This window comes from Bordetella tumbae, assembly GCF_965139195.1.
Lineage (GTDB): Bacteria > Pseudomonadota > Gammaproteobacteria > Burkholderiales > Burkholderiaceae_B > Bordetella_A > Bordetella_A tumbae.
The window spans coordinates 57672-173014 of the sequence record NZ_CBCSJH010000009.1 but is presented as its reverse complement, the minus strand read 5'-3'; the positions used below and the strand labels follow the sequence as shown (position 1 = coordinate 173014).

Sequence of the window (115343 nt, the reverse complement as noted above, 5' to 3'; positions counted from 1 at the left end):
CATATCGCCGCGTCGGCCGAGGCCATGGCCTTGGGCCTGCGCGAAGGCGTGGACCCTGATGCGTTGTACGAGGTCATCACCAACAGCGCAGGGAACTCGTGGATGTTCGAAAACCGCGTGCCGCACATCCTGAACGGCGATTACACGCCGTTGTCGGCCGTCGATATTTTCGTGAAAGATCTGGGTCTGGTCCTGGATACGGCCCGCGCCAGCAAATTCCCGCTGCCGCTGTCGGCCACTGCACACCAGATGTTCATGCAGGCCTCGACAGCCGGACATGGTGGTGAGGACGACTCTGCGGTCATCAAGATTTTCCCGGGTATTGAAGTCCCGCCTAAACGCGACCCCAACACGCATTAAACGCCGTGNCTGCATCGATGATGCAGGCACACAGCATATTCAACTTTTTTCTCTGCTATCCCAGGATCTCCGTCATGACATCTGGTAAGCCTTTGCTGGGCTGCATCGCCGACGATTTTACCGGCGCTACTGATTTGGCCAACATGCTGGTGCGCGAGGGTATGCGCACGATTCAAACCATCGGCGTGCCTGCCGCGCCGGTGCAGGATGTGGACGCCATCGTCGTCGCGCTGAAATCGCGCACCATCGCACCGCAAGATGCCGTCGAGCAATCGCTGGCCGCCTTGAAGTGGCTGCAAACTCAGGGTTGCACGCAGTTTTTCTTCAAATACTGCTCGACGTTCGACTCGACCGACCAGGGCAATATCGGACCTGTGGCGGACGCATTGCTGCAAGCACTGGGCGCGGACTTTACGATCGCGTGCCCCGCGTTCCCCGAGAACGGCCGCACGGTGTATCACGGCCATTTGTTTGTGAACGACACATTGCTAAATGAGTCGGGGATGGAAAACCACCCGCTCACGCCGATGCGCGACGCCAATCTGGTCCGGGTACTGCAACGTCAGACTCCATCCAAAGTGGGCCTGATTGACGCGAATACGGTGAAGAAAGGCGCCGACGCCATCAAGGCGAAGATTGCAAGCTTGCGTGAAGCCGGCATCCGGATGGCAATTGCCGATGCGATCTCGAATGATGATCTGTACACACTGGGCGCAGGTTGCAGCGATCTGGCGTTGATTACTGGCGGCTCTGGTGTCGCGCTGGGACTACCAGGCAATTTCGTGCGCACCGGCGCGTTGAGCGCCACGGGCTCGGCCGCTGATTTGCCGAGTATCGAAGGCCGCAGCATCGTGCTGGCAGGCAGTGCGTCCAAAGCCACCAACGGCCAGGTCGCGCACTGGAAGGCGTCTCACCCGGCGTTCCGCATTGATCCGCTGGCGCTGGCCAGGGGCGAAAACGTGGTGGAACAAGCATTGGCGTTTGCGCAAGAGCATGCCCCCAAAACGGTGCTGGTCTATGCAACCGCTACGCCAGACGAAGTCCGCGCCGTGCAGGCCGAGCTGGGCACGCAACGCGCAGGGGAATTGGTCGAACAAGCCTTGGCGACTGTTGCAAGCAGCTTGCGGGATCAAGGCGTTACGCATTTCGTGGTTGCGGGCGGAGAGACCTCGGGCGCTGTGGTACAGGCCCTGGACGTACGTGCCCTGCGTATCGGCCCTCAAATCGATCCCGGTGTACCCGCGACGGTCGCCATCGACGGCAATGGCGACGCGCAATTGGCACTGGCCTTGAAATCGGGCAATTTCGGCACGGTGGACTTCTTTGAAAAAGCCCTGAAAGCGGTGGGAGGCTCTCTGTAATGGCCAACGTTATCGACGCCGCGGCAAACGCGGAAAGCACACTGCGTGAGGAAATCTGCCGCATCGGGGCGGCGCTGTTCAATCGTGGCTACACCGTGGGCTCGTCCGGAAACATCAGCGCGCGCTTGACCGATGGCTGGTTGATCACTCCCACTGATGCCTGCCTGGGCATGCTGGATCCTGCTCAATTGAGCAAAGTGGGCACCGACGGCGTACAAATTTCTGGCGCCCGCGCATCCAAGACATTGGCATTGCACCGCAACGTCTACGCCAACAATGCGCAAGCCAATGCAGTCGTTCATACGCACTCGACCAATCTGGTGGCCCTGACCCTGGCTGGCGTATGGAAGCCGGAAGACGTGGTGCCGCCCATTACGCCGTATTACGTCATGAAGGTGGGCCATGTTCCGCTGATTCCCTATCACCGTCCTGGCGATCCAAAAGTTGCGGAACAGATCGCGGGCTTGGCCAGCAGCGTGCGCGGCGTGCTGCTTGAGCGCCTGGGACCCGTCGTCTGGCACGACTCGGCGTCCAACGCGGCTTTTGCACTGGAAGAACTCGAAGAAACCGCCAAGCTGTGGCTCATGATGCAACGGCAAGGCACGGCACTGTCCGAGGACGCGATCGATGAATTGCGCCAGACATTCAAGGCGCGCTGGTAGCGCCTGAGCCGGTTACCACACGAGCTGCGCCACCAATGCGGCTCGTCACCCCTTTTCATAAACAGCAGGAGGAGCACAGTGACTGCTCAAACAGTGACCGACACCGCTGGCGCGGTATCGCATTCGGAGTCCAACCGCGTCTATTCCAAGATCGCGTGGCGCATCATGCCATTCTTGATGATCTGCTATGTCATCGCCTATCTGGATCGCGTGAACGTCGGTTTTGCCAAGCTGCAAATGTCCATCGATCTGGGTTTCTCGGAAACCGTGTTCGGGCTGGGTGCGGGCTTGTTCTTTATCGGGTATTTCTTTTTCGAAGTGCCTTCCAACCTGCTGATGAATCGTGTCGGTGCTCGCATCTGGATCGCGCGCATCATGATCACGTGGGGCATTTTGTCGGGCTGCTTCTTTTTTGTATCTACGCCCACGCAGTTCTATGTACTGCGCTTTCTGTTGGGCGCGGCTGAGGCCGGCTTTTATCCCGGCGTGATCCTGTATCTGACGTACTGGTTCCCTGGACATCGCCGCGCCAAAATGATTGCGGTATTTATGGCGGCCATTCCGTTGTCAGGAATTTTCGGCGGACCGCTGTCCGGCTACCTGATGCAGAATTTCAATGGCTATATGGGCCATGGCGGCTGGCAGTGGATGTTCGTCATCGAGGCCCTGCCCGCCTTGGTCCTGGGTATCGTGACGCTACTCTATCTGGATAACGACGTGCGTTCGGCCAAATGGCTCACCGATGACGAAAAAGCGGTCGTTGCCCGCGACATCGAGGCAGAGACCAAATCCAAGAGCAAGACCAGCCCCGGCACCACCAAAGCGGTATTCACCGATCTGCGAGTGTGGTGGATGTGCCTGATCTATTTCTGCTTTGTCATGGGCCAGTATGGCCTGACATTCTGGATGCCGTCGCTGGTGAAATCCACCGGGGTGCAAGGTGCCTTCAATATCGGCTTGATCAGTGCCATTCCCTTTATTGTTGCCGCGATTTCGATGATCCTGATCGGCCGCAACGCCGACCGCATGCGTGAGCGTCGTTGGCACTTGATCATTCCGGCGACGTTTGGTGCGATCGGATTTGCAGTCTCTGCCGCGTACGCCGACAACACGGTGCTGGCAATGGTGTTCCTGTCCATCGCGGCGGGCGGTGCGTTGACCTGCTCGCCCTTGTTCTGGTCGCTGCCTACGGCATTTTTGTCCGGCGCGGGCGCGGTTGCAGGTATTGCCGTCATCAACTCGGTGGGCAACCTGGCCGGCTTTGTCAGCCCATACGCCATTGGCCTGTTGAATGACGCCACGAAGAGTTCGGCGGCCGGCATGTACATGTTGACCGGCATGCTGCTGCTCGGCGCCGTCGCCGTGTTCTTGACCAACAAGAACGAGGTGAACCGCTAAACATCCTCTGGGCGCGCGCCGCTATCGGCCGCGCCCAGTCTGTATGCACTTCCCGGAGCTACCACAATGTCATTGAAATTCGCCGCCAATCTCAGCTTCCTATACCAAGACCTGCCCTTCCTGGATCGCATCGCAGCGGCTGCGAAAGACGGTTTTGAAGGTGTGGAATATCTGTTCCCCTACGACTTTCCCGCCGCCGAGATCAAGCAGCGCCTGGTCGACAACGGCATCGAACAGGCGTTGTTCAATGCGCCTCCGGGCGATTGGGCAGGCGGTGAACGCGGCATTGCATCACTGCCGGGACGCGAGCAGGAATTCAAGGACGCGATCGCGCGCGCGATCGAGTATGCCAGCGTGCTGGGCAATCAACGCGTGCACGTCATGGCGGGCCTGCTGCCGGCGGACGCGGACCGCGCAGCGCGCCTGGACCTGTACACCCGCAATGTGGCCTGGGCGACAGAACAAGCCAAGGCCGCAGGCCTGACTATCGTGCTTGAACCCATCAACCAGCGCGATATGCCCGGCTATCTGCTGAGCTATCAAAAGGATGCGCTGGACGTCGTACGCACCACCGGCGCCGACAACCTGAAAGTGCAGTTCGACTGCTATCACGCCCAGATCATGGAAGGCGATGTGGTCATGAAACTGCGCGCCATGTTTGATCAGATCGGACACATCCAGATCGCCAGCGTGCCCAGCCGCAACGAGCCCGATGGCGAAGAACTGAATTACCCCTTTATTTTCCAGACCCTGGACCAATTGGGTTATCAGGGCTGGGTGGGATGCGAATACAAACCCCGTGCGGCAACGAGCGACGGCCTGGCCTGGCTGCGTACGTACCGTGCCAACTCGGAAGGCAAATAATGAGTAAGGTACTGATTACCGGCGGCGCCGGTTTCCTGGGCAAACGCCTGGCCAAAAAATTGCTGGAACGCGGCGAACTGAAAGGTGCCAGCGGCCAACCCGAAAAAATCGAGCAGATCATCCTGCTGGATATGGTGGCCCCCACGGACCTGGATGACCCTCGCATCAAGGTCGTAACCGGCGACATCGCAGATGCAGCCCTGCTGCGCCAAGTCATCGACACCAGCGTGACCTCGGTGTTCCATCTGGCGGCCGTGGTCAGCGGCGCCGCAGAGGCCGATTTCGACCTGGGCATGCGCATCAATCTGGATGCCACGCGCGAGCTGCTGGATTTGTGCCGCACGCTCGGCCACAAGCCGCGTTTCGTTTTCACCAGCTCGGTCGCGGTCTTCGGTGGCAAGCTGCCTGCGATCGTGCAGGACGACACCGCGCCCACGCCGATGAGCTCGTACGGTGCGCAAAAGGTCTCTGGCGAGTTGATGGTGTCTGATTACAGCCGCAAAGGCTTTATCGATGGCCGCACGCTGCGCATGCCCACGATCAGCGTACGCCCGGGCAAACCCAATGCCGCCGCATCGAGCTTTGCCAGCGGCATCGTGCGCGAGCCCTTGAACGGCGAAAGCGCCGTCGCTCCCGTCTCGCCCGAGACCAAGATGTGGCTGATGTCGCCGCGCTATGCGATCGAAAACCTCATCCATGGCCATGAATTGGACGGCGACGCGATCGGTTTCTCCCGCACTATCAGCCTGCCTGGCCTGTCGGTGAGCGTGAAAGCGATGGTGGACGCGCTGCGCGAGGTCGCAGGCGATCAGGTTGCAGATCTGGTGAAGTGGGAGCCAAACGAGGCCGTCAAAAAGATCGTCGAATCCTGGCCCGGCGAATTCGCCGCCACGCGCGCCAAATCGCTGGGCTTTCAGGCCGACAGCAACTATGCCGACGTGATCCGGGCGTATCAAGAAGACGATATGCCGAAATAAACGGCGCAACGCGCTGCCAATTCGGTAGTCGTAAGGAAGAAAGCCCTCAGGTGCTCTACATTCTGAGGGCTTTTTTTCCTCCTGAGGTACCGAGTCGTGCGCGGATTGCGGTAACGTTCAGGTTTTAGGTTTTGACACGAACAACCCGGAGATTTGGTATGGCATCGATCGGTTCCAGGGATTACGACAAAGTCGTACCCCAGAAAGTCGCATTTCTTGGCTTGGGCGTCATGGGCCTTCCCATGGCTGGCCATTTGGCAAAAGCCGGCCACCAAGTAACGGTATACAACCGCACCGAAGCCAAGGCAAAAGCCTGGGCGCAGGAATTCGGCGGCAACAGTGCCCCCACGCCGCGCGAAGCCGTCGCTGGCGCACAAATCGTTTTTGCCTGCGTGGGCAACGACGACGACCTGCGCAGCGTGGTGCTCGGTGACAATGGCGCCTTTGCCGGCATGGCACCGGGTGCGATTTTTGTTGATCACACCACAGCATCGGCAGACGTCGCTCGCGAACTGTACGGACAGGCTCGCGAACTGAACCTGCAATTCGTAGATGGCCCGGTGTCCGGTGGCCAGGCCGGGGCCGTCAACGGGGTGTTGACCATCATGTGCGGTGGCGACCAAGCAGCCTTCGACATCATCAAGCCCATTGCCCAAGCCTATGGCCGTGCCGTTACGCTCGTCGGCGCTCCCGGCGCCGGTCAATTGGCGAAAATGGTGAACCAGGTCTGCATCGCCGGAATCGTCCAAGGGTTGTCGGAGGCCATTGCGTTCGGCCAGGCAGCGAATCTGGACATGAAACTCGTGCTGGATGTCATCAGCAAAGGCGCGGCACAAAGCTGGCAGATGGAAAACCGCGGCGGCACCATGGTGGACGACAAATTCGATTTCGGCTTTGCCGTGGATTGGATGCGCAAGGACCTCGGACTGGTATTGGCCGAAGCCCGCAACAATGGCGCCCGCCTGCCTTTGACGGCACTGGTGGATCAGTTCTACGGCGATGTGCAGCGCGCCGGCGGCGGCCGCTGGGACACGTCCAGCCTGATCACCCGTCTGCGAGACTAAGGCCAGCCCCTGGTACCGCCATGCAAGATTTAAACGACCTGTACTTTTTTTCTCAGGTGGTAGAGCACGGCGGTTTCAGCGCCGCGGCACGCGCCCTGGATATCCCCAAATCGCGCCTGTCGCGGCGCATTGCCCATCTGGAAGAAACGCTGGGCGTGCGACTGCTGCAACGTACGACCCGTCGACTGCGGCTGACCCTGGCGGGCGAACGTTATCTGCATTATTGCCGCGAAATGACGGCATCTGCCCGCGCAGCAGAAGAAGCCATGCGCCAGCTGCAATCGCAGCCCTGCGGGCCCGTCATCATCAGTTGTCCCATTTCCATTGCGCAGCAAATGCTGGCGCAACTGCTGCCGGAATTTCTGGACACCTGGCCATCAGTGTCCGTACAGGTGTTGGCCACGAATCGCCGCGTCGACCTGATCCGCGAAGGGGTCGATCTCGCGTTACGCGTGCGTACGCGGCTGGACACCGACGCGGAACTGGTCGTCAAGCATTTGGGTGAGGATAGCAGCACCATGGTCGCAAGCCCGGCGTACCTGGAGCGCAACGGCACCCCGGAAACACCACAAGACTTGTCCGCGCACGCGACGCTGAGCTTTAACGACCCTCAAACCGACGTGCGCTGGCGGCTGCGTAATGCCGCCAATGAAGAAGTCGAGGTGTCAGTGCAGCCGCGGCTGTGCTGCAATGATTTCATCGTGCTGACCGAAGCTGCCGTACGTGGCCGCGGAATCGCCCTGTTGCCCAGCGTGGCAATCTATGACGCATTACGGCAAGGCCAGTTAGTGCAAGTGTTACCGGAATGGCGTGCGCCCACGGGTATCGTGCACTGCATCTATCCCTCGCGCCGAGGCATGTCGCCGGCGGTACGGGCGCTGCTGAACTTTATTTCGGAACGACTGCCCGGGGTGTATGCCAGGACGATAAATACCGGCGAGATGGGGGTCTAGTCCTTGGCGGCGCCAGACGAGATGTCCCTGGGCATCGCCAACGGCAGCCACAACACGGCCGCCAACCCGACTCCGCCCTGAGTATTGGGCTCTCCATCACGCAACGTGATATCGCCCGCATTGCGGCGCGCATAGGCACGGGCAATGGACAATCCCAATCCCGATCCCGATGAAACCGAACCGCGCCCGGAACCCAGACGGTCAAAACGGGCAAATGCGCGATGGCGTGATGCCACATCAATGCCAGGACCGTTATCGGATACCGAGACCTCTGCCCGATCGCCAGCCAAGGCCGCCGATACGGTGATCCGCGCCCCCACAGGGGCATAATGAATGGCGTTGTGCAAGAGATTCGATAACGCCTCATGCAGCTCGGCCTCGCTGCCGAACACAGGCAACACCGGTACTACGGAGGCACTTTCGTCCCCATCACGGGCCTCACCCATCTCGGCGATGGTATCGGACGCCTCTGTGCTTTCTGCGGCACGCGATGCATGGGCATTGAGGATTGGCGCGTCGGTGGGCTCAGCCGCCACCCAACCCAGATCTTGCCCTTTTTCATGTGACAACGGCAGATATTGCAAAACGACATTGCGTGCCACGTCATTCAGATCCAATAGCTGGCGAGGTGTCGAATCCTCCTGGCTGGCATGTGCCAACGACAATAACTGCTCGGTCAAGCGCCGTGTTCGCCCCAATTGATCCACGATGGCGCGCAGGCCTTCCTGGGCGCGTTGGGGATCAGGCTCGCGCAGCGCATATTGCGCCTGCGTGAGAATGATCGCCATTGGTGTGCGCAACTGATGCGAAGCATCGGCCAGGAATTGGGCCTGCTCATCCAACACCCGCCTATGCCGTTCGATGTGATAGTTGACTGCCTCGACCAGAGGGATCACCTCGCTGGGAACCCGCGCCGCATCCAGCGGCGTCATGTCTTCTGGCGAGCGAACACGGATATCATTGCGCAACCTGGTCAACGGACGCAATGACCAGGCCACCCCCCACCACACCAGAATGGCAACCAGCGCCAACATGCGCGCATCACGCAATAACTCCTGGCGCCGGGCGGCCTCCTCAGCCTGCAACCGCCGTCCAATACTTTCGGCGACGAGCACCAACACCTGACGGTGCTGGCCGCGATAATACAAATCGCGCAACACGGCTACCACGCGAACCGGATCATCACGATAGACGCTGTTGAAAAACATGGGCTCGCCGCGGGTGGAGGGCCAAGCGGGAGGGCGAGGCAATTCGGGCATACCGGCCAGCGTCCGGCCAGAGGGCGGTACGACTTCGGATCCCTCGGGAAGCGGGGGGGAGATTTCCTCGATGCGAAAATATTTCCGCAACCCCGCCTTGGACTCGAGGATCACCTGCGCATACACCGGCGTGGCCACGATCAACTGCCCGGCGTCGGTAAATTCGATACTGCTTTCCAACACCCGCGCAGGCTCGAGCAGCGCGCTGTCGTAGGCTTCGTTGGTGATCGCAGACAAGGTCCGATAATCGTTCCAGCTATCGATCACCAGCAACAGGATCACCCCTGGCAGCAACAGGGTGATCAACAACGTCCGAATGCCGAACAACGGCAAGCGAAACCGGTCAGAGCTCGGCAGTTTCACTGACGCTGCTTTCCAGCATGTATCCCAATCCGCGCACCGTCACAATGCGCACGTCGCTACCCGCGAGTTTTTTGCGCAACCGATGCAACACGACTTCGATAGCGTCCAGACTGGACTCGCTGTCCTGGGTGAATACCTTGCCGAACAACTGGGCCTTGTCCACGGGATAGCCGCTACGCGTCAGCAACGCCACCAAGGCGGCGTGCTCGCGGGGCGTGAGCAGTAGCAAAGCACCGTCCAGGGTAAAGGCACGGCTCTCGCCGTCATAAGACAGCGACCCGCATTGCAGCCGTGGCTGCTGGCGCCCCCGGCTGCGCCGCACCAAGGCCGCGACACGAGCCTCGAGTTCTTCGAGCGCGAATGGCTTGGTCAGGAAATCGTCGGCGCCGAGATTGAGCCCACGCACCCGGTCTTGCAAGGCGCCCTGCGCCGTCAGCAACAGTACGGGCGTGCGGTCGTCACGATTACGCATGTCGCGCAGCACCACCAGCCCGTGCTTGTCGGGCAAGCGCAGGTCCATGACGATGGCGTCGTATTCGTGAGTGCTCATCATGGCCTCGGCGCTGCGAGCGTCTGGCGCATGATCGGGGGTAAACCCGCTCTGCGCCAACGCCCGAACCAGCCACGAGGCCATTTCGAGCTCGTCTTCAACCAGCAATATGCGCATGGCCGTCTGAGTCGGCAGAAAGGCTATCGGCAACGCGTGCCGGGCCATGAACCCGTTGGCGCAGATAGCGGGTTTCGTGCTGGCGCCGGAACAAAATGCTCGAGAGCTCGTTCAGGGCCAGGGTATATACCTCGCGCTTGAACTCAATGACCGCGTCCAGAGGCACCCAATACTGGCTCCAGCGCCAAGCATCGAACTCCGGATGCTGCGTCGCGCGCAGGCACACGTCGCAGTCGCGCCCCACTAGACGCAACAAAAACCAGATCTGCTTTTGACCCTTATAGTGCCCTCGCCACTCTCGCCGGACGAAATGGTCCGGCACGTTATAACGCAACCAATCACGTGTGCGCCCCAAAATACGGACATGTTCAGGCTTTAAGCCTACTTCTTCGTGGAGCTCGCGATACATGGCCTGCACCGGGCTTTCGCCATATTTGATGCCGCCCTGCGGAAACTGCCAAGCATGTTCCCGGATTCGCTTGCCCCAAAAGACCTCGTTTTTGCTGTTGACGAGAATAATGCCGACATTGGGACGGTAGCCTTCACGATCAAGCATGGCCACCCCCACCGAATTCAATACAATTACAGTCGATTATACGTATCCATAGCCACCTTTAACTATGCGCGCATCTACCTACCATCTCAACACGCTGAAAGAAGCCCCCTCCGAAGCCGAAGTCGTCAGCCACCAACTGATGACCCGGGCCGGCATGATCCGCAAATTAGCGGGTGGGATTTACACCTATATGCCCCTGGGCCTGAAGGTCATCCGCAAAATCGAAGCCATCGTCCGCGACGAAATGAACGCGGCGGGCGGGATCGAGCTGCTGATGCCCGTGGTGCAGCCCGCCGAGCTCTGGCAGGAATCCGGCCGCTGGGTGCAATACGGCGCGGAATTGCTGCGCATCAAGGACCGCCATCAGCGCGATTTCGTCCTGCAACCGACCTCGGAAGAAGTCATTACCGATATCGCCCGCAACGAAATCCACAGCTATCGGCAATTGCCCCTGAATTTCTATCACATCCAGACCAAGTTCCGAGACGAGCGCCGCCCCCGTTTCGGGCTGATGCGTGGCCGGGAATTCACCATGAAGGATGCGTATTCGTTCGATCGCGACGAGGCCAGCGCCCAGCAAAGCTACGACAAGATGTATGACGCGTACATGCGCATTTTCAGCCGTCTGGGGCTGGAATTCCGTGCTGTTGCAGCCGATACGGGCTCGATTGGCGGCACACGCAGCCACGAGTTCCAGGTCATCGCCGACACGGGCGAGGACCTGCTGGCGTACAACCCCGACTCCCAGTATGCCGCCAATATCGAATTGGCCGAGGCCCCCTGCCTGCTGGCCGAGCGGGCGGCGCCGGCCCAGACGCTTGAGGCCACTCCCACCCCTGGGGCCGCCAAATGCGAGGACGTCGCCAAACTGCTGGGGCTGCCCCTGGAGCGCACCCTCAAATCGCTGGTGCTGGCGACCGAACCCGAGCCCGGCAAGGTTCAGATCTGGCTGCTGATGCTGCGTGGCGACCACGAACTCAACGAAATCAAAGCCGGCAAAATCCCCGGCCTGGCAGACTTCCGCTTTGCCACCGAATCCGAAATCGTAGAGCATTTTGGCTGCAAACCCGGCTATCTGGGCCCGATCGGCACGGCGCTGCCGGTACGCGTCGTAGCGGACCGCACAGTCGCCAACATGGCGGATTTTGTCTGCGGCGCCAATCGCGAGGACTACCACTACACCGGCGCCAACTGGGGCCGGGACCTGCCGGAACCCGAAATCGTCGCTGACCTGCGCAACGTGGTGGCCGGAGACCCGTCGCCCGATGGCGTGGGCCATCTGGCGATCCAGCGCGGCATCGAGGTAGGACACGTCTTTTTCTTGGGTACGAAGTACTCCGACGCACTCAAGGCGACCTTCCTGGACGAGACCGGCAAGCCCGCCACCCTGCAAATGGGCTGCTACGGCATCGGGATCACCCGAATCGCAGGCGCAGCCATTGAACAAAATCACGATGGACGCGGCATCCTCTGGCCCAGGGCCATCGCCCCGTTCGAAGTCGTGATTTGCCCGGTAGGCTGGGGTAAAAATGAAACTGTTCGTAACGAGGCCGTAAAACTCTATGACGAACTGCGCGCCCGTGGCGTGGACGTCATTTTGGATGATCGTGACGCCAGGCCAGGGGTTATGTTCGCTGAATGGGAGCTGATAGGGGTCCCTTTGCGCGTAACAGTTGGAGAACGCGGCCTGAACGACGGTGTGGTGGAATTGCAGGCCCGTCGCGAAAGCGATGCTGTAAAAATTCCTGTCGAGTCGGCCCTGAATAAGGTGCTGGACAAGCTGGAAACGCTGTAGACTGCCCAGCCCACCAAGCTAGGCGTGCTGATAAGGCTGCTCTCTCACTGTGATTGAATCGACGTTCACCGAAGCCATCTTTAATATCCGTGTCTATTACGAAGACACGGATGCGGGTGGCGTCGTGTTCTACGCCAACTATCTGAAATTCCTGGAACGCGCACGCACCGAATGGCTGCGCGAACTGGGCGTTCAGCAGTCGGCATTGGTCGCAGACGAAGCACGGATGTTTGTCGTCCATTCGCTGGACATGTCATACCGTAAACCGGCACGGTTGGACGATTTGATTACCATACGCAGCCGAGTGACCCGAGTGGGCCGCGCGTCGATACATTTCGACCAACGTGCGGAACGCGACGGGGAACTGCTCGCGCATGGCAATATCCAAATCTGTTGTGTCGATGCAGTGCATCTGCGTCCGGCGGCATTACCTGCCGTCGTACGCGCCAAATTGGAATCCCTTCAGGAATAACCCATGCAAGTCTCCAACGACATGTCGTTGATTTCGCTGGTCACGCACGCCAGCCTCCCCGTCCAGCTCATCATGTTGCTGCTGCTGGCCATTTCCATCATGTCCTGGACATATATCTTCGCCAAACGGCTGGCTATCAAACGTGCACACAGCCAGACCCGCCGTTTCGAAGACGATTTCTGGTCGGGTGGAGATCTGTCGATGCTGCAACAGGCCGTCGCCAGCCGTCGTGACGAACAGGGCGCCCTGGCCCGCATCTTCGATGCCGGCATGACCGAATTCCTGAAAGCGCGCCGCACCAACACCAACGGCGACGTCAACACCATTCTGGATGGCCCGCGCCGTGCCATGCGTGCTGCATATCAGCGCGAAATGGACTCGCTGGAGTCCCACCTCAACTTCCTGGCCTCGGCCGGCTCGGTCAGCCCCTATATCGGCCTGCTGGGTACGGTGTGGGGCATCATGCACGCTTTCATCGGCTTGTCGAACATGCAGCAGGCCACGCTGGCCTCGGTAGCCCCTGGTATTGCCGAAGCGCTGATCGCCACCGCCATCGGTCTGTTTGCCGCCATCCCGGCGGTCGTGGCCTATAACCGCTACACGCACGATATCGACCGCCTGTCGATTCGTTTCGACAGCTTTGTCGATGAATTCCTGAACATCCTCCAACGCCAGGTGCGCTAATGCCTTCGGTACGGTCGAACGGCCGCGCGGGCCGACGCATGAAGGCCGACATCAATGTCGTGCCCTACATTGACGTGATGCTGGTGCTGCTGGTGATCTTCATGGTCACCGCCCCGCTGATCACCCCCGGCCTGATCAACCTCCCGTCGGTGGGCCAGGCCTCGGATGTGCCTGCGACGCCGCTGGAGGTCCAGATCTCGGAAGACGGCCAGTTGGCGTTGCGCATGCGCGAGGCCGGCGCCACGCTGCAGGACATCCCGCGCGACCAACTGGTCGATCAGGTCCGTCAACGAATCACCGCCGAAACTCCTGTGGTCATCGCCGCAGACGGCAAGGTGCCCTACGAAACCGTGGTCAAAGTCATGGACGAATTGCGCAGCAATGGCGTGACGCGCCTGGGCCTGCTGGTTGACCAAGGCGGCGCTGCCGCACAGCAATCGACCCAGCCCGCACCACAGCAAACCAGAGGGCGCTGACGCGCTGGTGCGCGCCGCTTTGCCACATCATTTATGACCCCGCCTCTCTTTCGACACGACAGCACCGCGCCGCACTCTCCCGCCGCGCAAGACAATCGCAAAGCGCTGGGCCTGGCTATCCTGGCGCACGTGCTGCTGCTGATCGCCCTGATTTTTGGTGTCAGTTGGCATACCGAAAATCCCGGCCCGGTCCAGGTAGAACTATGGGCCAGCGGCGATACGCCCAATTCCCGTCCTCCCGAAGAGCAGCCCGACGAACCCAAAGTCACGCCCGAACCTCAGCCGCCTGAGCCACAACCCGAACCTGAGCCCGAGCCCGAGCCCACGCCTCAGCCAGAACCTGAGCCGCAGCCCGAGCCCCAGCCCCAAACCCCGCCGCCAGTGGCCCAACCTGATCCTCAGCCCGATCCCGAAATCGCGCTCGAGGCCGCGCGTAAAAAGCGCGAACAAGAGGAAAAAGCCCGATTGGCCGCTGAGGCTGCAGCGGAAAAGGCCCGCCAAGACGAAATACGCAAACAAGCCGAGCTGAAAGAACAGCAACGCCTGGAACAAGAGCGCAAAGAAGCGGAAGCCGAAAAAGCCGCAGAGGCCAAGAAAGCAGCCGCTGAAAAGGCCGCCGCTCAAAAGGCGGCAGCAGAAAAAGCCGCGGCAGAGAAAGCAGCAGCAGAAAAAGCGGCCGCACAAAAAGCGGCCACAGAAAAGGCTGCCGCCGAGAAAAAGGCCGCCGCAGAGAAGGCCGCAGCAGAAAAAGCCGCTGCCGAGAAGAAGGCCGCGGCAGAGAAAGCCGCAGCAGAAAAGAAAGCGGCAGCAGAAAAAGCAGCCGCTGCGAAAAAGGCAGCCGCCGACAAAGCCCTGCGCGACGCCATGCGAGGCGATGCCCTGGGCGCCGCCGGTATCCCGGGCGGCACGGCCGACCGCAACCAGCGAGGCGGTGGCGGCAATGACAGCGGCTATGCCGCCAAGGTGCGCACCTGCGTACGCCCCGGCGTGGTGTTTGATACGCCTGCCCGCAGCGGTTCGGCTAACCCGACAGCCCAATACCGGGTACAGTTGAGTTCAGACGGCAAGGTAACTGGCTTGAATCTGACCGGCTCGTCGGGCAACTCCGTATTTGACCGTGCGGTCGAAACGGGTATCCGGCGCTGCAATCCGTTCCCCAAACCCTCGACGGGCGCCTATCCGTCCGTTATTGATGTTGTGTACAGAATGTATGACTGACAGGAGATTGCTGATAATGACTCCCGCCTCCAGCCGCCCCTCGACCCCGGGGCTTGCGCGTGCCTATGGCATGCTATTTACCCTGCTGACGGCAATCGCTCTGCTGGTCTGGCAGCCCGCTCACGCCCAATTGCGGGTTGATATCTCTGGAACCGGGGCCACCCAGTATCCAGTGGCGATCGCCGATTTCGCGGTAGATGACGTGCACGGCCGCGCTATTGCGGACGTTATTCGCGCCGATTTGACCCGGACGGGCCAATTTCGCCTGATCAACGCCTCCGGCGCCGGGCTGAACGTGGACTCGCAGGTCAACTATGACGATTGGCGCAACAAGGGTGCCGATTTCCTGGCCTATGGCAGCATCACCCGCGGCGCCGATGGCCGCTACGACGTGCGCTACCGCCTGGGCGATACCATCAAGAAAGGCCAATTGGACGGCGTTGCCTTCTCCGGCAGCGAACAGGAACTGCGTCGCGTCGCGCACCAGATCGCTGACCGCATTTACGAGAAGATCACCGGCGTTCGCGGCGTGTTTTCGACGCGTATTGCCTATGTGCTCAAGCGTGGCAACACCTATGAACTGCAAATCGCCGATGCCGATGGCCAGAATCCGCAAGTCGCCCTGCGCTCGCGCGAGCCGGTCATCTCGCCGGCCTGGTCGCCTGATGGCGGGAAACTCGCCTACGTGAGCTTCGAATCGGGCAAACCTGTTGTTTATGTGCACACCCTGGCAACCAGCGCCCGCATCCCTGTTGCAAATTTCAAAGGCAACAACAGCGCCCCCGCCTGGTCGCCTGATGGATCCAAACTCGCGGTGGCTCTGACCCGCGATGGTTTGTCGCAAATTTACATCGTTGGTGCTGACGGAAACTCGAATATGCGCCGTTTAACGCGTTCTCCGGGCATTGACACCGAACCGATCTTTACGCCGGATGGCCGTTCTATTATCTTTACGAGTGATCGCAGCGGTGGACCGCAAATCTATCAAACCAGCCTCGACGGAGGCGATGCCCGTCGGCTGACTTTTAACGGTAGTTACAACATCTCACCCCGAATTTCCCCCGACGGTTCCACGCTGCTGTACGTTTCCAAACGCGACGGCGCGTTCCGCATCGCATCACTACAACTGGCCTCTGGCAACGAAGCCCTGCTGACCGATGGTCGTGATGACCAGTCACCCAGCTTTGCTCCCAATGGCATGCAAATCCTGTACGCTGCAGTGCAAAACGGCCGCAGCGTGCTGGCAGGAGTATCTAGTGATGGACGTGTGCGGCAAACGCTCTCCGTACTGAACGGGGAAATACGTGAACCCACGTGGGGCCCTTTTACCCGCTAAACACGCATGACCCTTCTTTGCAAAGGAAACATCATGAAGACGCGCATTGCCAAAAGCTTGACCATTGCCGCCTTGGCCGCCACGTTGGCAGCTTGCAGTTCGGTACCGCTAGATGACCAAAACGCTGGTTCGACCACGGGCAGCGGCACAGGTGGCTCGGCCTCCGGCCAGATCCTGGATCCGTTCAACCCGCAAAGCATCCTGGCGCAACAACGCTCGGTATACTTTGATTTCGACAGCTACACGGTGCCTGAACAGTACCGCAGCCTGGTGGAAACCCACGCCCGTTACCTGGCTTCGCACCAGCAACAGCGCGTGCAGCTCCAGGGCAACACTGACGAACGCGGCGGCGCCGAATACAATCTGGCCTTGGGCCAACGCCGTGCCGACGCAGTGCGTCGCATGATGACGCTGCTGGGCGCCACGGATGCTCAGATCGAGACCATCAGCTTCGGCAAGGAAAAACCCCGTTCGACGGGCTCCAGCGAAGCTGATTTCGCGGAAAACCGCCGCGCCGATATCGAATATCAGCGCTAAGCTTTTCGCGCACTAGCTCTGCCGCGNGNNGGAACGGTCAAGCGGCCGTTCCGACGCTTTTGTTTTTTTGGACTCTGGAATTTCTCATGCGCAATAAAGTCTTGCCCCTGCGTACCCTGGTCATCTCAGTCGCTCTGGCTACCACAGCCCTCGCTGCCCCTGCCCAGGCTTTTGCCGACGATGAGGCCCGCCGGGCCATTCTGGACTTGCGCGAACAAGTAAGACAACAAAACGAACAAAATCAACGTGCACGGCTGCAACTGGCGGATCAGATGCAGGCGATGCAGCAGGAGATCACGCAGTTGCGTGAGCAGTTGGAATTGGTGTCGCGCCAGCAGCCTAGCGGGCAGGCAAGCCACGGTTCGGCGAATCCGCCTGGAGCCACGGCTAGCGATCCCAGCGAGCAGTCGGCCTATGATGGCGCGATCGATCAATTCCGCCAGGCGCAATACCAGGACGCGGCTGATTCGTTCGCCGCGTTTCTCGCGTTGTATCCCAATAGCCAGTTGGCACCGACGGCCAAGTTTTATCTGGGCAGCAGCCGGTATGCAATCAAGGACTATAAGGGCGCTATCGAAGAGCTGAATCAGCTGGTGCAGCAGACGCCTAATGATGCCCGGGCGCCGGATGCGTTGCTGGTGATTGCTGGTAGCCAGATCGAGCTGAACAACCGGACGGGGGCTAAGGCTTCGCTGGAGCGGATTGTTAAGAATTATCCTAATAGTCAGGCGGCGGGGACGGCTAAGAATCGGTTGCAGTTGCTGCAGTAGAGGGATTGCGCTGGCATGGGGGGCTATTCTCATGCTGGCACGGAGGATCTCTATTAAGCCGTCCCTGTCGGGTGCCGGGCAGCCACGCCGGCCCTATCGCAGCGGCTCGGCGCAAGACCAGGCGCCGAGGTCCCCTTCGGGGACTGCCCGCCGCTCAACGGGCCGGCGTGGCTGCCCGGCACCCGACAGGGACTCATAGCAGTGAATTGCCTAGGGCGTTGTCTACTAGCCTGCTGAAGCGATCAGTAGCGCTGCGACGCCGATGATGATCAGGGCGATGCCTAACAGTTCTCGGCGGCTGGTGGCGTGTGAGAAGACGCGGCGGGAGAGGATTTGGGCGAATAGGACTTCTACTAGGCCTAGGGTACGGACATTCGCGGCGGCGGTGAGGGCGAAGCCGATGAACCAGCCCTGAGAGGCCGTAGCACCCAACAGGCCACCCCAGATGGAAGCGCGCCAGGCCGCCATGCAGGCGATGAGCAGGGTGCGGTTGAACAGGATCATCCAGACGGCCAGGATCAAGGTCTGTATGCCCAGGGACCACGCCAGCGTCCAAGTGGCTTGCAGGACAAAGCCGCCGCTGTCCAGCGTCAGAATCGCGCCGCGAAAACCGATGGCGGACAGGGCAAAGCAGGCGCCGGACACGAGGCCCAGCAATGCCGGGCGCAGGCTGCCACGGCCGGTGGCAGAGGCAGGGTTGCCTGACATCAGGACGACGCCTAATGTGGCGAGGATGACGGCCAACACGCCTGTGATCAATAGCGGATCACCCAGGACGACGAAGCCAAACAAGGCAACCTGGATCGGCTCTGTTTTGGTCCAGGCGGTGACGACGACAAAGGAACGCTCTCGCATGGCGGCGAGCATGAGCCCGGTAGCGGCGATCTGCGCGACGGCGCCGCCGACGACAAAGAGCAGGAATTCTGAATGAATGCCTGGTAGCGGGCCTCCGTCGATGGCAAATACGATGGCCAGAAACAGAAGCGCGAACGGGAATCCGAAGAGGAACCGAACTTGCGTTGCCCCCAAGGTGCCCAGCGTAGTCGTCAGGCTGCGTTGCACCGCGTTACGGCCGGCTTGGGCGGCCGCAGCCGCCAAGGTGGCGGGAATCCAGACCCAGGTCCAATCCGTCATTCTGGCGCCTTTTCAGCAGCGGGAATACGTAATGCCACATCGGCCAAGGGTGCGCCCGTCATGGCGGCCAACTGTTGCGGGCTCAGGCGGAATACCGCGTGCGGATGACCCGCCGCGGCCCACAAGGTGTCGTATTGAAAAAGGTCCTCATCGAGCAGCATGACGGGTTTGACCGCATGACCGATGGGGCACACGCCGCCGATGGCGTAGCCGGTCATCTCTCGCACAAACCGCGCATCGGCCTTGCCCAGCTCGCCCACGACCTCGGCGACTTTGGCTTCGTCGACGCGATTGGCGCCGCTGGCGATAACCAGTACCGGTGCATCATCGGAGCGACGCCGAAAGATGATGGATTTGGCGATTTGAGCGACCTCGCAACCCAGGCCCTGGGCGGCCTCTGCCGAGGTACGGCCGGTTTGCGGCAGGATGACGATGGGATGCTCGTGGCCCAATGATTGCAGCAATTGGGCCACACGCTGTGCAGATTCGGGTAAAGCAGAGGCAGATTCAGCTGACATGCTTGGCGATTCCGTGTGATCGAATACATCGCGCCCGGCAATACGGCGCGAGGGCAATGAGTGTATCAGCGACTGGCGCGCAAAGACCTGAAACCACCCAGGGCGCTAGAATCACGAGCTTGATTCCCCCTGTGCCCGCCATGCGTTCCGAACCTCAACTACCCCTGCAGACCGCTTATATCAATGATTACGCGATGACCTACACCGAACATGGGCAGGGCACGCCGCTGGTGCTGGTGCATGGCTCGTTGTGCGACTGCCGGTATTGGAAATCTCAGATGGGGCCGCTGGGCCGATCCTTTCGCGTGCTGGCGCCCAGCCTGCGCCACTATTGGCCGCAGGAGTGGGGCGGAGGTCCCTTTTCAGTCGATCAACACGTCGACGACCTGCTGGCCTTTATCGAGACAGTCGGCGAAGGCGCAGCGCATGTCGTCGGCCACTCTCGTGGCGCCCGTGTCACCCTCGAAGCCGCCCTGCGTGAACCCAGGCGCGTCCGAACGCTGACACTCGCGGATCCGGGGCCGCTGGCCCCCAACCCGTCCACAGATGATCGTGGCGGCTTTCGGCAGCGTTCACTGAAACTGATCGACGACGGCGAACTGGATGCCGGCCTGGCGCTCTTTGTCGACACCGTGTCCGGCCCCGACACATGGCGTCGCATGGTGCCTTGGTTTCAAGAAATGGTCCGAGACAATGCCACCACACTGCGCGGACAGGCCACCGAAATGCTCAACCCGCTGAGCCGCGAACAAATCCAAAAACTAGCCATGCCGCTGCTATTGATCGGCGGCGCGCTCAGCCCGGCCCCCTACCCCGCCGTGCTGCAAACGCTGTCAGAGTGGCTACCCTCGGCCCATAAAGAGGTCATCGTGGGCTCGTCACACGGCATGAACCTGGGCAACCCACGAGCCTTCAACAGTGCGATAGAGAACTTCTTGATCTGACACCGGCTCCCCGAGGCGGACCAAGATCGACTGTTGCAGCAGTTCATCCCTTCTCTCGTACCTCGTCATCCACGATCTACCGCCAGTTCCCTCTAACTCGGGCCCAGCAAATCAACGGTCCGACCCGTGCTCCTCTGGCCACCATAACAGCCGTTCGCTCCGCGAGCTCCGAAAAACGCGACCCTCGGCATACTTCCGAAGGCCAACCTTAGCAAACCGTCCGTCCACGGCCCGCGGCGGGCCTTAACATCCGTCCGCGTACTACCCGTGGCCAGTCACGACTGCGAGTCCCGGCCGGGTGCCAGGAAGGCGTGCCGCCCCGTTGAACAGCGGGAAGTCGCCGAAGGCGACCGAGGCCCCTGCTCATGGGCCGAGNCGCNGNGATAGGGGCGGTGCGCCTTCCCTGGCACCCGGCCGGGACGTCTCGACAGCGACACTCGGCATCAGCAAATGCCTCGACCACACACCAGCGTCCGCCACGCACGCAAACGCCCAGCACGCATCGCCCTACATCAGCAAGCTCCCTCCAGACACCACAAAAGCCGCCCCTCCTTAACGCCCCCCACCATGCGCAGCAATAACCTGCTCCGCCACCTGGTTAGGCGTCTCGGCATAGTGCTTGAATTCCATCGTATAAGTCGCCCGCCCCTGCGTCAGCGAACGCAGCGACGTGGAATAGCCAAACATCTCGGATAACGGCACCTCGGCGCGTACGAGTTTGCCACCCCCGCCCGCGATGTCCTCCATCCCCTGCACCATCCCGCGACGCGACGACAAATCTCCCATCACGTGCCCGGTGAACTCCTCCGGCGTCTCGACCTCGACTTGCATCATGGGCTCCAACAGCACCGGCTTGGCGCGCTGCATGCCTTCCTTGAACGCCATCGATGCAGCCATCCGGAATGCGTTTTCGTTCGAGTCGACATCGTGGTACGAACCGAACACCAGAGTGACCTTGATATCCACCACCGGATAGCCCGCCAACACCCCGGCATTCAAACTCTCGCGCACCCCGCGATCCACCGCCGGAATATATTCACGCGGCACCACACCGCCCTTGATCGCGTCGACGAACTCATAACCTTTGCCAGGCTCCTGGGGCTCGAGCTTCAGCACCACGTGACCATATTGGCCGCGCCCGCCCGATTGCTTCACGAACTTGCCCTCGACCGCGTCGCAGGTTTTGCGTATGGTTTCGCGGTACGCCACCTGCGGCTTCCCGACCGTGGCCTCGACCCCGAACTCGCGCTTCATGCGGTCGACCAAGATCTCCAGGTGCAGTTCTCCCATGCCGGAAATAATCGTCTGGCCGGATTCCTCATCCGAACGCACCCGGAAAGAAGGATCCTCCTGCGCCAATCGATTCAACGCCACGCCCATCTTTTCCTGATCGGCTTTGGTCTTGGGCTCGACCGCCTGAGAAATCACCGGCTCGGGGAACGTCATTCGCTCCAGAATGATCACATGCGCCGGATCAGTCAGCGTGTCGCCTGTGGTGACCTCTTTGATCCCCACCGCTGCGGCGATATCGCCCGCATACACCTCGCTGATCTCGCGCCGTTCGTTGGCGTGCATCTGCAACAGACGCCCCAGCCGTTCCTTTTTGCCCTTGAGCGGATTCAACACCGAATCCCCGGATTTAACGACCCCCGAATACACCCGGAAAAACACCAGCTGACCCACGAACGGATCGGTCATGATCTTGAATGCCAAGGCCGAAAACGGCTCCTTGTCATCCGGATGGCGTTCGATTTCGCGGTCTTTCTCATCGTGCCCCTTGATGGCGGGCACATCCACAGGCGACGGCAGATAATCGATCACCGCATCCAGCATGGCCTGCACACCTTTATTCTTAAAGGCGCTGCCGCACAGCATCGGCACGATTTCATTGGCAATCGTACGCTTGCGCAATCCACGCTTGATATCGTCCTCGGACAAAGTCTCGCCCGAGAGATATTTTTCCAGCAGTTCCTCATCCGCCTCGGCCGCCTTTTCAACCATATGGTCATGCCATCGGCGCGCCACATCCTGCAGCTCATCCGGAATATCGCGATACTCGAACCGCACGCCCTGGCTCTCGTCATCCCAGATGATGGACTTCATCTTGACCAGATCCACCACGCCCTGGAAATGATCCTCGGCCCCTACCGGGATCTGAATCGGCACCGCATCGCCCTTCAGGCGATCAACGATCTGCTTCTGCACCCGAAAGAAATCCGCGCCGATGCGATCCATCTTGTTGACGAACGCAATACGCGGCACGGCATATTTATTCGCCTGCCGCCACACCGTCTCCGATTGCGGCTGCACACCGCCCACCGCGTCGTACACCATACAAGCGCCATCCAGCACTCGCATCGAGCGCTCGACCTCGATCGTGAAATCGACGTGCCCCGGGGTGTCAATGATATTGATGCGATGTTCAGGATAATTCCCTGCCATCCCACGCCAAAACGCCGTCGTCGCCGCCGACGTGATCGTAATACCGCGCTCTTGCTCCTGCTCCATCCAGTCCATCACCGCGGCGCCGTTATGCACCTCGCCCAATTTATGGGTGATCCCGGTATAGAACAGAATGCGCTCAGTCGTCGTGGTCTTGCCCGCGTCGATATGGGCACTGATACCGATATTGCGATATTGATCGATGCGCGTTTTGCGAGTCATAGCCTTTCCTGGTGAATTCAATCCAGTGATGCAGCGCAGTCATAGAACTGCGCTCAAAGCATATTACGCCCACAAAATAACGCCCACCCCCTATAGCCCTATCCTTGCAATAGGTTTGCAAAACGGCGCGTCAAGACGCGCCAAACCACAGCGAGCAGCGCACCAAACAAGAACCGTTGGAAATCAAAAATCGACAGGAGAAACCCAAAGCAGCCTGGCAAAAAAACTCGCGACGACGGCGCCAAAAGAACGCCACCCGCTCGCCAGCAAAAACCCATCCGGCCTAAAAAAAACGGTCCCACGCCGCCCGTCGACCCGCGCCCCAGAAGAGAGACGCCGTTTTCAACCCATGAACAGCGCAAAGCCCCTAGCTATTTCTTCTTTTCTTCTTTAACGCGATAAACCAGCACAGCACTGGTAGCCAACGACAACACCTTCGCCGTCACGCTCCCCAACAACAAGCGCGACAACCCGCTACGCCCGTGGCTGCCAATAAAAATCAAATCGCATCCATTCTCGGTAGCCGCCTGCACAATCCCATCGGCCACATTGAAATTGGACACCGCGCGCGAATCCGCCTTCACACCGGCCGTCTCCGCCCGCGCGAGGATTTGCTTCAAATACTTTTCCGCCTGCTCCGCCGACGCTTTCTCGTAGTCTTCGTCAGTAATGGCATAGGCCGCAGCCATCCCATCAAACCCGATGGTGGCAGCAAAAGGCTGTGTCACATGCAGGGCAACGACCTCGGCGCCGACGGACCGGGCAAAGCAGATACCCGCATTGGCGGCCTGGGCCGAGAGCGGGGAGCCGTCGGTAGGAATCAAGACTTTCTTGAACATAATGCCTGCTCCTGTCTGCTAGTAGGAAATGTCATGCTACCGGAAAACGCCGCCCGCAACATTGCGGGCTTTCCGCAATATTTGATGCCGATCAAGGAAGCTGCTGCGAGGCAACGAACAAATTCGTGCAACGCGTCCCGGTACGGCAATACGCCAACACCGGGCCGGGCAGCGTGCGCAGCAACTCCGCAAATCGGACCACATCATCTGCCGTCATCGCACTGCCAACCACGGGTTGATACTCCACCTCCAATCCCGCCTGGCGCGCCGCCTCGGACACATCCGCAGCCGTAGGCTGGTCGGGGCCACCCTCATAGTCGGGACGATTGATGATCACACTTTTGTAACCCGCGGCAGCCACGCCTGCCATGTCTGCGGGCGACAACTGCGGGGCCACCGCGAACTGCTCAGTCAATGGTCGAATCTGGACGTCAGACATGGAGATTTCCTCGGGTAAATACCTAGAATGAAAAAACAATCACTGTAAGCAGCCAGTATAGGACGTCTCAACCAGCCTAGGCCGCCAAGACCTCAGACAAGGCCGACCATATTCCCGGCGTGTCCACCATCGAAACCGAAAACCGCAACATGGTCGAGGGTGCCTGAGAAGGCGAAAACAAGCTGCCAGGCGCCAGCAGCAGACCTCGATCGGCCGCCGTACGGGCCAGCACCTCGGCATCACGCCCGCAATCCGCCCAGACAAACATCCCCGCGTGCGGCTCATGCGGCACCGTCATTCCCAACGATGTCAGTTGAGCCAGACATTGCTCGCGGGCCGCATTGACGCGCGCGCGCACCCGCTCGACATGCCGCCGATACTGCCCCTCGATCAACACCCGATGCACCACCCGCTCGCCCAATTCCGGCGTAGTCAGGCCCGCCAGCATTTTCAGATCCCCCAGTCTGCGCAACACCTCGGCATTGGCCGCCAGGTAACCCACGCGCAAGCTGGCCGCCAGCATCTTGGAAAAGCCGCCCGCCAGAATGACGCGATTCAGACGGTCCAACGACGCCAATTTGACGGCGCCGCCGGGATGTAATTCCCCATACGTATCGTCCTCGACCACCCAAAAATCGTGCCGCTCGGCCAGGCGCAAAATATCGTATGCAGCGCCCGCCGACAGGGTATGACCGGTCGGATTGTGCACCGTCGTATTGGTGATGAATAGACGCGGCTTATGCAGCGCGGCGAGCCTGTCCAGTTGTTCCAGATCCGGGCCATCCGGCCCCCGCGGCACCCCGATCAAGCGCGCGCCAAACGCCGCCAAGCGCCCAAAAATCACGAACCAGGCGGGGTCCTCGACCAGTACGGCATCTCCTGGTTGCACGAAATGCCGGCCGACCAGATCCAGGCCATGCGTGACGCCGTTGGTCGTCAGCAAATTATGTTCGGGATGAGCCGGCACGCCCTCGGCCTGTAGACGCGACGCCAACTGCTGACGCAGCGGGGCGTACCCCTGCGGCGAACCATAGGACACCAGATTGCCACGCACAGAACGCCCCACCGCGCGCACGGCAGCCGACACCATGTCAGGGTCCAGCCAATCTGCGGGCAACAGCCCCGCGCCACCGGGCATGGACGAGGCCGTCGGCTCGCGAAACATACTGCGCAGCAACCACGTTACGTCAATACGGACCGGCGGCGCCAAGGGATCTGGCTTGGCAGCCTGCTCGGCAATCAGCGGCTCGCGGCGCGCGCGCACAAAAAAGCCTGCTCCGCGGCGCGACTGCACCAGACCGCGCGCGACCAGGCGATCGTAGGCCTCGACGACCGTGAATCGGCTGACGCCAGTCTGCTCGGCCATCGTGCGAATGGACGGCAACCGGGTTCCGGGGCGCAGACCCTGGTCATCAATACGGCGGGCAACGTCGTCGGCCAACTGGGCCACCAGCGTGGCATCGGCCTGACGCACCGGCCGCCAGTTGGAGGATGGAGAGGATATTTCAACTGTCATGGTTGTTTTACCAGGCCAGACATCAAAGTGAACTGAAAAAGTGTATAGGTACTGTACCGCTTTCTTTGCGTAGAGTGTGGGAAATCACAACGATCACCCTCGCCTGCTGAAATCATGTCGCGACCGACCACTTATGCTGTGCCCGCCCCCGCTGCTTCGCCACTCTGGGAGGGCTATAGCTATGGCCTGGTCGGAGTATTGGTGTTTTCTCTCACGCTGCCCATGACACGGATCGCCGTGGCCGAGATGTCGCCGCTGTTGATCGGCCTGGGACGCGCACTGCTGGCGTCCGTACCGGCCGCGCTGCTGCTGTGGCTGGGCCGCAGCCGGCTCCCGAATCGCGACGAGTGGCCCGGCGTGATCCTGGCCGCCGTGGGCATCGTTGTCGGGTGGCCGTTGACCTCGACACTGGCCATGGCCTCCGTGTCGTCCTCGCACGGCGCGGTCTTTAATGGATTATTGCCGCTTTGCACAGCCATTTTTGCGGCGTGGCGCAGCGGCGAACGCCCGTCGGGCGCATTCTGGGGCTGGGCCGGCGCAGGGGCCGTCCTGGTCATGACTTATGCCTTGCGCCAAGGCCATGGCAGCCTGCAGACGGGGGATCTGTGGCTGTTGCTGGCTGTCATCCTCGGCGGCATGGGGTACGCCGAGGGTGCCCGGGCCTCGCGTACCCTGGGTGGCGCACGTACGATTTGTTGGGCGCTGGTCATCAGCGCACCTATCCTGGCCGGGCCTGTCATCTGGATGGGCATGGACCTGATCACGACCCGCGGCTGGCCCGACACGGGCGTGCTCGGCGCATTTGCCTATCTGGCGTTCGGGTCGATGTTCCTGGGGTTTTTCGCGTGGTATCGAGGCCTGGCGATAGGCGGTATCGCGCGCGTCGGGCAGGTACAACTGTTGCAGCCCTTTTTGACCGTATTGGCCGCTGCATGGCTATTTCATGAGCAGGTCGAACCGATGACTTTCGTGTTTGCGCTGGCCGTCATTGCCATCATTGCAGGCGGTCGCCGTGCCATTGTGAAAAAAGCGCCTTAGCACCTAGCACTCAGTCATTGTCATCGCCCTCGATTCATCATGTCTCTCGCAACCGCCATGCCCTCTAGCGAACAACTCTGGCTTTTGCTGGGCCCGCTATCGCTGTTCGCTCTGGTCACCTCCATCACGCCCGGGCCGAATAACATCATGCTGGCCTCGTCGGGCCTGAACTTTGGCTTTCGCCGCACGATTCCCCATATGCTGGGGGTGAACCTGGGGTTCACGCTCATGCTGGTCCTGGTGGGGCTCGGCCTGGACACCGTATTTCATCAGTTCCCCTGGCTCTATACCGCCTTGAAGTACGTCGGCGCAGCCTACCTGCTTTACCTGGCTTGGAAAATTGCCCAGTCCGGCCCTCTGGAAAGCGGTCAGCAGCGCAGCCGGCCCTTCAGCTTTCTGCAGGCCGCCTTGTTCCAATGGGTCAATCCGAAAGCATGGATCATGACGGTGGGCATCATCGTCACATATACCCCGCAAACGGGGTTCTATTGGAACCTGATGCTTGCAGCCCTGGTGTGCTGTCTGGTCAACTTGCCCAGCCTGGGCGTCTGGGTCGCCTTTGGCGCCGCCTTGCAAAAACTGCTGCATCGCCCCCACGCGATACGTATGTTCAATATCGGCATGGCCTTGCTGCTGGTCGCATCGCTATATCCCATTGTGCAAGACATGATCTGATAACGGTCTGTTCGGCGACCGTCGACCTCGTCCGCAGCTCGTCACCTCTGCGGCATGTACATCGCCTATTGCGCTGCGCCGCCGGCTCGCGCCTCGATGACGCAACGCAGTGTATGATCGACAACGCATTCCGTATTCGGCCGCAGCGATTGTGGCTATCTTGCTTATGTCTTTGCTGCCGCGATTCTCTTTACGGCGTCTTATCGTCGTCGGTCTGCTGGCTTGTGCCAGCGTGGTGGGTTGCACGCAACTCGATGCCTGGCAACGGCAAGCGATTTTTTCTCCCGAGCCCGAACCGCAACGCTGGTGGAGCGAACCGCCCACCGGCACAAAGGTCTTTGACCTGACGCTGGGCGGCGGCGACAAAGTCCATGCCTGGTATTGGCAACACCCGAACACGTCGGCCCCGACAGTGCTCTATCTGCACGGCGCGCGCTGGAATCTGAATGGCAGCGCCTTTCGCATGTCCGGCTGGACCCGCATGGGCTATTCGGTGCTCGCCATCGACTACCGCGGCTTTGGTCAATCGACGCCACGACTGCCATCGGAAGACTCCGCTATCGAGGACGCCTCAGCAGCGTTACGCGAGCTCGCCCGCCGCCAGCCTGACCCGGCCAAACGCTTTGTCTATGGCCATAGTCTGGGCGGCGCGATTGCGATCGACCTGGCTTCGCGTCCCGACATGCCTGCCTTTGCGGGGCTGATTGTCGAATCCAGCTTTACCAGCATCGCCGCCATGCTGGGCACGCTGAAATGGGGCAAACTCCCCGGCGCGAGCCTGTTGGTGACACAGCCCTTTGCCTCCGTGGAAAAGCTGGCAACGCTGAGCACGCCTATGCTGTTTCTGCATGGCACGGCAGACCGCGTCGTGCCGCACACCATGAGCGATGAACTCTTCGCCGCAGCCGTCAAAGTCCCCGACAACCTGAAACGCGTCATCAAAATCGAGGGCGCCTCGCATTCCGGCGCGATCCGCAGCGGTGCGGTCTACGAGACCGCTGTGCGTGACTTTATCCGAGACGCGGGCAAGGCCTATCCGGCTGCAGCCGTCGACAACACCGCAGCCCAGTCGGCGGGATAAGGACTGCGGCGCGTCAACTCGATGGGATGTTTTCGCGAAAAATCACTTGCAGCCGCGGCATATAGGTAGGCTCGGACAAGCCTCGCACCGCAGCAGCAAGCATGCTGATCGCTTCGCGCGCCTCGACGCGTGGATTTTGGTCGATCACCGCATCCATCGTGCGGTCCAGCAGAAACTGCCGCGAGGTCGTTGTCAGATCGTGCCCGACAAACACGACCTGGCGCTGCATGCCGGCCTCTTGCAAAGCGCGGCCAATGCCTGAATTGCCTGCACCGACGTTATAAATGCCCGCCGGCGTGGACTGCTGCAACACCTGCCGAGTCAGTTCATAGGCGCGTGCGCGATCGTCGCCGATTTCCAGCATGCGCTCGATCTTCAGATGCGGGAACTCCTCGGTGAGCAGCGCTCGAAAACCCATTTCGCGTTCCTCGTGTCCACGATAGGCGAGCGAGCCGAGAAATACCGTCACCCCCTGCGATGCGCCGGGCGGTAAAAAGCGTCCCAACAAGCTGGCAGCCAGACGCCCCGCCGCGCGATTATCGATACCCACATAACCGATGCGCGATGACGTCGGAATATCCGACACCAAGGTGCACACAGGAATGCCGCTGACCTGCAATGCCGCGATGGCGTCTCGAACCTGGGGGTCGTCCAGCCCGACCAGCCCGACGCCATCGGTATTGCCCTTCAGTTGATAGAGCTGCGCCGCCAATTTGTCGGCATTAAAGCCCTCGACCAGATGCAATCTCGCCTGAATGTCGGGCCGGCACTGCGCCTCGGCCTGCAGATGCTGGCGCAACAACACCATAAAGCTGTTGTCGCCGGCCGGCAGCACAAAGTCGAGCCGCATGGCGGTGTTTTCGGATTGGCCTAGCTCAGCACCGTGGCCCAGCTTGCGCGCAATTGCCAAGACGTGATCCCGCGTCTGGCGGCGTACGCCATCGCGTCCATTCAGCACACGGTCGACGGTGGCAGTAGAGACCCCCGCGGCCTCGGCAATCGTCGTGATGGTGGCTCGCGCCATCGTGGTCACCTTAACGTCATCATCAGTCGGTATATGGATTGATCATATCACATCAATTTGATTGAATTAAATCAAAATGATGTAATTCAATCGAGAAATGCGCCTGCCACCGAAGGTTCATCCTCTGTACAGACGGAACAGAGAGCAACCTCTACATGCCTTGCGAGGCCCTTGCACACGGCTGTCACGGGCTTGATTTCGGTAAACGAAAGGCTTTCTTTCTGTCAATAAGGGCTATTTCTGATGTTTATTGATGTAATTTAAAGATTGAAATGATGCAATAATCACATCCAATTAGATCAATCAAGCGCCCGCTGCGAGTCCGCCCTTTGGCCTGGCTTGCAAGACCGGCCAGCTCTCGGAGACCGCCATGCCCCCTCTTACCCTCCTACCCGACCCGCCAGTGCGAGAGCGCCAGTTCCGTATTGGATGTATCGGCGCCGGGATGATCATGGCGGAGTGCCATCTCGCAGCCTATCGCGAAGCCGGTTTTCAAGTTGTCGCCATTGCCTCGCGCACGCCGAGCAAAGCCCAGGCCGTCGCGCAACGGTGGGAAATCGGGCGTATCCATGACTCCCCCCTCGCGCTCATCAACGACCCCGAAGTCGATATCGTCGATATTGCGTTCCCGCCAGATCAGCAACCCGCACTGATCCGCGCCGCACTCGCGGCACCGAACGTCAAAGCGATCCTGGCACAGAAACCATTAGCGCTGTCTTTGCCGGAAGCCATCGCATTGCGTGATGAGGCGCAACGCGCCGGCAAACTGCTCTCGGTCAATCAGAACATGCGCTATGACCAATCCATGCGCGTGCTCAAGCAGTTGCTTGACCAAGGCGTGCTCGGCACCCCGGTGCTGGCCCAGATCGACATGCATGCCATTCCCCACTGGCAGGGATTCTTAGCTGACTATGATCGGCTCACGCTCTCGAACATGAGCGTCCATCACCTGGACGTGCTGCGCTATTTGTTTGGCGAGCCGACCCACGTCACTACCCTGACCCGCAGCGACCCTCGCACGACATTTCCTCATCACGACGGCATCGTCACGACCACGCTGCAATTCGCATCCGGACTCATGGCCTTGTCATTGGAAGACGTCTGGGCCGGACCTCGCGGCGAGGGTCATGCCGACGACCAATACATCCATTGGCGTGTCGAGGGCACCGAGGGCGTGGCCAAGGGCACCATAGGCTGGCCGCACGGCCAACCCTCCACGCTGTCCTACACGTCGAAACAGGCGACTCAAGGGCAATGGGTCACGCCTGAATGGTCCTCAATGTGGTTTCCGCAGGCCTTTATCGGCGTGATGGAGCAACTGCAATACGCCCTGGCCAGCGGCACCGAGCCCGCACTGACCGTCGCCGATAACGTCAAAACCATGGCGCTGATCGAAGCCGCATACCTATCCGAGGCCGAACGCCGCACGGTACGCCTGGACGAAGTTCCGATTCAACACAAGTAAACCAAGGGGCGGCAGCGCCCTCCACCAAGGAGACAAACGTGATTCAGACCGGTATTTTTTCAGGCTATTTCCCCTACGACCTGGCCACCTCGGCCGCCAAGATCCGCGCACAGGGCTTCAACACGGTGCAATTGGACCTGCATTTCAAGGACATGGACCTCAGTGCAGGCCAGATCACTCCCGAAAAATGCAAACGCATCCGCGATACCTTTCGCGAGCACAACCTGCCTGTCTCCTGCATCTCGGCCTACACCAACATCGTGCATCCCGAGCCTGCAGAGCGGCAACGGCGTAATGGCTACCTCAAGGAAATCATCGCGCACGCGCAGTACCTCGGATCGCCCTACGTGATCTCGGAGACCGGCACGTTCGACACCGAGAGCGATTGGGTGCATCACCCGAAAAACAAAACCGAAGAAGGCTGGGAACAATGCCGCTCAGTGATTCAAGGCCTGGCACAGCATGCCTACGATCATGGCGCGGTATTTTTGCTGGAGACCTATGTCAATAACGTCGTCGGCTCCGTAGAGGAAACGTTGCGCATGTTTGCCGAGGTCAATCATCCCGGGCTGGGTTTGTTGATGGACCCGACGAATTATTTCGAAGACCACAACATCGACGACATGGACAAGACACTCAACCAAGTATTCGATGCCCTGTCCGACAAGATCTGCATCGCCCACGCCAAAGACGTCAAGCGCGCCGAAGGCGACAAATCAGAAAAACACAGCGACATCGGTGACGCGGATGCGGCAGAAAGCCATACATTCCGAGGCGTCGGCGAAATCGAATTGCCGGCACCAGGATTGGGCAGCCTGAACTACGACCTGTATTTGCAGCGCCTGGCCAAACGTCATCCCAACATCCCCATCATCATCGAGCACTTGACCGAAGACGATGTGCCGCGCGCCAAGGCATTCCTGGACGGCAAGCTGCTGGCCAACGGCGTGTAGGCAGAGCCTGCGATCACACCTCGTCCTTTCCCCTATATCCGGTGCGGCAGCGCGCCGGCCTCTGGAGTAGAAGCACCCATGGCACAGTTATATGCCACCGCCATGAATCGGCAACAAATCGAATCGCGCTGCGGACAACTGGCACAGTTTGCCGGCGTGCGGCTCGTCACGCTGCAAGACGGCGTCGAACGGGATATCCGGCTGCTGGAGTTTCGCAGCGGTACGGGCCTGCGGTTCACCGTACTGGTCGATCGCGCCATGGACATCGCCGAATGCGAGTTCCGTGGCTATGCCGTGGGCTGGCATTCGCCGGCAGGCTTTCGCCATCCTGGGCTGCATGAATACGAGGGCGAATCAGGGCTGGGATGGATGCGTTCGTTCTCTGGCCTGATGATCACGTGCGGCCTGGATCACATTCTATTCATGCACGACTCCCCGGCGGACAACTACGTCTATAAGCCTCGAGAAAAAGTTCGACACTCGATTCATGGCCGCGTCGGGACGATTCCCGCACGCCTGACAGGTTATGGCGAACGCTGGGACGGCGATCGATGCTTTCTGTGGGCCGAAGGCATGGTGTCGCAAGGCACGGTATTTGGCGAACATCTGGAACTGCATCGACGCATCGAGATCGAGGTAGGCACCAACGATATTCAATTGCACGACCGGGTGGTCAATCGCGGCTTTTACCGCACGCCACACATGTTCTGCTATCACTTGAACGTCGGCTATCCCGTGCTGGATGAGGCGTCTCGTTATCTCGCCCCTATCCAGGACGTCGTCTGGGCCGCCCATGCCAATGAATACCGTGCACAAGGCGTAGGCTATCAACGCATGCCCGCGCCGCAACGGGGATTTCACGAACAAGTGTGGCAACACGAAATGAAAGCGGACCAGAACGGCTGCGTGCCCGTCGCACTGGTGAATGATCGCCTGAACATCGGTATCGAAGTTACTACTCGCAAAGATCAATTTCCCTGCCAGTATCAATGGCAGAATTTTCAGGCGGGTCAATATGCCATGGGCATCGAGCCGTCCACCAATCATGTGTTGGGCGAAGGCGCAGCTCGCGAACGCGGCGAACTCATCTGGCTCGAGCACGCAGAGGAACGCCGTTACGACACGTGCATCCGCATCCTGGGCGATGCCAACGACATCGCACAATGCGAACAACGTATACGCGCCATCGCGCAGCAGCCTGGCGAAGACTATCCGGCACTCTCGGGCGAATTTCTGCCCCTGAACCGCAGCACGGACTCGGGGACTTCGGCATGAACACATCGAGCATGTCGTTTTCCTTGCAAGGCCGCCGCGTCCTGCTGACCGGGGCAGGTGGCGGGCTGGGACACGGCGTCAGCCTGGCACTGCTGCGCCAAGGCGCGCGATTATTTGCTCTGGATCGCGATAGCGAAGCGCTGCAGCAACTGCAAAAGGCCGTGCCTGCCGCACTCGCCAGTCAATTGCAGGTCATCACGGCGGATCTGGCCGACACCGCTGCGCTGCAGCGCACGCTGGACTCACTGACTGCCGAGCACGCCATCGATGTCGTGATCAACAATGCCGCCATCTACCCATCCAAACGTTTCGAAGACTACAGCGACGATGATCGTGCGCTGATTCATCGCATCAACGTCTCGGCGGCACTACAGATCGTACGCGCCACCCTGCCCGGCATGCGGCAACAACAGTGGGGCCGCATCGTCAACATCGTTTCCATCACGCTGTCGGGCGGCTGGGAACTGCTACAGCCGTATGTCGAATCCAAGGGCGCCATGCTGGGCAACACGCGCGCCCTGGCGCGCGAACTCGGCGCATCGGGCATCACCTGCAATGCCATCTCGCCAGGTGCCTTTCCTACCGCGGCAGAGGCTATCCATCCCGACCTGCCCGGCTACGAGCGCATGGTCCTCGAACGCCAGTCCATCAAACGGCGCGGCCACGCCAACGACATCGCGGCTGCCATCGTATTCCTCGCTTCCGAAGAAGCGGGCTTCATCACCGGCCAGACCCTCGCTGTCAACGGCGGCTGGGTTATGCACTAAAAGGTTTCATCATGGGAATTTTGACGGGTTACAAGGTCCTGGATTGCTCGATCGCCATGGCCGGTCCATTTGCCGCACAACGGCTGGGCGACCTCGGCGCGGACGTGATCAAGATCGAACCCAAAGAGGGCGAATGGCAACGCCATGCACCCGCCGGCGGGATCAAGGGCAACAAAATCAATGTGTCCTTTCTTTCGCTCAATCGCAACAAACGTTCGCTCGCCGTCGACCTGAAAAGCGAAGACGGCCAGGCCATCATTCGCCAGATGGCGAGTCAGGCCGATGTGTTCATTCAAAACTACCGTCCCGGCGTCGCTCAACGCCTGGGCGTCGACTATGAAAGCCTGTCGGCGTTGAATCCACGGCTGATTTATGTCTCGATGTCGGGGTTCGGCGAAGACGGCCCTTATGCCCGCCGGCCCGGGCAGGATCTGCTGTTGCAGGCCATGTCCGGCGCCATGCTATCGGCCGGCCGCGATGGCGAGGCGCCGCGTGCCGCTGGTCAATATCTGGTGGACGCGGTCACGGCCTACTGCGCCTTTGAGGGCGTATTGGCCGCGCTGCTTCATCGCGAACGTACCGGCGAAGGCCAGAAAGTCGAAGTCAATATGCTGGACGCGATCACAACGCTGCAAATGCAGGAGTTGTCGGTATTTACTGTGGGCGGCAAGCCCCAGATCCGCAGCGCCGAACCGCATGCGCACAGTTATATTCGTGCGCCCTATGGCACCTTTGCGACGCAAGACGGTTATTTGGCGCTGGCCATGCCTGACATGACCGTGTTGGCCCGCGAGCTGGAGCAACCGGCGCTGCTCGACCATGTCGATGAGGCAGCGGGCTGGAACCAGCGCGATGAAATTTTCCGCCTCGTACGCGAAGCGATGACCCGTCGCACGACGCAGGACTGGTTCGAACGGCTCAACGCCGCGGGTATCTGGTGCAGCCCTGTCTACGGCTATGCCGAGCTCGTGGCCGACCCGCAGATCGCGCACAACGGGACCTTTGTCGAATACGAACACCCCACCGAAGGCCACGTCAAAACGCCGGGCTTTCCCATTCGTTTTACCAAAACACCTGCGCGAGTGGAGCGCGGTGCGCCCTTGACCGGCCAACACAGCGCACAGATTCTGCGCGAATACGGTTTCGATGCGGATCGTATAGCCGCCTTTGAAGCGCACGGCGCCATTGTGTGCGGGGAACAGGCATGAGCCGACGTTGGCGAGGACTGACCTGGGATCATCCCAGGGGTTATGCCGCCTTACAGGCCGCCGCGAATCAGACTGGATTGATCGACTGGCATACGCATTCGCTCGAGGGCTTCGAGTCCGCCCCCATCGCGCAATTGTGCGAGCAATACGATCTGATCGTGCTCGATCATCCGCACTTGGGCGAAGCCTTGGCACAAGGCTGCCTGCAACCGCTGGATCAGATCTTGCCCGATGAGGCACTGCGTTCGATAGAACGCAACAGCATCGGGCTGACCTACGCTAGCTATCACATGGCCGGCCAGCAATGGGCGTTACCGTTGGATGCGGCAACACAAGTGATGGCGGCACGTCCTGATCTGCTGACGCGAGCGGGTCATTCCGTGCCTGCGCAATGGCAGGATGTCCTGGCGCTGTCACGCCAAACGAAGCAAGTCGCCCTGTCGCTGGCGGGTCCTCATGCCTTTCTGACGCTGCTATCGATGTGTGCCGCGCTGGACCGGGGCCTCACTTTAGATGACGGTAAACGCTGGCATAAACCGGAAGCACTTCAACAAGCCTGCGAATGGCTGGTCGAACTCGCCGCACTCAGCCCCGTTTCCGTACGAGACGCCAACCCGATTGCCCTGCTGCATCACATGACCACGCACGACGACGTGCTGCTATGCCCTTTGGTCTATGGCTACGTGAATTACACAAGAGTCGCTGCCGGTGCAGCATTGACGTTTCATAATGCACCACGTGTCGCATCGAATGCGCCCGGCTCCATTCTCGGCGGTACTGGTATCGCGATTTCGCAGCGTTGCCAGATCGACGCTCCGCTGGTCGAGCATCTGCTGTGGTTGCTCGGTGAGAATGCGCAAACCCATTTCATTCCGCAGCATGCCGGCCAGCCGAGTCACCTGTCCAGTTGGCGAGACCCAGCTGTCAACGCAGACAGCAGCCATTTCTATCTCGCTACATTCGACACCTTGAATGCGGCCAGCCTGCGCCCTCGCCATGATGGATTCATCGCTTTGCAAAGCTGCGCGTCGGCATTTCTGCGCGAAGGGCTGTTCAATGGCGCCTCGCCCGCAACACTGGCCGACGGATTGAACACGCTGTGCGCGCCGCACTCCACGATTGCTGAAAGGAATTTCTGTGACTAGTCTCGTCAACCTGCATATTCAAGATCATGTGGCCTGGATCGAATTGAACCGGCCCGAAAAACTCAATGCCATGACGCCCGAGATGGCTGAGTTGCTTGTGCAGGCAGTGCAGACCTGCAATCAAAGCGATGACGTACGTGCCGTGGTGTTGACCGGTGCGGGACCCAAGTCATTTTGCGCAGGCTCGGATATCGTGGAGCTCGACAGCTATGCCACGCCATGGGATTTCCGCAATCGCCGCGATTACTGCGATCTGATACGCGCGCTCAAAAAGCCCGCCATTGCGGCAATCAATGGCTATGCATTTGGCGGTGGCCTCGAGATGGCGCTGGCGTGCGATATTCGGATCGCCTCGGACAATGCCAAGCTCGGCTCTCCGGAAATCAAGCTCGGTTGGATCGGCGGAGGCGGCATGACGGCGCAACTGCTGCATTCCATCGGCGCATCGAACGCCGCGCTGATGGTTATGACGGGTGATCCCATCACGGCCCAGCAGGCGTTGAGTTGGGGCTTGGTCAGTGACGTCGTTGCCGCTGATGCGTTACGCGAACGTGCAGCCGCGATTGCCGGGGCGATCGCCGCCCGCGCTCCCATTGCAGCCGAAACCGCCAAGGTAAATTTGCGCGCGGCGCTGAGCATGCCCATGGAGCAGGCCACCGCCTACGAACGCGATCTGCAAACTATCTGCTTTGCCACCGCGGACGCCATGGAGGGACGCAAGGCGTTTCAAGAGAAACGCCCGCCCAAATTCCAGCGCCGTTGAGGCCCGCCGGCCTCCATCGCCGTACGGGAAGGATCCGAACACGGATAGGATGACGGGAGAACCGATGTCTATGCCAATCCGTACACACAGGTGGCGCTAACGCAGCTCACACACCAACACTGCGCTGCTGGCAAACCGGCCGCGCAACACGCACACCATTCCAGCGCATCCAATCGCCGAGCTCAGGGCGCGCCAGCACCTCGAACTCCGCCACACGCTGCGATGCCAGCGCATCGCAGCCGCCTGGCAACGCCGGATGACACATGACCAAATCCCCGTCGCGCGCGTTGTGTAACCAGCGCTGCAGCAGCCTCGCATAGCGGCGCCCGCCACCCTGCTGCTCATAGACGCCCAATAGCCGACGATTCGTGCGCCATCCGTCGCGGTCAGCCACCCGGGCCACAGCACTCGCCCCCAATGCGCCCACCAGCCGCGCCTTGGCCGACTCGCGCAAGGGGATGCCGTCCTGCATCCCCGGCGCCGTATGGCGCAGCCACGGGGCGTGAGAACCATAACGCCGCTCCAGCAGCTGCAGCAAGCGCGGCAACACCCCGGGCAATTGATGCACGTGCTGATGCCCATCCACATAGTCGGGGGCCCGGCCCATGACGTTTTCGAATGCGTCGAACTGACGAGACAACTGAGTATCGACCCACGCCTCGTCCAAGCGCCCCGCATAGGCTCGTGCGATCAGCACAGGCAAGGCCATGGTCGACGTCTGCCCGGCGTCGCAGAGACTCTGGGTCAGATTCAGATGCACACCCAGATCCAGGTCAAACCCTCGTAAATCCGGCCCGTGGTCGGAAAAGGTCGCCCCCTGGGCCAAGCAACTGACAGCGCTCAAACGCCCCAGTCGCGCGAGGCGCGTGATCCCGGCGTCGATGCTGGCATTCATACCAAAATCATCGCCGCACACCACAATGCGTTTCCACCATTGCCCCGTACCTTCGTCCGACGAGGGCCGGCTAACCGGCGGCTGGGCAGGCAGGGAGCGGTAATCGAACAATCGGGTAGCAGCGTTGCCGTGGGGCATCCTGGGCTCACTTTTCGCCATGAGGCGGGAATTACCGGTAACCATAACCGCTCAGCATGTCGTTCTGATTGCAACGCTCAACCGATGGACCAGAATCAGACCACATAGCGGACAGAACGCCAGCGGCCCGCGGTACCACGATGGCCGCTCCCATCAGCCGTGTTCGCCGCGCAGCCGGCTTGCCTAGGGGAAACCTGGATAGGCGGAACGACGGGTTTTTGTCCAAACTAGCATCTTTGATTTTTGATCAAAGATCTAAATGCCCACGACTCGCACCCTGGAACCCCTGGTCCACACCTCGGTCAACGAAGCCGTCTACCGCCGGCTGCGCGACCACCTGATGCGGGGCGACTACGCGGCAGGCGAAGTACTGGGCATCCAGGAGCTCGCCGACGCCTTCGGCACCAGCGCCATGCCTGTGCGCGAGGCGCTGCGCCGGTTGGCCGCTCAACGCGCCCTGGAGCCCATGAAAAGCAGGTCAATGCGCGTGCCGGTCATTTCCCGCGCGCGCCTGGAAGACATCCGGCGCGCCCGCGTGCTGATCGAAGGCAGCGTGACGGCGTGGGCGGTCGAGCACATCACCGGCGACGAACTGGATATGCTGCGCGGCTTGGCCGCGCAGATCGGCCAGTCGCTGGCCGATGCGCGCTCCGTGCCGGACGGCCTCGAAAACAACCAGTTGTTCCATTTCACGATCTACCGCGCCGCGCGCTCGGAATCGATGATGGCCACCATCGAAAGCCTCTGGCTGCAATCGGGCCCTTACCTGCGCGCCAGCCGCGAACTGATGCATTCCGATGAACGGCCGTCAGACGAGCTCCACGCCACGATCGTGCAAGCCATCGCCCGGCGCGACGCCGACGCGGCCCGTGCCGCCATGGAACGCGACATCTGCTGGGCGTTCGACCAACTCGCAGCACACCGCACCGCCCTGGCCGGCGCATAGCACCCGTACGCCTCACAAGGAACCCGCATGTCCCTGCACAAGCACCGCTCCCGCATGGTCACTCATGGCTTGACCCGCACGCCGCACCGCGCATTCCTGCGCGCCACCGGCTTTGACGACGCGGCCCTGGAAAAATCGATCGTCGGCATCGTCAGCACCCAGGGCGAGAACACGCCCTGCTCGATGGCACTGGCGCCGCAAGCCGACCGGGCCCGCCNGGGCGNGGCGGCGGGCGGCGGCGTGCCGGTCAGTTTCTCGACCATCTCAGTATCCGACGGCACCTCGATGAACCACGCCGGCATGCGCATGAGCCTGCTGTCGCGCGAAACAATCGCCGACAGTGTCGAGCTGGTAGTGCGCGGCCACGCCTACGATGGGCTGGTCGCCCTCGCCGGCTGCGACAAGACACTGCCCGCGATGATGATGGCCATCGTGCGCCTGAACGTGCCAGCGGTGTTCCTGTACGGCGGCGCCACGCTGCCCGGGCATGCTCTGGGCCGCCAGGCCACCATCCTGGACACCATCGAGGCAGTGGGCCGTGTCCAGCACGGCACCATGACGGCTGCCGATCTGAAAACCATGGAACGCACCTGTACGCCATCGGCAGGTTCGTGCCCCGGCCAGTTCACGGCCAATACCATGGCCATGGTGGCTGAGGCCCTGGGCCTGTCGCCGCTGGGCTCGGCCATGATGCCAGCGGTCTACAGCGAACGCCTGGCCATTGCCCAGCAGGCCGGCGAGCGCGTCATGCGCGCGCTGGCACAAGGCGGTCCGCTGCCGCGCGAGCTGATCACGCGAGCCAGTTTGGACAACGCTTGCGCGGCCGTCGCTGCGACGGGCGGCTCGACCAACGCTGCATTGCACATTCCCGCCATCGCGCACGAAGCGGGCATCCGCTACACCCTCGACGACGTGGCCGAGGTGTTCCAGCGCACGCCGCTGATTGCCGATCTGCAGCCCGGTGGACGCTTTCTGGCCCGCGATCTGCATGAAATCGGCGGCGTGCCCGTCGTGCTCAAGGCCCTGCTGGTGGGCGGCTACGTAGACGGTAATGTGCTCACGCTCGACGGCCGCACACTGGAACAGGCATTGGCCGACGTCCCCGAACCCGACGGCGAGGTGGTGCGCCCCTGCTCGCGCGCCATTCATCCGTCGGGCGGCGTCACGGTGCTCAAGGGCAACCTCAGTCCGCAAGGGGCGCTGCTCAAGATCGCCGGCCTGAAATCGCTGCAGTTCTCCGGCCCGGCCCGCGTATTCGAGAACGAAGAAGATTGCATGCGCGCCGTCTCGCAACGCACCTACCGCCCGGGCGAGGTGCTGATCATCCGCAACGAAGGCCCCAAGGGCGGACCCGGCATGCGAGAAATGCTCAGCGTCACGGCGGCCTTGTACGGGCAAGGCATGGGCGAAAAGGTGGCGCTGCTGACCGATGGCCGCTTCTCCGGCGCCACCCGCGGTCTGTGCATCGGCTATGCCGGCCCGGAGGCGGCAGCCGGCGGCCCCATCGGCCTGATCCGCGACGGCGACATCATCCACATCGATGCACAAGCCAACACTTTGAATGTCGAACTGAGCGACGCCGAACTGGCGGCCCGTCGCGCCGCCTATACGCCGCCACAACAGCCTCGGCTGGCCGGCGCGCTGGAAAAATACGCGCTACTGGTGAGGCCCGCCCACGAGGGCGCGGTCACCCATTCCGGCAACGTGCAATGGCAGTACGAAACCCCGGAGGCCGAATGAGCTCAACGCTGGCATTCTGCGGCACCGGCCTGATGGGCGCGCCGATGGTGCGGCGCCTGTTGGCCGCTGGGCATCGCGTCCGAATCTGGAACCGCAGCCCCGAAAAAACCCGCACGCTAGAGGCCGACGGCGCCGAGCTTGCCGCTACGCCGGCCGAAGCGGCGCGCGGCTGCGACGGTGTGTTCCTATGCCTGACCGACGAGCGCGCCGTGCAAGACACCGTGTTCGGTGCACAGGGCGTGCATCATGCCCCCGGTGCCTGGCTGGTGGACCACTCCAGCATCGCGCCCGACACAGCGCGCCAATTTGCCAATCGGCTGGAGCAGGCCTGCGGCCGCGTCTGGATCGATGCGCCGGTCTCCGGCGGCGTGGCTGGCGCACAGGCCGGCACGCTATCCATCATGACGGGAGGACCCGCCGAGTCAATCGACGCGGCTTCGCCCTACATGCGCGCCTATGGCAGCCGCGTCACCCGCATGGGGCCGGTAGGCGCCGGCCAGGTCGCCAAGCTGTGTAATCAAACCATCGTAGCCAGCACCGTCAACGCCATCGCCGAAGCTGTGGCGCTGGCGCAGCGCAGCGGCATCGACGCGGCCGTCCTGAACACCGCACTGGCGGGCGGCTGGGCCGACTCCACTTTGCTGCAGATTTTTGTCCCGCGCATGACGGCCCCGGTCGAGCAGTTGCTGGGCACGGTGGCCACCATGCTCAAGGATGTCGAAAACGTCGCGGCGCTGGCACATGCTACCGGCACCGAGCTGGCCGGCCTGAATGGCGTGCTCGCCAGCTACCGGACCGCAGCCGCGCAAGGGCTGGGCTCGGCCGACCTGTCCGACATCGTGCGCGTTGCCTGGCCCGAACGCCCGGGTCCGGCCGCCGTCCAGGAAACCTGATGAAACTGGCTGCCAATCTTTCGCTGCTATACCCCGGACTGCCGCTGGCGCAGCGCATGGCCGCGGCCGCGCGCGACGGTTTCGCCGCCGTGGAGATCCTGTTCCCCTATGATCTGGCGCCACACGAACTGGCCGCCATGTTGCGCGACCACGGCCTGCAACTGGTGCTGATCAACACCCCGCCCGGACAACCAGGCGAAAAAGGGTTGGCCTGCCTGCCCGGCCGCGAGGCCGACTTCAGCCACGCACTGCAACGCGCGTTGCAGGTCTGCGAGGCCACGCAGTGCGGCATGATCCACGCCATGGCGGGCGTGCCGGCGGCAGACGCTGCGCCAGGAGCGTGCCGCGCCACGCTGATCGACAATCTGCGCAAGGGTGCAGTGCTCGCCAACCGCGCCGGCGTGGCACTGACCCTGGAAGCGCTCAACCGCACCGACGTGCCTGGCTATTTTTATAACCGTCCCGACCAGGTCGCCGACATCATCGCGGCGGTCGGCCACGACGCTGTGCGCTTGCAATTCGATCTGTACCACACCCAACGCGAGGGCCTGGACATGGACGCAGTGCTGGACAGCGTGCTGCCCTTGGTGCGCCACGTGCAATTCGCCAGCCCGGCCGGTCGCCACGAGCCCGACCCGACCGCCCCCGCCGTGGCGCGTGCACTGTGTACGCTGGCCCGCCACGGCTATACCGGTTGGGTCGGTTGCGAATACATCCCGGCTGGCGACACATCGGCCGGCCTGGCCTGGCGCCAGGCCTACCAAGCCGTACTAGACGAGGACGGTGCACCATGAATATTCTTGTCACCGGCGCCAATGGCTATGTCGGCCGCGCGCTGACGCAGCGGCTGTGCGCGCTGCCCAGCCTGCCCGGCTACGGCAGGCCGGCCACCATCACGTTGTGCGACCTGGCCATGGACGAACCGCCAACTGACTCTCGCGTGCGCGTCGTCACCGGCAGTTTCGCCGACTCGTCCGTGCTGGCTGAAATCACTGATCCCGCACCCGACTTGGTGTTCCACCTGGCCTGCGTGGCCAGCGGACGCGCCGAAGAACAATTCGAGCTGGGCCTGCAGGTCAATCTGGCCGGCTCGCTGCAATTGCTCGAACGCCTACGCCAACAGGGCAAATCGCCCGGCCTGATATTCACCAGCAGCATCGCGGTATTCGGCGCGCCACTGCCCGATCGCGTCGACGACGACACGCCGACCGCGCCGGCCCTGAGCTACGGCGCACACAAGCTGGCCATGGAAATCTTGCTCGCGGACTATACGCGGCGCGGCTTCCTGCGCGCCCGCTCGGTGCGTCTGCCCGGCATCGTGCCGCGACCGCCAACCCCCAATGGCGCCTGGTCGGCCTTCTCCAGCACGCTGATCCGCGCGCTGACAGCTGGCGAACCCTGCACGCTGCCAGTCGGCCCACGAGCCACGCTGTGGTTGATGTCACGGCAATGTTGCATTGACAACCTGCTGCACGCGGCCTGGCTCGCCACGCTGCCGGCCGGCGACCGCACGGCCTGGACCTTGCCCGCGCTGCACGTGTCGGTACAGGACATCGTGCAGGCGTTCGATGTACGCGGCGACGGCCAGGCGGGCACGCGGGTGCGCTATGCCCCCGAGCCCGGCATCGAAGTGCAGTTCGGCAGTCAGCCACCACTGTTCACGCCCGCCGCCGACGCCGAGGGCTTTCGCCACGACGGCACCCTGGAGTCCTTGCTGGACCGCGCCGCGCAAGCGCCATAACTCCCCCGCCCATCGGCCCAAACGAAAACACGAAAACCACCTCAGGAGAGACATCCATGATCAAAGCCCTCGCCACACTCGCGATAGCTGGCGCGGCGCTCGCCGCCACCGTGCCCGCGTACGCCCAGAAAGTGCAGTTGACCGTATCCAGCTGGCTGCCACCCACGCATGCCTTGGTAGCGGACTTCATTACGCCCTGGGCGAAAGAAATCGAGCAAGCCACCGACGGCCGCGTCACGCTGCGCCTGCTGCCCAAGGCGGTCACCAATCCGGCGGGCCATTTCGACGCCGTGCGTGACGGCCTGGTCGACATCACGTTTATCTCGCACTCGTACTATCCGGGCCGTTTTCAGCTGACCAAGTTCGCGGTAATGCCGCTCTCCGGCAACACCGCGCTGTCGCGCTCGGTGGCGGCGTGGGACACCTACGAGAAATACCTGCTCAAGGCCGACGAGCACAAGGGTGTGCGACTGCTGGGCATTTACACACACGGCCCCGGCATCGCGTTCACCACCAGCAAGCCGATCACCCGCATCGAAGATTTCGAAAGGCTGAAGATCCGCGTCGGCGGCGGCATGGCCACCGACGTAGCCAAGGCGCTGGGCGTCAGCCCAATCGCCAAGCCGGCCCCCGAATCATACGAACTGCTGAGCACCGGCGTCGTCGACGGCGTGTTCTTTCCTGCCGAATCGTTGGTGTCGTTCAAGCTGGACAGCATCATCAAGCATGCAACCACGTTCCCCGGCGGCCTGTATTCCGATACGCACGCCGTCATCATGAACGAAGATGCCTTCGCTCGCCTGTCCAAACAGGACCAGGACACGGTGCTGAAGCTGTCGGGCCGGCACCTGGCCGAACTGGCCGGCAAGGCCTGGGACAAGCACGACGCAGTTGCCAACAACGTGATGAAAAAAGGCGATATCCAGGTTGTACAGGCCGACGAAGCCCTCGTGGCAGCCGTGCGAGAACGTACTAAAGGCTTTGAGCAGACCTGGCTGGATGCCGCCGCGGCCGCGGGTGTCGATGGCCCCGCCGCGCTGGCGTCGTTCCGCGCCGAGATCAAGCAGCTCGACGGCCAATGAACGACCTCGGGTGCAAGGCGAGGCCTGGCGCCACGCCTCGCGCCCGCCACAGCGAGAACACTATGAAAACCCTGAACTGCGCGATCGTGGCCCTGCTCAAGGCCATTGCCGTAGCCAGCCTGTGCGGCATGAGCCTGCTGACCGTCGTCGATGCGACCGGCCGCTACCTGCTCAACTATCCCATCATCGGCTCGGTCGAACTGGTCGAACTGATGATGATCGCGGTGATTTTCTCCAGCATCCCCCTGATGACCCGCTCGCGCGGACACATCACCGTGGACGGCTTCAGTCATCTGTTCTCGGCGCGCACCGTGGCCCTGCAAGACCGCTTCGGCGCCCTGCTGGCCACGGTGGTCAGCGGCTTCCTGGCCTGGGTCACGTGGGGCAAGGCTACCAGCACGGCCGACTACGGCGACATGACCGCCATGCTCGGTATCCCGCTGGCGCCGTTCGTCTATTTCATGGCGGTGCTGCTGGCCCTGGACGCCATCTACCACGCGGCCAATGCCCTGCGCCCCATTGCCTCCACCCAGAGCGAAACGCCATGACCGAATCTCTGATTGCCCTGGGCGCCATGCTGGCGCTGGTGTTCCTGCGCGTGCCCGTTGCCTTTGCCATGGCGCTGGTCGGCTTTATCGGCCTGGGGCTGGTCCGCAATTGGAACTCGGCCTACGCCATGGTCGGATCCGTTATCTACGAAAGCGGCTTTCAGTACCTGCTATCGGTGCTGCCGCTGTTCATTCTGATGGGCAATTTCGTGACCGAATCGCGCATGTCGCGCGAGCTGTACGCGGCTGCCCATGCCGTGCTGGGACATCGACGTGGCGGTCTGGCCATGTCCACCATCGCTGCCTGCGGCGGCTTCGGCGCAATCTGCGGGTCCAGCCTGGCCACGGCGGCCACCATGGCGAAGGTAGCCTACCCCGAGATGCGCCGCATCGGCTACAGCGAGAAGCTGGCCGCCGGCTCGATCGCGGCAGGCGGCACGCTCGGCATCCTGATCCCCCCGTCCATCATCATGGTGGTGTACTGCCTGCTGACCGAACAGAGCATCGGCAAGATGTTCGCCGCTGGCGTGCTGCCTGGCCTGCTGGCCATAGGCTGCTACATGCTGGCGGTCGTATGGGTGGTACGGCGCGACCCCGCCGCGGGCCCCAAGGGCGAGCGCCACACTTGGCCGCAGATCCGCCACGCGTTGAGCCAAGTCTGGGCGGTGCTCACCCTGATTGCGTTGCTGATGGGCGGGATCTATATCGGCATGTTCACACCGGCCGAAGCGGCCGGCATCGGCGCGTTCCTGGGGTTCCTGTTCGCGTGCTGCCGCCGTACATTGAGCTGGCGCACCTTTGTGAATGTGGTGGTGGAGTCGGCCAAGACCACAGGCATGATTTTCGTGGTCATGATTGGCGCGCTGATGCTGGCCAACTTCATCAATTTCACGTCGCTGCCCGGCGACCTGCTCGAGCTGGTCGAACACTATCAGCTCAGCCCCCTGGCCGTGATATTCGCGATCTGCGCCATCTACATCGTGCTGGGCTGCGTACTGGAGAGCATGTCGATGATCCTGCTGACCGTACCGGTGTTCTATCCGCTGGTGCAGAGTCTGGGCTTCGATCTGATCTGGTTCGGCATCATCGTGGTGGTCGTCACCGAGCTCAGCTTCATCACCCCACCGTTCGGGATGAACGTCTTCGTACTGCGTGGCCTGCTGCCAGGCGTGAGCACGCAGACGATTTTCCGGGGAGTGATGCCGTTTGTGATCAGCGACATCGGGCGCCTGACGATCCTGATCCTGTTTCCGGCGATATCGCTGTACCTGCCGCGCTTTGTGAGCTAGTGTGAGCACCGCGAAAACAAAAAATGCCGACTATGTGCCGGCATTTTTCTTTGGATATCCTGGTGGGTGGTACAAGGTTCGAACTTGTGACCCCTGCCGTGTGAAGGCAGTGCTCTACCACTGAGCTAACCACCCAAAGAAGCGGAATTCTAGCATAGAAAAATCCCGCACGGCAAATGCGACTGAACGCGACGACTCCCTCGGTTTTCTCTCGGTAAAAACGACGCCACCAAGAGGAGCCCCCCATATCACGCGTCGGCGACCACCTCTTTCGACACGTCCAGACTACGCCACACGCAGTCCCCTCCTACCGATTTATCCAGACTGGCCAAATATTCCTCATGCTCAGCCAGTTCCTCTGCAGACGCCACCAACACGGGCAGCCCAGTGCCATCAAACGCCTTCAGCGTCACGCCCGCGCCGTTGGACGGCCCGCTGTCGTCGATGTCGATCAACAGCGCATCCTGCCCACGGGTCATGGCCAGCCAGACTTCGCCCAGCAGTTGCGAGTCAAGCAAAGCGCCGTGCAGCGTCCGGTGCGCATTGGACACCCCTAGACGATCACACAGGGCGTCCAGCGAGTTCCGTTTACCCGGATACAACGTCCGCGCAAACAACAGCGAATCCGTGATCTTGTCGCACAACCCGGCTAGTTCTCCGCGGCCGATGCGTTTGAGCTCGGCATTGAAGAACTTCACGTCAAACGCGGCATTATGGGCGATGAGTTCCGCACCCGCGATGAATTCGAGAAACTGATCGGCCACTTCGCTAAAGCGCGGCTTGTCCGACAGAAAGTCCGTCGTCAGACCGTGTACCGCCAACGCCTCGGGGTCGCTGTCGCGGTCCGGATTCAAATAAATGTGCAGGTTATTCCCGGTGACAGTCCGGTTGACGATCTCGACGCAGCCGATTTCAACAATCCGGTGCCCCTGATTAGGGTCCAGGCCGGTGGTTTCAGTATCGAAAATGATTTGGCGCATGTCAGGCTATTTGGTAACAAGAGGTATGCCGCGAGGCGCGGCACGGCTGGTATCCGGGCCAGCACACTGGATTTGCGGCATGGCAGCCGCCCTCAGCGGCCGGATACGGCACCCTAAACGAAGCCATTAGTGTACCTAGCATCCAGGCACCCGGCAGGCCAGATGGAGATTTCAATCCGTCGACCATGCTCGCGTCGGCATGCTACTTGCGAGGGACACATGTCGTCACGGCCTTCGAGCTGGCGCCCACCTAAGCTGGTAATGAGTCGCGGCCTGCACCGCACTCCTTGCTCATCAGGAGCTCATCATGGAAAAAACTGCCCGAGAGAATGTTCCCTCAGAACACAGTGATACCGATGTTCGGTCACCGAAAACGCCCACCGATCCCGTCCATGGCACCGGCATCATGCCTATGCCGGACGATGCACCCGAGGTCGCGGGACGCCCCCGCCAGGGACGCGTCATTACGCCTCCCGGCGAACCCGGCGTGATCACCCCCGAAGACGACGTGCTGGATACATCGCAATCGGATAGGCAGGACCGCTGAAGCGTTAATGCTCGCCCGAAGCCGCAGCCTTGGTGCTGGCGGCGGCGTGCGCCTTGTCGTCGCCGCCGGCGTCGCGACGCAGCCGGGCCTTTGCGATCAAGGTATACGCCACAGGCACCACGAACAAGGTCAGAAATGTCCCGAGCATCAGTCCGCCGACGAGCACCCATCCAATCTGCTGCCGGGACTCCGCGCCTGCCCCGGTCGACACCGCCAGCGGCAACGTGCCCAACACCATCGCCCCCGTGGTCATCAAAATCGGACGCAGTCGCAGCACACTGGCCTCGATGACAGCCTCGAACAGCTCATGCCCCTCGTCACGCAATTGATTGGCGAACTCGACGATCAGGATGCCGTGTTTGGTAATCAAACCGACCAGTGTGATCAAACCAATCTGGCTATAGATGGACAAGGTGCCGCCGCTCAGCCAGAGCGCCAGCAACGCCCCCGTCATGGACAAGGGCACCGACAACATGATGATGAACGGATTGCGCCAGCTCTCAAATTGCGCAGCCATCACCAGATAGATGAACGCCAGCGCCATGGCGAACACCAGATAGATACTGCCCGACGAATCGCGGAACTCGCGTGACTGGCCGTCCAGATCGGTCTGCAAGGTATGGGGCAGCACTTGGCGCGCCACCTCCTGCATGTGGGAGAGGACTTCGCCCAGCGCATAGCCAGGCGCCACCTCGGCCTCGATCTTCACTGCACGCAGGCGATTGAAGTGGTTGAGCGATTGAGGCGAGACGCTCTCATGCACCGACAGCAGATTGTCCAGTTGCACCATGCTGCCGTCGCGCGTACGGACATAAATACCCGAGATATCCGTCGTGTTGCTGCGATCTTGCGGCAAGACTTGCACGATCACATCGTACTGTTCGCCGTCGTCTTTGTAGCGTGTCACTTGCCGCCCGCCCAGCATCGACTCCAGCGTACGGCCCACGACGTCAACCCCCGCGCCCACATCGGCCATTTTGTCGCGATCCACCTGTACACGCAGTTCGGGGGTATTCAAACGCAGATCCGTATCCAGGTTGATCAAGCCCGGATACTCACGCAGCGCGTTCATATACACGTCCACCAGCTTGTCCAGCTCGGCATACGAGGACTGGCTCATGATGATGAACTCGACCGGCTTGGAGCGCGAGGATTGCCCTAATGAGGGCGGATTCGTCGGAAAGGCCTTGACCCCGGGCAGCGAGGCGAACTTGGACTGCAACTCGCGCGCGATCTCCTGTTGTTTGCGATCGCGCTGCTCCCAGGGCGCCAAGCGCAAAATCGCCGTACCGTCAGTGACGGTAGGGAAACCGATCGACGACTGATAGGCCTCGGTTTCCGGAATCTGGGCGTAGAACTGTTCGATCTGCTGCACGCTCTCGAGCATGTAGCCCAGCGTAGCGCCCTCGGGGGAGGTCACTCTGCCGTAAATCGCGCCGCGGTCTTCCACGGGCGCCAACTCGCTTTTAACCACTGAGAACAAGACGCCGCTGCCTGCCGCCACGAGCAGGCCGATGATCACAATGAGCGCCCGTTGATGCAAGGCCCACAGCAAAGCCCGGCGATAGCCGTTCGCCAAACCATTGAGCCAACCCTCGATCAGGTTGTACCAGCGGCTATGGCTGGATTGATGGCGCAACAAGACTGAGCACATCATGGGTGTCAGCGTCAGCGCGACAAAACCCGACACCAGTACCGCGCCGGCCAACGTCAACGCGAACTCGATGAACAGTTTGCCGGTACGCCCTGTTGCGAATGCCAGCGGTGCGTACACCGTGACCAAGGTCAGCGTCATCGCCACCACGGCAAAACCGATTTCTTTCGATCCCTGCAATGCCGCCTCGCGGCGTGGCATGCCGTTTTCGATATGGCGGAAAATATTTTCGAGCACCACGATGGCGTCATCGACCACCAGACCGATTGCCAGCACCATGGCCAACAACGTCAGGGTGTTGATCGAAAAGCCAAACATGTACATCAGGCCGCAAGCACCAATCAACGACACCGGAATCGTCACGATCGGGATGATGCTGGCCCGCAAATTCCGCAGGAAAAAGAAAATGACCAGCACCACCAGCACAATGGCTTCGAGGATGGTGTGGTACACCGAGCCGATGGAACGCTCGATGAACGTGGACGTATCGTAGGCGATATTCAACCTCATCCCATCGGGCAAGGTCTCATTCAATAGCGCCACCTCATCACGCACCGCCTTGGACAGATCCAGGGGATTCGCCGTGGACTGCTTGGTCAGGCCGATGTTGATTGCGTTCTTGCCGTTAAAGCGTGACAACACGCGATCATCTGCGGCGCCGACCTCGACCCTGGCCACATCGCGCATCCGTACGGGATAGCCTTTGACGTTGGCGACCACAATATCCGCGAACTGTGCAGGCGTCTGCAGATCCGTTGACGACACGACCGTGAACTCGCGATCACGCGACTCGATGCGGCCGGCGGGAATCTCCACATTCTGGCTGGACAGTGCGTTCTCGACATCCTGAACCGTTAATTGATAGGCCGCCAGCTTCGCCCGATCGACGTATATCCGCATCGACGGCAGGCGTTCGCCGTACACGCGCACTTCCGCAGCCCCGGGCAGCACGGACAGGCGTGTCTTGATATAGCGGTTGATGTAGTCCGATGTCTGGATCACGGATAGCGAGCCGGACTCCACCGCGATATAGATGACCGGTGTGGCATCGGCCTCGACCTTGCCGATGATGGGCTCGTCGATCTCGTCCGGCAGGTAACGGCGCGCGCGGGATACTTTGTCGCGCACCTCGGCGGCGGCGGCATCGGGATCCCGTGACAGATTGAATTTGATGTTGATATAGCTGCGTTCGGACCGGCTGCGTGAGGTCATCACGTTCACCCCTTCGATACCGGCCAACTGGTCTTCGAGGGGTTTGGTGACCTGCGATTCAATCACCTCAGGCGAGGCGCCTTTGTAGGTCGTGCTGACCGAGACAATGGGCTCGTCGATGTTGGGATATTCGCGGACCGTCAAGCGCGAATACGAGATCAGTCCGATCAAGACAATGATCAACGACAAGACCGATGCAAATACCGGCCGCTTGATGCAGACCTCGGACAGAATCATGATCGACTCGCCTGTTGTCCCTGCGCCTTGCTCTGCGCCGGCCTCGTGGCGGCCACCGGGGCCACCTCGACCGGCGCCCCATCAGTCAGCCGCTGAAAGCCGGCGACCACGACCTGATCCCCCGCCGCAACGCCCGTCAGGATCTCGACCTGACCATCCCGGCGCTCGCCCAGAGTGACCTCGGTGCGGCGGGCGTGCCCCTCTCGCACCGTGAAAACATACTGTGCCTGGCCCGAGGGCGCGAGCGCCGCTTCCGGCACCGCCAGCACATCGTCGGCCCCAAACAGCAGTTGCACGCGGGCAAACATACCCGGCCGCAACCGCGAATCCGGGTTGGGGATCGTGGCACGTAACAGGATAGAACGGCCGCCCGCATCCACCAGCGGACTCACCGCATATACCTGCCCCTGGCGCTCTGAGCCAGGCAGCGCATCGAGGCGGATGGTCAGCGACTGACCCACCTGGATTTTGTTGAAATACATCTCGGGCACACGGAAATCGACCTTCAGAGGATCAATCGCCTCCAACGGAGCGAGATCCTGCCCCTGATCGACATAATCCCCAACCGACACACTGCGCAAGCCCACCATGCCGGCAAAAGGCGCTCGTATGGTCATCTTGTCGAGCCGCGCCTGTGCCAATGCCGTGGCCGCCTGTTGCACTTTCAGGTTGCTGCCGGCCTCGTCCCGTGCCTGCTGGCTGACAAAGCCCCGCCCCTGCAACTCGACGGCACGGCGATAATGCGTTTGCGCCAACGCCAAATTAGCGCGAGCCTGATCGAATTCGGCCCGGGACACCGAATCGTCCAGCCGGATCAGTACCTGTCCACGCTCTACCGGCTGGCCTTCTTTGAAATCGATAGTCTTAATACGGCCCGCAACCTCGGGACGCAACACGACCGACTCATCGGAGCGCAGACTGCCGACTGCGGAAATACCGCGCGTGAATTTCAGCTGCTGGACGTGAGCCACCTCGATACGCACCGTATCCATGGGCTTGGTTTTCGGTGTGGCAGATGCCGCCGTTGGAGAGGCGTCTGCCACAGGCCCCGTAGGGGTCGCCAACCAGCGCGGGACCCAAAACCCCAAGGCCGCGCCCGCGGCGAGCCCGACCGCGATGGCGGTCAGCAGTACAGCTTTTTTCATGCGCAATGATCGCGGTGCGTAAACATGCCGGGCCGCGCGCGTTGCTGGCCCGACGGGGTGGAAACAAGCTATGGACCTGGCACTGTAGCACCAGCGGTTTACATACTGGCACAAAGTTGGCCGGCGAGAGCGATCTGCAGACCATTTCCAGGGTATTCCCGCATGAAAGCCGCCGTAAAAGTCACCCCTTCCGCACGCTCTCCACGCCCTGGTTTGCCAGGGCATCGGCACGCTCATTGCCCGGATCCCCGGCATGACCACGCACCCAGCGCCAGTCCACCTGATGGCGCGAGACCTGTTCATCCAGCGCCTGCCAGAGTTCTACGTTTTTCACGGGCTTTTTATCCGCAGTCATCCACCCGCGGCGTTTCCAGTTGACCAGCCACTCGGTCATGCCCTTCATGACATATTGCGAGTCGGTGTGAATCCGTACCTTGCACGGCCGCTTGAGCGTTCGCAGACCCTCGATCACGGCCAGCAACTCCATGCGGTTGTTGGTCGTGCCGGCCTGACCACCATACAGCGTTTTCTCGTGGTCGCCGGCACGCATCAACACTCCCCAGCCGCCGGGCCCGGGATTGCCTTTGCATGCCCCATCCGTCCACATTTCAACCTGCGGACCACTATCGTTGTTTGTTTGCATTGTTCCTACTGTTAAATCAGATGAGACGCCCTTGACGCCTCATCACGTTTTGCCCGGCCCCGCCTCGCGATTGACGACGACCGGCGCGGCGCGGGTGCGCCGGCGGCGCTTGGCGGATTTCCAGGCAGGACCGACCAATCGCATACCTGCCACCCGCTTGACGGCGGAGACAACATAGACTGCACCGCCCAACGCCCACCAGCGCTGCCCATAGGTTTCCATGAATTGCCATCGCTGCAGCCATTTTTCAGTCCGGCACGCCGGGGCATAGCAGCCGAAACGGCCGGGCCCGACATCGAACGACAAGAGCTTCAGCCAATCCTTCAAGCGCGGCAAGGATACCTGAGCCGAAGGCGGCAGCGGCAGCCATGGCTCCATCCCAGGCGTCCAATTGCGTGCGCCCCAGAGGCTCCAGGGATTGAAACCCGAGATGACCAGGCGCCCTTCCGGCACCAGTACACGCTCGGCCTCGCGCAGCACGTCGTGGGGTGAGTCTGTGCACTCGAATGCATGCGGCAATACCAGCAAGTCCACGCTTTGCGATTCGAACGGCAACGCGTCTGGCCGCGCCACCACACATCCCTGCCACAGGGCCGCCTGCTCGGGACTGGGCATCTGCGCCCCGACCCAGCCCTTGAAGGGCATCCGATTGGCCTGCAGCAAATTAAACTCTGCAAAACCGACTTGCCAAGCGTAATATCCGAACACATCCGCCACGATGGCGTCGAACTGCGAGCGCTCCCAGGCCAGGACATACTGTCCTGGCGGTGTCTGAAACCACTCAGCTAGTTCTACAATCGGCGGAGTTTCCTCGGTCACGTCGACGTCCCTGAAAAATGATGCAAACCCTGCCTGTCACGAATGGCGACGGCACTATCCTGCCGCTGCCCGCCTTTTCCGACAACTATATCTGGGCCATCGTGCGCGGCAACAATGCCGTCGTGGTGGACCCAGGCGAGGCCGGACCGGTGCTGGACCTGATCGCGCAGCGCGGGCTGCAACTGCGCGCCATTCTACTCACCCATCACCACGGCGACCATGTGGGGGGAGTGCTGGAATTGCTACGCCATGCCCCGGCCACCGTCTACGGCCCCGCAAACGAGCGCCTGCCGCACTGCGATGTCCGGCTCGTTGAAGGCGACCAAGTCACCCTGCCCGAGGTGGGCCTGACGCTATCGGTCCTGGACGTTCCCGGGCATACAGCTGGACACATTGCTTACTTTGGCAGGGTACAAGACCAGGAAAAACCCGTATTATTTTGCGGCGATACCCTGTTTGCGGGTGGCTGTGGCCGGTTATTTGAGGGTTCGCCCGCACAAATGCACGCCTCTCTGGCAAAATTCATATCCTTACCCGCCGATACACAGGTTTGCTGTGCGCACGAGTACACTCTATCCAACTTGCGCTGGGCCATGGCAGTTGAACCTGCCAACCATACCCTGCAACAGTGGTATCAGCGGGCCCAGCAATTACGCGAACACGACTGTCCCACCGTGCCGACCACCATGGCACTAGAATTGGACACAAATCCGTTCTTGCGCACCAGCCAAGCCGCTATCATTCAGGCTGCCCGCCAGCAATCCGGACAAGCGCTGGACACACCTGTGGCCACGTTTGCGGCTTTGCGTGAATGGAAAAACGATTTCAAGTGACAATGACCCGATGACCCTGTTTAGACTTCTGCTACCTGTTGTTCTCGCCATCCTTGCCGGTTGTGCCGGAACGCCGCGCCATTCGGCCACTGCGGCACCCACCACCAACAACAACAAGCAGCAGTATGTCGCAGCAGACACTTCGCGTACTGTCGATCTGACCAATCCCCCCGTTGATGCCTGGGACCGCATCCGCCGCGGTTTCGCCATCCCCAATCTGAACACCGAGCTGGCGCAGGAATGGACCGACTACTATGCGGCCCACCCCGAATCGGTTCAGCGCATGGCCGAGCGGGCCGGCAAATATCTGTACTTCATCGTTGAAGAAGTCAACCGCCGCGGCTTGCCCACCGAGCTTGCCTTGCTGCCTTTTGTCGAAAGCGCCTACAACCCGACTGCGCTATCGCGCTCGCAGGCTTCCGGCCTCTGGCAATTTGTTCCGGCGACGGGCCAGTATTTCAATCTGAAGCAAGACTGGTGGCGCGACGAACGGCGTGACCCCATCGCCTCGACCTACGCCGCACTGGACTATCTGGAAAAGCTGTTCGAAATGCAGGGTGACTGGTATCTGGCCCTGGCGTCATACAACTGGGGCGAAGGCTCGGTACAGCGCGCAATGGCCAGAAACGAAGCCGCCAACCAGCCCTCGGACTATTTGTCGCTGAACATGCCCGAGGAAACGCGCAACTACGTGCCCAAGCTGCAGGCCATCAAGAACATTATCGCCAACCCGCGTAAATACGCCGTCGTTCTGCCGCCCGTCGACAATACGCCCTATTTCGCCATGGTGCGCAAAAACCGCGACATCGACCTCGAAGTCGCGGCCCGGCTCGCAGAAATGCCACTCGAGGAATTCAAAGCCCTGAATCCCTCGTTCAACCGTCCGGTTATCCGCGGCGAACACCAGCCCACGCTGCTGTTGCCGACAGATCGAGTGGAAACGTTCAATGCCAATTTACAGGCTTATAAGGGCGACCTGACCTCCTGGAAGGTCTACCAACCCCGCCGCGGCGAATCCTATGCCTCGATCGCCAAGCGTTTTGGCGTCACCGAAGTGGNGCNGCGCNNCNCCAACGGCGTATCCCGCCGCACCAAATCTGCCAGCGGCGCCAGCCTGTTGATCCCAGCCAGCGAGCCCGGCGGCGTCCAACTGGCCTCTCTCGAAACCCCGGCCGGCGTAGCTGTCCCGCCGGCCTCACGTTCGGCACGGCGCACTACGGCAATTCGCCCCAATGTCCGCACGCACAAGGTACGCTCGGGCGACACCCTGAGCAGCGTCGCCCGGCGCTATGGCACCTCGGTCGACGCCCTGCGCGCGCTCAACAACATGAAGGGCAGCAACCTGAAAGTCGGCGCACAACTGCGCGTACCGGGCACCGGCACGCGAGGCTGATCGTTACGCTTTAAAATAGCTGCCTTTCCGCACGGAATTCATAGGACACGACACATGGGCTTTCTCGCCGGCAAACGCATTCTGGTCACCGGGGTGCTTTCCAACCGTTCCATCGCCTACGGCATTGCACAAGCCTGCCACCAACAAGGCGCTGAACTGGCTTTCACCTATGTGGGCGACCGTTTCAAAGACCGCGTCAGCGAATTCGCCGCCCAATTCGGCAGCGATATCGTGCTGCCCTGCGATGTGGCCGAAGACAGCCAGATCGAGGAGACGTTCACTGAATTAGGCAAACGCTGGGATGGCCTGGACGGCCTGGTGCATTCGATCGGCTTTGCGCCGCGCGAAGCCATCGCAGGCGATTTTCTGGATGGCCTCTCACGTGAGGGCTTTCGCATCGCCCACGATATCTCGGCCTACAGTTTCCCCGCCCTGGCCAAGGCCGCCCTGCCCCTCATGGAGGGCCGCAAGGCATCTGTATTGACCTTGACCTATCTCGGCGCCGAACGTGTTGTTCCCAACTACAACACGATGGGCCTGGCCAAGGCCTCGCTCGAAGCCAGCGTCCGCTACCTGGCGACGGCGCTCGGCCCGCGCGGCATCCGTTCCAACGGCATCTCGGCCGGCCCCATCAAGACCCTCGCCGCCAGCGGGATCAAGGACTTCTCCTCGATCCTGAAATTCGTCGAGGCGCATGCTCCCCTGCGCCGCAACGTCACCATCGAAGAGGTCGGCAACGTCGCCGCCTTCCTGCTGTCGGACCTGGCCGCAGGCGTGACGGGCGAAATCACCCATGTCGATGCCGGTTTCTCGACGGTCACACCGGGCATGGAATAAGCCGGCGGATTAACACCCACCAGGATCCACTGCCGCTCTCTGCAACAATGGCCTAAAAAATGCCCCGGTTTTGCGGGGCATTTTTGCGAGCAGTCGGCAACAGTAAGCCTCAATGCCCCCAACGCAAAACCAGCGGGTCAAGCCGGCGTGCGATATCGAGCAGTTCGCGGCGTGTTTCCGGGTGCATCGGCGGCAGGGGATGACGGGGTGCGTCGCAGGCGATCACACCGCCCTCCTTCATCAATGCCTTGGCTGCCAGCATGCCGGCCTGCCGGTTTTCGTGATTGATCAGCGGCAGCCAACGCTGATACAGCGTAAAGGCCGCATCGGCGTCCCCAGTGCGAAACGCCTCGATAATGGGACGAATTCCATCGGGAAAGCCGCCACCCGTCATCGAGCCGGTCGCGCCAGCGTGCAAGTCGGCCAGCAACGTAATGGCCTCTTCGCCATCCCAGGGACCTTCGATCGCATCGCCGCCCAAGCGGATCAACTCGCGCAGCTTGGCAGCCGCACCCGCGGTTTCGATCTTGAAATACGAAACGTGTTCGACTTCACGCGCCAATTTCGCCAAGAACGCGGCGGACAGCACCGTACCGCTGGCAGGCGCGTCCTGCACCATGATGGGAATGTCGATGGCATCTGACACCCGGGCATAAAACTCCGCTATCCCGGCCTCGGGCACCCGAAAGGTTGCACCGTGGTACGGCGGCATTACCATGACCATCGCCGCCCCCATATCCTGCGCACGGCGGCTGCGTTCGGCGCAGACTTGGCTGGCATAGTGCGAGGTCGTCACGATCACGGGGACACGCCCCGCCACGTGCTCCAACGCTGTACGCGTCAGTAGCTCGCGCTCATCATCTGCCAGCGAAAACTGTTCGGAAAAATTGGCCAGAATCGCCAGGCCGTCCACGCCGGCATCGATCATAAAGTCGATGGCGCGCTTCTGGCTGGCCAGATCCAGTGTACCGTCCTCATGAAACGTGGTCGGCACGACCGGGAAAATGCCACGATAAGGCGTCGAGGGATGAGGCATGTTATGTGTTCCGTATCAAATCAATCAAATCAGCGCTTGCCGTCCAGCGCAGCACGCACGACAAAGGTCATCACCACTGCAAACACCAGCATGATGGCCAGAAAATACAGACCGCCCGAGGTACTGCCGGTGGCGTCCTTGATGTAGCCGACACCGAACGGCCCAATATATCCGCCCAGGTTCGCCAGCGAATTGATCATTGCAATACCCACCGCGGCACTGCCTCCGGTGAGAAACTGCCCCGGCAGCGCCCAGACCACGGCCTGGATAGAGTAAATGGAAAATGCGGTCAGGCAAATAAAGAAAAATTGCAGCGCCGGCGACGTAAACCAGGCGCTGGCGGCCAGGGTAATCGCCGCAGCCCCCGACACGATAGCGATATGCCAATAGCGCTCGCCGTGCTTGTCCGAATGCCGAGGCACAATGAGCAGGCCCACCACAGCGAACAAATAAGGCACCGCCGACAGGAACCCCGTCATCGAGTCGGTCACACCGAACTGTTTAATGATGGTCGGCAACCACATCGACAGACCGTAAATCGCCAGCGGAAACGGCAGGAACAACAATGCCAGCATCAGCACGCGTCTGTCAGCCAACGCCTTGAGCGGATTGCCATGCGATTTCAACGCATGCGTAGAGGCATCGGCTGCCAGCTCGCGTTCGATCCATGCGCGGTCATCCGCGTTCAACCACTTCGCCGTCGCAGGCGACTCCGGCAAAATGCGCAAGGTCGGCAAACACAGCAATACTGCCGGCAGGCCGCTCACCACAAACAGCGTCTGCCAAGGCGAAAGCCCAAACCACCCACTGCCGTCCAACAACAAGCCCGCCATCGGCCCGGTCACGATCAAGGCAATCGGCTGAGCCAGCACCAGCAGTCCAATGATGCGCGCCCGATGGCGCAGCGGAAACCATTTGGTCAGGAAATACAGAATGCCGGGGTACAACCCCGCTTCAGCCGCACCCAATAAAAATCGCGCGATATAAAACGTCGTGGCGTTGTGGATCAACGCCATGGCCATCGTAATCACGCCCCACGTAAACAAAATGCGGGCAAACCACCGGCGCGCGCCAAAACGCTCCAGCGCCAGATTGCTGGGCACTTCAAACAAGAAATAACCGATGAAAAACAATCCCGCGCCAATGCCATAGGCGGTTTCGCTAATGCCGATGTCGGCATTCATATGCAGCTTGGCAAAACCCACCACAGCGCGATCGATATACGCCACGATATAGATCAACGCCAAAAAAGGCAGCAGTTTGCGCACGAGCATGCCGACGATGCGTGACTCTTCTCCTTGCTCGGCGGTTGCGGGCGCGGCCACCTGGCCGCTGGATGCGACAGTCGTCATTAATAGTCTCCGTTTTAATTTCTGTGCAGCATGACGACTCAGCGCTGCGCGAGCCCTGCAACAAAGGGCTCGGCACGCATCGTCATCCTGGTCTTGTGATCAATGCGAATGGCGTGGCACCGCCGATCCTCGGCAACCGACGAGAAAGTCCAGATCGCAACCTTCGTCGGCCTGCAGCACGTGATCGACGTAGAGGCGTCGATAGCCACCGTCGGCGGGTGCAGCATTCTTCTGCACTGCCGCCATGCGGCGCTGGTACTCGTCTTCGGGAATATCGAGATGCAAGCGGCCAGCGTCGCTATCGAGCTCGATCCAGTCGCCGTCTTGCACGATGGCGAGCGGCCCGCCCGCGGCTGCCTCGGGTGCCACGTGCAGCACGACCGTGCCATATGCCGTGCCGCTCATACGTGCATCGGAAATACGCACCATGTCCTTGATGCCCTGGCGCAGCAGCTTGGGTGGCAGCCCCATATTGCCCACCTCGGCCATGCCCGGATAACCGCGCGGGCCGCAGTTTTTCATGACCAGCACCGAGTCGGCATCGACGTCCAGATCCTCGTCGACGATGCGCTCTTTGTAGTGCTCCAGATTTTCGAACACCACGGCGCGGCCGCGATGCTTGAGCAACTCGGGCGTCGCCGCCGAGGGCTTGAGCACCGCGCCACGAGGCGATAGATTGCCGCGCAGAATACGAATGCTGCCATCGCCGATCAGCGGGTTATCCAGCGGACGAATCACCTCGTCATCATAGATAGGCGCCTCTTTGACGTTGTCCCAGATCGTATGGCCATTGACAGTGAGCGCCTGCGGATGCGGCAACAGTCCGGCCTCACCCATGCGGCGCAGCACAGCAGGCAGGCCCCCGGCATAGTAGAACTCTTCCATCAGGAAACGTCCCGAGGGCATCAGGTCGACAATCGTCGGCATGCCCTGCCCGACGTGCGTCCAGTCTTCCAGCTCCAACGGCACGCCCATACGGCCCGCGATGGCCTTCAGATGGATGACCGCATTGGTCGAACCGCCGATTGCCGCGTTCGTGCGAATCGCGTTTTCAAACGCTTCGCGCGTGAGGATTTTCGACAGCGTCAGGCCTTCCAGTGCCATCTCGACAATGCGCCGGCCCGACATATGCGCCAGCACATAGCGACGCGAATCCACCGCAGGAATCGCTGCATTGTGCGGCAAACTCACACCCAGCGATTCCGCCATACACGCCATCGTCGATGCCGTGCCCATGGTGTTGCAGGTGCCCGCGGAACGCGACATCCCTGCCTCGGCCGACAGGAATTTATGCAGATCAATCTCGCCGGCCTTGAGCGACTCGTGCAGTTGCCACACCGCCGTGCCCGAGCCGATATTCTTGCCATCCAGCTTACCGTTGAGCATCGGACCGCCCGTCACCACCATGGCCGGCACGTCGCAGCTCGCTGCGCCCATCAGCAGCGCGGGCGTCGTCTTGTCACAGCCGCACAGCAGCACCACCGCATCGATAGGGTTGCCGCGTATCGCTTCCTCCACATCCATCGCCGCCAGATTGCGCGTCAGCATCGCAGTGGGGCGCAAATTGGATTCCCCGTTAGAGAACACCGGAAACTCGACCGGGAACCCACCGGCCTCGTACACGCCACGCTTGACGTGCTCGGCGATCTTGCGGAAATGCGCATTACAGGGAGTCAGCTCGGACCAGGTATTACAGATGCCGATGACCGGACGTCCGTCAAACGCATGATCCGGCAGCCCTTGGTTCTTCATCCAGCTTCGGTACATAAAGCCGTTTTTATCGTTGGTTCCGAACCATTCAGCAGAACGCAGCTTGGGCTTGGATTTGTCGGTCATATTGTGTCTCTTCCGGGAATTGCGATGCCGTCGTTGCGGCAGAAAGCGCTAATGTAGATACTTTTTTGTTATCGTTCTAATGAAAATCCAGCCGCTTTCGATATCAATTTACATATTCTCGAAAACCCTATGCTCAACACCCGGCCGTGGTATATCCGTTCGCGCCTGAAGACGCGCCATCTGCTGCTGCTCGTCGCACTGGCGGAAACAGGCAACGTTCATCGCGCGGCCGCGGTACTGTCCATGACCCAGCCCGCCGCCTCCAAGATGCTGCGCGAGATGGAACACATGCTGGATGTCCCCTTGTTCGAGCGTCTGCCACGCGGCGTGCGGCCCACAGAATATGGCCAGGCCCTGATCCGCCATGCGCGGCTATTGGTTGAAAGCCTCGATCAGGCCCGCGACGAAATCTCCAATCTCAAGGACGGACAAGCGGGCCACGTACGCATCGGGGCCATCACCTCACCCGCGGTGAGTCTGCTGCCCGCGGCGGTTGCCGAGATCAAACAACAATGGCCACGGCTGACCATCACTGTCGAAGTCGAAAGCAGCAATCTGCTGCTGGAGCGCCTGGCCCAGGAACGGCTGGATCTGGTTATCGGCCGCCTATCGCCCGAACACGACAAGCTGGCCCTGAATTTCGAACCCTTGGATTTCGAGCCCGTCAATGCGGTCGCGCGCCCCGGTCATCCCCTGTTGCAACAACCTGAGCTCTCTCTGGAACAGGTCGCTGACGCCAGCTGGATCGTGCCGCCCATGGGCTCGGTGCTGCGCCACCGTTTTGAATTGATGTTCCAGCACGCCAGCCTGAGGCCTCCTACGAGCGTCGTGGAGAGCCCTGCGCTGCTGTTCATCACCAGCCTGCTTGAACGCAGCGACATGCTGGCTGTCCTGCCTATCGACGTGGCCAGGTACTACTCGGCATGCGGCCTGGTCGCAACCTTGCCGCTGCCGATGCCCTGCCAGATGGACGACTACGGTCTCATCACCCGTAACGACCGCCTGCTATCACCCGCGACAGCACGTTTGCTGGAAATACTGCGCACCCGTGCTGCCGGCCGGACAGAACCGCTGCGGCCTGCTACGCCTGTTATTGCGGCCGCACCACCAACGTAGACACCTGTACATCCACCGCCGTCATCAACTTGTGCACCGGACATTTCTCCGCCACGGAATGCAGCTCGTCGATCTGGGCGTCGCTGAGTTCGCCGTGCAGCGTGAGCTTGGCTGTCAGGCGATACACCCCTTTGCGCTCCTCCGACGCATCGCGCACGACGTCGACATCGATAGACTCCAGCGGCATTTCCTTGCGCTGGGCATACCACAGCACCGTCAGCGCCTTGCATCCCCCCAGAGCCGTATCGAAATAATCATGCGGATCAGGCCCGTCGCCTTGCGGCTGAGGCATCGCCAAGGGCAGTGAGTGGCCTTCGGCCGTCGCGGTAAATTCCATCGTACGAGGGGCATTCTGGCGGACGCGGATAGTCATTGTTTGCTCCGAAAAGCCTCGGTATTCATACCGGGCAGAAAAGGGATGCAGCTGCACGCTGCGCGGATAGGTTGCGTTGAATTCGTGCACTGACGGACGTCACGCGACGGGCCTTCTTGCTATTTGTAGCATTTTCCGACGGCGTTCCCCCAGCGATACCGCGTAACCTTGCTTCCTGACAGAAAACTGAACTTCCTGTCCCCCAGGCAGTCAGATATCGTTCCGCATTCTCGACAGGAGCCCCTCTTTCATGAGCGCCCGCCAGCTACTAGAACAACTTCTGCAATCCGGCCAAGGCCTGGCCCGTGACGCCAGTACGCGTGTGCAATCCGCCACCGCTGGCGGCAACACGTCGTCCTTTTTGACCGGCCTGGGCGGCGGCGCCTTGGGCGCTGGCGCGTTGGGCCTGCTGCTGGGCAGCAAAAAGGCCCGCAAGGTAGGCGGCAAAGTCGCCATGTACGGCGGCATGGCTGCTCTGGGCGCGCTGGCTTATCGCGCATACGGCGACTGGCAGAAAAAACAGACCCAGCAACCCGCGTCCGCGCCGGCTGCGGCACCGACGCCCGCGCTGACGGCAGAGGCCTTCCAGAGCCTGCCCGCGAGCCAGCTCGAGCAGCACAGTTCAGCCGTGCTGACCGCCATGATCGGCGCAGCCAAGGCCGACGGCCACATCGGCCCCGAAGAACGCCAACTACTGGAGACGGAGCTCGGCAAACTGTCCACAGACGCAGCCGATCGCCGCTGGCTAGAGGCCGAACTGGCCCGCCCGCTCGACCCCAGCGCCATCGCCGCTGCAGCGCAAAGTCCCGAAATGGGCGCGGAAATGTACCTGGCCAGCCTCATCATGGTCGACGAGGAAAGCTACATGGAACGCGCCTATCTGGACGAACTGGCACGCCAACTCAAGCTGGCGCCTGATTTGAAGGCGCACCTGGAAAGCCAAGTGAAAACACCGGCGTAATTGCTGGGCCTGCCAGACGGGCTCTACAGCATATCCGCAGAGGACAACGCCGGCGTCTCGGCCAGACGCTGGCTGATCACCCGGCAAGCCTGCAGCAAGGGCGCGACATAAGCCGTCTCTGGATCGGGTTTTTGGCGAAAGCGCAGCGTACTGACGCTGATGGCCGCCACCGGCATACCATCACGGCCAACAATCGGCGCGCCAAAACAATAAATACCTGCCTCGTTTTCCTCATCGTCCACCGCCCAGCCACGCTGGCGGGCTTGCTCAAGCAACACACGCAAGCCCTTGAGGTCTTTCACCGTATTCGGCATATAGTGCGGCAACGGCTGCGGCAATGTTTCCAGCACCGCTTGCTGCGACGCTCTGTCCAGCATCGCCAGATAAGCCTTGCCCACGGCCGTCGAATGCAGGGAAACGTTGGTCCCGATGCGCGAGTTCATCTGCACGGCGCTCGGGCTTTCGAGCTTTTCAATGTAGACCATGTGCTGGCCATTGGGCACCGCCAGATGCACGGTCTCGCCCGTCACATCGCGCAGCTGCTTGAGTGCCTCGACAGCCGCCAATCGCAACTCGGAACGCCCCCAACTGCGGCTGGCCAACTGAATCAGACGCGGCCCCAGTGTCAACCTTCCCGTATGGGGATGCTCAGCCAATAGGCGCTCGGCCAGCAAAGCGGCCACCGTGCGGTAGACCGTAGGACGCGGATAACCGCTCAGCTTGCTGAGCTCGGCAATCGTCATCGGATCCGAGGTATCCGCCACCAACTGCAGTATGTGCATGAACTTTGAGAACGCAGCAGTCCCTGCGACCTGAGCTGTGGGAGGAGACGCAACGGGCGTAGAGGCTGGCATGGCAATCAATGAAGAGGCTAATCAAAACATGGCGAAGCGCGGGCGGCCGCACAACGAGACGCCCGCACTATCTGCGTATTTTACGGAGCCCGTCAGACAAAGCCCAACATGCTGGACGCTCAGAAAGTCCCGGGATACGTACCGCCGTCGGCCAGCACGTTTTGTCCCGTCATGTAGCCCGCCTGCACGCTGCACAAAAATGCGCAGATCGAGCCGAACTCCTCGGCGTTGCCGAAACGTTTGGCGGGGATTCCTGCCAAACGTGCGGCGCGCAGCGCATCGACTTCTTTGCCAGTCTTGGAAGCAGCCGCCGCCATCGTGGCCTTCAGGCGATCCGTCTCGAACGCGCCGGGCAACAAATTATTGATCGTCACGCCGCGTGCCGCGATGCCACTGCGCGCCACGCCCGCCACGAAACCGGTCAGCCCGCTGCGTGCGCCATTGGACAAGCCCAGCACATCGATCGGTGCCTTTACTGCACTGGACGTAATGTTGACGATGCGCCCAAAGCCACGTTCGGCCATGCCATCCACCGTGGCCTTGATCAACTCGATCGGCGTCAGCATATTGGCCTCGACGGCCTTGAGCCACTGCTCTCGGTCCCATTCGCGAAAATCACCGGGAGGCGGACCGCCCGCATTCGTCACGACGATATCGTAATCGCGGTGCTCGGCAAACACGGCGTCGCGGCCCTGCGGCGTCGTGATATCGACGGCCACGGCTTTGACAAAGGTGTCAGCATTCGGACGGGCTTGCAGCAACTGCTGCTGTGCCGCGTTCAACGCCTCTGCGCCGCGCGCGACGATCACCACATTCACGCCCTCGCGCACCAGCGCCAAGGCGCAGCCGTAGCCCAGGCCCTTGCTTGCCCCACCCACCAGGGCAGTCCTGCCCGCGATTCCTAAATCCATCCTTGATTCCTCGTCTAAAAAAACCGCGCCGCGCACAACGCTTACGGCTTCATGTTGAATTTTTCGATCAGAGCCTTAAAGGTAGCATTGTCGCGCTCGATCTGTGCGGTAAACACTTTCTGGTCCTCGACGACATAGCCCAGATTCTGTTCGTCCATGAATTTCTTCAGGCTGTCTTCCGCTGCAGCTTTGCGAAAAGCTTCGCCCAGCGTATCCAGTACAGGCTGAGGCGTGCCCTTCGGTGCGGCGATGCCTCGCCACGTTCCAATAGACAGATCGATCTTGCGCTCTTTCAGCGTCGGCACATTCTCAAAGCCTTTGACTCGCTGATCCGCCATCACAGCCAGCGTCTTTAATTTTCCGGCTTTCACGTACTGAATGACTTCTGCAGGGCTGACTGCCACGGCATCTATGTGGCCACCCAGCAGTGCCAACACAGCGGGATTCCCGCCCGTGAACGGGATGTGGTTGAATTTCACGCCGGTCTTGTCCTCCAGCGCCGCCGCAGCCAAATGCCAGATGGAACCTACTCCCGCATTGCCTACTTGCATCGTCTCGGGCTTGGCGCGGGCCGCCTCCAGGAACGCTTCGATCGTGTTGTACGGTGAATCGGCCGATACCGTGATCGCCGATGGATCCGCATTGAGCTGGATAATCGGCGTAAAGCTTTCGTACGTGGTCTTGGTCAATCCCAAATGCGGAATGATCACCATATCCGCCGTCACCAAGGCCAACTTGTAGCCATCCGGAGCACTCCTGGCGACTTCGGTCAGGCCGATTCCGCCCGCTGCGCCTGGCTTGTTCAGTATCACGATAGGCTGCGGAAAATGCTTGCGCGACGCATCGCTCATGGCGCGCGCCAGCGCGTCCGTGCCGCCGCCGGCGGCANACGGCACCACCAGCTCCACCGGCCGGCTCGGGAAACTCTGTGCCTGTGCTGCGGGTATGGTGGCAAATGCCGCCATACCGCCAAACAGCGCAGAAACCATACAGCGATTGAATGCACGACGCTTCATCTATCTCTCTCCACACAAAACTGACCACATTATGGTCATAATGTTTATTTTATGGACAGATTATAGGCAGCTTCCCCACATGGACGAGATCCGGGCTTACCCTAGCGGAGTACGTGCAGCAAAATGCGTATTCGCACCTGTCTTGAAAAACGCCGGTCCATTTAGCATGGAGTCACACAGACATGACGCAAACCTATAGCGACGCAGAACGCCAGACTCGTATCGATCTCGCCGCCTGTTATCGATTGATGCCGCTGTTCGGTATGAGCGACCTCATCTACAACCACATCACCGCGCGCATCCCGGGGAAGGACGACGAAATCCTGATCAACCCCTATGGCTACATGTACGAGGAGATCACCGCGTCGAGCCTGATCAAAATCAATGTCCAAGGCGAGATCCTCGACAATCCGCACACAGACCTCGGTCTGAATCAAGCGGGCTACGTCATCCACAGCGCCGTCCATGGCGCACGCCATGATGTCGGCTGCGTGATCCATACGCATTCGCGTGCCGGCATGGCCGTCTCATGCATGAAAGATGGATTACTGCCGTTGACGCAAACGGCCATGCGATTCAAGGACATCCCCTATCACGACTACGAAAGCGTCGCCATCGATCTGGACGAACGCGCCCGATTGGTCGCCGATCTGGGAAAACAGGACGCCATGATTCTGCGCAATCACGGGCTCTTGGTCGCTTCCCCCAGCATCGCCGAGGCGTTCAATGCCATGTACTGGCTCGAAATGGCGTGTCGTGCTCAGGTCGACGCCATGTGCTCTGGCGCAGCCCTGACAATGCCACCAGAGAGCGTTGTCAACAAAACCCATCATCTCTATCAGCCGACTGTCCGCCGGCCATTCGGTTTGATGGAATGGCCGGCCATGCTGCGCTATCTGGACAGGCGCAATCCAGGTTATCAGGACTGACCACACATCCGAGAGCTCGTCGTCATAACTTCGCGACGGCGGCATCGTTTACATGGCGAGGGCCATAGGCCTAGGATCGTACCTAGCGGCCGACGAATACGGGCTTGCGTTTTTGCGCAAAGGCCGTGGCCGCGTTGCGATAGTCCTCGCTGTTATTTGCCCGATCGAATATTTCGTTGATGCGGGCGTCCTGCTCTGCCACGGTACCGGCGGAGATGGCATTCAGTTGCAGCTTGCTGCCCGCGATGGATAACGGCGCGTTGTCCATCATGTCTGCACCAAATTGAATGGCAGCGGTAACCGGATCGTCAGCCGCGACCGAATCAATAAAACCAGCCTGATGCGCTTGCGCGCCATCCACGGACTTTCCCGTATACAGCCATTGCCGCGCCGCGCTGACGCCGATCAAATGCGATAGACGAATCAACTGTATGGTGGGATAGACCAATCCCAGTTTGGCGACAGGCACACTCACGCGTGCACTGCCGTCCCCCACTCGGAAATCGCAACACAAAGCCAAGCTGGCTCCACCACCCACGCATACGCCGCTGATGGCGGCGACCACTGGCGTCGGCGCGTCTTGCACAGCGGCAAAACATGCCTGAATCACTGCGCGATACGCGTCAGCGCGCACGGGATCGCTCAGTGCCTCGCGAAACGCCAAGATGTCGTCGCCCGCGCAAAAATGGCCCGCCGCGCCGGTCAACACGGCCAATCGCACGGAAGTATCTTGCGCAAATCCCAGAAAGGTGTCGCGCAAATCAGTCCATGCCTGCAGGTCGCAGGCATTGCGACGATGCGGACGGTTGATGGTCACAATGGCGATGCGGCCGCCGTCGCGGCGCTCGACTTGGATTTCAGAGGGCATGACGTTTCCTGCGTTTGTGCTGTGGTTGAATCAGCTGTGAATTAAATAAAGGCATCACTGAAGCGTGATCTTGGCGTCGTCGATGACCTTGCTCCATTTCGCGACCTCACCGTCGAGCCGCTCGCGAGACTGCGGCACCGTGGTGTACAGCGGCACGATGCCTTGCTGCTGCAGTTTCTCCCGGAACTGCGGCGAGTCGCTCATCGTCTTCATCGCGGCGTTCAGTTTCTGCACGATCGCGTCAGGTGTGCCCTTGGCCACCAGAATGCCGTACACCGATTGCGCCGTAAAACCTGGCAACCCTTGCTCGATCATCGTCGGGAGATCGGGCAATACGGGAATGCGCTTCGCGCTGGCGACGCCCAATGCGGTAATGCGCCCCGAACCCAGATTGGCCAAGGCAGTCGGTGCCGTCGCAAACATGATTTGCGTCTGCCCGGACAACAAATCCACCATCGCAGGCGCTGCACCGCGATACGGGACATGCAGCAGTTGCAAGCCTTCACGCATACGGAACATCTCGGCGACGGCCTGTTCCACCGTGCCTGGGCCAGCCGAGGCATACGCATGCCGACCCGGCTCTGCTTTGAGCTTTGCCACCAATTCGGGGACTGTCTTTACCCCCATGCCTTGATTCACGACCAGCAGAATGGGTAACTCGCCCACCATCGACACCGGCGTGAAGTCTTTCAGCAAATCGAATCCGACCACCGACTTGTCCATCAACTTGCCATTCAAGGCATACGAGGTCGTGGCCGCCATCAACAAGGTATAGCCGTCGGGCTTGGCACGTTTGACGAACTGCGCGCCGATGTTGCCGGCAGCCCCTGCCTTGTTTTCCACGACCACGGACTGGCCTAGCTGCTCGGCCAATGCCGCTCCCACGATACGTCCCACCACATCCACCGCACCGCCCGTCGCATAAGGCACGATCAAACTGATAGGTTGCTGCGGATACTCCGCTCGAGCCGGGCTCGCCACGATCATCAGCGCGCATGTTGCAGTCAGCGCAGTGAGGCACTTGTTCCACTTGGTGCTTTTCATGAAATTTCCCCTTGTCAGCATTCATATCGCCGATGAGGGCACCTGTCTCGATGCACTTCGCCGGCTCATCACGGTTCTGCAACGCGGCTCATTTCGGGACGCGATAACCCGAGCGTTCCAGATCCCATATCCCTTGCACATCACGCGGCAACTCTTTCTTCTGAATACGCTGCGTGGGTGTTTTGGGAAACTCGTCGATAAAAGCGATATAGCGCGGGATTTGGTAGTACGGCAGCCGCGTCTCGCTCCATTGAATCAGCGCCAGAGGATCAAGCGTCTTTTGATCCTTTACCCGCACGAACAGTTTGAGTTCGTCTTCGCCCAGATCACTCGGCACACCGATCAATGCGGTTTCTTCGATGTCGGGGTGCTCGGCAATCACGCGCTCGACTTCCCAAGCCGAGATATTGATCCCGCGCCGGCGCAGCATGTCTTTCTTGCGGCCCGCGTAATACAAGAATCCTTGCTCATCCTGGCGTGCCAAATCCCCCGTGCAGAACCAATCCCCGCGGCGCGAGGATGCCTCGGCTTCGGGGTTGCGGAAATACCCCAGAAACTCCAGCCCCTGGGCCTTGGCACGCACCGTGATTTCGCCGGACTCACCGACAGCGACCGGCTTGCCCTCATCATCTGCCAACACGATGTCGTAGTAATCCAGAGGTTTACCGATCGCGCCCGCCGGCCCTTGCGGATTGACGGTGACAAAGGTGATCAACTCGGACAGGCCATACCCCTCGCGCATCTCGACGTTGAACCGAGTGGCAAAAGCGTCCCATAGCTCTGCCGGGCAGCCGCCGCCCCAGGCAATCTTGACGCCATGATCGCTATCAGAAGGCTTGGGCGGCTGCTTGAGCAACATGGGAATCACTGTGCCCAGGTAATGGATATGCGTGACGTTATAGCGGCGCGCGTCATCCCAGAACCGTGACGCGCTGAATCGCTCCACCATCGCCAGTCGTGTTCCACCCAGCAATGCCGAGATGATGACGGCGACACCTGCACCATGATGCAGGGACTCCCACAACAGAAAGGTATTACCCGGCTGCGCCCCGGTTAAACGCAGAATCGCCATCGGCCCCGCACGCAACGTGCGGTCGGATTTCAAGACGCCTTTGGGCGCCCCCGTCGTGCCGGAGCTGGGCGTGAGCGCCAAGATGTCATCGGCTCGTATCTGCACCGGCAACGGATCGGCAGGCAAGGCCAGGTATTGCTCAAAGGCGTGCGCAGAATCGCCGCCGCCCCGCCAGAGCACATGCTCGACACGATTCAACTCGGGCACAAGCGCATCGGCATAGTCCGCATCCGCGATCAATCCACGCGGCTCCAGATGCTCGAACAAATGTGTCAGCGAAGCGCCTTTCAAATGCACATTGATCGGCACGCGCACGAGCCCCAACGCAGCTAATGCAAATATCGCGACGATATGATCCGGATGACTGGGCAGCATCAGGCCTACGCGGTCGCCCGGCCGCAATCCGCGATCCCACAGCAGCTTGGACAGCTTCAGCACGCGCTCATACAGCATGCCCAGCGTCATTACCTCGTCTTTGAAATAGCAGTAAACCCCGTCCGGATCCTCGCCGGCACGGCGGGCAATGAGTTCGGCAATGGTTTCGTCCGACACCGGCGCGATGTCAACGTGAGTCGAAATAGTCATGAAATCAATGAATCGATCAGAGGAAATAAAACGGGTCGAATCCCGCCAATCACGCAAATGCGCCACGGCGGCGGGCCCGTTCGGCCAAGAACGCCTCCATCATGCGAGCCGGCTCGCCCGACTCGTACGATTCATGATGAATACGCGCTGCAGCCTGGATCGCCTCACGGAATGCCGCTTCGGTGACTTCTTGAAAACGCTTTTTATCCAGTCGCAATGCAATCGGCGGCTTTGCAGCCAGCTCGTTCGCGATCTGGATCGCACGCGCCATGACCTGCTCGCGCGGCACGATGTAATGAATCAGGCCGATGTGATGGCATTCGGCCGCCTCCATCATGCGTCCGGTCAATGTCAGCTCGATCGTGCGCGACATGCCCAACATTTCACGCATGATCCAGGGACCTGTGACACTGGCAATGCCCGAATTGATTTCGGGTTGTCCCATCTTGACCTCGGGATGCGCCACACGGATATCGCCAAGCAATGCGACCTGAAACGCCGAGCCCGCGGCCGTACCGTTGAGCGCGATGATGAGAGGCTTCGGAAAACTGCGCATGGCGTCGTAGAAGATCTCCCACTCGCCAATCCAGCTTTCGGCGCGGGCGCCGTCGAATGTCTGCGCTTCGTTGAGATCCTGTCCAGCGCAGAACGCACGGTCGCCCGCTCCCGTCATGATCAATGCACGCACGCCCTCATCGGCGGCGCAGTCACGCAGAGTCTGGACGATCTCGTCGCGCATCTCGACATGCCAGGCATTCAGGACCTCGGGACGATTCAGAGTCAGAATCGCAATGGAATCGCGTTGTTCGAATTTGATGTGCTTCAGGGACATGAAACGGCTCCGGGTTTCCGGTCGATCTCGCTCGTTTGCTCGATTTCGACCAGCCATCTAAATAATTACATATCAATTAATATGTTTGATATTCAATTTTTAGGCAGCTTAAATGAATTTCGAAACCCGAAATAACTAGGGATAACGCGTATAAAGAAAATCAGCCCGGCAAAATAATTGAATTCCAATTATTTTGCCGGGCTGATTTTCTGCTTTTCAACAAGCGGTCTGAAGCCAAGCTCGGTAGGCCACGCGCGACAGCGTCGACTGCCTGTCACAGGCAATCGACGCTGCGATCAATCACGTATTGAGCGGATCAGAAAGTAGAGAGCTGCTTGGCAGCGTGCTGCACCAGAGGCAGCAATTGCGAGCGTGCGGCTTCCATATCAAAGCGCGCCGCGAGCGTGGACAGATTCAGCGCTGCCACGACTTGTCCGGTCATCCCGTAAACCGGCACTGAAATCGAGACACTGCCCTGCCCCAGATTTTTTTCTGTCATGGAATAGCCATTACGGCGTGCCTTGTCGAAGATAGCCAGAATCTCCTCATCGTCCCGGTCGCCAAAGCGGGCGCGTACCTGTGCAGACATGCGCGCAATCATGTCCAGCAACTGCGCTCTAGGTGCGTGAGCCAGCAATACCTGCCCCGACGAGGCGGGCAGCGCATCGAAACGGCTGCCCACCGGCATATTTACCGAGGTGAGATGCACACTGGGAATATGGCCCAACACGATAATCTCGTCGCCGTCCAGCTCCAGCCAGGACACCGTTTCATGTGTCTCTTCGGCCAACTGCAGCATCACGGGATAGGCATTCTGCAACCGTGCATTCGCGCTCAGCATCCCCCCAACCAGACCAACCAGCTTGGTCGACAGGGTATAGGTCTTGGCCGCCGCATTGCGCTTCAGGTAGCCCAGTTGATGCAGGGTATACACAAAACGCTGCGTGGCGCTGCGCCCCATGCCCGTACGTTCCGTCAGATCCTGCAACGACAGGCCGTTGGATTCCTTGTCGAACGCCTGCAACACGCGCATGGCTTTTTCTACCGACGCGACGAACAGGCGTTCATCGACGCCGTCTTCGCGCACGCCAGGTGTTCGCCGGGACGTGGAAAGATCCAGGTCATCAGGATTCGAAGAAAGCCGGTCAGAAGAATCTGTCATGGGAAATACAAACCGCAGACATCCGCGGCGATGCTCAGGCAAAAAAAGGCGCGGTCAGTGTACCGCGCCCTTGCCCACTCTCGTAACCACCTCTCTGCACATGGCTCGCATCGGCCGCGGTGTAAACCTCCCGCGAGCTATACGACAATGATTGATCAGTGACTGATCATCCAGGGCCTCGCTCCCTGGAATGTCTTGCCGCCATCGGCCGTATGCCGCGTCTTGCCGGGACGAGACCGCGCTGCGCAACATCCGCAGTTCATCCCGTGCCCAGATCGGGTGCTGCGCGGCGAATCCGCACTCTTCTCGTTCATGGCATGCGCGCGGCGTACCGCCTGAGACAGAGTCGACAGCGCTGGCGCGCTGCCTATCATCCGTGCAGCGGACTGCCCGCATTCCGGGCATGCGGCGGGCGCCCGGAATTCGGACAGCGGCTTAAACGCATCAAACGGTCCGCAAGCCTCGCAACAATACTCATAGAGTGGCATGACGGCCTCGACTCAAAGATCGTAAGACACAGGCATATCGACATCTCCCTTGATATGCTTGATCGGCCCATCGGCGCCAGGCTGGATATCAAAATCGAAAATCTCCGTGGGTAGCCACAAGGTAGCGCAGGCATTAGGAATATCGACCACCCCACTGATATGGCCCTGCACCGGCGCCGTTCCCAAAATGGAGTACGCTTGCGCCCCGGAATAACCGAATTTCTTCAGATATTCGATTGCGTTCAGGCATGCCTGCCGATAAGCGATATGCACATCCAGATAATGCTGCTTGCCTTGCTCGTCGACCGAAATGCCCTCAAAAATCAGATAGTCCTTATAGTTGGGCACGATCGGGCTGGGCTTGAAGATCGGATTCTTGATACCGTACTTGGCCATTCCCTGTTTGATCACCGATACCCGCATGTGCACCCAGCCGGCCATTTCAATGGCACCGCAGAACGTGATCTCGCCATCACCCTGCGAAAAATGCAGATCGCCGACCGACAGGCCGCCGCCCTTCACATACACAGGAAAAAAGACCCGCGAACCTCGCGACAGATCCTTGATATCGCAATTGCCGCCGTGCTCGCGCGGTGGCACTGTGCGCGCACCCTCGGCAGCCGCTTTATCGCGCGCCACGCCCGACAACGTGCCCATATGGGCCGTCTGGGAAAACGGGGGATTGGCCAACGGCGGGACACGCGCCGGCTCAGTATCAATCAAGCTTTGCTCTCGTCGATTCCATTCGTCCAACATCGCTTGATCAGGCAGGCAACCGATCAAGCCGGGGTGAATCAGCCCGGCGTAGCGCACGCCAGGAATGTGGCGTGACTTCGTGAACATCCCCTCGAAATCCCAGATCGATTTCTGCGCATGGGGAAAATGATCCGTCAAAAATCCGCCGCCATTCTGCTTGCTGAAGAACCCGTTAAAGCCCCACAAGCTTTCCTGTTTGGCGCCGATATCGAGCAGATCAACCACCAGCAGATCACCAGGCTCCGCCCCCTCGACACCGACTGGCCCAGACAGAAAATGCACGGTGCTCAAATCCACGTCGCGCACATCGTCGGCGCTGTCATCGTTCTTGATGGCGCCGCCCGTCCAATCATAGGTTTCCAGCACAAAATCGTCCCCCGGCTTGACCCACACTGCGATGGGAATATCCGGATGCCAGCGATTGTGAACTTGCTCGTTCTCGTAGGGCGATTGAGCCAAATCGACTTTGATCAAAGTTTCTGCCATGGAGGTCTCCTTAGAAAGACGGAACAGGCGCTGACGCGGCAGCGATCGATATCAGGGAAAAAATCAGATGGACAAATATCTGCTGATGCTTTTCTCATCGACCTCGGCACGCGTGTTTTCCAACACAAAGCGGCCTCGATCGATCACGATCAAACGATCGGCGATCTGCAGCGTGAAACTGAGGACTTGCTCGGAAACGATGATCGCCAGATTTTTCATCGATCGAATTTCCAGCAAACTGCGGGCGATATCCTTGATGATCGACGGCTGGATGCCTTCGGTAGGCTCGTCCAGCATCAGGACCTTCGGCTGCGTCACCAGGGCACGCGCAATCGCCAACTGTTGTTGCTGTCCGCCTGACAGATCACCGCCCCGGCGCCGGCGCATCTCGTGCAGTACCGGAAACAGGGCATAGATCTCGTCGGGGATAGGATCGGCCAATGCACGCCCGCGCAACCCTGTACGAATATTCTCTTCCACGGTCAAGGTCGGGAAAATCATGCGTCCCTGGGGCACATAGGCAATGCCACGGCGCACGCGCCTGAAGCTCTCCATACCCGAGACGCTCTGACCATCAATGGAAATATCCCCGCCCATGGCAGGCAACATGCCTACCAACGTTTTGAACAGAGTCGTCTTGCCCATGCCGTTGCGCCCCATGATGGCCAGGATTTCTCCTTGAGCCACATTCAGATCCACGCCATGCACGACACGGCTCTGACCGTAACCTGCTTGCAGTCCTTTCACTTCAAACATTGCGAACCTCTCTCGTCGCGCCGCACTCAGTGCCCAAGATAGACTTCGATGACACGGGGATCGTTTTGCACATGGTCCATCGATCCTTCTGCCAATACCTGTCCCTGATGCAGCACCGTGACCTTGTCGGCGATATGCCGTGCAAACTCCATATCGTGCTCAATGACAATCATCGAACGGTCCTTTCCGATGCGATTCAATAGTTCTGCTGTTTTTTCCCGTTCCGACACGCTCATCCCGGCAACAGGTTCATCCAGCATCATGAGTTCGGGAGCCTGCATCAGCAGCATGCCGATCTCCAACCACTGCTTTTGCCCATGCGACAGCAATTCCGCGGGTCGATGCAGATGCGTCGAGAGGAATATCTGTTCGGCGACTTCTTCTACGCGCGCTACCACGTCGGCCGTCAACCTGAACGCCAGAGCGCCCAACACCGTACGGCCGCGAGGAAAGGAAACTTCCAGATTCTCGCGCACCGTCAACGTCTCGTAGATCGACGGCGTTTGAAATTTTCGGCCTACGCCTGCTCGCACGATCTGGTGTTCGCTCATCGCGGTCAGCTCAATATCCTTGAATCGAATCGATCCCGAATTGGCTTTCGTGCGCCCGCAGATCAGATCCAGCACGGTCGTCTTGCCAGCACCGTTAGGCCCGATCACCACGCGCGTCTCGCCCTTTTCTACGTATAGATTCAGATCATTGACCGCGACGAAACCATTGAAGGCCACGGTCAACCCCTCTACATATAGAGCGAACTCGTTATTGCCTTCGGGCAGCGCGCCTATCATCGGCATATTCATAGCGCCTCCCGCACCACGCTGCGGCGACGCAGTACCAGCCTGGGTCGCACATAGTCCTTGTAAATGCCGGCGAGGCCGTTCGGAAATGCCATCACCACCGCGATGAACAATCCGCCCATCAAGAACAACCAGACCTCGGGAAAGGTTTCCGAAAAGTAGCTCTTGCCAAAGTTCACGATCAAGGTGCCATACACCGCGCCCAGCAACGACAAGCGTCCTCCTACCGCGGCAAAGATCACCATCTCGATCGAAGGCACGATACCCACAAAAGACGGCGACATGAACCCCACCTGCAACGTGAACATAGCCCCACCAATCGACGAGAAAATCGCTGCCACGACAAAAATGAACACCTTGAAATTCGCCACGTCGTAACCTGAAAACCGTACGCGCTCTTCCTTGTCGCGCATGGCCATCAACAGTTTCCCGAGCTTGGAAGACAGCAGGAATTTTCCAAACAGGATGCAGCCGAACAACAGCACACCATTGACGAAATACAGCAACACACGCGCACTGTCGCTACGGATATCCCAACCTAACAAGGTCTTGAGATCGGTAATGCCATTGACTCCGCCGGTATACCCCTGTTGCCCGATGATCAGCACTGACAGGATCAACGCTACCGCTTGCGTCACGATGGCAAAGTACACCTCTCCCACACGGCGCTTGAACATCGCCGCCCCCAGAACCAGGGCCAGCAAAGCCGGAATCAACGGGATTGCAATCAACGTAAAGGCAAAGCTTTTGAATGGCTCCCAGAACAGCGGCAAGGCCGTCAACTGGTTCCAATCCATGAAATCCGGAATCCCAGGCGTAGACTGGATCGCCGTGGCCTGTGGCGTGGACGCCTCCAGCTTCAGGAACATGGCCATGCAATAGCCCCCCAGCCCAAAGAACACGCCCTGGCCCAGGCTGAGGATGCCGCCATATCCCCAGCACATGACCAGACCGATGGCCACAAAGGCATAAGACAGATACTTGCCCACCAGATTCAAGCGAAAGACATCCAGCGCCAACGGAAACACGACAAAGACAAGCGCGGCCAATATCCCCAGGCCGATCAGGCCTTCGCGCGCGCCCAGCACATTCTTGTAGAAACTCGACATCGCCAGGCTCCTTATTTACGCGTTTTGATGGAGAACAACCCTTGTGGACGCAGCATCAGGATGATGACAATGCCGGTGAGGGTCAGCACCTTGGCCATGGAGCCCGTCATAAAGAACTCTGACACCGACTGCGTTTGAGCAATCAGGAACGCTGAAGCGACCGTCCCCAACAAACTGGCTGCGCCACCAAAGACCACGGTCAAGAACGTCTCGACGATGTACAACGATCCGCTCGTAGGGCCCGTCGCACCTATGGTGGTAAACGCCGCACCCGCGATGCCGGCAATCCCGCATCCCAATGCAAAAGTCACGCGATCGACACGACGAGTGTCTATACCCACCGCCCCGCTCATCGCTCGATTCTGCACGGTAGCGCGCACGTGCAGCCCCCACGTCGAACGAAACAAGGCCAAAATCAGACCAGCCGTCATCAGGAACGTCAGCGCCATGACAAACAGCCCGTTGATGGGGATATCCACTCCCTCCGTGGGCTGCCACGAGCCCATCAGCCATTCCGGCATCTCCGGGCTGACCTCGCGCGGCCCGAAAATCGAGCGCAGCGACTGCTGCATGACCAAGGACAGCCCCCAGGTCGCCAGCAGCGTATCCAATGGACGTCGATACAAATGGCGAATCATGGCCCATTCGACCAGCCACCCCAACGCAAACGCCACCACGAAAGCCGCCACCACCGCGAACAGAAAATAATAGGGCGCAAACGCCGGCGCGTAGGTCTGCACCAGCGTAGCCAACAAATAGGTGGTGTACGCCCCCACGGCGAGGAATTCGCCGTGGGCCATATTGATCACGCCCATTTGCCCGAAAATCAGGGCCAGTCCCAATGCCATCAGCAACAACACGCTGAATACAGACAGGCCATTGAATCCCTGCATCAACAGGATGGCGCCAAACTCGGATAAGGATTCCATACCGCAACCTTCAAAGCGATTTGGGGCAAACCCCGGAGGCAGGCTCGGGGCACTCGGCGTGACAACGCGTCAGTCAACAGCTTATTGATAGCCCTTGGGAAAGGGATCGGGCTTGATCAACTCGGGCGTTTCATAGACCACGTCAAACTGCCCATCGCGCCGGATCTTGCCCACACGGGTCTTGCTCCACAGGTGGTGGTTGGGATCGATCTTGACGTAGCCTTCCGGCGCCTCTTTGTATTCCAGGTCAGGCGAGGCAGCCACGACCTTGTCCACATCGAAACTGCCTGCTTTCTCGACCGCCATTTTCCATAGCCAGGGTCCGAGATACGCCGCCTGCGTCACATCCCCGATCACGGCATTCGCGCCGTATTTGGCCTTGAAGGCCTCGACGAATTTCTTGTTGTTCGGGTTGTCCAGGCTTTGGAAATACTTCATGCACGAGTAAAAGCCCTCGGCGTTCTCGCCACCGATACCCAGCAATTCGTCCTCGGTCACTGAGATGGTCAACAGGGTCTGCTTGGCCGCCGTCACCCCTGCCGCCTTGAGTTGCTTATAGAACGACACGTTGCTGCCGCCGACCACAATGGCATAGATCACATCCGGCTTCTTGAGCTTGATCTTGTTGATCAGCGAGCCAAACTGCGTATGGCCCAGCGGATAGTAGTCTTCGCCGACTACCTGACCCTTGAGCACGTTCTCGATGTGCTTGCGCGCGATTTTGTTGGACGTCCTCGGCCAGATGTAGTCTGAGCCGATCAGGTAGAACGTCTTGGCCTTGGTTTCGCGATTGATCCAATCCAGCCCCGACAGAATCTGCTGCGTTGCCTCTTGCCCGGTATAGAAGACGTTTTTGGATTGCTCCAACCCTTCGTAAAACGTGGGGTAATAGAGCAGGCCGTTTTCTTTCTCAAACACCGGCAGCACCGCTTTGCGCGAGGCCGAAGTCCAGCAGCCGAACACCGTGGCGACCTTGTCGCTGACCAGCAGCTTGCGCGCCTTTTCGGCAAACGTCGGCCAATCGGAGGCGCCGTCTTCCTGGATGACCTTGATCGTGCGTCCGAGCACGCCGCCCATGGCATTGATCTGCTCGATGGCCAGACGCTCGGCCTGGATCGACCCCGTCTCGCTGATAGCCATCGTCCCTGTGGCAGAGTGCAGTTGCCCGACGATGACCTCTGTGTCGGTCACAGCCAGGCCCGTCGTGTTGACCGCCGCCGTCGCCGGTCCGGCGGCCCTGGACAGCACCGGCACGCCCATCAACGGCAGGGCTGCCATCGCCAACGCCATGCGTCGGCGAGCCGGGGAGATCAAATCATCGTTTAACTCAGGTTTGCGAGCCATCAATTGCTCCTAGCGGATGAATGCCACCATTGACCGGCTGCGCCCCAGCAAATGCTGGCGTTTAACCGGGATACGGTGCAATACTAGGCACCAATGCTGCGGCGCAATATACGTTGATTGACGTAGTGGCGATGCGACCGCCTGCAGGTAAAACCGTATCTACGTCATTCGACGCATATCACGTGTCTCACGCGCCCGGGATCCCTGCGTCGCCCACTACATCGGTCGTCCAATCTGGAACAAATTGCCGTGGATCCCAGCGCCTCTCAACGCATCGTCAAGGTTCGACGCGACTACAACACCTGGGTCGCCAACGAAACGCTGGAGGATTACGCCCTGCGGTTCACCCCGCATTCGTTTCGCAAGTGGTCCTTGTTCCGCGTAGCAAATACCGCTGGTGGCGCAGCCTCGTTCCTGGCGCTGGAGGCCATTGGCGGCGCCCTGGCCTTGAACTACGGCTTTATCAATGCCTTCTGGGCGATCGTTGCTGTCTCGCTCATCGTATTTCTGACAGGGTTGCCGATCTCGTACTACGCGGCGCGCCATGGTCTGGACATGGATCTGCTGACACGAGGCGCGGGCTTCGGTTACCTGGGGTCTACCCTGACCTCGCTGGTCTATGCGTCTTTTACGTTCATCTTCTTTGCGTTGGAGGCGGCCATCATGGCGCTGGCCATCGAGCTGGCAACGGGCCTGCCGCTGACGCTGGGCTATCTGCTGTGCGCCCTGGCCATCATTCCCATGGTCACCTATGGGATAACCCTGATCAACCGCCTGCAAAACTGGACGCAACCAATCTGGCTGATCCTGTTGATCGTGCCCTACGCCTTTATCCTGTTCAAAGAACCGCAGGCCTTGGACGGGCTGCTGAGCTTCGCGGGCCACCACCGCGACAACGGCCATTTCGATATTCTGCTGTTTGGCGCAGGCTCTGCCGTTGCCGCATCCTTGGTCACGCAAATCGGCGAACAAATCGATTTTCTACGCTTTCTGCCACAGCAGACACCCGCGAACCGATGGCGTTGGTGGGGCGCCCTGCTCTGTGCCGGCCCGGGTTGGATCGTCCCCGGCGCACTCAAAATGCTGGGCGGCGCCTTTCTTGCCTACCTGGCGTTGGGTCACGGCGTCAGCATGGAAAAAGCCGCCGACCCCACACACATGTACTGGGTCGCCTATCAATATGTGTTTTCCACGCCGGGTCTGGCGTTGATCGCCATGGCGGTCTTTGTCGTCATCTCGCAGGTAAAGATCAACGTGACCAACGCTTATGCGGGCTCGCTGGCCTGGTCCAACTTCTTTGCCCGTCTCACTCACAGCCATCCCGGCCGCGTCGTCTGGCTGGTTTTTAACGTCATGATTGCCATTGGCCTCATGGAGCTGGGTGTCTTTGACGCCTTGGAACATGTGCTCGCGATCTTTGCCCACGTGGCGCTGGCCTGGATCGGATCGCTAGTGGCCGATCTCGTCATCAACAAGCCCCTGGGCCTGAGTCCGGCCAACATCGAGTTCCGGCGCGCGTACCTGTATGACATCAACCCTGTCGGCGTGGGCAGCATGATGATCTCGCTCACGATATCGCTGCTGGCCTTCGGCGGGGCCTTTGGCGCACTGGCTCAGGCACTATCGCCATTCATTGCACTGGCGATCACGTTCGTCGCGGCGCCGCTGATTGCCTGGAGAACCCGCGGACGCTACAACCTGGCTCGCCAGCCCGGCACAACGCCCTCGCTCGAGTCGAAATGCGTCATCTGCGCCAATACCTTTGAACCACCCGACATGGCGCATTGTCCCGCCTACAACGGCGCCATCTGCTCGCTATGCTGTACGCTGGACGCGCGCTGCCATGATCGCTGTAAATCGGAATCGCGCGCTCAAGATCAATTGGGCGCTGCGCTACGGCGCATTTTTCCCGGGCCCATGACGCCACTCTTTCACTCGCGCCTGACGCACTACTTGATCATCCTGGGCGTCATGGCAGGGCTCCTGGCCTCAATCATGGCGCTGCTGTATTTTCAAGAGGCCGTGACCTACACCCGCAATGGCGCTGACATCAGTACGCTGAAGGCGGCTTTCATCAAGCTCTTTGCCGCCCTCATTCTGATCGGCGGAGTCGCAGCCTGGTGGCTGGTACTGACCAACGAAAGCCGCCAGGTCGCCCAAGAGGAATCGGATCGGCAAACGCATCTATTGCTGCGAGAGATCGCAGCTCATGAGCAAACCGATGCACAACTGCAGCGCGCCAAAGAAGCGGCGGAAAGCGCCAATCTGGCCAAGAGCCGCTTTATGAGCGGCATGAGCCATGAGTTGCGTGCGCCGCTGAACAGTATTCTGGGTTACGCGCAAATCATGGCGCGAGATCCCGCTTTACCGGAACAGCGGCGTGAAGCGATCGACGTGATTCACCGCAGCGGCAAGCATCTGATCGGGCTGATCGACGGCCTGCTGGATGTGGCGCGAATTGAAGCCGGCAAACTCAAGCTCGAAAACCATGAACTCCGATTACCTGAGTTCCTGGATCAAGTCGTCATGATGTTCCGGCCACAGGTCACACTCAAAGGACTGCAGTTCACCTATGAACCCTCGGACAACCTGCCGCGCATCGTCCAAGTCGACGAGAAGCGGCTACGGCAGATCCTCATCAATCTGCTGAGCAATGCCGTCAAGTTCACTCAACAGGGGCATGTCAGTTTTCGGGTACGCCATGTCTCTGATATCGCTCAGTTCGAGATCGAAGACAGCGGCGCGGGTATTCCCACTGCGGACCTGGAACGCATCTTTTTGCCGTTCGAACGCAGTTGGGCGGGTGAAGAGCAAGCCGACACAGGCAGCGGCCTGGGCCTGACAATCTGCCGCATGCTGACCGGCATCATGGGCGGCGAACTGACTGTCAGGAGTACGCTCGGGCAAGGCAGTGTCTTTACCCTGAAACTATTCCTGCCTGCCGTGCGGGCGCCGCGCACCGGCATCCTGCCACAGGGTCAGATAGTGGGCTATGAAGGCGCACCCAAACGGGTACTCACCGTCGACGACCAAGCCTCACAGCGGCTCGTCGTCAGAGAGATGTTGGAACCGCTGGGATTTATCGTGCATGAGGCCACCAACGGCGTCAGCGCATTGGAGCTCGTCGAGGCACTGTCGCCCGACCTGATCTTGATGGACATCTCGATGCCGGATATGCAAGGCTGGGACGTTTGCCGCGCTTTACGCACACGCGGCATCCATGTGCCGATCATCATCCTCTCGGCCAAGGCGTATGCACGCCCCGGCCCCAACGACACGCAAAACGCGCACGACGACTTTCTGACGAAACCCGTCATCATGGACGAGCTGCTGGATAAAATCGGGCAGCACCTGGGACTCTGCTGGCGAGAGCTCGACAGATCGCCCACACGGACTCCGGATGTAGATGAATTGCACCGCATCGCACTCGAGCGTCATCACACCGAGGCCCTGCTCGAGCTCGGTGCCATGGGTTATGTCAAAGGAATCCTCGCACGGCTGGAGGCAGTGCGCAGCACCCAACCTGAAGCCGCCATCCTCATCGACCACCTGATGGACCTGGCGCACAATTTCCAACTCGGCGAATACCAAAGCACGCTCAAGCATCATGTGCAGCATCACGCCACCCTCACGCAGAAATCATGCTGAATATCATGTCTACCGAACTCAAGGACAAGCATCTGGTGCTGCTGGTGGATGACACGCCGGACAACCTGAAGATGCTGTCCAACGCACTGGACGATGCGGGCTATGATGTACTGGTTGCCACCGATGGCCATGCCGCCTTGGCGCGCCTCGATTACGTCACGCCGGACATTGTGCTGCTCGATGCCATGATGCCTGGCATTGATGGCTTCGAAACCTGCCGCCGAATGAAAGCCGATCACCGCGCCGCACACATACCCATTGTCTTCATGACAGGGCTGACGGAAACCCAGCATGTGGTGCGCGGCTTTCAAGCGGGCGGCATCGACTATGTCACCAAGCCGCTGGACACCGATGTGGTGTTGGCTCGTCTGAATGCTCACTTGCGTAGTCATCGGCTGATGAACGTCGCGCTCGACGCCATCGACGCCGTCCACACCGCGGTGATCGCATTGAACGAGGCCGGCCACGCGATCTGGAAAACGGCGCGCGCACGCCAATGGCTACATACTTATTTTGGCTTTGATACCCAGGCAGCAGGTCTGCCGCACGCCCTGCAACATTGGATTAGCGAAGCCTTGAGGCACACCGAGATCGATCGAATCGCCCCCTATACCCAGCCGGGGGTCGATCGTCAGTTGGTCATGCATCTGGCCAGACGTCCGCACAGTACGCCGGGTGAGCTCACCCTGCTGATCGAAGAACAGCCGCTACCCATCGACCCACGCCATCGTCTCACCGAACAATATCGCCTGACCGCTCGCGAAACCGATGTCTTGCTGTGGCTGGCCAAGGGCAAGACCAATCGAGACATCGGAGAAATACTCGGCATGGCGCCGCGCACGGTAAACAAACACCTGGAGCACATCTTCGTAAAACTCGGCGTCGAAACACGTGCAGCGGCTACGGCATTGACACTAAAGCACGTGCATCACGCATAGTGCGGAGTCAGAGCCGCGTCGACGCCACTGCCGACGTCCACACCCAGCGTTTGCCACGCAACTCGAAATCGTAGGTCATCGTATCTGAGGGGGCTTGTCTGAACTGGCCGAACCATACCCGCACATGGCTGGGCGACAGCACTTCCCAACGAGATACGGCAGACAACGGACTATCTGCCGACAAGCCCAGCATGGAAACAAAGGCCTCGCTACGCGGGCTTTTCCCGATGCCGCTATCCGACCAGTCGATAGGCCATTCACCTAGCTCCAGCATCCCGGAGTACATCGCCAGCCCGGTCTGGAACGGATCGGCCACGTCGTCGCCAAACCGCGCTACGGCCAACTTGCCCATGCCATCATCAGAACGCGCGCAGAGCACGCGCTGAAACAGCGCAAGCAACGCATCCTCCTGGTCCACCCGCAGTTGCCCGCGCATTGTCTCCATCAGAGACTGTTTGCCATCGAGGCAGTGACGCGTTTCCAGAAACACACCCCTATCCGTACGGTCGATGTCAGTCTGATTTTTCTGACCCGTCATCATCGCAGCGATATCCTGCCGCACAGCGTCCTCAGCAGAGGTCGCGGCCAGCGACGCAGACATGATCAAACCACTCGCGGCCAGGCATCCCGATAACCGCACAAACGAAGCAATACTCATGATCGATACTAAAAAATTAATCAAAAACCTTCAGCCGCGGCATCAAGCCCGAGCCAATTTCTTGCGCCGGGCGATCTGCTGGCTAGCCACCCAGCATCCTATCGACAACGCCGCACTCGCGGCCATCCCCAGCGCCAGCAACAACGCACTATGAAACAGCAACGGCGCCACGACCCCGGACACCGTCGCAAAAATCGTCATTTGCGCAGAGCTCTGCAATGACGAGGCCAGCCCCCGCATCTGCGGAAAAATCCCCAGCACCATGACCGTCATGCCCGGCAACGCCAGCGACATCCCCAACGCATAGATAAAAATCGGGATCACCGCCCACGGCACGGTGGCTTGCCAGATCAGGTTATAGAGGACGTTGACCACGGTACCCGATGCCATAATGATCAGGCCCACGCGGATGAACGTCGACGCACCGACTCGCCCAGCGAGCTTGGAATTGATCATCGAGCCGATCACCATACCGGAGATGAACGGAATGAACAGCCAGGCGAACGCCGTTTCCGGCAGCAGGAGAATTTCCATGATGAAGCTGGCTGCCGACGAGATATAAAGCGCAAACCCCGAGAACGCAAAACCCACCGCGAGGATCGCGAACAGGAACTGGGGGTTACGCAATGCCAGCGCATAATTGCGCAGAATCGTTCCCAGCTTCAGCGGTTGACGTGCCTCTGGCGTCAGGCTCTCGGGCAGTTGGCGCCAGCACACGGCAATCAGCACCACCGTGAACACCGTCAGCAACACAAAGGTTGATCGCCATCCCGCGTGGCTATTCAAATAGCCCCCGATAACAGGCGCAATCGCTGGCGCCAGGCTGAAGACCATCGTGATATTGGCAAATAGCCGTTGTGCCTCGGGTCCTTGGAAGCGGTCACGCACCAGCGCCTGCCCAACCACCCGGCCGGCCCCGGCGGAGCAGCCCTGCACCATGCGAAAAAACAATAGCCAGCCAAACGACGGTGCCAGCGCGGAGCCCACGGACCCAATGCCAAACATCACCAGAGAGACAATGATGATGGGACGCCGCCCAAAGCTATCGGACAACGTGCCCCAGAACAGACTCATGACAGCAAAACCGGCGAGATACAGGCTCAAAGTCTGCTGCACCATGGATTGGCTCGCGCCGAACTCATTGCCGATACTTAAAAACGACGGCAGATAGGCGTCAGTCGCAAACGGGCCCAGCATGGCCAGACAGGCCAGGATCACCGTCAGGGTACGGATAGAGGTCATTAATCAACAATCTTAGGCAGGTAAAGAACCCGCCAAGGATAGCCGACAAAAGTGGAATAATGATGGAGATTGCCCATTATTGCGGACGGCCAGCCTCGATCCATTGCCGCGTCTGCGTCATCGTCAATCGATAGCGCGCGCAGTTATAGAGGTCCAATGCCTGTAACTCCCGCAAGAGTATGGGTTGAAACTGCAGAATGTCTGGCGCAGGCAAGCCAAGCAAAGCCACCGCGGCCTCGACGTTCATCCTGTCGCGCACCACTGCGCCGACCGACTCCGTCAAGGCGTCCCGGAACCGTAACCTCACGGGGTCTGGAATGCCCATCGCATCGAGTAAGATCGCATACTTCTTGACCGACCGTCGATACGCGGATTCAAACAAATCCACGGCGAGCGCTACATTGCAGCGCTCGTACACCCCCATCATCGCATAGGCATAATCTGGTGTTTCCACGGACAAAAACGATAAGGGAGCGCAGTTATAGAGCATCAGCGGTATGTTGGCTGACAACCGGCTGGTACGCTTATTTCCGTCCTCAAAGGGTTGCAGATAAGCCAGATTCACCCAGAGAAAAAATGCCGCCTCGATTGGGTTTTTGATCAACTTTGCCTTATCTACGACGAGCCCAAGTATCTCTTGCAATAAAGAAGGAACCTGCAATGGAACGTAAGTGGTCCCACTGATATTGACGACCTTTTGGCGTACGTTGCCCAGATGACTGGCATCGACCAATAGGTCTTGCATCAACATGGCGTGCAGGTTACGAATCAAGGCCTGGGTCAAGCCATATTCGGGCACCGCATCGACCAGAAACTCGATAGCGATCTTGTGATTGAGCAGCATCACCGCATCCAGATCATTTCCGGCCGATCCGTTTTTAAACAGTTCCTCGGTGTCCAGTCGTGAATAACGATTGCCCTCCAGGCGTGACGACGACCAAGACAAATCGATGAGCAATGCCCCCAGGACCTTGCGCGCATAAGTGCCCGCGGGTTGTTGCCCTTTCATGCGCCCTTCGTCATAAAGCGATTGCGCTAAAACGGGAGGCAGCAGGGAACTCTGGTTCGGCACGTAATTGTCAACGAACGCGCGCTGATATCCCGCCACGTCACGTGCACCAAGAGGCTGACGCAATTCCAGCAACAATGCCTGCCCGGCGCCGGACCACGCCATCGGGTCCATTGGCACATAGGATTGGATCGGCTCGGCAATCGTACTCACTGCAGACGACGCAGTGACGCGATAGCGTGTGGCACGCCCTTGGCCCTCGCGAACAATCTCCCCGGTCTGCAAGAGGGCATCCAGATAACGCTTCACGGTGGACACGCTCACCGCAATGCGATGGGCTATCTCATTCGAACTGAGTCCCCGCACGTCAGGCTGCGGCTGCGCGTGCATCACCTGCAAAATCTGCTCTCGGGTAGCCATGATCAGTCCAAATCAGCTCAATACGGGCAATTTTAACAATTTTCAGCCCATTTTTGGGCTGATTTAGTCCGAAACTGAGCTGATTAGAGCCGTATTGTGCGTGAAAGGACACATTTACGCCTCATGCAACACATGCAGTTATCCCAACTGGCGCCAGCACATGCCGCCTCACCCAGCCGGCTCGACCTGGGGCGCGGGCGTCGCTCCACTCAGGCCCATTGCCCCCGCTACGTCTGGTCCGCCCAATCGGTCGATCATCGCTGCTTGGTCGGCTTTGGCCAGCCGATCGACGTGCTCAGGATCACATATCGCATAGAGCGCAGCCCTCATATCCGCCAACACCGTCGCGTACTCGGGGTCCGCAGACAAATCGTGCAGCTCCTCTGGGTCTGCATCCAGATTAAAGAGTTCAGGTTCAAAACGCACATAATGATGATATTTCCATGGCCCTCTGCGCAGCATGAATCCCGCTGTATTACTGCCTGCGGCGTGATACTCACTCAACACGGCGCGAATTGCGTCGTCGGGCGCTCTGGAGACTTCAAATAGCGAGCGCCCTGGACGTGAACCCATCTGAGGGCGAGGATCCACGCCCACCGCCTGCAATATCGTCGGATATAAATCCAGCAGATCCACCGGCGTGTTGCACACCGAGGCCTCCACGTCCGGCCCGGACAGAATCATCGGGATCCCCACGCTTTCTTGATAAAGCGTGGATTTCCCCCACAAACCACGGGTGCCCACGTTATCACCATGGTCCGAGGTGTAAACCACATGCGTAGAATCGGCCAGGCCCAACGCATCCAGCCCGTCCACGATCTGCCCCACATTGCTGTCCAGAAAACTGCACAAACCGTAGTAGGCCAGAAACGCCCGCACGCGCTCGTCTTCGTTCTGAAATGTCTCTTCGCTACGCTCGAAATCGGCATAGGCCTGCACCCAAGGATGACGCGTATAGCCGCCTTTGGGATGCAGCTTCGCCTCGGGAATCTGACGCGCCTCGTATAAATCAAAAAACGCTTGCGGCGCAATCAACGGGAAATGCGGCGCGACCAAGCCTACGTACAAGACAAAAGGCTCTCGGCGGCGTGCGGCATCACTCAACCAATCCAACGCGCGGCCGGTCACCGATCGATCGTAAGACGTGTACGTAGACTCACCACTACCGATGCGATCTCCCAGCATACGTTTGCGCCCCTCGACCGGCAGATAAGGATCGCGGATAGAGGCCCACACCATGCCGTGTCCACCCACCACATGCATCGGAATATGCTCGGCGTCGAATCCGACTGGGTCCTCCTCATTGCGGTAATGCAGCTTGCCTATGCTTTCGACACGAATGCCCTGCTGTTGCAGGACATGCCCCCAACCGCTGGGGTCACCGACGTAGGGCATCGCGTTATCCCAATGGCGGGTTTGATGGACTCGATGTCCAGTCGCGAACGCCGCCCGTGCCGGGACACAAATGGGACTCGGCGTATAGGCATTTGCAAAACGCACGCCTCGCGCCGCCAACGCGTCCAAATGAGGAGTCAGGATAAAAGGATGCCCTGAGCAACCCATGAATGCGGGGTTATGCTCGTCAGACATGATGACAATGAGGTTCTTACCTTTCATGGTGCGTCCTGAAGTCTCGGGCCAATCGGCCCTTTAAATCTCGGGGGTATAGCCGCTGTCCTGAACGATCTGGTTCCAGAACGCGTAGTCCTTGTCGAGCTGCTGTTTCAGGGCCTCGGATGCCGTAGCCTTACACCGGAAATACAGTTGCTGCATCGCTTGCTCAAAAACGATCGAACCCACCGCGTCGATCACCGCCTGGCTCAAGGCCTGAGCGCTTTCTCTGGACATATCTTTATGCCCAAGCAAGGTGAAGTACTCAGTCATGGTCAGATCCGGATATCCAGCAGCGGCAAATGTCGGCACATCCGGCACGCTCGGAGACGGGGCCGTGCCGGTCGTGGCCAGAATGCGAATCTTGCCCGCCTTGTGCATAGGAATCAGGTTGGGCAGCGTCGTGATCAAAGACGGCAACGTTCCCCCGACGGTGTCACTCAGCGCCAACGATCCCCCTTTATAGGGAACGGCCGTCAGCGGCACATGCGATGCCTTGGCCAGCATCGCCCCAAGGAAACTCATGACCGTGCCCGCCCCTGGCGTGCCATACACCGCCACGCGAGCATCCCGTTGTGCCAACGCCAGAAAATCCTGCAGTGTCTGGGCAGAGCTGTCCGCGCCCACCGCAAAACCAAAAACGAATTCGCTGGCAGTGCCTAACGGCGTGAAATCATGAGGCGTATAGCCGAGATTTTTATAAAGATGCGGATACAACGTCAGATTCGTCGAGGGCGTCAACAGCACCGTGTTTGCACCGCCGCCTGCCGCCAGCAACGCGTCCACCGCGATACGGCCACCGGCTCCCGCCTTGTTCTCGACGATGGTGGTGAAACCCTGCGTGCGCATCCCTTCGGCCAGTGCACGTGCGACGAGATCCACCGCCCCACCAGGAGCAAAGCCCACCAACATACGCAACGGCGCACTCGCGTAAAGCTGCCGTATCGGCAGCATGCTACAGCCGAGGGCAGCGCCAAACGCGCCCAGGAACTGCCTGCGTCGTGCTTGCATACTTGTCTCCGTGACTCACGTATTGTCTATTTCTGTAGGCAAGCGTAAGGCGACGCAGACATAAAAGACAAATATTATTTATCTTCCGGGAATATAAGATTTTTTATATATAGGTCCGTCTGCTATCGCAGCAGATCATCACAGGCGCGCTTCGATTGCAGGAACCGACAGCACAGCGCGATTCACACAGCAGCGCTCAGTACCGGCGCCAGCCTGCCACGCAGGATTTTCGCTTTGATCAGACGGCGCAGCACAATGTCTATGCCCTGCTCAACCGCCAGCACCGCGCGGCCTGGCTCACTCTGGGCTATACGGACGATGGACTGCGTACGAGACAAGACCGGACGCACGATGCGCCGTACTCCCATACCCGGATCGCCACGCATCAACTCCCATCCCGCACTGTCCGGCAAAATCGCGAACGCCATGCCGTCCCTCACCAGCGCAAAGTTCAATACAGGATCATTGATCTCGTATTTCACATTCAGCGTGCAACCCAGATCCAATGCCGTGCGTTCGATCAATCTACGCAAGTCATGATCACGATTAGGAGCCACCAAGGGGCGTTGCCCGATGGCAGAAAACGCGATTGTCTTACCCAGGCGATCGAACATCGCCTCGACACCGAATAGAGAAAAGCCCTCCTCATACACCGGTTTGCAATACAAGCCCGGCAACTCGAACGCATTGGGCATCAGCGCCACATCCAACTGACGCGATTCCACGGCAGACCGCATCTCGCTGGACAACGCGGAAGACAACACCAGGCGAATCTCGGGATAAGTCTGTTCCACATGCCGCACGAGCGGTGCCGCAAGCATCTGCGCCAGCGATCTCGCCATACATATGCGCACAGGGCCTCGGGGTGTGCCGGACAGCCCCAGCACGTCTTCCTTTAGCGACTCCAATTGATCGAGAATCGACGTTGCGCGCAGTTGCAGACGCTTGCCCTCAGCCGTCAAGGCAACGCCTTTAGCATGACGCTCGAATAAGACGACACCCAATTCCGACTCAAGCGCCGCCACATGCTGACTCAAGGCAGGCTGCGCAATACGCAACACCGTGGAGGCTAGCGACAGGCTGCCGCTGTGAGCGATTTCCAGGAAATAACGTAATTGGCGTGGGGTCATCGCAATCCACCGAGAACCTTTTCCCTTATCGTGTGGCGGGCCAGTGTCATGGAGTGCATTCGCATAATGCTCGATCAGCAAGACGATAAATGTAGCAGCTTATCCTGAGCCAGCATGGCCAGCGGGTTGCCGCCGAGCAGCAAGTCCTTTATCGTGCGCGTTACATGCCTCGCGGAATGAGTCCGCCCTATTCCAGGTAACTTCAAGGAAATGTGGATGACGGAAGAACGCCCAGAAAAGAAAGATCCCATGATTCCCGATGGAGAAGTCAATCCCATCGATACCGATTATCAGGTCGGTCAGGACAACATCATCGTTAACGTCGGGCCGTTCGGCCTCGATATCCACAACCCGGTATTCGGCGTTGCGGGCGGACTGGTGATTTTGTTCGTCGCATTGACATTGGGTTTTCACGATCAAGTCGAGTCGCTATTCAGCGGGATGAAGGACTGGCTGACATCGACCCTCGATGGATTCTTCCTTGTAGCCGGCAACATTTTTGTGCTGGTGTGCCTGATCGTCGCCTTCTCGCCGCTAGGCCGGGTACGATTGGGAGGAACGGAAGCAAAACCCGACTATACGTATCTAGGCTGGTTCTCGATGCTGTTTGCCGCCGGCATGGGTATCGGGCTGATGTTCTTCGGTGTCTCCGAGCCCTTGACACACTTCGGCACCGCGTTTGGCGGCATCGAGATGACCGACGGCATCCGGACCGACTGGGCTCCCCTTGGTGCCGCAGCCGGCGATGCACAAGCAGCCACCCGCCTGGGTATGGCGGCCACGATCTACCATTGGGCGCTGCACCCGTGGGCCATCTACGCCGTACTGGCACTCGGGCTAGCGCTGTTTTCGTTCAACAAGGGACTGCCACTAACGATCCGCTCCGTGTTCTACCCACTGCTGGGCGAGCGCGTGTGGGGCTGGCCAGGACATGTCATCGACATCCTCGCCGTACTGGCCACGCTATTTGGCTTGGCCACCTCGTTGGGCTTTGGCGCGTCGCAGGCCAGTTCAGGCCTGCACTTCCTGTTCGGCACTCCTCAGGGCATCACCGTTCAGATCGTACTGGTCGTCGTCATCACAGGCATCGCGCTGTTCTCGGTTGTCGCAGGGTTGGATGCGGGGGTCAAGCGCCTGTCCGAGATCAATATGGCGCTGGCATTACTGCTGTTGCTGTTTGTCATCGCCGTTGGACCGACGCTGGAAATCATCAGTGGATTTTTCTCGAACCTCGGCGCCTATCTGCAGTATCTGCCGGCGTTGTCCAACCCGGTAGGGAGGGAAGACACTAATTTCCTCCAGGGCTGGACCGCCTTTTACTGGGCATGGTGGATCTCTTGGTCCCCCTTTGTCGGCATGTTCATCGCGCGAGTCTCGCGCGGCCGCACCGTGCGCGAATTCATTATCTCGGTGCTGATTGTGCCTTCGCTGGCGTGCACCTTGTGGATGACAGTATTCGGCGAAACGGCGATCTCGCAAGTCGTGCGCAACGGCTACGAGGCTGCGCGCGATGCAGAATTGCCGCTGCAGCTGTTCATGATGCTCGATGCGCTGCCGTTGAAAGAGATCACCTCCTTCATCGCGATCATACTGGTAGTGGTGTTCTTCGTCACTTCTTCCGACTCTGGATCCCTGGTCATCGACGTCATCTCCGCTGGCGGCAAAGTCGATGCCCCAGTCCCGCAACGCGTGTTTTGGGCCGTGTTTGAGGGGCTCGTGGCCATCGCACTGATTCTCAGTGGCGGGCTGGTGGCCTTGCAGGCCATGGCGGTATCGACCGGGCTGCCATTTGCCATCGTGTTGCTCGCAGCAACGCTCGCGATCATCAAGGGGCTGATGTCGGAACCACGGCGCTAAGAAAAGCCTGAGGGCGGGGTAGCACGCAACGCCCTTGCCCTCAAGCTATCGACACAGTCACGCATCCCTCCTCGTATCGAAATCATGCAGATCGAGCAGCTTGAAATCTTCGATTTTCTCCGCTCCCACCCGCCTTTCGATGCCTTGCCGCACGAAGCACTGGAGCGTGTGACCGCGGCCGTCGACGTGCGTTACTACAAGGCAGCTGAACAGATCGTGGAGTTCGGACAGCCCTCCGAGTACTGGTATGTCGTACGCAGCGGCGCAGTGGAAGTCTTTCGACGCACTGGAACCTTGTATAACCGCCTGACATCTGGCGGATACTTCGGAGAGTTCGGCTTGTTGCGCCACGGCCGGGTTCGTTTTCCGGCACGTGCACTGGAAGACTCGCTGATCTATCTGATTCCGCAGTCAGTATTTCTCGATTTATTCGATAACAATGAGGCGTTCGCGGATTACGTCGAGATCGAGGACCGCACCCGGTTGCGGCAAGTCATGTCGCGCCGCGAGGATGCCAATGATCTGCTGTCGGCGACCGTCGACACTCTGGTCACGCGCGAGGCTGTGACCCTGGGCCGCCAGGCCAGCGCGCGCGAAGCGGCCGAACGCATGACACAAGAAGGCGTGTCCTCGCTATTGATCGTCGATGACAATCCCGACATTCCTGGTCTGCCGTTGCTGTCCGGGATACTTACCGACCGCGACCTGCGTACGCGGCTGCTTGCGCCGGGCTTGGTTCACGACACGCCAGTGGCCGACATCATGACACCCCATGTAGTAACGGTGTCGCACAATCAAGTCATATTCGAAGCGATGCTGGCGATGCTGCGCCATAACGTGCATCACCTGCCAGTGATGAAGGACCAGCGTCCGCTCGGTATCATCGCGCTGTCGGACATCATCCGTTATGAGTCACGCAACAGTCTTTTCGTAGTTGGAAGCATCTTCCGCGCGCAAAATACGGATGAACTGGCGGCACTAGTGCCCGACATGCGAGCCTGTTTCACCCGCATGGTCGCTGAAGAAGCCAGCGCCCACATGGTAGGCAGCGCGATGACTGCGATTGGGCGCGCCGTGAAACAACGTCTGCTGGAACTCGCTGAGGCCGAGCTCGGCCCGCCCCCTGTGCCCTATTGCTTTCTGGCGCTGGGGTCAATGGCTCGCCAGGAACAGCTCATCGTCACCGATCAGGACAACGCCCTCATCGTGGACGACCGCTTTGATCCCGTCCAGCATGACGCCTGGTTCAAGGCGCTCGCCACCTTCGTCAGCGATGGGTTGGCACGCTGCGGCTATTCGTACTGCACAGGCGGCGTCATGGCGACCAATGAAAAATGGCGTCAGCCGTTGAAAACATGGGAGCGCCTCTTCACCGATTGGATCGAACGTCCAACTCCCGAATCGCTGCTTCACGCCGGCATATTTTTTGACCTCGATGGCGTATGGGGCCGCACGGAATGGGCAGTGCGTCTGCGCAAGATGATTGCGCGCAAGGCCCAGGGGAACTCTCGATTCCTCGCGTGTATGGCACGCAATGCGTTGCTGCGCACACCTCCATTGGGTTTCTTCAAGGACTTCGTCGTCGAATCCGATGGCCGCCACACGCACGCCATCAACATCAAGCGCCGCGGTACCGGCCCATTGACTGACCTGATCCGCGTTCATGCCCTGGCAATCGGCTCGCCGGCACTCAATTCATTTGATCGACTGCGCGAGATCATCGATGCTGCGATCCTGCCGCTGGGGCGAGGTCAAGATATGTACGATGCTCTGGAGTTCATCACCATGGTGAGGGCGCGAGTCCAGGCTGATGAACTGACTGCAGGCAATGAGCCCGATAACAGCGTAGAACCCGAAAAACTTTCGGACTTCGAACGCAAGAGTCTACGCGACGCGTTCCTGATACTGAGCAACGCGCAGAAATACCTTAAGTACCGTTATCAGCCGGGACGGTCCAATTAAAAATGCTGCACCTGGGAAACCTACGAACTGAGCAGGATGCCCGCCGCACCACGTTTGTGCACGACTGGCCGCGACACTTTTCGGAGTTGACCGAAACGGCTCGCGACGCTCGCCTCAAGGCCTTCTACGCACAGGGCACGCCGTCCGGCGACAGCCCCTTGGATAGCGTCCCCCTTGTTGCTCTCGACGTGGAGACTACCGGTCTCGATACCTCGCATGACGAAATCGTCAGCATCGGCGTCGTCCCCATGACATTGGCGCGCATTCAGGCAAGTGCGTCCCGTTACTGGGTGGTACGCCCCAAGGCAGAACTGACATCGGAATCGATAACGATCCACGCCATCACTCACTCGCAGATCGAGGAGGCTCCAGATTTGGAGGCAATCCTCGATGATTTGCTGCAGATGCTGGCGGGCCGCATCATCGTCGTACATTGCCGCGACATCGAACGCAGTTTTCTGAATGCGGCACTCATGACACGTATCGGCGAAGGCATAGAATTTCCGGTCATCGACACCATGGAACTCGAAGCGCGGCTGCACCGCAAACCGCCCACCCTGTTTTCCAGGTTGATAGGCAGGCGAACGCAAGCAGTTTCCATCCGGCTTGCGCCCAGCCGCGCACGCTACCGGCTGCCGCGATACCGCGCCCACCATGCGTTGACTGACGCATTGGCCAGCGCGGAACTGTTGCAGGCACAAGTCGCACACAGATTTTCACCACAAACCCTACTGCGCGAGCTGTGGCGTTGAGAGGCATTCTTTGTTCCTCGGCATGAACTTGCTCACGGCATCCCCGAGCGTATTTGCGTGCCCTGGCTTTGGTAAAACGCGGCCACTTTGATACACTCGCTTGCTGGGTGTCAAGCAAACTTCACTTGCTGGGCAGGTTAACGCGCAGGTCGGGCCGCCGCGCGGAGTAACTTCGACCATGCAAGACACCACTTCCTCTTTCTTTGAAGTCGCAGCCGCTATTATTTTTGCAGTGGCCCTGCTCCATACGTTCGCTGCCAAGCAATTTGAACGGCTCTCTCATCGTTTCCCGCGCCACGCCGGCTTATTTCATCTGCTAGGCGAAGTGGAAATCGTCTTTGGATTCTGGGCTGCCATTCTCATCGCATTCATGGCGTTGACTATGGGCGGCAGCGAAGCATTAGCGTACGCTGAATCGCGCAACTACACCGAACCATTATTTGTATTCGTCGTCATGGTGGTAGCGGCCTCGCGGCCCATACTGCAAACCGTCATGGCCATGATCAATGCGATCGCGCGAATGGTGCCTGTCCGTACCTCTGTGGCGACAGCATGGTTGGGACTGGCCGTCGTACCGCTAATGGGTTCGCTCATCACCGAACCTGCGGCGATGACGATTGCAGCACTGATGCTCGCTCCGCAGATTTTCAGGCCTGCAATGCCAAATGGGGCCAAGTACCTCGCGCTAGGCGTTCTCTTTGTCAACGTGTCGATCGGTGGAACACTGACGTCATATGCCGCGCCGCCTGTTCTCATGGTGGCCAGCACGTGGCAATGGGACTCTGCATTCATGCTCGCCAACTTCGGATGGAAGTCGGCATTGGCTGTTATTGTGAATGCGACCATCGCGACGCTCGCCGTCCGCACGCACATCGACAACGTGGCCTTGAGCTCCGGCACCACGTCGAATACCAAGCCCGTACCGGTGTCTGTGGTCGCAATACACCTTGCCACGTTGGCGGCCGTTGTCATGCTTGCCCATCACCCGGTGGCCTTCTTGGGAATTTTTCTCCTTTTCCTGGGGTTTACTCACGCCTATGAGCGCCATCAGAGTGCCCTCATTATCAAAGAAGCCTTATTGGTCGGCTTCTTTCTCGCGGGTCTTGTGGTGCTAGGGGGGATGCAGCAATGGTGGCTGCAACCCGTCGTATCGAGTCTCGAACCCATCGCCCTGTTCTTCGGCTCTCTAGGCTTGACGGCTATTACGGACAATGCCGCCCTGACTTACCTCGGATCATTGATCGAGGGAATGTCCGACGACGCGAAATATATGCTCATGGCAGGGGCCGTTGCCGGCGGTGGGCTGACCGTTATTGCGAATGCACCGAACCCCGCCGGCGTCGCACTGCTCAAGCGCGGCTTTTCTGACGAAACCGTCAGTGCAGGCGGTTTGCTCTTGGGAGCACTGATACCGACAGTGGTAGCGGCGGCGGCCCTGCTGCTATTGTGAGTTTGGAGTGATGTGAAAAAAGCCCTTGAGATGCTCAAGGGCTTTTGTATTTCTGGCGGACAGAGGGGGATTCGAACCCCCGATACGCTTATCACGTATACACGCTTTCCAGGCGTGCGCCTTCAACCACTCGGCCACCTGTCCTGATTCTGGACACGCTTGCAGCCGAGTCGCCTCAAAGAAGCTGGCCACAACGCGAATCCGCGATTCTAGCAGAAATGCAGACGGCGCGCTAAAGCGAAGCCCCGCCCGACTCAAGCGGGTGATAACTCCCGGGACAGGGCCGCTAACCGCATGTACCACATAAATCTAATAACACCACAACAATATCGATATGCGATATTAAAAATATGTATTGCAATACCATTGCAATGAAATTTAAAGTAGCGTCAATTGCAGTGTTCAGCTTCAGTCGTCCCCCGCCCCATGGGCCAACCAGGACCTACTCGTTGTATGCAGAACCTCACGCTACATCCCGCCGTCACACCAAGCGCGACTTCGCAGCTGGTGGAGCATGACACCCGGCATTCACTATGGTTGGCCACCGCAAATGCAACACCTGCTCTTCCGGTGTTAGATGCCAGCCGTCGCGCTGACGTCATCGTGGTTGGCGGCGGTTATTTAGGTTTAGCCTGCGCACTGCAACTGGCCAGTCACGGCGTCGATGTCACAGTGCTCGAAGCCGCCACGCCGGGTTTCGGCGCCTCCGGCCGCAACGGCGGCCAAGTCATCCCCGGACTCAAATACGATCCCGCCGAGCTGACCTCGCTATTCGGCCCGGCACAGGCCGAAAACATCATTGCATTCGCATCCACAACGGCAGACGCGGTATTCGACACCGTAGCGCGGTACAACATTCAATGTGATGCCATACGTCAGGGCTGGATTCAAGGCGCACACAACGACTCGATGTTGCGCACAACGGAGCAACGGGCCAGACAATGGATCGCGCGCGGCGCCAACGCGCAATTGCTCGATGGCCCGGCCATTACGCAGATGATCGGCTGCGCGCCGGGTCTCTATCGCGGCGGCTGGATAGACCGGCGGGCTGGTTCAGTGCACCCGTTAAATTATGCATTGGGCCTGGCCAGTGCAGCGATTGAACAGGGTGCACACGTATTCCAGCAATCCGCGGCAACGCGCATCGAACGCGACGGCCGCGACTGGCGTGTCATCACCCAGCAAGGCGCATCGGTGAGCGCGCCCCAGATCGTCCTGGCCACCAATGCCTATACCGACGAATTATGGCCACGGCTGCGCACCTCGATCGTTCCCGCGGTCAGCTCACAGGTTGCGACGGACCCGCTGCCCGCGCAACTGCGCTCGCTCATTTTGCACGAACAACAGGTCGTGTCCGATGCTCGCCGGCTGCTGCATTATTACCGCGTGGATGCCGCGGGCCGCTTGATCATCGGAGGACGCGGCAACCAGCCCTCTCGGCAAGGGGTGCAGGATTATCAGCACATCCGCCGCGCGCTGGAAGCCACCTTTCCTCAATTGACAGGGGTTTCCCTGCCCTACCGATGGTCAGGCAGACTCGCCATGACGCGCGACAGCATGCCGCATCTGCACCAGCCTGCCCCCGGCATCACGATTGCACTGGGCTGCAACGGTCGTGGTGTGGGCTTGACCACCGCGATAGGTCAGGCCATCGCCGATCATCTGCGCCTTGATAACGGTGCCGCGCTGCCATTTTCGGTAACGCCAATCCGCCCTATTCCGCTGCACAAGCTGCACCGCCTATACATCGCGGTTGCCGTGCAGTATTTCAAGATCCGTGATTTGTTCTAAAGCTGGCGCCTAGGCGCCCACCTTGCATCCTTGCCGTTGAATACATGAGGAAAGTGTTATGAGAGTCGGTGTAGAAGTGGGTGGTACGTTCACAGATCTGGTTGCCTTTCATGGCGACTCGGTCACGATCACCAAAGTCCCCAGTACCCCTCACGCGCCAGAACAAGGTGCCTTCAACGCGGTCATCGAATCGGGACTGCCCATTTCGCAGACCGAGGATTTTGCGCACGGCTCCACCGTGGCAACCAACGCAATCCTGGAGCGCAAGGGCGAACGTGTTGCATTCGTCACGACGGCGGGTTTCCGCGATATGTTGCTGCTGCAGCGTCAGGATCGGCGCAACATCTACAACCTGCGTTATGCAAACCCAGCCAGTGTGGTGGGTCGCGAGTCGTGCTTCGAGGTCATCGAGCGCATGCTGGCCGACGGGTCTATCGACACCGAGCTGGATGAAACCGATCTGACCCAGCGCTTGATTCCCGAGCTAAAGCGGGGCGAGTACCGCGCCATTGCCGTCTGCCTGTTGAACGCCTTCTCCAATCCTGCACACGAAAAACGCGTCGCGGCGATATTGACCGAATATCTGCCTGAAGCCACGGTGACGATCTCGACCGATGTCGTCAATGAATTCCGCGAATATGAGCGATCTAGCACGACCGCACTGTCAGCCTACGTACAACCCGTGATTGCCGGCTATCTGAAACGATTTTCGAGCTGGCTCGCAGAGCAGCAATTCAAAGGGAATTTCTCTGTCATGCAGTCCAACGGCGGCCGCCTGCCGGCGGACGCGATGGGCCGCAATGCGGTATCGGCGCTGTTTTCGGGCCCTGCAGCCGGGGTAGTAGGCGCCACGCGCCAGACGGGCCGCTCAGGCTTCACGAACCTGATTACCTTTGATATGGGCGGCACCAGCACCGATGTGTCGCTGATCGAGAACGGTGAGTTTCGCATGAGCACAGAGACGGTGATCGACGGTCTGCCCGTGCGCACTCCCGTGCTGGATATCGCCACCGTCGGTGCAGGCGGCGGCAGCATCGTCTGGATGGATGATGGCGGCATGTTGCGCGTCGGGCCGCGCAGCGCTGGCGCCAACCCTGGTCCGGTCTGCTACGGGAAAGGAGGCACCCAACCGACGGTGACGGATGCGCACGTGGTCTGCGGCACGATCCGAGCCGACATCAAGCTCGGCAACCACATCAGAATCGACCGCGAGGCGGCACGACAGGCCTTTAAACCCTTGGCCGACAAACTCTCGTTGAGCATCGAAGCCACCGCCGAGGCAGCCATCCAACTGGCCAACGCCAATATCGTACGCGCCATTCAGCTCGTATCGACGGAACGTGGACGCGATCCTCGTGACTATGCCATCGTCCCGTTCGGCGGCGCAGGCCCCCTGCATGCCTGCCGGGTAGCGGACGACCTCGGCGTGGACAAGGTCGTCGTTCCCCCCAATGCCGGTGTGATTTCCGCATACGGTCTGCTTGCTTCGGATTTCGTGAAGTTCGAAAGCCGCACCCACAAAGTGAGACTGACGCCCGAGGCGATCGAGCCGCTGGCATCGAGCATTCAACAGCTCAGCGATACGTTGTCGGCGCAATTTGCCGAGATCGGTCTCGCTGCGCCATATGAATGGAAAGTGAGCGTGGATATGCGTTTCGTCGGCCAGGCCTTTGAGGTCGCCGTAGACCTGAGCCCCGAGGATCTGCAGGCGCTATCCGATGACATGCTGCGTGCACGTTTTCTGGAAGCGCATGAGCGTATCTATTTCCATGGCGCGAAATCCAATCGGGCGATCGAAGTCATCAGTTTGCGCGTATCGGCCAGAAAGCCATTGGCCAAGATCCCCCACCTCGTGCGGGAGCAGCAAGCATCCCATCCGATCCCCGACACCGAGTTATTTGGCGATGGAGCATGGCACGTTTGCCGCCGGGTCGCCGAGGGCGCCTTGCGTGTGGGCGAGCCGCTGAACGGCCCCGCTGTCATAGAAGGGGTGACCACCACGGTCCTGATTCCTGCCGGCTGGTCCAGCACGCTGGACACCAGTGACAACCTGATTCTGACGAGGAAAGCGTAATGAATGTTTCAGCAATCGACTACGCGGTGATCAGCCAGGCGCTTCACGCCGCCGCCAACGAGATGGGCGCCAAACTGATCCGTTCGGCCTATTCAACGGTACTGCGCGAGGCGCGCGACGGTGCGTCGGCGCTGCTGGATGCAGCGGGCAATGTCGTCGCTCAGGCAGATCTGATTCCCATGCAATTGGGCCCCATGAGCATGACGATCAAACCATGCCTGGAACGCCATCCAATCGACACTCTGGAGGAAGGCGATTTCTTTATCAATAACGACCCGTTCGAAGGCGGTCAGCATCTACCCGATGTCTTTATTTTTACGCCCATATTTGTCGATGGGAAAGTGATCGGCTTTGGCGCCAGCGTGGCGCATCACCTGGATCTAGGCGGCGGCAGCCCAGGGTTAAACAGCAGCGCTACCGACGTGTTTCAGGAAGGGCTGAGGATTCCACCGTCAAAATACAATATGCATCGTGACTGGAATGGCGGTGCATTCGAACGGCTGGTCGCAGCCAATGTGCGCGTACCGGATTTGACGATTGGCGACTTCAACGCGCAGCACTCGGCCAATGCCATCGGTGCGGACCGTGTACGGGCTCTCTGCCAAAAGTACGGCGTAGATGCCGTGTGCGAGGTGATGACTGAGTTCGTGGCCTATTCCGAGCGTCGCATGCGGCACGCGATTTCTCAGATCCCTGACGGCGTCTACTACGGCGAAGACGCCGTCGACGATGACGGTACGAACGACGCCCCATTGACTGTCAAGGTCAAGGTCGAGGTTCGTGGGGATGAGATCTACATCGATTTCACTGGCACCTGCGATCAGGTGATGCGCAATGTGAATTGCCCGCTGTCCTCGACGCATTCTGCTGCACTGAACGTCGTGAAATCCGTGGCATCCGAGAGCGAGATCCCTTACAACGAGGGCATCAAGCGTCCTATACACATCCATGTCCCACCCGGCACGCTGCTGAATCCCACTCACCCAGCCCCCGTCAGGGCGCGTATGGAGGCCGCGTATCGTGCGTTCAACGCCATTATGAAAGCGCTGGCCAAGGCCTTGCCAGAACGCGTGATTGCGTCCGGATTCGACACCACGGCCGTGATTTGCTTCTCTCGCCATGACTCGGCGGGCTATCACATCAGCCTGGAAATCTTCGGTGGCGGATACGGCGCATCCGCGCAAGCCGATGGCTGCGACGCCGTAGATTCGCCCCTGTCGAACTGCAGCAACACTCCCATCGAGGCGCTCGATGCGCAGCACGACTTCATCCGGGTCATCGCACACAGACTCGAAGCGGACTCATTCGGCCACGGGGCACAACGCGGCGGCTCGGGATTCTCTCGACACTACAAGGTGCTTCGTGACGATGTGAAGCTGGAGCTGTACGCAGATCGTTTCCGCATCCAGCCGTCCGGCCTCTTTGGCGGTACGCCTGCGCAATTGGGCAGGTGCACAGTACACCGAGGATCAGAGCAATTCGAGGTCTCGTCGAAATCGTCGACATGGCTGAAAAAAGGCGACGTCATCGAGCTGTTCTGCGGTGGTGGCGCCGGCTACGGCGAGCCCTCGCAACGGTCGCGCGACGCGATACATAAAGATCTGGTCACGGGCCTGCTGACGCCAGAGACTGCCCGCGCCGCGTACGGATATACATCCTGATTCTGGTCTCATTCCTGCTGTTCTTTCATGAAGCAAGCATTATTAGACAAGGGGTATAAACATGGATCGCCGCAACTTCATCAAGATTTCCGGTGGCTTGGCGCTGACGGGACTGCCACTGCAACGCGTACTCGCTGCTGACAGCGGCACTTTCCCAATGGGATGCGCCACCCCCATGTCGGGGGTATTCGCAGAAATCGGCAAGTACAGTCTCATCGGTGCGCGAGCCGCGGCGCTGGATGTACCGGAAGTCCTCGGCAAAAAAACCCGTATCGTCTCCATCGACTCGGAGGGCAACCCCGGCGTGGCGGTGCGCAAAGTCCGTGAAGCCGCGCAGCGCGAAGGACTGCGTTATGTGAGTGGCGCATTGCTATCCTCAGAAGCCATCGCGGTCGGCAAGGAGATGAATCGCGAAGGTGGCGTAGCCTTTATCGGGGCCGGCGCAGATGAGGTCACTGGCGCGGACTGCAACATCTCGACGTTTCGCTGGTCCAGTACGACCTATGGCGCGATCGAACAGACAGTGCGCCCGCTGGCCAAGATGATGCCTCAGGCCAAGCGCTGGTACACGATCACACCGCAGTACGTGTTCGGAGACGCCTTGTTGAACAATGCAAAGCGCATTTTCAAGGAAATGGATATCGAGCACGTCGGCAACAGCTATCACTCGTTGACCGAACAGGAATTCAGCGGTTATCTGACCAACGCCATGGCCGCAAAACCCGATGTCCTGCTGATCCTGAACTATGGCGCACAATCTTCGGCCACGCTGCGCCAGGCGATTTCGTTTGGCATGAAGAACAGGATGACGATCCTGATGGCGTACTCGGATGGCGTCACACAGTTTCATGCGCTCGGAAAAGATATCGTCGAAGACGTGTACTTCGGCTGCCAGTATTGGCATGGCGTGGATGCGCCTGTAAACAAGCACTTTGTTGAACTGTGCCGCAAGAATTTCAACGTCACACCGCCCTATAACAGTGCATTGACATATATATCGACGCGACTGACGCTGGAGGCCATCAATCGCATCGGTTCCGACGATGCAGCGAAAGTCATCAAAGCGCTCGAAGGCTGGAAATATGACGGACTGACCGGACCGGAGGAGATCCGCGCGTTTGACCATCAGGGCATCAAAAAATACTACCTGATGAAGGGCAAGAAGGCGTCAGAGGTTACTGACCCCAATGAAATGGCGGTGATCGTCAGTGAGGGCGAGTCGACGATCCCCATCGCGCAAAGTGTCTGCAAGATGGTCCGCACCTGACCGAGGCGCGGCGTTCATTACTCCTTCTCGGGAAAGGGACCTCATGACGCTTTACCTACTGCAGATCTTCAATGGCATAGGCGTAGGCATGCTTTATTTCCTGATGGCGGTCGGCTTGTCGATCATCTTCGGGTTATTGCGGTTCGTGAATTTCGCACATGGTGCGTTCTTCATGATCGGCGCTTATCTCGCCTATGCCATCGTGGTATCACTGGGGCTGGACTTCTGGGTCAGCCTGATCGTGGTACCCATCGTGGTGTTCGTATTCGCGATCGCGCTGGAACGCGTGCTGTTGCGGCACGCCTACCGGCTGTCGCATATGGCGCAGATACTGCTGACGTTCGGCTTGTCGATGATCCTGCAGGAACTGGCCATTGTCCTCTGGGGAACCGATGCGCTGCACATGCCCACCCCTCAGGCATTGGGTGGAATCGTCGAATTCGGATCATTCATCTATCCCACCTATCGCTTGTTCGTCATCGCATTCACCGCAGTACTCGCGCTGGTTCTCTGGTGGTTGCTCGAAGGCACCCGTCTAGGAGCTATCGTGCGTGCCGGCAGCGAACACGGCGATATGACTTCGCTGCTGGGGCACGATATTCCCAAGATTTTCATGCTCGTCTTCGGCCTGGGCGTGGCATTAGCCGCCTTGGCGGGAGTATTGGCCGCCCCCATTAGAGGGGTGGAGCCGTTCATGGGACTTGACGGACTCAGCATCGCGTTCGTTGTGGTCGTGATCGGAGGCATGGGCAGCTTTTCCGGGGCCTTGGTCGGAGGACTGTTGGTGGGCGTGCTGCAAAGCCTGCTCAGCAGCATCTGGCCCGAGATGGCGCGTCCCGTCATCTATGTATGCATGGCCATGGTGCTGCTGATGCGCCCATACGGACTATTTGGGAGAGGCTGATGGAAAGCAGACTCATGCGTATTGCCAACCGGACCGCGGCGCCACTGCTGTTGTTGCTGCTGCCCTTCATACTACCCAGCTACTCACAGGCCAATGAGGTGTTGATTTTTGCCATAGCAGTGCTGGGCTGCAATCTGCTATTGGGCTATACAGGGCTGTTGTCGTTTGGCCAGGGTATCTTCTTTGGCATGGGCGCTTATGCAGCGGGCTATGCAGGCACCCATTGGGGCGCGGGCCTGTTTTCCATGCTGCTGATTGGGGCCCTCGTCGGCACGGCAGCGGCGGTGCTGGTGGGATTTTTCTCGATACGGCAACGGGGTGTTTATTTCGTGATGCTCACGCTTGCCTTCGCTCAACTATTCTATTTTCTCGCCTATTCATTTCGAGACATCACCGGCGGTGACAACGGCATGACGGATATTCCTCGCCCGCCTTTGTCGTTATTTGGCGTGGCGGATATATCGCTCAGTCAATCCTCCTCGTTTTACGTATTTAGCGCCGTATTGTTTTTATTGGCTTTTTTTGCGCTACAACGCATCATCGGATCGCCCTTCGGCTCTACCCTGGTCGCCATCCGGGAAAACGAGGTCCGTGCTGCGGCAGTGGGCTATAACGTGCGGGGATTCAAACTCGCAGCATTTGCATTCTCTGGCCTGTTGACCGGGCTCGCGGGTGCGCTGTATGCGCCGTTTCTGGGCATTGCCACCCTGACGACCATCGATGTCACGATGAGTCAAACCATTTTGATCATGACCTTGATAGGCGGCGGAGGATCTCTGGCGGGGTCATTGGTCGGTGCCCTCTTTTATGTCGTCCTGTCATCATGGTTGTCGACCATCTGGCCACGCTGGCCCATGCTGATAGGCTTTCTACTCGTATTCATCAGCATGTCCACGCCGGGAGGACTCTGGGGTGGCGTACAACAGGCATTGAGATCGTGGCGGGTATCAAGGAGGACTGAACATGCGCAATGACAATGCGGTCCTCGAATCAGCCATGATCGAGACCCAGGGACTGGGCAAGCAATTCGGCGATTTTCATGCCGTTTCCGGAGTGGACCTGCGTATCCAGCGGGGCCATATTCATTCTGTGATCGGCCCAAATGGCGCGGGAAAATCCACGCTGTTCAATTTGCTGGGTGGTGCATTGCTGCCCAGCAGAGGCAGTATCCGCTTTTCAGGGCATGACGTCACTGGACTCTCGGACACCCAACGGGTGCATCGCGGCATGGCTCGCTCGTTTCAGATCACCTCCTTGTTCGGACAGTTGTCCGTGCGCGAAAACCTGCGGCTCGCGGCGCAAGCCGTCATGCGGCGCGATGCTGCGTGTTTCTGGAAGCGCGTCGAACGCGTAGAGCAGGCCTCGCAGAGGGCGCAGACTCTCATTGAGCGCTTGAACATGCAGCGCTATGCCGACGTCTGCGCAGGCACCCTGGCACATGGTCAGCAGCGCATGCTGGAGGTCGGCATGTGTCTGGCTGCACGGCCAAAACTGCTGTTGCTCGACGAGCCGACATCGGGAATGGGCGTCAATGATTTGCCGGTGATGCGTGACTTGATCCAAGAGGTGGCGCGTGATCACACGATATTGTTGATCGAACACAACATGAGCATTGTGTTGACGATCAGCGATCGGATCACCGTCATGGCGCAAGGCAAGGTGCTGACAGAAGGCACCCCGGATCATATTCAAGGCCATGCCGACGTCCGCCGCGCATATTTGGGATCGGGAGCCTTATCTTGAGCACCTTGTTACGCCTACACAACGTGAATGGCTACTATGGATCCAGCCATGCGATTCGAGACATCAACCTGCACGTCGACGAGGGCGAGATTGTCACGTTGCTGGGACGTAATGGCGCAGGCAAATCGACGACACTGAAAACCGTAATGGGCATGGTGAAATGCCAAGGCGGAAAAGTATCTTTACGCGACCGGGACATCAGTGACGAAACGACCCACCGGATCGCCCGTGAAGGGGTCGCGCTGGTCGTCGAAGACCGGAAAATTTTTTCGCTATTGACCGTCGAGGAAAACCTGCGCGTCGCGTTGCGTAAAGGATCTGCCTGGGGGCTGGACGATGTCTACCGACTATTTCCTAGACTGCACGAGCGCCGTAAAAATGGCGGCGGAAAGCTCTCGGGTGGGGAACAACAAATGCTGGCGATCGCTCGCGCGCTGTTGGGCGGCCCGCACTTGCTGCTGTTGGACGAACCCACCGAGGGCCTGGCGCCCGTGATTGTGGAGCAGATCACGGAAACGCTGGTGCAGATCGCTGCACGTGGCATGACAATTTTACTGGTCGAGCAAAATCTGGCAGTCTGCGAAAAACTGGCATCGCGCCATTACATTCTGGAAGAAGGCCATATCGTTTATCATGGCAACGCGGATGAATTCCGAACTGCCGACGATATAAAACAACGTTATTTAGCGGTTTAGGATTGAATAAAGCGCCTACTGGCATGCGGACACACCATGCAAGCACAACAAGAGCGGGTCGCGCCGGCCCTGGAGCATCGATGAAGCGTGATCAGAGCACCCCTCGCGATAATCCGCTATTTGTACAGGTCCTGGAAAAGGGTATCGAAGTCCTGCGCAGCTTCACTGCCCAGCGCCGCACCATGACACTGGGGGAAATCGCTGAGGTGACCGAGCTCAGTAAAAGCTCGGTACAACGCATCGTCTACACGCTGGAGAGCCTGGGATATGTGATGAAACATCCGCAAACGCGGCGGTTTCAGTTGACGACCAGAGTCATGGATATCGGCTACAACTATCTCGCGGCCGATACACTGGTCGATGTCGCCAATCCGTTTTTAGCGGAGCTCTCGAATTCGACGGGCGAGACTGTCAATCTGATGGAACCCAGCGGGCATGAGATGGTGTACGTGGCACGTTTTGCCAGTCATCGATTCATTCCTATGCACATGCCGATCGGGTGCCGCATCCCCATGTTCTGCACGGCGTCGGGACGGGCGTATTTGTGGGCATTGCCTGAGCCTGAATGCGATGCGCTGCTGGACACTATCCCCATGCAGGCCTATACGCCCAACACCGTTACGGACAAGCCGACATTAAAAGCCTTGTTGCATGAGGGCCGGCGATTGGGCTATTCATTGAATACCGAAGAGCTGTACGCAGGTGATATGGCTATTGCCGTACCGATCATGGGAGGGCAAGGGCAGCCCATCGCTGCGCTCAATGTGATCACGCCACCCAGCCGTTGGACGCTGGAGACCGTACGGCAGCAGATCGCCTCCAAGATCATGGAGTGTGCCCGCTCAGTCAGCAATGCGGTGCGTGCCTTCGGTTAAGCGATCAGCCTCACTGGCTGAGGCTCGCCACGAAATGCCTGGCGGCTGCCGGCAGCTCCGCAAAACTGACGGCGTACAGGTTCAGCGTGCGTTCCGCCCATGTGTCCGTCAACGGCACGGCCCGCAACCGGCGCGGCCTGCCGACAGACTGATACGCGCCCTCAGGCATGACGCCCACGCCCAGATCGCATTCGATCATGCGGCACATGGCGCTCAGGCTATCGACCTCGATACGCTGCCGCAGCATGCGCCGCCCGCTTTGCGCGGCACGGCTCAACGTTTCCTGAATGATGCTGCTGTCGCGCAAGCCTATCTGCGCATGATCCAAAGCCTGTTCATAAGCCAGTTGCTGATGCTCGGCCAATGGATGAGTACGTGGCATGACCAAGACCATGCGTTCACGCCGATACGGCAGCGATTCCAATCCCCCCGCCTCATCGCTGGGGCTGCAGATACCCAGATCGGCCTCTCCGTCCCTCACGGCCTGAGCGACTCGGCGGCTGGTCGCTTGGCGCAGATCGATGCGTATCTCGGCGTGCTCTCTCATGAAAGCAGCGATGTCCTCAGGCAAGAACTGCTCGACAGCCGAGGCATTCGCGCTCAGACGCACCACGCCTCGCACGCCGCGGGCATACTCGCTCAGATCGGCGCGCAGGTATTCGACCTCCTGCAAGATCGCGTGCGCATGCCGCAACAGCAACTCGCCCGCCGCGGTGGGCCGTACGCCTCGGGCATGGCGTAGCAACAGAGGCGTCTGAGCCAGGGATTCCAGTTCGGCAATCCGCTTGCTGACCGCAGAGGCCACCAGTTGCCCCTGCGCAGCCGCCCTGGCAATGCTGCCGGACTGACACGTCAAGACGAACAGGTCCAGCGTCGAGAGATCAACGTGACGTAAAAAGCTGCGGGGAGAGGCGAACATGGACATGAGGAGACGGGCGCGCGATAGCGCTATGGCTGGATAACGCGAAACGGAATGGGTAGGCAGATTTCATCCTGGAGTAGAGGCATCGTAACGCAACACCGCGGCCAAGCCATCTCCTTTAGGAACGGCTCGCTGAATTTTCACCGCTTCTCATGGATGGGGGGATTTCCATAGCATCGAGCTTTTGCCGACGGACATCCTATGCTTCTCTCCGTTTCCGACGCCCCGCGTGTCGCCCAGGCGTTAGTGACGCTGGGCGCCGTGCGCATCGCATCAGATCAACCCTTTTTCTATACCTCGGGCTGGGCCAGCCCGGTCTATGTGGACGCCCATGTCTTGATGTCGGATGTGCAATGGCGCACCGAGGTCATGGATATCGCCGCACGCGCGGTCGCCCCGGTCATTGCAGAGGGCCAGATCAATGCCATCGTGGGCACAGAGAGCTCGGGCATCGCCATCGCAGCCTGGCTGGCCGAACGGCTGCAACTGCCCATGCTGTATTTGCGCAAGCGGCCAGTAGGCTGGGGCATCACCGCTCAACTCGAAGGCCGGCTGCCCCCTGATGCCCGCGTACTGCTGGTCGATGACATCACAACCGATGGCCGCTCCAAGGCAGGCGCGGTCGCAGCGCTGCGCCAGTCGGGACCCACTGTGGAACATGTAATGGTCCTGCTGGACTATGCACTCTATGCGCAGGAAAACCAGACACTCGCGAATCATTCGCTGCAGTTGCACGCCCTGGCGTCGTGGCCGCATCTGCATCAGGCACTGCTGGCCAGCGGACAACTCAATGACGCGCAGGCTGCCATGCTGGCCGATTTCGCCGCAGACCCAGTGGTATGGTCCATCGGCCACGGAGGAACTGGCGCATGACCAGCAGCCAGACATCCCCCATCCTGCGCGATCTGGCGCAAACGATGCTCGCTGAAATCCGTGAGGCCACGCATGACGGCCTGGGCGTCACGCGTGAAAGCTACGGCGCAGGCGAAGAAGCCGCCTTGCGAATTCTGGAGAACCATGCCGAACGCCTGGGCCTGGCGTATGAACGCGACCGTGCTCAGAATCTATGGATGTGGCTGCCACAAGACAAGCGGCCCGATCCCTTTGTCACGATCGGATCGCATGTGGACTCCGTCCCGCAGGGCGGTAACTTTGATGGCTTGGCAGGCGTCGTATCCGGCATGCTGGTGTTGGCCAGTCTGCACGGGCATCACGAGGACGCGCCACCCGTGCGCGTTTTGGCGCTGCGCGGCGAAGAAAGTGCCTGGTATGGCAAGGCCTATATGGGATCGCTCGCGTTGCTTGGCCGTTTGCCCGCTGCCGCGTTGAACATGGCCCACCGCGGCGGACAAGGCACGCTGGGTGACGCGATGGCCCGCTGCGGCGTCGATATCGAGGCAGTCCGCCGTGCAGAGCCGATGATTGATCCTGCCCGGATGGGCGCCTATCTGGAACTGCACATTGAACAGGGCCCGGTCATGGTGGCTCGCCAGTGGCCTGTTGCCGCAGTTACTGGCATTCGAGGGAACATTCGACACAATCACGTGCGCTGCATCGGTGAAACCGGACACTCGGGCGCGGTGCCGCGCTGGCTGCGCAAAGACGCACTGCTGGCCGTCGCGGAACTGCTGTCACGCATGGACGAACATTGGCGGGTCCTGCTGCAGATGGGCATGGATCTGGTCATGACAAGCGGCATTTGTTCGACGCCGCAGCAGTCGCACGCCGTATCCGTCATTCCGGGCGAAGTCCAACTGAGCTTTGAGGTGCGCAGCCAAGACACGCAGACACTGGAGCGTTTCTACACCTTGATGCGCGACGAATGCCGCGCCATCGAAGCCAGTCGAGGCGTGCGTTTTGAGTTCGACGAGCGCCTCTTCACAGAGCCGGCGACGATGGACCCGGCCTGGATAACAAAGCTGGAATCAGCGGCAGCACAAACGGGCATGACGCTCGAGCGGATTCCTAGCGGCGCCGGGCACGATGCATCGGTATTTGCCAATGCCGGCATTCCGTCGGCCATGGTGTTCATACGCAACGCAAACGGATCCCACAATCCGCACGAGGCCATGGATATCGACGACTTTCTGTTGGGAACCGATTTGCTTCATCGCGCCTTGAACGGCACAATTCCACCTCGCCAACCGGTGTTAGTCACAAATTGAAACAAATGGGCTAACCCATCGTATCCATATCAACAAGGGGAAATATCATGTCGACACTCAAAAAATGTCTGACCAGCGTTTTTGCGGCCTGCGCGGCCATGCTCTCGGTGCCATCGCACGCCAGCACATTTCCAGACAAACCGGTGACCATTGTGGTGCCTTATGCATCCGGCGGCAGCAATGACCTGATCGCCCGCATCGTCGGCGCCGGCATGGGCGACCAGTTGGGCCAAAGCGTTGTCATCGTGAATGCACCGGGCGCCAGCGGCGTCATCGGTGCAAACCGCGTGGTCAGCGCCGAGCCTGACGGTTACACAATTCTGCTGGGCTCGCCGAGCGAGATCTCGATTGCGAGCCAGATCAATCCGCACGTCAAATTCGATGGCCAACGCGACTTGGCGCCCATTGGACAAATCGGCTCGCAACCACTGGCCTTGGTCGCAGCGCCTAATCTCGGTATCAAGACGGTGGCCGAGTTTCTCGCGCGCACCAAGACCGAGGAGTTCCGTTACGGTACGTCCGGCATCGGTACCCCTCTGCACCTGGCGGGCGAACTGATCGCCAAAGAAAGCGGGGGCAAGATGTTCCACGTGCCCTACAAGGGTGGTGCGCCAGCCCTGGCGGACATCGTTGGCGGCCAGATCGAAGGCGGCGTGCTCGTGTTTTCAACCGCCCTGCCCCATATCCGCTCAGGCGCGCTGCAAGGCATCGGCGTGACCTCCGCCACCCGCACGAAGGCCGCCCCGGATCTGCCCGCGCTGGCCGAAACGCCTGAGCTGGCGGACGTGGATGTTGTCTTGTGGTTCGGCCTGTGGGCGCCTGCCAAAACCGATGCTGCTGCCATCGCCACGTTGAGCAACGCGCTCAACAAAGCGCTGAGCACTCCAGAAGTCTCTGACAAACTGGAGGCTGCCGGCATCACCGTGTCGTACAAAGACGCTGCGACCTTTAAAACCTATATCGCTGACGAGACCGTCAAGTTCGGCAAGATCGCAACTGACGCCAAAGTCGTGCTGGAGTAAAAACCGCACAGCGGGCGGATAGACCGACGGTTAATCCGCCCGCAACCCGATCCGCTGCGTCAGCGACGCAAACCGGTCAATATCCTGACCGATCAGCGACTGAAACTCGGCCGACGTGCTAGTCGTCGGGTTGAATCCCAACTGCAGTAAATCGCGCCGCACATCAGGTTGTTTCATGATCTGCGCCACGGTGCGATTCAGTTTCGCGACGATGTCCTTCGGCGTTTGGGCCGGGGCCAACAGCCCGTGCCATTGATCCAGCTCGTATCCGGGCATGCCCTGCTCTGCCACCGTTGGCACGTCCGCCATCAGCGTAGAGCGTTGCGGTGAGGTCACTGCCAGCGCCCGTAATTTACCGGCCTGCAGAAATGGCGATGCACTGGACGCTGTCACGATGCCCAGGGGAACTTGGCCCGTCAGCACGTCTGTCAACGCAGGGCCGCAGCCGCGATACGGCACATGTTGCACGGGCAGGTGCTCGTTGGCTGTCAGCATTTCTCCGGCGAGGTGTTGCGGCGCGCCATTGCCGCATGATGCAAAAGGCAGTATCGCACCGGGTTTGCGGCCGGCATCCATCCAATCGGTGAGCGTGCGATAGGGGGAATCGTGCGGCACGATCAGTACCGAGGGCACGAATGCCACATTGATCACGGCCTGAAAATCGCCCTTGGGATCAAAACCCAGATGTCCGTACACACCCGGGTTGATGGCAAACGAACTATTGACCATCAACAGGGTGTAGCCGTCGGGCGCTGCGTCAGCCACGACGCGGGCGCCGATATTGCCGCTCGCCCCCGGCCGGTTCTCGACCACCACGGCCTGTCCCAGGCGTTGCTGCATCAAGGCGCCGAGCTTACGGGCCAACAAGTCCGTTCCTCCTCCAGGAGGAAACGTCACGATGATCGTGATGGGCCGATTGGGAAAACTCTGTACAGCAGTGCGAGTCTCGGATCCCGCTGCGGACAGCAAACCCATTCCCCCTAACGCTGCCCCCAATCCAACCAGCGCAGACATCATCAGCAGCGCGGCGCGCCGGGAAAGGTCGAAACGCGTTTTCATCGGATGCTCCGCAAATCTAGCTATCCAGCCCGATATCCAATACCCGCGCGCTGTGGGTCAACCAACCGATGGCCATCAGATCCACGCCCGTCGCAGCCAACGCAGGCGCGGTCTCGGGCGTAATGCGGCCGGAGGCCTCGGTGATCGCACGGCCATCGACCATGCGCACGGCTTCGCGCAACATGTCCGGCCCCATGTTGTCCAGCAACACGACCTCCACGCCCAAATCGAGCGCCGTACGCAACTGCTCCAGCGTATCGACCTCCAGCTCGATCTTGACCAGATGCCCGATCGCCGCACGCGCGCGTTCGACAGCCTGGCGCACACCGCCGGCGATGGCGATGTGGTTGTCCTTGATCAATACGGCATCATCCAGGCCGAACCGGTGATTGCTGCCGCCACCGACACGGACGGCGTATTTCTGTACGGCACGCAGACCCGGCATGGTCTTGCGCGTGCAGGTCACGCGCGCGCGATATTCGCGGATGGAATGCACGATCGATGCGGTGGCCGATGCCACGCCACTCAGGTGGCAGAGGAAATTCAACGCCACGCGTTCCCCTGTCAGCATGCCGCGCGCCGGTCCGCGGATAAGCGCAATTTCAGCGCCGGGCGCAAGCGTCGCACCATCAGCCAGCCGAGGCTGAAACTCGATGCGCGGATCGACTAGTCCGAATGCGATGCGTGCCAGATCCAAACCCGCGAGCACACCGTCTTGTCGAGCAACCAGACGGGTTTCTGCCATGGCATCCGCCGGCACGATGGCATCGGTAGTGATGTCGCCGGCACGTCCCAGATCCTCGACGAGCGCGTTACGCACTAAGGGCTCCAGCAACACGGCTGGCAACGGCGAGACAGCAAGAGTATTAGATATGCTCATTTTGAGTATTTTAGAAGCCAAAAAAGCGCCCATAGGGCATCACGCATTTATGCTAATTTTGAGCATAAATGACTGTCAAGCATTTCTTGTTGTGCAGTGCGGCAACGCGTGGTTTCCCGTTAACGCAATCAGGCCTGCCGGGACAGGGGCAATTTGCTGCCGGCTATCGCGCGCTCGGCCAGTAAATCACGGCGGAATCGGAAAAGCTTGGCCGGCCGGCCAGCGCCCGCCGCCGACATGCCGCCGGTTTCTTCGACCAGGTTCTGCTGCTCGATCAAACGGCGGAAATTTTGTTTGTGCAAATCCCGTCCAGCCAGGGCCTCGACGGTCTGCTGCAATTGCAGCAGGGTGAACTCGGCGGGTAGTAGCTCGAACACCACTGGCCGATATTTGATTTTGGCACGCAAGCGCGCGATCCCGGTTGCCAGAATGCGGCGATGATCGGTGCGCATCGGGTCTCCGGGCACCGCATCCCGCTCGGCCGAGGGGGTATGCCGCGTCGCCTCAGGCACGAGGCCAGCTTCGTACATGAGCTCGTAACGCTGCAGCACCATGTCTTCGTTCCAGGGCGCATCGTCCAGGCCAAAGACCACTGCCAAGCGTTGCGCACGCAGGCCACGCAAGCCGGCGTCGCGCGTGTCGGCCACCCACTGACGCAGCCGCGGCACGATCAGCTCGGTCAACACCTCGGGCTCTGCGCCGCGGCGGTCTTCCCAGGGGAAATAGCGGTACCAGTCTTGCCATACGGCCTCGGTGCCGCCGGTTGCATCGCCTTCCCGGGTCAGACAGAGGTAGCTGATCGAAATCGCGCGAGGACCGGATTCATCAAACCGATCATGATCGGCAAAGGTGTACAACTGCTCGACATAGCCCAGCGGATGATGGGTTTGGGTTTCTACCCACGCCCGCATCCCTGCCTGCAAGGATCGATGCCCGGGCTGGAATGCCCCCGAAGGCAAGCCGTCGTATTTCGTGCGCGCGCCGCTGGCGGCGTCATTCGTGCGAACCAGCACACGCGGTTCGCCCTTGGTCACTGCCACCAGGACGGCGACCAGTTCGGCAGACACGAAATTTTCGGCGGAATCGGGCAATAGCGGCTCCAGAATGCAGGAAAAAGGCAAACGACAACGGGCAAGAAAGCAGGACTACAGCCTGGCGCGTGCGCCAGGCTGAAAGTTGTTCTGAATTATAGG

At 60.0% G+C, this 115343-nt stretch carries 105 protein-coding genes, 2 tRNA genes and 2 pseudogenes (1 of these 109 only partly in view); 62 read left to right on the top strand and 47 right to left on the bottom strand.

Features of this window, described 5'->3' with window-relative positions:
- The 8 genes from ltnD to ACNA0J_RS13000 all read left to right on the top strand — a co-directional run.
- On the top strand, nt 1-360 hold the 3' portion of the coding sequence (gene ltnD, locus ACNA0J_RS13035; RefSeq protein ID WP_415819274.1) for an L-threonate dehydrogenase. 555 nt of this gene lie to the left of the window's left edge; 360 of the gene's 915 nt are visible here — the last part of the coding sequence; its start codon lies beyond the left edge, outside the window; it ends in the stop codon at nt 358-360.
- A gap of 74 nt (nt 361-434) precedes the next feature.
- Nucleotides 435-1721, top strand: coding sequence for a 3-oxo-tetronate kinase (gene otnK / locus ACNA0J_RS13030; protein ID WP_415819273.1), 1287 nt, complete (start codon nt 435-437; stop codon nt 1719-1721).
- Complete coding sequence (gene otnC, locus ACNA0J_RS13025; protein WP_415819272.1) at nt 1721-2383, top strand: 3-oxo-tetronate 4-phosphate decarboxylase; 663 nt, start codon at nt 1721-1723, stop codon at nt 2381-2383. The genes otnK and otnC overlap by 1 nt, the downstream gene beginning before the upstream one ends.
- Before the next feature lie 78 nt (nt 2384-2461).
- Nucleotides 2462-3781, top strand: a complete 1320-nt coding sequence (locus ACNA0J_RS13020; protein WP_415819271.1) for an MFS transporter — start codon at nt 2462-2464, stop codon at nt 3779-3781.
- A gap of 66 nt (nt 3782-3847) precedes the next feature.
- Nucleotides 3848-4645, top strand: a complete 798-nt coding sequence (gene otnI / locus ACNA0J_RS13015; protein ID WP_415819270.1) for a 2-oxo-tetronate isomerase — start codon at nt 3848-3850, stop codon at nt 4643-4645.
- On the top strand, nt 4645-5622 hold the full coding sequence (gene denD, locus ACNA0J_RS13010; protein WP_415819269.1) for a D-erythronate dehydrogenase: 978 nt from the start codon (nt 4645-4647) through the stop codon (nt 5620-5622). Before otnI ends, denD begins: the two co-directional genes overlap by 1 nt.
- Nucleotides 5623-5780: 158 nt before the next feature.
- Nucleotides 5781-6686 carry an NAD(P)-dependent oxidoreductase gene (locus ACNA0J_RS13005; protein ID WP_415819268.1) on the top strand — a complete coding sequence of 302 codons (906 nt, stop codon included), beginning with the start codon at nt 5781-5783 and terminating at the stop codon, nt 6684-6686.
- A 20-nt stretch (nt 6687-6706) separates the two neighbouring features.
- Nucleotides 6707-7639 (top strand): LysR family transcriptional regulator, encoded by a 933-nt coding sequence (locus ACNA0J_RS13000; protein ID WP_415819267.1) that lies wholly within the window; start codon nt 6707-6709, stop codon nt 7637-7639.
- Here ACNA0J_RS13000 and ACNA0J_RS12995 read toward each other — a convergent pair.
- The 3 genes from ACNA0J_RS12995 to ACNA0J_RS12985 are packed head-to-tail and all read right to left on the bottom strand — an operon-like array spanning nt 7636 to nt 10484.
- Complete coding sequence (locus ACNA0J_RS12995; RefSeq protein ID WP_415819293.1) at nt 7636-9225, bottom strand: sensor histidine kinase; 1590 nt, start codon at nt 9223-9225, stop codon at nt 7636-7638. The genes ACNA0J_RS13000 and ACNA0J_RS12995 overlap by 4 nt on opposite strands.
- 16 nt (nt 9226-9241) lie before the next feature.
- Nucleotides 9242-9928 carry a response regulator gene (locus ACNA0J_RS12990; RefSeq protein WP_415819266.1) on the bottom strand — a complete coding sequence of 229 codons (687 nt, stop codon included), beginning with the start codon at nt 9926-9928 and terminating at the stop codon, nt 9242-9244.
- Nucleotides 9909-10484, bottom strand: coding sequence for an RNA pyrophosphohydrolase (locus ACNA0J_RS12985; protein WP_094819908.1), 576 nt, complete (start codon nt 10482-10484; stop codon nt 9909-9911). The genes ACNA0J_RS12990 and ACNA0J_RS12985 overlap by 20 nt, the downstream gene beginning before the upstream one ends.
- Nucleotides 10485-10548: 64 nt before the next feature.
- Here ACNA0J_RS12985 and ACNA0J_RS12980 point away from each other — a divergent pair, with 64 nt between their 5' ends.
- The 8 genes from ACNA0J_RS12980 to ybgF all read left to right on the top strand — a co-directional run bounded on the left by ACNA0J_RS12980 (nt 10549) and on the right by ybgF (nt 17772).
- Nucleotides 10549-12279, top strand: coding sequence for a proline--tRNA ligase (locus tag ACNA0J_RS12980; protein WP_415819265.1), 1731 nt, complete (start codon nt 10549-10551; stop codon nt 12277-12279).
- A gap of 52 nt (nt 12280-12331) precedes the next feature.
- The gene (gene ybgC / locus ACNA0J_RS12975; RefSeq protein ID WP_415819292.1) at nt 12332-12751 is read left to right on the top strand and encodes a tol-pal system-associated acyl-CoA thioesterase; all 420 of its coding nucleotides are present in this window, start codon (nt 12332-12334) and stop codon (nt 12749-12751) included.
- Nucleotides 12752-12754: 3 nt separating this feature from the next.
- Entirely contained in the window at nt 12755-13435 is a 681-nt protein-coding gene (tolQ, locus tag ACNA0J_RS12970; RefSeq protein WP_415819264.1) for a protein TolQ, read from the top strand.
- Nucleotides 13435-13911, top strand: a complete 477-nt coding sequence (gene tolR / locus ACNA0J_RS12965; RefSeq protein ID WP_094819866.1) for a protein TolR — start codon at nt 13435-13437, stop codon at nt 13909-13911. The genes tolQ and tolR overlap by 1 nt, the downstream gene beginning before the upstream one ends.
- A 33-nt stretch (nt 13912-13944) precedes the next feature.
- A complete protein-coding gene (tolA, locus tag ACNA0J_RS12960; RefSeq protein WP_415819263.1) occupies nt 13945-15129 on the top strand; it encodes a cell envelope integrity protein TolA in 1185 nt (394 codons plus the stop codon).
- Between the two features lie 16 nt (nt 15130-15145).
- Complete coding sequence (gene tolB / locus ACNA0J_RS12955; protein WP_415819262.1) at nt 15146-16465, top strand: Tol-Pal system beta propeller repeat protein TolB; 1320 nt, start codon at nt 15146-15148, stop codon at nt 16463-16465.
- A gap of 33 nt (nt 16466-16498) precedes the next feature.
- A complete protein-coding gene (pal, locus tag ACNA0J_RS12950) occupies nt 16499-17002 on the top strand; it encodes a peptidoglycan-associated lipoprotein Pal (protein ID WP_415819261.1) in 504 nt (167 codons plus the stop codon).
- A gap of 86 nt (nt 17003-17088) precedes the next feature.
- The gene (gene ybgF / locus ACNA0J_RS12945; RefSeq protein WP_415819260.1) at nt 17089-17772 is read left to right on the top strand and encodes a tol-pal system protein YbgF; all 684 of its coding nucleotides are present in this window, start codon (nt 17089-17091) and stop codon (nt 17770-17772) included.
- Between the two features lie 225 nt (nt 17773-17997).
- On the opposite strand, the gene ACNA0J_RS12940 is transcribed toward ybgF, so the two are convergent.
- Nucleotides 17998-18906, bottom strand: coding sequence for an EamA family transporter (locus tag ACNA0J_RS12940; protein ID WP_415819259.1), 909 nt, complete (start codon nt 18904-18906; stop codon nt 17998-18000).
- Nucleotides 18903-19424, bottom strand: a complete 522-nt coding sequence (locus tag ACNA0J_RS12935) for a YbaK/EbsC family protein (RefSeq protein ID WP_415819258.1) — start codon at nt 19422-19424, stop codon at nt 18903-18905. The genes ACNA0J_RS12940 and ACNA0J_RS12935 overlap by 4 nt, the downstream gene beginning before the upstream one ends.
- A gap of 140 nt (nt 19425-19564) precedes the next feature.
- Here ACNA0J_RS12935 and ACNA0J_RS12930 point away from each other — a divergent pair, with 140 nt between their 5' ends.
- Nucleotides 19565-20368 (top strand): alpha/beta fold hydrolase, encoded by an 804-nt coding sequence (locus tag ACNA0J_RS12930; RefSeq protein WP_415819257.1) that lies wholly within the window; start codon nt 19565-19567, stop codon nt 20366-20368.
- Between the two features lie 552 nt (nt 20369-20920).
- On the opposite strand, the gene fusA is transcribed toward ACNA0J_RS12930, so the two are convergent.
- The 4 genes from fusA to ACNA0J_RS12910 all read right to left on the bottom strand — a co-directional run bounded on the left by fusA (nt 20921) and on the right by ACNA0J_RS12910 (nt 25784).
- Entirely contained in the window at nt 20921-23032 is a 2112-nt protein-coding gene (fusA, locus tag ACNA0J_RS12925) for an elongation factor G (RefSeq protein ID WP_415819256.1), read from the bottom strand.
- Between the two features lie 371 nt (nt 23033-23403).
- Nucleotides 23404-23871, bottom strand: a complete 468-nt coding sequence (locus tag ACNA0J_RS12920; protein WP_415819255.1) for a universal stress protein — start codon at nt 23869-23871, stop codon at nt 23404-23406.
- Nucleotides 23872-23962: 91 nt separating this feature from the next.
- Nucleotides 23963-24310: a protein tyrosine phosphatase family protein gene (locus tag ACNA0J_RS12915; RefSeq protein WP_415819254.1), complete on the bottom strand. Its 348-nt coding sequence runs from the start codon at nt 24308-24310 to the stop codon at nt 23963-23965.
- 76 nt (nt 24311-24386) lie between these two features.
- On the bottom strand, nt 24387-25784 hold the full coding sequence (locus ACNA0J_RS12910) for an aminotransferase-like domain-containing protein (RefSeq protein WP_415819291.1): 1398 nt from the start codon (nt 25782-25784) through the stop codon (nt 24387-24389).
- Nucleotides 25785-25940: 156 nt separating this feature from the next.
- Between ACNA0J_RS12910 and ACNA0J_RS12905 the strand changes: the two genes are divergently transcribed.
- The 3 genes from ACNA0J_RS12905 (at nt 25941) to ACNA0J_RS12895 (ending at nt 28620) form a co-directional block, all read left to right on the top strand.
- Nucleotides 25941-26864 carry a DMT family transporter gene (locus tag ACNA0J_RS12905; protein ID WP_415819253.1) on the top strand — a complete coding sequence of 308 codons (924 nt, stop codon included), beginning with the start codon at nt 25941-25943 and terminating at the stop codon, nt 26862-26864.
- A gap of 39 nt (nt 26865-26903) precedes the next feature.
- Nucleotides 26904-27539 carry a LysE family translocator gene (locus tag ACNA0J_RS12900; protein ID WP_415819252.1) on the top strand — a complete coding sequence of 212 codons (636 nt, stop codon included), beginning with the start codon at nt 26904-26906 and terminating at the stop codon, nt 27537-27539.
- Between the two features lie 166 nt (nt 27540-27705).
- Nucleotides 27706-28620, top strand: coding sequence for an alpha/beta hydrolase (locus tag ACNA0J_RS12895; RefSeq protein ID WP_415819251.1), 915 nt, complete (start codon nt 27706-27708; stop codon nt 28618-28620).
- A 13-nt stretch (nt 28621-28633) separates the two neighbouring features.
- Here ACNA0J_RS12895 and ACNA0J_RS12890 read toward each other — a convergent pair whose 3' ends face one another.
- Nucleotides 28634-29644 (bottom strand): LacI family DNA-binding transcriptional regulator, encoded by a 1011-nt coding sequence (locus tag ACNA0J_RS12890; protein WP_415819250.1) that lies wholly within the window; start codon nt 29642-29644, stop codon nt 28634-28636.
- 370 nt (nt 29645-30014) lie between these two features.
- On the opposite strand from ACNA0J_RS12890, the gene ACNA0J_RS12885 reads away from it, so the two are divergent.
- The 7 genes from ACNA0J_RS12885 to ACNA0J_RS12855 all read left to right on the top strand — a co-directional run bounded on the left by ACNA0J_RS12885 (nt 30015) and on the right by ACNA0J_RS12855 (nt 37220).
- Nucleotides 30015-31109: a Gfo/Idh/MocA family protein gene (locus tag ACNA0J_RS12885; protein WP_415819249.1), complete on the top strand. Its 1095-nt coding sequence runs from the start codon at nt 30015-30017 to the stop codon at nt 31107-31109.
- Between the two features lie 38 nt (nt 31110-31147).
- Nucleotides 31148-32062 (top strand): sugar phosphate isomerase/epimerase family protein, encoded by a 915-nt coding sequence (locus tag ACNA0J_RS12880; protein WP_415819248.1) that lies wholly within the window; start codon nt 31148-31150, stop codon nt 32060-32062.
- 78 nt (nt 32063-32140) lie between these two features.
- Entirely contained in the window at nt 32141-33337 is a 1197-nt protein-coding gene (locus ACNA0J_RS12875) for an aldose 1-epimerase family protein (RefSeq protein WP_415819247.1), read from the top strand.
- The gene (locus ACNA0J_RS12870) at nt 33334-34104 is read left to right on the top strand and encodes an SDR family NAD(P)-dependent oxidoreductase (protein ID WP_415819246.1); all 771 of its coding nucleotides are present in this window, start codon (nt 33334-33336) and stop codon (nt 34102-34104) included. The genes ACNA0J_RS12875 and ACNA0J_RS12870 overlap by 4 nt, the downstream gene beginning before the upstream one ends.
- Nucleotides 34105-34115: 11 nt before the next feature.
- On the top strand, nt 34116-35312 hold the full coding sequence (locus ACNA0J_RS12865) for a CaiB/BaiF CoA transferase family protein (RefSeq protein ID WP_415819245.1): 1197 nt from the start codon (nt 34116-34118) through the stop codon (nt 35310-35312).
- Complete coding sequence (locus tag ACNA0J_RS12860) at nt 35309-36457, top strand: extracellular solute-binding protein (RefSeq protein ID WP_415819244.1); 1149 nt, start codon at nt 35309-35311, stop codon at nt 36455-36457. Before ACNA0J_RS12865 ends, ACNA0J_RS12860 begins: the two co-directional genes overlap by 4 nt.
- Nucleotides 36450-37220, top strand: coding sequence for an enoyl-CoA hydratase/isomerase family protein (locus ACNA0J_RS12855; RefSeq protein ID WP_415819243.1), 771 nt, complete (start codon nt 36450-36452; stop codon nt 37218-37220). Before ACNA0J_RS12860 ends, ACNA0J_RS12855 begins: the two co-directional genes overlap by 8 nt.
- Before the next feature lie 106 nt (nt 37221-37326).
- Here ACNA0J_RS12855 and ACNA0J_RS12850 read toward each other — a convergent pair whose 3' ends face one another.
- Complete coding sequence (locus ACNA0J_RS12850; protein ID WP_415819242.1) at nt 37327-38253, bottom strand: ChbG/HpnK family deacetylase; 927 nt, start codon at nt 38251-38253, stop codon at nt 37327-37329.
- Nucleotides 38254-38512: 259 nt separating this feature from the next.
- Here ACNA0J_RS12850 and ACNA0J_RS12845 point away from each other — a divergent pair, with 259 nt between their 5' ends.
- The 9 genes and pseudogenes from ACNA0J_RS12845 to ACNA0J_RS12805 all read left to right on the top strand — a co-directional run bounded on the left by ACNA0J_RS12845 (nt 38513) and on the right by ACNA0J_RS12805 (nt 46492).
- Nucleotides 38513-39199, top strand: coding sequence for a GntR family transcriptional regulator (locus ACNA0J_RS12845; RefSeq protein WP_415819241.1), 687 nt, complete (start codon nt 38513-38515; stop codon nt 39197-39199).
- 27 nt (nt 39200-39226) lie between these two features.
- Nucleotides 39227-39416 (top strand): annotated as a pseudogene (locus tag ACNA0J_RS12840) (dihydroxy-acid dehydratase); the annotation flags it as partial.
- Between the two features lie 7 nt (nt 39417-39423).
- The coding region (locus ACNA0J_RS12835) for a dihydroxy-acid dehydratase (RefSeq protein ID WP_415819240.1) at nt 39424-40939 on the top strand (1516 nt) is incomplete at its 5' end.
- Nucleotides 40936-41832, top strand: coding sequence for an NAD(P)-dependent oxidoreductase (locus ACNA0J_RS12830; protein WP_415819239.1), 897 nt, complete (start codon nt 40936-40938; stop codon nt 41830-41832). The genes ACNA0J_RS12835 and ACNA0J_RS12830, both read left to right, overlap by 4 nt.
- On the top strand, nt 41832-42626 hold the full coding sequence (locus tag ACNA0J_RS12825; RefSeq protein ID WP_415819238.1) for a hydroxypyruvate isomerase family protein: 795 nt from the start codon (nt 41832-41834) through the stop codon (nt 42624-42626). The genes ACNA0J_RS12830 and ACNA0J_RS12825 overlap by 1 nt, the downstream gene beginning before the upstream one ends.
- Complete coding sequence (locus ACNA0J_RS12820; protein ID WP_415819237.1) at nt 42623-43573, top strand: SDR family oxidoreductase; 951 nt, start codon at nt 42623-42625, stop codon at nt 43571-43573. The genes ACNA0J_RS12825 and ACNA0J_RS12820 overlap by 4 nt, the downstream gene beginning before the upstream one ends.
- Nucleotides 43574-43629: 56 nt before the next feature.
- Nucleotides 43630-44655 carry a TRAP transporter substrate-binding protein gene (locus ACNA0J_RS12815; RefSeq protein ID WP_415819236.1) on the top strand — a complete coding sequence of 342 codons (1026 nt, stop codon included), beginning with the start codon at nt 43630-43632 and terminating at the stop codon, nt 44653-44655.
- 62 nt (nt 44656-44717) lie between these two features.
- Nucleotides 44718-45203 carry a TRAP transporter small permease gene (locus ACNA0J_RS12810; protein ID WP_415819235.1) on the top strand — a complete coding sequence of 162 codons (486 nt, stop codon included), beginning with the start codon at nt 44718-44720 and terminating at the stop codon, nt 45201-45203.
- On the top strand, nt 45200-46492 hold the full coding sequence (locus ACNA0J_RS12805) for a TRAP transporter large permease (RefSeq protein WP_415819234.1): 1293 nt from the start codon (nt 45200-45202) through the stop codon (nt 46490-46492). The genes ACNA0J_RS12810 and ACNA0J_RS12805 overlap by 4 nt, the downstream gene beginning before the upstream one ends.
- A 60-nt stretch (nt 46493-46552) precedes the next feature.
- Here ACNA0J_RS12805 and ACNA0J_RS12800 read toward each other — a convergent pair.
- Together ACNA0J_RS12800 and dnaQ are read right to left on the bottom strand one after the other, a co-directional pair.
- A tRNA-Val gene (locus ACNA0J_RS12800) sits at nt 46553-46627 on the bottom strand.
- Between the two features lie 113 nt (nt 46628-46740).
- Nucleotides 46741-47472: a DNA polymerase III subunit epsilon gene (gene dnaQ, locus ACNA0J_RS12795; protein ID WP_415819233.1), complete on the bottom strand. Its 732-nt coding sequence runs from the start codon at nt 47470-47472 to the stop codon at nt 46741-46743.
- A gap of 307 nt (nt 47473-47779) precedes the next feature.
- On the opposite strand from dnaQ, the gene ACNA0J_RS12790 reads away from it, so the two are divergent.
- Entirely contained in the window at nt 47780-48019 is a 240-nt protein-coding gene (locus ACNA0J_RS12790; protein WP_415819232.1) for a hypothetical protein, read from the top strand.
- 4 nt (nt 48020-48023) lie between these two features.
- On the opposite strand, the gene ACNA0J_RS12785 is transcribed toward ACNA0J_RS12790, so the two are convergent.
- The 4 genes from ACNA0J_RS12785 to ACNA0J_RS12770 all read right to left on the bottom strand — a co-directional run bounded on the left by ACNA0J_RS12785 (nt 48024) and on the right by ACNA0J_RS12770 (nt 53729).
- Nucleotides 48024-51122 (bottom strand): efflux RND transporter permease subunit, encoded by a 3099-nt coding sequence (locus ACNA0J_RS12785; protein WP_415819231.1) that lies wholly within the window; start codon nt 51120-51122, stop codon nt 48024-48026.
- On the bottom strand, nt 51119-52267 hold the full coding sequence (locus ACNA0J_RS12780; RefSeq protein WP_415819230.1) for an efflux RND transporter periplasmic adaptor subunit: 1149 nt from the start codon (nt 52265-52267) through the stop codon (nt 51119-51121). The genes ACNA0J_RS12785 and ACNA0J_RS12780 overlap by 4 nt, the downstream gene beginning before the upstream one ends.
- Before the next feature lie 181 nt (nt 52268-52448).
- Nucleotides 52449-52910 (bottom strand): ribonuclease HI, encoded by a 462-nt coding sequence (gene rnhA, locus ACNA0J_RS12775; protein ID WP_415819229.1) that lies wholly within the window; start codon nt 52908-52910, stop codon nt 52449-52451.
- A 42-nt stretch (nt 52911-52952) separates the two neighbouring features.
- Nucleotides 52953-53729, bottom strand: coding sequence for a class I SAM-dependent methyltransferase (locus tag ACNA0J_RS12770; protein WP_415819228.1), 777 nt, complete (start codon nt 53727-53729; stop codon nt 52953-52955).
- Nucleotides 53730-53749: 20 nt separating this feature from the next.
- Between ACNA0J_RS12770 and gloB the strand changes: the two genes are divergently transcribed.
- From gloB to fabI, 4 genes are all read left to right on the top strand, one after another.
- The gene (gene gloB / locus ACNA0J_RS12765; RefSeq protein ID WP_415819290.1) at nt 53750-54562 is read left to right on the top strand and encodes a hydroxyacylglutathione hydrolase; all 813 of its coding nucleotides are present in this window, start codon (nt 53750-53752) and stop codon (nt 54560-54562) included.
- 10 nt (nt 54563-54572) lie between these two features.
- A partial coding sequence (locus tag ACNA0J_RS12760) for a transglycosylase SLT domain-containing protein (RefSeq protein ID WP_415819227.1) occupies nt 54573-55620 on the top strand: 1048 nt, incomplete at its 3' end.
- Between the two features lie 12 nt (nt 55621-55632).
- The coding region (locus ACNA0J_RS12755) for a LysM peptidoglycan-binding domain-containing protein (protein ID WP_415819226.1) at nt 55633-55955 on the top strand (323 nt) is incomplete at its 5' end.
- 54 nt (nt 55956-56009) lie between these two features.
- Nucleotides 56010-56792, top strand: a complete 783-nt coding sequence (gene fabI, locus ACNA0J_RS12750; protein ID WP_415819225.1) for an enoyl-ACP reductase FabI — start codon at nt 56010-56012, stop codon at nt 56790-56792.
- Between the two features lie 109 nt (nt 56793-56901).
- On the opposite strand, the gene ACNA0J_RS12745 is transcribed toward fabI, so the two are convergent.
- From ACNA0J_RS12745 to ACNA0J_RS12735, 3 genes are all read right to left on the bottom strand, one after another.
- Complete coding sequence (locus ACNA0J_RS12745) at nt 56902-57828, bottom strand: dihydrodipicolinate synthase family protein (protein ID WP_415819224.1); 927 nt, start codon at nt 57826-57828, stop codon at nt 56902-56904.
- Between the two features lie 29 nt (nt 57829-57857).
- Nucleotides 57858-59180, bottom strand: a complete 1323-nt coding sequence (locus ACNA0J_RS12740) for an MFS transporter (RefSeq protein ID WP_415819223.1) — start codon at nt 59178-59180, stop codon at nt 57858-57860.
- A gap of 99 nt (nt 59181-59279) precedes the next feature.
- Complete coding sequence (locus ACNA0J_RS12735; RefSeq protein WP_415819222.1) at nt 59280-61016, bottom strand: IlvD/Edd family dehydratase; 1737 nt, start codon at nt 61014-61016, stop codon at nt 59280-59282.
- A gap of 129 nt (nt 61017-61145) precedes the next feature.
- Here ACNA0J_RS12735 and ACNA0J_RS12730 point away from each other — a divergent pair, with 129 nt between their 5' ends.
- The gene (locus ACNA0J_RS12730) at nt 61146-62132 is read left to right on the top strand and encodes a LysR substrate-binding domain-containing protein (protein WP_415819221.1); all 987 of its coding nucleotides are present in this window, start codon (nt 61146-61148) and stop codon (nt 62130-62132) included.
- Here ACNA0J_RS12730 and ACNA0J_RS12725 read toward each other — a convergent pair.
- Complete coding sequence (locus ACNA0J_RS12725) at nt 62107-62505, bottom strand: OsmC family protein (RefSeq protein WP_415819220.1); 399 nt, start codon at nt 62503-62505, stop codon at nt 62107-62109. The two genes, ACNA0J_RS12730 and ACNA0J_RS12725, sit on opposite strands and share 26 nt — an antisense overlap.
- A gap of 250 nt (nt 62506-62755) precedes the next feature.
- Here ACNA0J_RS12725 and ACNA0J_RS12720 point away from each other — a divergent pair, with 250 nt between their 5' ends.
- The gene (locus tag ACNA0J_RS12720) at nt 62756-63466 is read left to right on the top strand and encodes a tellurite resistance TerB family protein (protein WP_415819219.1); all 711 of its coding nucleotides are present in this window, start codon (nt 62756-62758) and stop codon (nt 63464-63466) included.
- Between the two features lie 23 nt (nt 63467-63489).
- On the opposite strand, the gene ACNA0J_RS12715 is transcribed toward ACNA0J_RS12720, so the two are convergent.
- The 3 genes and pseudogenes from ACNA0J_RS12715 to ACNA0J_RS12705 form a co-directional block, all read right to left on the bottom strand.
- Nucleotides 63490-64320: an IclR family transcriptional regulator gene (locus ACNA0J_RS12715; RefSeq protein WP_415819218.1), complete on the bottom strand. Its 831-nt coding sequence runs from the start codon at nt 64318-64320 to the stop codon at nt 63490-63492.
- A gap of 119 nt (nt 64321-64439) precedes the next feature.
- Nucleotides 64440-65231 (bottom strand): SDR family oxidoreductase, encoded by a 792-nt coding sequence (locus ACNA0J_RS12710; RefSeq protein ID WP_415819217.1) that lies wholly within the window; start codon nt 65229-65231, stop codon nt 64440-64442.
- A gap of 41 nt (nt 65232-65272) precedes the next feature.
- A pseudogene (locus ACNA0J_RS12705) lies at nt 65273-66119 on the bottom strand (tripartite tricarboxylate transporter substrate binding protein); the annotation flags it as partial.
- Between the two features lie 310 nt (nt 66120-66429).
- Here ACNA0J_RS12705 and ACNA0J_RS12700 point away from each other — a divergent pair.
- Nucleotides 66430-67176: a class II aldolase/adducin family protein gene (locus ACNA0J_RS12700; RefSeq protein ID WP_415819216.1), complete on the top strand. Its 747-nt coding sequence runs from the start codon at nt 66430-66432 to the stop codon at nt 67174-67176.
- An 82-nt stretch (nt 67177-67258) separates the two neighbouring features.
- Here ACNA0J_RS12700 and ACNA0J_RS12695 read toward each other — a convergent pair whose 3' ends face one another.
- From ACNA0J_RS12695 to urtA, 12 genes are all read right to left on the bottom strand, one after another.
- Nucleotides 67259-68044 (bottom strand): enoyl-CoA hydratase/isomerase family protein, encoded by a 786-nt coding sequence (locus ACNA0J_RS12695; RefSeq protein ID WP_415819215.1) that lies wholly within the window; start codon nt 68042-68044, stop codon nt 67259-67261.
- A gap of 54 nt (nt 68045-68098) precedes the next feature.
- Nucleotides 68099-69088, bottom strand: coding sequence for a Bug family tripartite tricarboxylate transporter substrate binding protein (locus ACNA0J_RS12690; protein ID WP_415819214.1), 990 nt, complete (start codon nt 69086-69088; stop codon nt 68099-68101).
- Between the two features lie 88 nt (nt 69089-69176).
- Entirely contained in the window at nt 69177-70745 is a 1569-nt protein-coding gene (locus ACNA0J_RS12685) for an AMP-binding protein (RefSeq protein ID WP_415819213.1), read from the bottom strand.
- Nucleotides 70746-70794: 49 nt separating this feature from the next.
- A complete protein-coding gene (locus ACNA0J_RS12680) occupies nt 70795-71577 on the bottom strand; it encodes an enoyl-CoA hydratase/isomerase family protein (protein WP_415819212.1) in 783 nt (260 codons plus the stop codon).
- A gap of 316 nt (nt 71578-71893) precedes the next feature.
- Complete coding sequence (locus tag ACNA0J_RS12675) at nt 71894-72739, bottom strand: IclR family transcriptional regulator (protein WP_415819211.1); 846 nt, start codon at nt 72737-72739, stop codon at nt 71894-71896.
- A 155-nt stretch (nt 72740-72894) separates the two neighbouring features.
- Nucleotides 72895-73227, bottom strand: a complete 333-nt coding sequence (locus ACNA0J_RS12670; RefSeq protein ID WP_415819210.1) for an FmdB family zinc ribbon protein — start codon at nt 73225-73227, stop codon at nt 72895-72897.
- 12 nt (nt 73228-73239) lie between these two features.
- On the bottom strand, nt 73240-74469 hold the full coding sequence (gene fmdA, locus ACNA0J_RS12665) for a formamidase (RefSeq protein ID WP_415819209.1): 1230 nt from the start codon (nt 74467-74469) through the stop codon (nt 73240-73242).
- Between the two features lie 63 nt (nt 74470-74532).
- Nucleotides 74533-75225 carry an urea ABC transporter ATP-binding subunit UrtE gene (gene urtE / locus ACNA0J_RS12660; protein ID WP_415819208.1) on the bottom strand — a complete coding sequence of 231 codons (693 nt, stop codon included), beginning with the start codon at nt 75223-75225 and terminating at the stop codon, nt 74533-74535.
- A gap of 26 nt (nt 75226-75251) precedes the next feature.
- Nucleotides 75252-76019, bottom strand: coding sequence for an urea ABC transporter ATP-binding protein UrtD (gene urtD, locus ACNA0J_RS12655; protein WP_415819289.1), 768 nt, complete (start codon nt 76017-76019; stop codon nt 75252-75254).
- 2 nt (nt 76020-76021) lie between these two features.
- Nucleotides 76022-77131 carry an urea ABC transporter permease subunit UrtC gene (gene urtC / locus ACNA0J_RS12650; protein ID WP_415819207.1) on the bottom strand — a complete coding sequence of 370 codons (1110 nt, stop codon included), beginning with the start codon at nt 77129-77131 and terminating at the stop codon, nt 76022-76024.
- A gap of 11 nt (nt 77132-77142) precedes the next feature.
- Nucleotides 77143-78060 (bottom strand): urea ABC transporter permease subunit UrtB, encoded by a 918-nt coding sequence (gene urtB / locus ACNA0J_RS12645; protein ID WP_415819206.1) that lies wholly within the window; start codon nt 78058-78060, stop codon nt 77143-77145.
- A gap of 81 nt (nt 78061-78141) precedes the next feature.
- On the bottom strand, nt 78142-79338 hold the full coding sequence (gene urtA, locus ACNA0J_RS12640; protein ID WP_415819288.1) for an urea ABC transporter substrate-binding protein: 1197 nt from the start codon (nt 79336-79338) through the stop codon (nt 78142-78144).
- A gap of 315 nt (nt 79339-79653) precedes the next feature.
- On the opposite strand from urtA, the gene ACNA0J_RS12635 reads away from it, so the two are divergent.
- Together ACNA0J_RS12635 and ACNA0J_RS12630 are read left to right on the top strand one after the other, a co-directional pair.
- Nucleotides 79654-83052: a hybrid sensor histidine kinase/response regulator gene (locus ACNA0J_RS12635; RefSeq protein WP_415819205.1), complete on the top strand. Its 3399-nt coding sequence runs from the start codon at nt 79654-79656 to the stop codon at nt 83050-83052.
- Nucleotides 83046-83990 carry a response regulator gene (locus ACNA0J_RS12630; RefSeq protein WP_415819204.1) on the top strand — a complete coding sequence of 315 codons (945 nt, stop codon included), beginning with the start codon at nt 83046-83048 and terminating at the stop codon, nt 83988-83990. Before ACNA0J_RS12635 ends, ACNA0J_RS12630 begins: the two co-directional genes overlap by 7 nt.
- Before the next feature lie 7 nt (nt 83991-83997).
- Here the strand turns inward: ACNA0J_RS12630 and ACNA0J_RS12625 are convergent, their stop codons facing one another.
- From ACNA0J_RS12625 to ACNA0J_RS12600, 6 genes are all read right to left on the bottom strand, one after another.
- On the bottom strand, nt 83998-84648 hold the full coding sequence (locus ACNA0J_RS12625) for a hypothetical protein (RefSeq protein ID WP_415819203.1): 651 nt from the start codon (nt 84646-84648) through the stop codon (nt 83998-84000).
- A 42-nt stretch (nt 84649-84690) separates the two neighbouring features.
- A complete protein-coding gene (locus tag ACNA0J_RS12620) occupies nt 84691-85890 on the bottom strand; it encodes a multidrug effflux MFS transporter (RefSeq protein WP_415819202.1) in 1200 nt (399 codons plus the stop codon).
- Nucleotides 85891-85966: 76 nt separating this feature from the next.
- Nucleotides 85967-87319, bottom strand: a complete 1353-nt coding sequence (locus ACNA0J_RS12615; protein WP_415819201.1) for a Fic family protein — start codon at nt 87317-87319, stop codon at nt 85967-85969.
- 168 nt (nt 87320-87487) lie between these two features.
- Nucleotides 87488-88936: a sulfatase-like hydrolase/transferase gene (locus tag ACNA0J_RS12610; RefSeq protein WP_415819200.1), complete on the bottom strand. Its 1449-nt coding sequence runs from the start codon at nt 88934-88936 to the stop codon at nt 87488-87490.
- A gap of 33 nt (nt 88937-88969) precedes the next feature.
- Nucleotides 88970-89941 carry a tripartite tricarboxylate transporter substrate-binding protein gene (locus ACNA0J_RS12605; protein WP_415819199.1) on the bottom strand — a complete coding sequence of 324 codons (972 nt, stop codon included), beginning with the start codon at nt 89939-89941 and terminating at the stop codon, nt 88970-88972.
- Between the two features lie 182 nt (nt 89942-90123).
- Nucleotides 90124-91071 carry a LysR family transcriptional regulator gene (locus ACNA0J_RS12600; protein WP_415819198.1) on the bottom strand — a complete coding sequence of 316 codons (948 nt, stop codon included), beginning with the start codon at nt 91069-91071 and terminating at the stop codon, nt 90124-90126.
- A gap of 216 nt (nt 91072-91287) precedes the next feature.
- On the opposite strand from ACNA0J_RS12600, the gene ACNA0J_RS12595 reads away from it, so the two are divergent.
- From ACNA0J_RS12595 to ACNA0J_RS12580, 4 genes are all read left to right on the top strand, one after another.
- The gene (locus ACNA0J_RS12595) at nt 91288-92928 is read left to right on the top strand and encodes a BCCT family transporter (RefSeq protein ID WP_415819197.1); all 1641 of its coding nucleotides are present in this window, start codon (nt 91288-91290) and stop codon (nt 92926-92928) included.
- An 84-nt stretch (nt 92929-93012) separates the two neighbouring features.
- Nucleotides 93013-94890, top strand: coding sequence for a DUF294 nucleotidyltransferase-like domain-containing protein (locus ACNA0J_RS12590; RefSeq protein ID WP_415819196.1), 1878 nt, complete (start codon nt 93013-93015; stop codon nt 94888-94890).
- Nucleotides 94891-94892: 2 nt separating this feature from the next.
- Nucleotides 94893-95642 carry a 3'-5' exonuclease gene (locus tag ACNA0J_RS12585; protein WP_415819195.1) on the top strand — a complete coding sequence of 250 codons (750 nt, stop codon included), beginning with the start codon at nt 94893-94895 and terminating at the stop codon, nt 95640-95642.
- Between the two features lie 178 nt (nt 95643-95820).
- A complete protein-coding gene (locus ACNA0J_RS12580; RefSeq protein WP_415819194.1) occupies nt 95821-97092 on the top strand; it encodes a putative Na+/H+ antiporter in 1272 nt (423 codons plus the stop codon).
- A 53-nt stretch (nt 97093-97145) separates the two neighbouring features.
- Here ACNA0J_RS12580 and ACNA0J_RS12575 read toward each other — a convergent pair.
- Nucleotides 97146-97236 (bottom strand) — tRNA-Ser (locus ACNA0J_RS12575).
- A 309-nt stretch (nt 97237-97545) separates the two neighbouring features.
- Here ACNA0J_RS12575 and ACNA0J_RS12570 point away from each other — a divergent pair.
- From ACNA0J_RS12570 to ACNA0J_RS12530, 9 genes are all read left to right on the top strand, one after another.
- Nucleotides 97546-98883, top strand: coding sequence for an NAD(P)/FAD-dependent oxidoreductase (locus ACNA0J_RS12570; RefSeq protein ID WP_415819193.1), 1338 nt, complete (start codon nt 97546-97548; stop codon nt 98881-98883).
- A 58-nt stretch (nt 98884-98941) separates the two neighbouring features.
- On the top strand, nt 98942-100957 hold the full coding sequence (locus tag ACNA0J_RS12565) for a hydantoinase/oxoprolinase family protein (RefSeq protein WP_415819192.1): 2016 nt from the start codon (nt 98942-98944) through the stop codon (nt 100955-100957).
- Entirely contained in the window at nt 100957-102618 is a 1662-nt protein-coding gene (locus ACNA0J_RS12560) for a hydantoinase B/oxoprolinase family protein (RefSeq protein WP_415819191.1), read from the top strand. The genes ACNA0J_RS12565 and ACNA0J_RS12560 overlap by 1 nt, the downstream gene beginning before the upstream one ends.
- Nucleotides 102619-102679: 61 nt before the next feature.
- On the top strand, nt 102680-103885 hold the full coding sequence (locus tag ACNA0J_RS12555; protein ID WP_415819190.1) for an ABC transporter substrate-binding protein: 1206 nt from the start codon (nt 102680-102682) through the stop codon (nt 103883-103885).
- Nucleotides 103886-103928: 43 nt separating this feature from the next.
- A complete protein-coding gene (locus ACNA0J_RS12550; RefSeq protein ID WP_415819189.1) occupies nt 103929-104789 on the top strand; it encodes a branched-chain amino acid ABC transporter permease in 861 nt (286 codons plus the stop codon).
- On the top strand, nt 104789-105763 hold the full coding sequence (locus ACNA0J_RS12545) for a branched-chain amino acid ABC transporter permease (RefSeq protein ID WP_415819188.1): 975 nt from the start codon (nt 104789-104791) through the stop codon (nt 105761-105763). Before ACNA0J_RS12550 ends, ACNA0J_RS12545 begins: the two co-directional genes overlap by 1 nt.
- Nucleotides 105753-106532, top strand: a complete 780-nt coding sequence (locus ACNA0J_RS12540) for an ABC transporter ATP-binding protein (protein WP_415819187.1) — start codon at nt 105753-105755, stop codon at nt 106530-106532. Before ACNA0J_RS12545 ends, ACNA0J_RS12540 begins: the two co-directional genes overlap by 11 nt.
- Nucleotides 106529-107227 (top strand): ABC transporter ATP-binding protein, encoded by a 699-nt coding sequence (locus ACNA0J_RS12535; RefSeq protein WP_415819186.1) that lies wholly within the window; start codon nt 106529-106531, stop codon nt 107225-107227. Before ACNA0J_RS12540 ends, ACNA0J_RS12535 begins: the two co-directional genes overlap by 4 nt.
- Nucleotides 107228-107307: 80 nt before the next feature.
- On the top strand, nt 107308-108102 hold the full coding sequence (locus ACNA0J_RS12530) for an IclR family transcriptional regulator (protein ID WP_415819185.1): 795 nt from the start codon (nt 107308-107310) through the stop codon (nt 108100-108102).
- A gap of 10 nt (nt 108103-108112) precedes the next feature.
- On the opposite strand, the gene ACNA0J_RS12525 is transcribed toward ACNA0J_RS12530, so the two are convergent.
- Complete coding sequence (locus tag ACNA0J_RS12525) at nt 108113-109021, bottom strand: LysR substrate-binding domain-containing protein (protein WP_415819184.1); 909 nt, start codon at nt 109019-109021, stop codon at nt 108113-108115.
- 204 nt (nt 109022-109225) lie between these two features.
- On the opposite strand from ACNA0J_RS12525, the gene ACNA0J_RS12520 reads away from it, so the two are divergent.
- Genes ACNA0J_RS12520 through ACNA0J_RS12510 form a run of 3 tightly spaced genes read left to right on the top strand, consistent with a single transcriptional unit; the run spans nt 109226 to nt 112211 of the window.
- Entirely contained in the window at nt 109226-109897 is a 672-nt protein-coding gene (locus ACNA0J_RS12520) for an orotate phosphoribosyltransferase (RefSeq protein WP_415819183.1), read from the top strand.
- On the top strand, nt 109894-111189 hold the full coding sequence (locus ACNA0J_RS12515; RefSeq protein ID WP_415819182.1) for a hydantoinase/carbamoylase family amidase: 1296 nt from the start codon (nt 109894-109896) through the stop codon (nt 111187-111189). Before ACNA0J_RS12520 ends, ACNA0J_RS12515 begins: the two co-directional genes overlap by 4 nt.
- A gap of 47 nt (nt 111190-111236) precedes the next feature.
- Complete coding sequence (locus ACNA0J_RS12510; RefSeq protein WP_415819181.1) at nt 111237-112211, top strand: Bug family tripartite tricarboxylate transporter substrate binding protein; 975 nt, start codon at nt 111237-111239, stop codon at nt 112209-112211.
- 30 nt (nt 112212-112241) lie between these two features.
- Here the strand turns inward: ACNA0J_RS12510 and ACNA0J_RS12505 are convergent, their stop codons facing one another.
- The 3 genes from ACNA0J_RS12505 to ACNA0J_RS12495 all read right to left on the bottom strand — a co-directional run bounded on the left by ACNA0J_RS12505 (nt 112242) and on the right by ACNA0J_RS12495 (nt 115241).
- Nucleotides 112242-113186, bottom strand: a complete 945-nt coding sequence (locus tag ACNA0J_RS12505; RefSeq protein ID WP_415819287.1) for a tripartite tricarboxylate transporter substrate binding protein — start codon at nt 113184-113186, stop codon at nt 112242-112244.
- Between the two features lie 100 nt (nt 113187-113286).
- Nucleotides 113287-114150 carry a carboxylating nicotinate-nucleotide diphosphorylase gene (gene nadC / locus ACNA0J_RS12500; RefSeq protein ID WP_415819180.1) on the bottom strand — a complete coding sequence of 288 codons (864 nt, stop codon included), beginning with the start codon at nt 114148-114150 and terminating at the stop codon, nt 113287-113289.
- A gap of 128 nt (nt 114151-114278) precedes the next feature.
- Nucleotides 114279-115241 carry an NUDIX hydrolase gene (locus ACNA0J_RS12495; protein ID WP_415819179.1) on the bottom strand — a complete coding sequence of 321 codons (963 nt, stop codon included), beginning with the start codon at nt 115239-115241 and terminating at the stop codon, nt 114279-114281.
- Nucleotides 115242-115343 lie beyond the last annotated feature (102 nt).

Coding starts and splice junctions, on each gene's coding strand:
- ACNA0J_RS12605 (WP_415819199.1), bottom strand. CDS start 89,941: ATGCAAGCACGACGCAGGCAGTTCCTGGGCGCGTTTGGCGCTGCCCTC.
- ACNA0J_RS12730 (WP_415819221.1), top strand. CDS start 61,146: ATGCTCAACACCCGGCCGTGGTATATCCGTTCGCGCCTGAAGACGCGC.
- tolB (WP_415819262.1), top strand. CDS start 15,146: ATGACTCCCGCCTCCAGCCGCCCCTCGACCCCGGGGCTTGCGCGTGCC.
- ACNA0J_RS12865 (WP_415819245.1), top strand. CDS start 34,116: ATGGGAATTTTGACGGGTTACAAGGTCCTGGATTGCTCGATCGCCATG.
- ACNA0J_RS12540 (WP_415819187.1), top strand. CDS start 105,753: ATGCGCAATGACAATGCGGTCCTCGAATCAGCCATGATCGAGACCCAG.
- ACNA0J_RS12790 (WP_415819232.1), top strand. CDS start 47,780: ATGGAAAAAACTGCCCGAGAGAATGTTCCCTCAGAACACAGTGATACC.
- otnK (WP_415819273.1), top strand. CDS start 435: ATGACATCTGGTAAGCCTTTGCTGGGCTGCATCGCCGACGATTTTACC.
- ACNA0J_RS12700 (WP_415819216.1), top strand. CDS start 66,430: ATGACGCAAACCTATAGCGACGCAGAACGCCAGACTCGTATCGATCTC.
- nadC (WP_415819180.1), bottom strand. CDS start 114,150: ATGAGCATATCTAATACTCTTGCTGTCTCGCCGTTGCCAGCCGTGTTG.
- ACNA0J_RS12900 (WP_415819252.1), top strand. CDS start 26,904: ATGTCTCTCGCAACCGCCATGCCCTCTAGCGAACAACTCTGGCTTTTG.
- ACNA0J_RS12980 (WP_415819265.1), top strand. CDS start 10,549: ATGCGCGCATCTACCTACCATCTCAACACGCTGAAAGAAGCCCCCTCC.
- ACNA0J_RS12780 (WP_415819230.1), bottom strand. CDS start 52,267: ATGAAAAAAGCTGTACTGCTGACCGCCATCGCGGTCGGGCTCGCCGCG.
- ACNA0J_RS12565 (WP_415819192.1), top strand. CDS start 98,942: ATGAGAGTCGGTGTAGAAGTGGGTGGTACGTTCACAGATCTGGTTGCC.
- tolR (WP_094819866.1), top strand. CDS start 13,435: ATGCCTTCGGTACGGTCGAACGGCCGCGCGGGCCGACGCATGAAGGCC.
- ACNA0J_RS12725 (WP_415819220.1), bottom strand. CDS start 62,505: ATGACTATCCGCGTCCGCCAGAATGCCCCTCGTACGATGGAATTTACC.
- ACNA0J_RS12735 (WP_415819222.1), bottom strand. CDS start 61,016: ATGACCGACAAATCCAAGCCCAAGCTGCGTTCTGCTGAATGGTTCGGA.
- ACNA0J_RS12560 (WP_415819191.1), top strand. CDS start 100,957: ATGAATGTTTCAGCAATCGACTACGCGGTGATCAGCCAGGCGCTTCAC.
- ACNA0J_RS12805 (WP_415819234.1), top strand. CDS start 45,200: ATGACCGAATCTCTGATTGCCCTGGGCGCCATGCTGGCGCTGGTGTTC.
- fabI (WP_415819225.1), top strand. CDS start 56,010: ATGGGCTTTCTCGCCGGCAAACGCATTCTGGTCACCGGGGTGCTTTCC.
- rnhA (WP_415819229.1), bottom strand. CDS start 52,910: ATGCAAACAAACAACGATAGTGGTCCGCAGGTTGAAATGTGGACGGAT.
- ACNA0J_RS12890 (WP_415819250.1), bottom strand. CDS start 29,644: ATGGCGCGAGCCACCATCACGACGATTGCCGAGGCCGCGGGGGTCTCT.
- ACNA0J_RS12675 (WP_415819211.1), bottom strand. CDS start 72,739: ATGACAGATTCTTCTGACCGGCTTTCTTCGAATCCTGATGACCTGGAT.
- ACNA0J_RS12715 (WP_415819218.1), bottom strand. CDS start 64,320: ATGCCAGCCTCTACGCCCGTTGCGTCTCCTCCCACAGCTCAGGTCGCA.
- ACNA0J_RS12670 (WP_415819210.1), bottom strand. CDS start 73,227: ATGCCACTCTATGAGTATTGTTGCGAGGCTTGCGGACCGTTTGATGCG.
- ACNA0J_RS12815 (WP_415819236.1), top strand. CDS start 43,630: ATGATCAAAGCCCTCGCCACACTCGCGATAGCTGGCGCGGCGCTCGCC.
- ACNA0J_RS12895 (WP_415819251.1), top strand. CDS start 27,706: ATGTCTTTGCTGCCGCGATTCTCTTTACGGCGTCTTATCGTCGTCGGT.
- ACNA0J_RS12915 (WP_415819254.1), bottom strand. CDS start 24,310: ATGTCTGACGTCCAGATTCGACCATTGACTGAGCAGTTCGCGGTGGCC.
- ACNA0J_RS12515 (WP_415819182.1), top strand. CDS start 109,894: ATGACCAGCAGCCAGACATCCCCCATCCTGCGCGATCTGGCGCAAACG.
- urtC (WP_415819207.1), bottom strand. CDS start 77,131: ATGTCGAGTTTCTACAAGAATGTGCTGGGCGCGCGCGAAGGCCTGATC.
- ACNA0J_RS12820 (WP_415819237.1), top strand. CDS start 42,623: ATGAATATTCTTGTCACCGGCGCCAATGGCTATGTCGGCCGCGCGCTG.
- ACNA0J_RS12600 (WP_415819198.1), bottom strand. CDS start 91,071: ATGACCCCACGCCAATTACGTTATTTCCTGGAAATCGCTCACAGCGGC.
- ACNA0J_RS12570 (WP_415819193.1), top strand. CDS start 97,546: ATGCAGAACCTCACGCTACATCCCGCCGTCACACCAAGCGCGACTTCG.
- tolQ (WP_415819264.1), top strand. CDS start 12,755: ATGCAAGTCTCCAACGACATGTCGTTGATTTCGCTGGTCACGCACGCC.
- urtE (WP_415819208.1), bottom strand. CDS start 75,225: ATGTTTGAAGTGAAAGGACTGCAAGCAGGTTACGGTCAGAGCCGTGTC.
- ACNA0J_RS12615 (WP_415819201.1), bottom strand. CDS start 87,319: ATGGCTACCCGAGAGCAGATTTTGCAGGTGATGCACGCGCAGCCGCAG.
- ACNA0J_RS12690 (WP_415819214.1), bottom strand. CDS start 69,088: ATGAAAAGCACCAAGTGGAACAAGTGCCTCACTGCGCTGACTGCAACA.
- ACNA0J_RS12510 (WP_415819181.1), top strand. CDS start 111,237: ATGTCGACACTCAAAAAATGTCTGACCAGCGTTTTTGCGGCCTGCGCG.
- ACNA0J_RS12680 (WP_415819212.1), bottom strand. CDS start 71,577: ATGTCCCTGAAGCACATCAAATTCGAACAACGCGATTCCATTGCGATT.
- ACNA0J_RS12630 (WP_415819204.1), top strand. CDS start 83,046: ATGCTGAATATCATGTCTACCGAACTCAAGGACAAGCATCTGGTGCTG.
- ACNA0J_RS12625 (WP_415819203.1), bottom strand. CDS start 84,648: ATGAGTATTGCTTCGTTTGTGCGGTTATCGGGATGCCTGGCCGCGAGT.
- ACNA0J_RS12710 (WP_415819217.1), bottom strand. CDS start 65,231: ATGGATTTAGGAATCGCGGGCAGGACTGCCCTGGTGGGTGGGGCAAGC.
- fmdA (WP_415819209.1), bottom strand. CDS start 74,469: ATGGCAGAAACTTTGATCAAAGTCGATTTGGCTCAATCGCCCTACGAG.
- urtD (WP_415819289.1), bottom strand. CDS start 76,019: ATGCCGATGATAGGCGCGCTGCCCGAAGGCAATAACGAGTTCGCTCTA.
- ACNA0J_RS13005 (WP_415819268.1), top strand. CDS start 5,781: ATGGCATCGATCGGTTCCAGGGATTACGACAAAGTCGTACCCCAGAAA.
- denD (WP_415819269.1), top strand. CDS start 4,645: ATGAGTAAGGTACTGATTACCGGCGGCGCCGGTTTCCTGGGCAAACGC.
- ACNA0J_RS12870 (WP_415819246.1), top strand. CDS start 33,334: ATGAACACATCGAGCATGTCGTTTTCCTTGCAAGGCCGCCGCGTCCTG.
- ACNA0J_RS12845 (WP_415819241.1), top strand. CDS start 38,513: ATGCCCACGACTCGCACCCTGGAACCCCTGGTCCACACCTCGGTCAAC.
- otnC (WP_415819272.1), top strand. CDS start 1,721: ATGGCCAACGTTATCGACGCCGCGGCAAACGCGGAAAGCACACTGCGT.
- ACNA0J_RS13000 (WP_415819267.1), top strand. CDS start 6,707: ATGCAAGATTTAAACGACCTGTACTTTTTTTCTCAGGTGGTAGAGCAC.
- ACNA0J_RS12830 (WP_415819239.1), top strand. CDS start 40,936: ATGAGCTCAACGCTGGCATTCTGCGGCACCGGCCTGATGGGCGCGCCG.
- ACNA0J_RS12595 (WP_415819197.1), top strand. CDS start 91,288: ATGACGGAAGAACGCCCAGAAAAGAAAGATCCCATGATTCCCGATGGA.
- ACNA0J_RS12520 (WP_415819183.1), top strand. CDS start 109,226: ATGCTTCTCTCCGTTTCCGACGCCCCGCGTGTCGCCCAGGCGTTAGTG.
- ACNA0J_RS12825 (WP_415819238.1), top strand. CDS start 41,832: ATGAAACTGGCTGCCAATCTTTCGCTGCTATACCCCGGACTGCCGCTG.
- ACNA0J_RS12935 (WP_415819258.1), bottom strand. CDS start 19,424: ATGTCAGCTGAATCTGCCTCTGCTTTACCCGAATCTGCACAGCGTGTG.
- ybgF (WP_415819260.1), top strand. CDS start 17,089: ATGCGCAATAAAGTCTTGCCCCTGCGTACCCTGGTCATCTCAGTCGCT.
- ACNA0J_RS12785 (WP_415819231.1), bottom strand. CDS start 51,122: ATGATTCTGTCCGAGGTCTGCATCAAGCGGCCGGTATTTGCATCGGTC.
- otnI (WP_415819270.1), top strand. CDS start 3,848: ATGTCATTGAAATTCGCCGCCAATCTCAGCTTCCTATACCAAGACCTG.
- ACNA0J_RS12590 (WP_415819196.1), top strand. CDS start 93,013: ATGCAGATCGAGCAGCTTGAAATCTTCGATTTTCTCCGCTCCCACCCG.
- gloB (WP_415819290.1), top strand. CDS start 53,750: ATGCAAACCCTGCCTGTCACGAATGGCGACGGCACTATCCTGCCGCTG.
- ACNA0J_RS12695 (WP_415819215.1), bottom strand. CDS start 68,044: ATGCCCTCTGAAATCCAAGTCGAGCGCCGCGACGGCGGCCGCATCGCC.
- ACNA0J_RS12685 (WP_415819213.1), bottom strand. CDS start 70,745: ATGACTATTTCGACTCACGTTGACATCGCGCCGGTGTCGGACGAAACC.
- ACNA0J_RS12930 (WP_415819257.1), top strand. CDS start 19,565: ATGCGTTCCGAACCTCAACTACCCCTGCAGACCGCTTATATCAATGAT.
- ACNA0J_RS12620 (WP_415819202.1), bottom strand. CDS start 85,890: ATGACCTCTATCCGTACCCTGACGGTGATCCTGGCCTGTCTGGCCATG.
- ACNA0J_RS12860 (WP_415819244.1), top strand. CDS start 35,309: ATGAGCCGACGTTGGCGAGGACTGACCTGGGATCATCCCAGGGGTTAT.
- ACNA0J_RS12610 (WP_415819200.1), bottom strand. CDS start 88,936: ATGAAAGGTAAGAACCTCATTGTCATCATGTCTGACGAGCATAACCCC.
- ACNA0J_RS12905 (WP_415819253.1), top strand. CDS start 25,941: ATGTCGCGACCGACCACTTATGCTGTGCCCGCCCCCGCTGCTTCGCCA.
- ACNA0J_RS12555 (WP_415819190.1), top strand. CDS start 102,680: ATGGATCGCCGCAACTTCATCAAGATTTCCGGTGGCTTGGCGCTGACG.
- ACNA0J_RS12585 (WP_415819195.1), top strand. CDS start 94,893: ATGCTGCACCTGGGAAACCTACGAACTGAGCAGGATGCCCGCCGCACC.
- tolA (WP_415819263.1), top strand. CDS start 13,945: ATGACCCCGCCTCTCTTTCGACACGACAGCACCGCGCCGCACTCTCCC.
- ACNA0J_RS12550 (WP_415819189.1), top strand. CDS start 103,929: ATGACGCTTTACCTACTGCAGATCTTCAATGGCATAGGCGTAGGCATG.
- ACNA0J_RS12920 (WP_415819255.1), bottom strand. CDS start 23,871: ATGTTCAAGAAAGTCTTGATTCCTACCGACGGCTCCCCGCTCTCGGCC.
- dnaQ (WP_415819233.1), bottom strand. CDS start 47,472: ATGCGCCAAATCATTTTCGATACTGAAACCACCGGCCTGGACCCTAAT.
- ACNA0J_RS12940 (WP_415819259.1), bottom strand. CDS start 18,906: ATGACGGATTGGACCTGGGTCTGGATTCCCGCCACCTTGGCGGCTGCG.
- ACNA0J_RS12545 (WP_415819188.1), top strand. CDS start 104,789: ATGGAAAGCAGACTCATGCGTATTGCCAACCGGACCGCGGCGCCACTG.
- urtB (WP_415819206.1), bottom strand. CDS start 78,060: ATGGAATCCTTATCCGAGTTTGGCGCCATCCTGTTGATGCAGGGATTC.
- ACNA0J_RS12810 (WP_415819235.1), top strand. CDS start 44,718: ATGAAAACCCTGAACTGCGCGATCGTGGCCCTGCTCAAGGCCATTGCC.
- ACNA0J_RS12985 (WP_094819908.1), bottom strand. CDS start 10,484: ATGCTTGATCGTGAAGGCTACCGTCCCAATGTCGGCATTATTCTCGTC.
- ACNA0J_RS12720 (WP_415819219.1), top strand. CDS start 62,756: ATGAGCGCCCGCCAGCTACTAGAACAACTTCTGCAATCCGGCCAAGGC.
- ACNA0J_RS12990 (WP_415819266.1), bottom strand. CDS start 9,928: ATGCGCATATTGCTGGTTGAAGACGAGCTCGAAATGGCCTCGTGGCTG.
- ACNA0J_RS12525 (WP_415819184.1), bottom strand. CDS start 109,021: ATGTTCGCCTCTCCCCGCAGCTTTTTACGTCACGTTGATCTCTCGACG.
- ACNA0J_RS12580 (WP_415819194.1), top strand. CDS start 95,821: ATGCAAGACACCACTTCCTCTTTCTTTGAAGTCGCAGCCGCTATTATT.
- fusA (WP_415819256.1), bottom strand. CDS start 23,032: ATGACTCGCAAAACGCGCATCGATCAATATCGCAATATCGGTATCAGT.
- ACNA0J_RS12530 (WP_415819185.1), top strand. CDS start 107,308: ATGAAGCGTGATCAGAGCACCCCTCGCGATAATCCGCTATTTGTACAG.
- ACNA0J_RS12850 (WP_415819242.1), bottom strand. CDS start 38,253: ATGCCCCACGGCAACGCTGCTACCCGATTGTTCGATTACCGCTCCCTG.
- urtA (WP_415819288.1), bottom strand. CDS start 79,338: ATGGCAGCCCTGCCGTTGATGGGCGTGCCGGTGCTGTCCAGGGCCGCC.
- ACNA0J_RS12745 (WP_415819224.1), bottom strand. CDS start 57,828: ATGCCTCATCCCTCGACGCCTTATCGTGGCATTTTCCCGGTCGTGCCG.
- ACNA0J_RS12505 (WP_415819287.1), bottom strand. CDS start 113,186: ATGGGTTTGCTGTCCGCAGCGGGATCCGAGACTCGCACTGCTGTACAG.
- ACNA0J_RS12740 (WP_415819223.1), bottom strand. CDS start 59,180: ATGACGACTGTCGCATCCAGCGGCCAGGTGGCCGCGCCCGCAACCGCC.
- ACNA0J_RS12875 (WP_415819247.1), top strand. CDS start 32,141: ATGGCACAGTTATATGCCACCGCCATGAATCGGCAACAAATCGAATCG.
- pal (WP_415819261.1), top strand. CDS start 16,499: ATGAAGACGCGCATTGCCAAAAGCTTGACCATTGCCGCCTTGGCCGCC.
- ACNA0J_RS12885 (WP_415819249.1), top strand. CDS start 30,015: ATGCCCCCTCTTACCCTCCTACCCGACCCGCCAGTGCGAGAGCGCCAG.